Source organism: Brevundimonas intermedia, assembly GCF_027922165.1.
GTDB lineage: Bacteria > Pseudomonadota > Alphaproteobacteria > Caulobacterales > Caulobacteraceae > Brevundimonas > Brevundimonas intermedia.
In genome coordinates, this window is sequence record NZ_BSFD01000001.1 from 356,779 (window position 1) to 440,716 (window position 83,938).

Annotated in this window: 80 protein-coding genes and 1 tRNA gene (1 of these 81 cut by a window edge); 31 read left to right on the forward strand and 50 right to left on the reverse strand. The window is 67.9% G+C overall.

What is annotated here, in order from left to right; translation table 11 throughout:
* The 6 genes from PKE72_RS01695 to PKE72_RS01720 all read left to right on the forward strand — a co-directional run.
* Positions 1-678 carry the 3' portion of a glutamate-5-semialdehyde dehydrogenase gene (locus tag PKE72_RS01695; RefSeq protein ID WP_271163741.1) on the forward strand. Its footprint begins 585 nt before the window's first position, so only the last 678 of its 1,263 coding nucleotides appear in the window; its start codon lies beyond the left edge, outside the window; it ends in the stop codon at positions 676-678.
* Positions 679-833: 155 nt separating this feature from the next.
* Positions 834-2,261 (forward strand): NAD(P)-dependent oxidoreductase, encoded by a 1,428-nt coding sequence (locus PKE72_RS01700; protein ID WP_271163742.1) that lies wholly within the window; start codon positions 834-836, stop codon positions 2,259-2,261.
* Positions 2,258-6,769: a glutamate synthase large subunit gene (gltB, locus tag PKE72_RS01705; RefSeq protein ID WP_271163743.1), complete on the forward strand. Its 4,512-nt coding sequence runs from the start codon at positions 2,258-2,260 to the stop codon at positions 6,767-6,769. Before PKE72_RS01700 ends, gltB begins: the two co-directional genes overlap by 4 nt.
* Positions 6,770-6,804: 35 nt before the next feature.
* Positions 6,805-8,112: an ammonium transporter gene (locus tag PKE72_RS01710; RefSeq protein WP_271163744.1), complete on the forward strand. Its 1,308-nt coding sequence runs from the start codon at positions 6,805-6,807 to the stop codon at positions 8,110-8,112.
* A gap of 112 nt (positions 8,113-8,224) precedes the next feature.
* Positions 8,225-8,647 carry an Hsp20 family protein gene (locus PKE72_RS01715; protein WP_271163745.1) on the forward strand — a complete coding sequence of 141 codons (423 nt, stop codon included), beginning with the start codon at positions 8,225-8,227 and terminating at the stop codon, positions 8,645-8,647.
* A 63-nt stretch (positions 8,648-8,710) separates the two neighbouring features.
* Positions 8,711-8,959, forward strand: a complete 249-nt coding sequence (locus PKE72_RS01720) for a DUF1150 family protein (RefSeq protein WP_271163746.1) — start codon at positions 8,711-8,713, stop codon at positions 8,957-8,959.
* A gap of 9 nt (positions 8,960-8,968) precedes the next feature.
* Here the strand turns inward: PKE72_RS01720 and ptsN are convergent, their stop codons facing one another.
* The 8 genes from ptsN to PKE72_RS01760 form a co-directional block, all read right to left on the reverse strand.
* Positions 8,969-9,436 carry a PTS IIA-like nitrogen regulatory protein PtsN gene (gene ptsN, locus PKE72_RS01725; RefSeq protein WP_271163747.1) on the reverse strand — a complete coding sequence of 156 codons (468 nt, stop codon included), beginning with the start codon at positions 9,434-9,436 and terminating at the stop codon, positions 8,969-8,971.
* Between the two features lie 84 nt (positions 9,437-9,520).
* Positions 9,521-10,159 (reverse strand): ribosome hibernation-promoting factor, HPF/YfiA family, encoded by a 639-nt coding sequence (gene hpf, locus PKE72_RS01730; protein ID WP_271163748.1) that lies wholly within the window; start codon positions 10,157-10,159, stop codon positions 9,521-9,523.
* Between the two features lie 62 nt (positions 10,160-10,221).
* The gene (gene rpoN, locus PKE72_RS01735; RefSeq protein WP_271163749.1) at positions 10,222-11,724 is read right to left on the reverse strand and encodes an RNA polymerase factor sigma-54; all 1,503 of its coding nucleotides are present in this window, start codon (positions 11,722-11,724) and stop codon (positions 10,222-10,224) included.
* An 873-nt stretch (positions 11,725-12,597) separates the two neighbouring features.
* The gene (lptB, locus tag PKE72_RS01740; RefSeq protein WP_271163750.1) at positions 12,598-13,404 is read right to left on the reverse strand and encodes an LPS export ABC transporter ATP-binding protein; all 807 of its coding nucleotides are present in this window, start codon (positions 13,402-13,404) and stop codon (positions 12,598-12,600) included.
* Between the two features lie 37 nt (positions 13,405-13,441).
* A complete protein-coding gene (locus PKE72_RS01745; protein ID WP_271163751.1) occupies positions 13,442-13,960 on the reverse strand; it encodes an LptA/OstA family protein in 519 nt (172 codons plus the stop codon).
* Positions 13,957-14,625, reverse strand: coding sequence for an LPS export ABC transporter periplasmic protein LptC (gene lptC, locus PKE72_RS01750; protein WP_271163752.1), 669 nt, complete (start codon positions 14,623-14,625; stop codon positions 13,957-13,959). The genes PKE72_RS01745 and lptC overlap by 4 nt, the downstream gene beginning before the upstream one ends.
* Before the next feature lie 4 nt (positions 14,626-14,629).
* The gene (locus PKE72_RS01755; RefSeq protein ID WP_271163753.1) at positions 14,630-15,244 is read right to left on the reverse strand and encodes a ribonuclease D; all 615 of its coding nucleotides are present in this window, start codon (positions 15,242-15,244) and stop codon (positions 14,630-14,632) included.
* A 198-nt stretch (positions 15,245-15,442) separates the two neighbouring features.
* Positions 15,443-15,529 (reverse strand) — tRNA-Leu (locus PKE72_RS01760).
* A gap of 207 nt (positions 15,530-15,736) precedes the next feature.
* On the opposite strand from PKE72_RS01760, the gene PKE72_RS01765 reads away from it, so the two are divergent.
* Positions 15,737-16,093: a VanZ family protein gene (locus PKE72_RS01765; protein WP_271163754.1), complete on the forward strand. Its 357-nt coding sequence runs from the start codon at positions 15,737-15,739 to the stop codon at positions 16,091-16,093.
* A gap of 47 nt (positions 16,094-16,140) precedes the next feature.
* Complete coding sequence (locus tag PKE72_RS01770; RefSeq protein WP_271163755.1) at positions 16,141-17,052, forward strand: WecB/TagA/CpsF family glycosyltransferase; 912 nt, start codon at positions 16,141-16,143, stop codon at positions 17,050-17,052.
* Positions 17,053-17,056: 4 nt separating this feature from the next.
* On the opposite strand, the gene PKE72_RS01775 is transcribed toward PKE72_RS01770, so the two are convergent.
* Complete coding sequence (locus PKE72_RS01775; protein ID WP_271163756.1) at positions 17,057-18,181, reverse strand: cell wall hydrolase; 1,125 nt, start codon at positions 18,179-18,181, stop codon at positions 17,057-17,059.
* Positions 18,182-18,376: 195 nt separating this feature from the next.
* Complete coding sequence (locus tag PKE72_RS01780; protein ID WP_271163757.1) at positions 18,377-19,339, reverse strand: transglutaminase-like cysteine peptidase; 963 nt, start codon at positions 19,337-19,339, stop codon at positions 18,377-18,379.
* A gap of 209 nt (positions 19,340-19,548) precedes the next feature.
* Here PKE72_RS01780 and PKE72_RS01785 point away from each other — a divergent pair, with 209 nt between their 5' ends.
* Together PKE72_RS01785 and PKE72_RS01790 are read left to right on the forward strand one after the other, a co-directional pair.
* The gene (locus PKE72_RS01785; protein WP_373878060.1) at positions 19,549-20,139 is read left to right on the forward strand and encodes a polysaccharide biosynthesis/export family protein; all 591 of its coding nucleotides are present in this window, start codon (positions 19,549-19,551) and stop codon (positions 20,137-20,139) included.
* 44 nt (positions 20,140-20,183) lie between these two features.
* Positions 20,184-20,993: a metallophosphoesterase family protein gene (locus PKE72_RS01790; RefSeq protein WP_271163758.1), complete on the forward strand. Its 810-nt coding sequence runs from the start codon at positions 20,184-20,186 to the stop codon at positions 20,991-20,993.
* A 15-nt stretch (positions 20,994-21,008) separates the two neighbouring features.
* Here PKE72_RS01790 and fliE read toward each other — a convergent pair whose 3' ends face one another.
* The 3 genes from fliE to flgB are packed head-to-tail and all read right to left on the reverse strand — an operon-like array spanning position 21,009 to position 22,165.
* Entirely contained in the window at positions 21,009-21,311 is a 303-nt protein-coding gene (gene fliE / locus PKE72_RS01795; RefSeq protein WP_271163759.1) for a flagellar hook-basal body complex protein FliE, read from the reverse strand.
* Positions 21,312-21,321: 10 nt separating this feature from the next.
* A complete protein-coding gene (gene flgC, locus PKE72_RS01800; protein WP_373878061.1) occupies positions 21,322-21,741 on the reverse strand; it encodes a flagellar basal body rod protein FlgC in 420 nt (139 codons plus the stop codon).
* Between the two features lie 16 nt (positions 21,742-21,757).
* Positions 21,758-22,165 (reverse strand): flagellar basal body rod protein FlgB, encoded by a 408-nt coding sequence (gene flgB / locus PKE72_RS01805; protein ID WP_271163760.1) that lies wholly within the window; start codon positions 22,163-22,165, stop codon positions 21,758-21,760.
* 139 nt (positions 22,166-22,304) lie between these two features.
* Between flgB and PKE72_RS01810 the strand changes: the two genes are divergently transcribed.
* From PKE72_RS01810 to PKE72_RS01820, 3 genes are all read left to right on the forward strand, one after another.
* Entirely contained in the window at positions 22,305-22,580 is a 276-nt protein-coding gene (locus PKE72_RS01810) for a flagellar biosynthetic protein FliO (RefSeq protein WP_271163761.1), read from the forward strand.
* A gap of 188 nt (positions 22,581-22,768) precedes the next feature.
* Positions 22,769-23,542, forward strand: coding sequence for a flagellar type III secretion system pore protein FliP (gene fliP / locus PKE72_RS01815; RefSeq protein WP_271163905.1), 774 nt, complete (start codon positions 22,769-22,771; stop codon positions 23,540-23,542).
* A 113-nt stretch (positions 23,543-23,655) separates the two neighbouring features.
* Positions 23,656-23,934: an HU family DNA-binding protein gene (locus tag PKE72_RS01820; protein WP_008263548.1), complete on the forward strand. Its 279-nt coding sequence runs from the start codon at positions 23,656-23,658 to the stop codon at positions 23,932-23,934.
* 34 nt (positions 23,935-23,968) lie between these two features.
* On the opposite strand, the gene PKE72_RS01825 is transcribed toward PKE72_RS01820, so the two are convergent.
* Entirely contained in the window at positions 23,969-26,785 is a 2,817-nt protein-coding gene (locus PKE72_RS01825) for a tetratricopeptide repeat protein (RefSeq protein ID WP_271163762.1), read from the reverse strand.
* Positions 26,786-26,946: 161 nt separating this feature from the next.
* Here PKE72_RS01825 and PKE72_RS01830 point away from each other — a divergent pair, with 161 nt between their 5' ends.
* On the forward strand, positions 26,947-27,333 hold the full coding sequence (locus PKE72_RS01830) for a DUF983 domain-containing protein (RefSeq protein ID WP_271163763.1): 387 nt from the start codon (positions 26,947-26,949) through the stop codon (positions 27,331-27,333).
* A gap of 191 nt (positions 27,334-27,524) precedes the next feature.
* Here the strand turns inward: PKE72_RS01830 and PKE72_RS01835 are convergent, their stop codons facing one another.
* Both PKE72_RS01835 and hmgA read right to left on the reverse strand, forming a co-directional pair.
* On the reverse strand, positions 27,525-27,887 hold the full coding sequence (locus PKE72_RS01835) for a hypothetical protein (protein WP_271163764.1): 363 nt from the start codon (positions 27,885-27,887) through the stop codon (positions 27,525-27,527).
* Entirely contained in the window at positions 27,884-29,179 is a 1,296-nt protein-coding gene (hmgA, locus tag PKE72_RS01840) for a homogentisate 1,2-dioxygenase (RefSeq protein WP_271163765.1), read from the reverse strand. The genes PKE72_RS01835 and hmgA overlap by 4 nt, the downstream gene beginning before the upstream one ends.
* A gap of 111 nt (positions 29,180-29,290) precedes the next feature.
* Here hmgA and PKE72_RS01845 point away from each other — a divergent pair, with 111 nt between their 5' ends.
* Positions 29,291-29,803 (forward strand): GNAT family acetyltransferase, encoded by a 513-nt coding sequence (locus PKE72_RS01845; RefSeq protein ID WP_271163766.1) that lies wholly within the window; start codon positions 29,291-29,293, stop codon positions 29,801-29,803.
* On the opposite strand, the gene PKE72_RS01850 is transcribed toward PKE72_RS01845, so the two are convergent.
* Positions 29,800-30,057 carry an Lrp/AsnC ligand binding domain-containing protein gene (locus tag PKE72_RS01850; RefSeq protein ID WP_183196185.1) on the reverse strand — a complete coding sequence of 86 codons (258 nt, stop codon included), beginning with the start codon at positions 30,055-30,057 and terminating at the stop codon, positions 29,800-29,802. The genes PKE72_RS01845 and PKE72_RS01850 overlap by 4 nt on opposite strands.
* A gap of 206 nt (positions 30,058-30,263) precedes the next feature.
* Between PKE72_RS01850 and PKE72_RS01855 the strand changes: the two genes are divergently transcribed.
* The 3 genes from PKE72_RS01855 to PKE72_RS01865 all read left to right on the forward strand — a co-directional run bounded on the left by PKE72_RS01855 (position 30,264) and on the right by PKE72_RS01865 (position 33,839).
* A complete protein-coding gene (locus PKE72_RS01855; protein ID WP_271163767.1) occupies positions 30,264-32,351 on the forward strand; it encodes a catalase in 2,088 nt (695 codons plus the stop codon).
* Positions 32,352-32,469: 118 nt separating this feature from the next.
* The gene (locus PKE72_RS01860) at positions 32,470-32,997 is read left to right on the forward strand and encodes a hypothetical protein (protein WP_271163768.1); all 528 of its coding nucleotides are present in this window, start codon (positions 32,470-32,472) and stop codon (positions 32,995-32,997) included.
* Positions 32,998-33,161: 164 nt separating this feature from the next.
* Positions 33,162-33,839 (forward strand): bifunctional 4-hydroxy-2-oxoglutarate aldolase/2-dehydro-3-deoxy-phosphogluconate aldolase, encoded by a 678-nt coding sequence (locus tag PKE72_RS01865; RefSeq protein WP_271163769.1) that lies wholly within the window; start codon positions 33,162-33,164, stop codon positions 33,837-33,839.
* Between the two features lie 69 nt (positions 33,840-33,908).
* On the opposite strand, the gene PKE72_RS01870 is transcribed toward PKE72_RS01865, so the two are convergent.
* The 14 genes from PKE72_RS01870 to PKE72_RS01930 all read right to left on the reverse strand — a co-directional run bounded on the left by PKE72_RS01870 (position 33,909) and on the right by PKE72_RS01930 (position 48,856).
* Positions 33,909-34,427: a periplasmic heavy metal sensor gene (locus tag PKE72_RS01870; RefSeq protein ID WP_271163770.1), complete on the reverse strand. Its 519-nt coding sequence runs from the start codon at positions 34,425-34,427 to the stop codon at positions 33,909-33,911.
* On the reverse strand, positions 34,424-34,834 hold the full coding sequence (locus PKE72_RS01875) for a hypothetical protein (RefSeq protein WP_271163771.1): 411 nt from the start codon (positions 34,832-34,834) through the stop codon (positions 34,424-34,426). Before PKE72_RS01875 ends, PKE72_RS01870 begins: the two co-directional genes overlap by 4 nt.
* The gene (locus tag PKE72_RS01880) at positions 34,831-35,403 is read right to left on the reverse strand and encodes an RNA polymerase sigma factor (RefSeq protein WP_271163772.1); all 573 of its coding nucleotides are present in this window, start codon (positions 35,401-35,403) and stop codon (positions 34,831-34,833) included. The genes PKE72_RS01875 and PKE72_RS01880 overlap by 4 nt, the downstream gene beginning before the upstream one ends.
* Positions 35,404-35,469: 66 nt before the next feature.
* Positions 35,470-36,177 (reverse strand): EF-hand domain-containing protein, encoded by a 708-nt coding sequence (locus PKE72_RS01885; RefSeq protein ID WP_271163773.1) that lies wholly within the window; start codon positions 36,175-36,177, stop codon positions 35,470-35,472.
* Between the two features lie 46 nt (positions 36,178-36,223).
* A complete protein-coding gene (locus PKE72_RS01890; RefSeq protein WP_271163774.1) occupies positions 36,224-39,157 on the reverse strand; it encodes a bifunctional [glutamine synthetase] adenylyltransferase/[glutamine synthetase]-adenylyl-L-tyrosine phosphorylase in 2,934 nt (977 codons plus the stop codon).
* Between the two features lie 142 nt (positions 39,158-39,299).
* The gene (locus PKE72_RS01895; protein WP_271163775.1) at positions 39,300-40,718 is read right to left on the reverse strand and encodes a sensor histidine kinase; all 1,419 of its coding nucleotides are present in this window, start codon (positions 40,716-40,718) and stop codon (positions 39,300-39,302) included.
* 3 nt (positions 40,719-40,721) lie between these two features.
* The gene (locus tag PKE72_RS17495) at positions 40,722-41,123 is read right to left on the reverse strand and encodes an endonuclease domain-containing protein (protein WP_373878062.1); all 402 of its coding nucleotides are present in this window, start codon (positions 41,121-41,123) and stop codon (positions 40,722-40,724) included.
* Positions 41,124-41,193: 70 nt separating this feature from the next.
* Positions 41,194-41,865 carry a response regulator transcription factor gene (locus PKE72_RS01900; RefSeq protein WP_271163776.1) on the reverse strand — a complete coding sequence of 224 codons (672 nt, stop codon included), beginning with the start codon at positions 41,863-41,865 and terminating at the stop codon, positions 41,194-41,196.
* 68 nt (positions 41,866-41,933) lie between these two features.
* Complete coding sequence (locus PKE72_RS01905) at positions 41,934-43,475, reverse strand: Do family serine endopeptidase (protein ID WP_271163777.1); 1,542 nt, start codon at positions 43,473-43,475, stop codon at positions 41,934-41,936.
* A gap of 103 nt (positions 43,476-43,578) precedes the next feature.
* Positions 43,579-44,085, reverse strand: a complete 507-nt coding sequence (locus PKE72_RS01910) for a cytochrome c-type biogenesis protein (RefSeq protein WP_271163778.1) — start codon at positions 44,083-44,085, stop codon at positions 43,579-43,581.
* Positions 44,082-46,070 carry a heme lyase CcmF/NrfE family subunit gene (locus tag PKE72_RS01915; RefSeq protein WP_271163779.1) on the reverse strand — a complete coding sequence of 663 codons (1,989 nt, stop codon included), beginning with the start codon at positions 46,068-46,070 and terminating at the stop codon, positions 44,082-44,084. Before PKE72_RS01915 ends, PKE72_RS01910 begins: the two co-directional genes overlap by 4 nt.
* A complete protein-coding gene (ccmE, locus tag PKE72_RS01920) occupies positions 46,067-46,579 on the reverse strand; it encodes a cytochrome c maturation protein CcmE (protein ID WP_271163780.1) in 513 nt (170 codons plus the stop codon). Before ccmE ends, PKE72_RS01915 begins: the two co-directional genes overlap by 4 nt.
* A 70-nt stretch (positions 46,580-46,649) precedes the next feature.
* Positions 46,650-47,462, reverse strand: coding sequence for a c-type cytochrome biogenesis protein CcmI (ccmI, locus tag PKE72_RS01925; protein WP_271163781.1), 813 nt, complete (start codon positions 47,460-47,462; stop codon positions 46,650-46,652).
* A gap of 17 nt (positions 47,463-47,479) precedes the next feature.
* Positions 47,480-48,856, reverse strand: coding sequence for a hypothetical protein (locus tag PKE72_RS01930; protein ID WP_271163782.1), 1,377 nt, complete (start codon positions 48,854-48,856; stop codon positions 47,480-47,482).
* A gap of 152 nt (positions 48,857-49,008) precedes the next feature.
* Between PKE72_RS01930 and PKE72_RS01935 the strand changes: the two genes are divergently transcribed.
* From PKE72_RS01935 to cckA, 7 genes are all read left to right on the forward strand, one after another.
* Entirely contained in the window at positions 49,009-49,941 is a 933-nt protein-coding gene (locus tag PKE72_RS01935) for an ABC transporter ATP-binding protein (protein WP_271163783.1), read from the forward strand.
* Positions 49,941-50,708, forward strand: a complete 768-nt coding sequence (locus tag PKE72_RS01940) for an ABC transporter permease (RefSeq protein WP_271163784.1) — start codon at positions 49,941-49,943, stop codon at positions 50,706-50,708. Before PKE72_RS01935 ends, PKE72_RS01940 begins: the two co-directional genes overlap by 1 nt.
* 68 nt (positions 50,709-50,776) lie before the next feature.
* Entirely contained in the window at positions 50,777-51,778 is a 1,002-nt protein-coding gene (locus tag PKE72_RS01945) for a hypothetical protein (RefSeq protein ID WP_271163785.1), read from the forward strand.
* Between the two features lie 116 nt (positions 51,779-51,894).
* On the forward strand, positions 51,895-52,158 hold the full coding sequence (gene fliQ / locus PKE72_RS01950) for a flagellar biosynthesis protein FliQ (protein ID WP_054764003.1): 264 nt from the start codon (positions 51,895-51,897) through the stop codon (positions 52,156-52,158).
* A 4-nt stretch (positions 52,159-52,162) separates the two neighbouring features.
* Positions 52,163-52,948 carry a flagellar biosynthetic protein FliR gene (gene fliR, locus PKE72_RS01955; protein WP_271163786.1) on the forward strand — a complete coding sequence of 262 codons (786 nt, stop codon included), beginning with the start codon at positions 52,163-52,165 and terminating at the stop codon, positions 52,946-52,948.
* Positions 52,941-54,017, forward strand: coding sequence for a flagellar biosynthesis protein FlhB (gene flhB / locus PKE72_RS01960; protein WP_271163787.1), 1,077 nt, complete (start codon positions 52,941-52,943; stop codon positions 54,015-54,017). Before fliR ends, flhB begins: the two co-directional genes overlap by 8 nt.
* A 63-nt stretch (positions 54,018-54,080) precedes the next feature.
* Positions 54,081-56,132 (forward strand): cell cycle histidine kinase CckA, encoded by a 2,052-nt coding sequence (gene cckA, locus PKE72_RS01965; protein WP_271163788.1) that lies wholly within the window; start codon positions 54,081-54,083, stop codon positions 56,130-56,132.
* 22 nt (positions 56,133-56,154) lie between these two features.
* Here the strand turns inward: cckA and PKE72_RS01970 are convergent, their stop codons facing one another.
* The 3 genes from PKE72_RS01970 to chpT form a co-directional block, all read right to left on the reverse strand.
* A complete protein-coding gene (locus PKE72_RS01970) occupies positions 56,155-56,970 on the reverse strand; it encodes a CheR family methyltransferase (RefSeq protein WP_271163789.1) in 816 nt (271 codons plus the stop codon).
* Positions 56,967-57,344, reverse strand: coding sequence for a response regulator (locus PKE72_RS01975; RefSeq protein WP_271163790.1), 378 nt, complete (start codon positions 57,342-57,344; stop codon positions 56,967-56,969). The genes PKE72_RS01970 and PKE72_RS01975 overlap by 4 nt, the downstream gene beginning before the upstream one ends.
* Before the next feature lie 91 nt (positions 57,345-57,435).
* Entirely contained in the window at positions 57,436-58,104 is a 669-nt protein-coding gene (gene chpT / locus PKE72_RS01980; protein WP_271163791.1) for a histidine phosphotransferase ChpT, read from the reverse strand.
* A gap of 108 nt (positions 58,105-58,212) precedes the next feature.
* Between chpT and cysQ the strand changes: the two genes are divergently transcribed.
* From cysQ to PKE72_RS02000, 4 genes are all read left to right on the forward strand, one after another.
* The gene (cysQ, locus tag PKE72_RS01985) at positions 58,213-59,040 is read left to right on the forward strand and encodes a 3'(2'),5'-bisphosphate nucleotidase CysQ (protein WP_271163792.1); all 828 of its coding nucleotides are present in this window, start codon (positions 58,213-58,215) and stop codon (positions 59,038-59,040) included.
* Between the two features lie 91 nt (positions 59,041-59,131).
* A complete protein-coding gene (locus PKE72_RS01990; RefSeq protein ID WP_271163793.1) occupies positions 59,132-61,174 on the forward strand; it encodes an NAD(+) synthase in 2,043 nt (680 codons plus the stop codon).
* Positions 61,175-61,383: 209 nt separating this feature from the next.
* Positions 61,384-61,608: an alkylphosphonate utilization protein gene (locus tag PKE72_RS01995; RefSeq protein WP_008263608.1), complete on the forward strand. Its 225-nt coding sequence runs from the start codon at positions 61,384-61,386 to the stop codon at positions 61,606-61,608.
* Positions 61,609-61,670: 62 nt separating this feature from the next.
* Entirely contained in the window at positions 61,671-62,801 is a 1,131-nt protein-coding gene (locus tag PKE72_RS02000; RefSeq protein ID WP_271163794.1) for a CobW family GTP-binding protein, read from the forward strand.
* A 40-nt stretch (positions 62,802-62,841) separates the two neighbouring features.
* Here PKE72_RS02000 and PKE72_RS02005 read toward each other — a convergent pair whose 3' ends face one another.
* From PKE72_RS02005 to PKE72_RS02025, 5 genes are all read right to left on the reverse strand, one after another.
* Positions 62,842-63,450, reverse strand: a complete 609-nt coding sequence (locus PKE72_RS02005; RefSeq protein ID WP_271163795.1) for a DUF1134 domain-containing protein — start codon at positions 63,448-63,450, stop codon at positions 62,842-62,844.
* Between the two features lie 277 nt (positions 63,451-63,727).
* Positions 63,728-66,166 (reverse strand): phenylalanine--tRNA ligase subunit beta, encoded by a 2,439-nt coding sequence (gene pheT / locus PKE72_RS02010; protein WP_271163796.1) that lies wholly within the window; start codon positions 66,164-66,166, stop codon positions 63,728-63,730.
* Positions 66,163-66,582 carry a hypothetical protein gene (locus PKE72_RS02015; protein ID WP_271163797.1) on the reverse strand — a complete coding sequence of 140 codons (420 nt, stop codon included), beginning with the start codon at positions 66,580-66,582 and terminating at the stop codon, positions 66,163-66,165. The genes pheT and PKE72_RS02015 overlap by 4 nt, the downstream gene beginning before the upstream one ends.
* Positions 66,582-67,658 (reverse strand): phenylalanine--tRNA ligase subunit alpha, encoded by a 1,077-nt coding sequence (gene pheS / locus PKE72_RS02020; RefSeq protein WP_271163798.1) that lies wholly within the window; start codon positions 67,656-67,658, stop codon positions 66,582-66,584. Before pheS ends, PKE72_RS02015 begins: the two co-directional genes overlap by 1 nt.
* Before the next feature lie 63 nt (positions 67,659-67,721).
* Positions 67,722-68,699: a polysaccharide deacetylase family protein gene (locus tag PKE72_RS02025; RefSeq protein ID WP_271163799.1), complete on the reverse strand. Its 978-nt coding sequence runs from the start codon at positions 68,697-68,699 to the stop codon at positions 67,722-67,724.
* Between the two features lie 161 nt (positions 68,700-68,860).
* Here PKE72_RS02025 and PKE72_RS02030 point away from each other — a divergent pair, with 161 nt between their 5' ends.
* The gene (locus PKE72_RS02030) at positions 68,861-70,501 is read left to right on the forward strand and encodes a response regulator (RefSeq protein ID WP_271163800.1); all 1,641 of its coding nucleotides are present in this window, start codon (positions 68,861-68,863) and stop codon (positions 70,499-70,501) included.
* Between the two features lie 69 nt (positions 70,502-70,570).
* On the opposite strand, the gene rplT is transcribed toward PKE72_RS02030, so the two are convergent.
* The 7 genes from rplT to PKE72_RS02065 form a co-directional block, all read right to left on the reverse strand.
* The gene (gene rplT / locus PKE72_RS02035) at positions 70,571-70,924 is read right to left on the reverse strand and encodes a 50S ribosomal protein L20 (protein ID WP_271163801.1); all 354 of its coding nucleotides are present in this window, start codon (positions 70,922-70,924) and stop codon (positions 70,571-70,573) included.
* 54 nt (positions 70,925-70,978) lie between these two features.
* Entirely contained in the window at positions 70,979-71,176 is a 198-nt protein-coding gene (rpmI, locus tag PKE72_RS02040; protein ID WP_003166435.1) for a 50S ribosomal protein L35, read from the reverse strand.
* Positions 71,177-71,336: 160 nt separating this feature from the next.
* Positions 71,337-72,638 carry an MFS transporter gene (locus tag PKE72_RS02045; RefSeq protein ID WP_271163802.1) on the reverse strand — a complete coding sequence of 434 codons (1,302 nt, stop codon included), beginning with the start codon at positions 72,636-72,638 and terminating at the stop codon, positions 71,337-71,339.
* A 64-nt stretch (positions 72,639-72,702) separates the two neighbouring features.
* Entirely contained in the window at positions 72,703-74,673 is a 1,971-nt protein-coding gene (locus PKE72_RS02050; RefSeq protein ID WP_271163803.1) for a S9 family peptidase, read from the reverse strand.
* A 172-nt stretch (positions 74,674-74,845) separates the two neighbouring features.
* Positions 74,846-75,367 carry a translation initiation factor IF-3 gene (gene infC, locus PKE72_RS02055; protein ID WP_271163804.1) on the reverse strand — a complete coding sequence of 174 codons (522 nt, stop codon included), beginning with the start codon at positions 75,365-75,367 and terminating at the stop codon, positions 74,846-74,848.
* Between the two features lie 124 nt (positions 75,368-75,491).
* Complete coding sequence (locus tag PKE72_RS02060) at positions 75,492-76,448, reverse strand: glycosyltransferase family 9 protein (RefSeq protein WP_271163805.1); 957 nt, start codon at positions 76,446-76,448, stop codon at positions 75,492-75,494.
* Positions 76,449-76,485: 37 nt separating this feature from the next.
* Positions 76,486-76,800 carry a DUF5076 domain-containing protein gene (locus PKE72_RS02065; protein ID WP_271163806.1) on the reverse strand — a complete coding sequence of 105 codons (315 nt, stop codon included), beginning with the start codon at positions 76,798-76,800 and terminating at the stop codon, positions 76,486-76,488.
* Positions 76,801-76,848: 48 nt separating this feature from the next.
* Between PKE72_RS02065 and PKE72_RS02070 the strand changes: the two genes are divergently transcribed.
* Positions 76,849-77,580 carry an alpha/beta fold hydrolase gene (locus PKE72_RS02070; protein WP_271163807.1) on the forward strand — a complete coding sequence of 244 codons (732 nt, stop codon included), beginning with the start codon at positions 76,849-76,851 and terminating at the stop codon, positions 77,578-77,580.
* A gap of 24 nt (positions 77,581-77,604) precedes the next feature.
* Here PKE72_RS02070 and aguB read toward each other — a convergent pair whose 3' ends face one another.
* The 4 genes from aguB to PKE72_RS02090 form a co-directional block, all read right to left on the reverse strand.
* A complete protein-coding gene (aguB, locus tag PKE72_RS02075; protein WP_271163808.1) occupies positions 77,605-78,468 on the reverse strand; it encodes an N-carbamoylputrescine amidase in 864 nt (287 codons plus the stop codon).
* A complete protein-coding gene (locus PKE72_RS02080; RefSeq protein WP_271163809.1) occupies positions 78,465-79,472 on the reverse strand; it encodes an agmatine deiminase family protein in 1,008 nt (335 codons plus the stop codon). The genes aguB and PKE72_RS02080 overlap by 4 nt, the downstream gene beginning before the upstream one ends.
* 175 nt (positions 79,473-79,647) lie before the next feature.
* Positions 79,648-82,155 (reverse strand): TonB-dependent receptor, encoded by a 2,508-nt coding sequence (locus PKE72_RS02085; RefSeq protein ID WP_271163810.1) that lies wholly within the window; start codon positions 82,153-82,155, stop codon positions 79,648-79,650.
* A 179-nt stretch (positions 82,156-82,334) separates the two neighbouring features.
* Entirely contained in the window at positions 82,335-83,501 is a 1,167-nt protein-coding gene (locus tag PKE72_RS02090; RefSeq protein WP_271163811.1) for a capsular biosynthesis protein, read from the reverse strand.
* Between the last annotated feature and the right edge of the window lie 437 nt (positions 83,502-83,938).

The window sequence follows — 83,938 nt, forward strand, 5'->3', positions numbered from 1 at the left end:
GGCCTGGACGGCGCAATCGACGTCATCATTCCGCGCGGCGGCAAGAGCCTGGTCGCCCGGGTTCAGGCCGAGGCCAAGACGGCGGTGCTCAGCCATCTGGAAGGCCTGAACCACACCTATCTGCATGAGGCGGCCGACCTGGAAACGGCGCGCGCCGTCGTCCTGAACGCCAAGATGCGACGGGTGTCCGTCTGCGGCGCGACCGAAACCCTGCTGGTGGATCGCGCGGGGGCCGAACGCCTGCTGCCCCCGGTCGCCGCCGATCTGATCGCCGCCGGATGTGAGTTGCGCGGCGACGCCGAGGCCGTCGCCCTGGTTCCCCAGATGAAACCCGCCGTCGAGGCCGACTGGACCACCGAATATCTCGCCGCCATTCTGTCGGTTCGGATCGTCGATGGTCTGGACGCGGCGACAGACCATATCGCGCGCTACGGCTCGGGCCATACCGAGGCCATCCTCACCACCGACGCCCAGGCCGCCGAACGGTTTGCGGCGCGGGTGGACAGCGCCATCGTGCTGATCAACGCTTCGACCCAGTTCGCCGACGGCGGCGAGTTCGGCTTCGGCGGCGAGATCGGCATCTCTACCGCCCGGCTGCACGCCCGCGGCCCGGTTGGGGCGGAACAACTCACGACCTACAAATATGTGGTGCGCGGTCAGGGCCAGACGCGGCCCTGAAGAGCCAGGATTTGCTGTGCGGAACCCGAAAAACCGCGCAACGATTTCATTCCCATGCCGTCAACACGGGATTATTTTTGCAATTTAGTCATCTTTAGCCCCCGTCACGCAAACGGTAATTGCGCGGACCACGCCATTTGCGGCATATGCGCGGCATGCATAAGACCCTGAAGCAAGGCGGGACTTTCGTCGTCGAACCACGCCGCCTCTCGAAGGCCTCAGCCGAACTGCGCGCGCGCGGTTTCGGCGAGATCACGATTCCGCCCTCGACCGAGACGGCCGAGAAACAGGCGTCGCGCTGCACCGACTGCGGCGTGCCCTTCTGCCAGAACGCCTGCCCGCTTCAGAACAACATCCCCGACTGGCTGCGCCTGTCGGCCGAGAACGAGCCGCGTGAAGCCTGGCGTGTGGCGTCCCTGACCTCGACCATGCCCGAAATCTGCGGCCGCATCTGTCCGCAGGACCGGCTGTGCGAAGGCGGCTGCACGCTGAACCAGTCCGGCTGGGACGCCGTCACCATCGGCTCGGTCGAGGCCTGGCTGGGTGATCAGGCCTTCGCCAACGGCTGGGTCGAGCCGATCCGTCCGGCGGCCGAACGCGGCGAGAGCGTCGGCATCGTCGGCGCCGGCCCGGCCGGTCTGGCCGCCGCCGACCGTCTGCGCAGTGAAGGCTATCAGGTCACCGTCTATGACCGCCACGACCGGGCCGGCGGCCTGCTGATCTACGGCATCCCCGGCTTCAAGCTGGAGAAGCACGTGGTGCAGCGGCGCGTGGACCGTCTGATCGACGGCGGCGTTCAGTTCGTGCTGGGCTGCGAGGTCGGCAAGGACGTGACCCTGCTCGAACTGCGCGAGCGCCATGACGTGGTCCTGCTGGCCATGGGCGTCTATCAGCCCCGCATCCTGTCGGCGCCGGGGCGCGGGCCGGATTCGACCGTGGCGGCCCTGTCCTATCTGACGCATCAGAACCGGCGCGACCTGGGCGACGCCGAGCAAGACGGCTGGCACGAGGCGCGCGGCAAGCGGGTGGTCGTCATCGGCGGCGGCGACACAGCCATGGACTGCGTCCGCACGGCCATCCGTCAGGGCGCGGCCAGCGTCACCTGCCTGTATCGTCGCGACCGCGAGAACATGCCGGGCTCGGCCCGCGAGGTGGTCAACGCCGAGGAAGAAGGCGTCGTCTTCGAATGGCTGGGCGCGCCCAAGGCCCTGCTGTCGCAAGGCGACACCGTCACCGGCGTTCGCGCCGCGCGGATGCAACTGACCGAGGCGGCTCCTGGCGAGCGGCGCGACATCGTGCCCGTCCCCGGCGCCGACTTCGACATTCCGGCCGACATCGTCATCGAAGCCCTGGGCTTCTCGCCCGAGCCGTTTGCCGCGCATGAGCCCGATCTGCGCCTGCGCGACGACGGCACCATCAAGGTCGGCTCCGTCAGCTTCGCCACCAGCCTGCCCGGCGTCTTCGCCGCCGGCGACGCGGTGCGCGGCGCCTCGCTGGTGGTCTGGGCCGTGCGCGAGGGCCAGGACGCCGCCGCCGAGATCGACCGTTACCTGAAGACCCGCACCGAGGAGGTCGCGGCATGACCCAATGGCTTGATAAGTACGAAGAGACCCGCGACCGCCTGGAAGCCGGCCACGCCTATGATCGCGCGTCGGAGCGCGACGCCTGCGGCGTGGGCCTGGTCTGCTCCATTGACGGCACGCCGCGTCGCGACGTGGTCGAATATGCGATCCGCAGCCTGAAGGCCGTGGCCCACCGCGGCGCGGTCGATCCCGACGGCCTGTCAGGCGACGGCGCCGGCGTCATGTGCGAACTGCCGCAGGGCTTCTTCGCCGACCAGGTGGCCTCGATCGGCCAGTCGCTGCGTCCAGGCCCGATCTGCGTCGGCCAGGTGTTCCTGCCGCGCACCGACCTGGGCGCCCAGGACCGCGCCCGCGCCATCGTCGAGACCGAGGCCCTGCGCGGCGGCTTCTGGATCTATGGCTGGCGCCAGACGCCCATCGACCTGTCGGTCGTGGGGACCAAGGCCGGCGCGACCCGGCCCGAGATCGAACAGATCATGCTGGCCCCGCCGCTGGACGACGCCGGCCAGCCGCTGGACGGCGAGGCGCTGGAGCGCGAGCTGTATCTGTGCCGCCGCCGCATCGAGAAGACGGTCAAGACCGAGAACCTGGCCGCCGTCTATATCTGCACCCTGTCCGCGCGCTCCATCGCCTACAAGGGGATGGTGCGGGCCGAGTTGCTGGGGAACCTGTACCCCGACCTGGAGGATCCGCGCTTCGTCTCGGCCTACGCCGTCTTCCACCAGCGGTATTCGACCAACACCTTCCCCGAATGGAAGCTGGCTCAGCCTTTCCGCATGCTGGCCCACAACGGCGAGATCAACACGCTGAAGGGCAACCTCAACTGGATGAAGTCGCACGAGATCCGCATGGCCGCCCAGGCCTTCGGCGACCGTGACCGCGAGGTGAAGCCGGTGGTCCAGCCGGGCGGGTCGGACTCGGCCGCCCTGGACAATGTCATGGAGGTGCTGGTCCACGCCGGGCGCCCCGCGCCGATGGCCAAGGCCCTGCTGATCCCCGAGGCCTGGGCCAAGGACGACGTGGTCATGCCCGAGGCGCACCGCGCCTTCTACGCCTATTGCAACGCGGTGATGGAGCCGTGGGACGGCCCGGCCGCCATCTGCGCCGCCGACGGCCGTTGGATCGTGGCGGGCAAGGACCGCAACGGCCTGCGTCCCCTGCGCGCGGTCGAGACCGTGGACGGCCTGCTGATGGCCGGATCCGAAGCCGGGCTGGTGCCGATCCCCGAGAGCCGGGTGAAGCGCCGCCTGCACATCGGTCCCGGCAAGCTGATCGCCGTCGATATGAAGCACGGCCGTCTGTACGACGAGCACGAGGCCATCGACGCCCTGGCCGCCGCCCACCCCTATACAGACTGGCTGGGCAATATGGTCGATCTGGAGCCGATCATCGGCCCCGGACCAGAGCCCCGCTCAGCCTCGGGCGAGGACCTGACGCGCCGCCAGATCGCCGCCGGCTACAGCCGCGAAGATCTGGACCTGCTGCTGGACGCCCTGGTGCGCGACGGCAAGGAGGCTGTCGGCTCCATGGGGGACGACGCCCCGCCGGCGGTTCTGTCGGCCCTGCCGCGTCCGCTGAGCCACTATTTCCGCCAGAACTTCAGCCAGGTCACCAACCCACCCATCGACCCCCTGCGCGAAGCGGGGGCGATGAGCCTGAAGACGCGGTTCAAGAACCTGGGCAACATCCTGGCCCAGGAAGAGGCCCAGACCGACGTCTTCGTGCTGGACAGCCCGGTTCTGACCAACGGCATGTACGAGCGGATGGTCGCGACCGTCGGCGCCGGTTCGACCGTGGTCATCGATTGCAGCTATGACACGCCGTCCGAGGGCGCCCGCGCCGGCGCCGGCCTGCGCGCGGCGCTGGACCGGATAATGGACGAGGCCGAGGCCGCCGCCCGCGACGGCGCGGCCCTGATCGTGCTGACCGATCAGCAAGGCTCGGCGACCCGTCTGGCCGCCCCGATGATCCTGGCCACGGCCGGGGTTCACGGCCGGCTGACCAGTGCGGGCCTGCGCACCTATTGCTCGATCGTCGTCCGCACGGCCGAAACGCTTGATCCGCATGGTTTCGCGGTCCTGGTCGGAGTGGGCGCCACCACCGTCAACGCCTGGCTGGCCCAGGACCTGTTCCAGGAGCGTCTGGATCGCGGCCTGTATCCCGGCCTGACGCTGCGCGACGCCTGCCTGAACTACAAGCACGGCATCGAGGCGGGCTTGCTGAAAACCCTGGCGCGCAAGGGGATCAGCGTCATCTCCGCCTATCGCGGCGGCTGCGAGTTCGAGGTGCTGGGCCTGTCGCGCGCCCTGACGGCCGAGTTCTTCCCCGGCGCCCCGTCGCGCATCTCCGGCATCGGTTTAGCCGGTCTGGAGCAGGCGGCGATGAAGCGGCACAAGGTCGCCTGGGGCGAGGCCCTTCCCTCGCCCGCCATCGGCGGCTTCTTCAAGATCCGGTCGGGCGGCGAGGCCCACGCCCACGAAGCCAAGACCATCCACCTGCTGCAGGACGCCTGCAACCGGGGCGACTATCGCCGCTTCAAGCAGTTCTCCGAGGCCGTCCGCAATCAGCCGGATCTGTCCCTGCGCGACCTGCTGGACTTCCGCGAGGGCGTCGCCATTCCGGTCGATCAGGTCGAGAGCGTGTCGGACATCCGCCGCCGCTTCCTGACCCAGGCCATGTCCCTGGGCGCGCTTGGCCCCGAGGCGCACGAGACGCTGAACATCGCCATGAACCGCATCGGCGCCCGCTCGGTCTCGGGCGAGGGCGGCGAGGATCCGGAACGCTATCACCCGCGCGCCAATGGCGACGACGCCAACTCGGCGGTCAAGCAAGTCGCCTCGGGCCGGTTCGGCGTCACGGCCGAATATCTGAACCAATGCCGCGAAATCGAGATCAAGGTGGCCCAGGGCGCCAAGCCCGGCGAGGGCGGGCAACTGCCTGGCTTCAAGGTGACCGAGTTCATCGCGCGGATGCGCCACGCCGTGCCCGGCACCACCCTGATCAGCCCACCGCCGCACCACGACATCTATTCGATCGAGGACCTGGCCCAGCTGATCTATGATCTGAAGGCCATCAATCCCGACGCCAAGGTGACGGTGAAACTGGTGTCCGCCTCGGGTATCGGGGCCATCGCCTCGGGGGTGGCTAAGGCCAACGCCGACGCCATCCTGATCGCCGGCCACAACGGCGGCACCGGCGCATCGCCCCAGACCTCGATCAAGCATGCCGGCCTGCCGTGGGAGATCGGCCTGGCCGAAGCCCATCAGGTGCTGACGCTGAACAATCTGCGCGGCTCGGTGACGCTGCGGACCGACGGCGGGGTCCGCACGGGCCGCGACGTGGTCATCGCCGCCATGCTGGGCGCCGAGGAGTACGGCGTGGGCACCGCCGCCCTGATCGCCATGGGCTGTCTGATGGTGCGTCAGTGCCATTCGAACACCTGCCCCGTCGGCGTCTGTTCCCAGGACGAGCGGCTGCGCGAAAAGTTCACCGGCACCCCGGACAAGGTGGTCAACCTGTTCACCTTCATCGCCGAGGAGACGCGCGAGATCCTGGCCTCGATCGGCGCCCGGACGATGGACGAGATCATCGGCCGCACCGACCTGTTGCGTCAGGTCCGGCGCGGCGGTTCGCACCTGGACGACCTGGACCTCAACCCCCTGCTGGTTCGGGTGGACGAGGGTGCGGCCGGCAAATGGGCGGACAAGGTTCGCAAGCCCATCGCCGACAGCCTGGACGCCCGAGTGCTGAAGGACGCCGTCCGGTTCCTGGATCGCGGCCAGACGCTGGAACTGTCCTATCCGTTGAACAACACCCAGCGCACCGTCGGCGCCGCCGTGTCGTCCGCCATCGTGCGACGGTTTGGCGCGCAAGGGCCGGCCGGTCGTCTGAAGCTGCGTCTGGAAGGCATCGCCGGCCAGAGCTTCGGCGCCTTCGCCGCCAAGGGGCTGGAACTGCATCTGACGGGCGAGGCCAACGACTATGTCGGCAAGGGCCTCTCGGGCGCCGAGATCTCGGTCCGCACGCCTGAATGGCGCGAGGATCAGCTGATCTGCGGCAACACCACCCTGTATGGCGCGACCTCGGGTCGGCTGTTCGTCGCCGGTGCGGCGGGCGAGCGGTTCGCGGTGCGCAACTCGGGCGCCGAGGCGGTGGTCGAAGGTCTGGGCGCGCACGGCTGCGAATATATGACCGGCGGTCGGGTGGTGGTGCTGGGCGGGGTCGGCTGGAACCTGGCGGCGGGCATGAGCGGCGGCGAGCTTTTCGTACTGGACCAGCCCGGCTTCGCCGAACGGGCTCTGAACGGCGACCTGGCCGGAGTGGCCGACATCGACACGGCGGCGGCCGAACGGCTGCGCGGCCTGGTCGAGGCCCACTTCGGGGCGACGGGTTCTCCCCTTGCGCGGCGCCTGCTGGGCGACTGGGAAGCCACGCTGGACCGTTTCGTGCGGATACTGCCGCTCACGGACATTGTCAGGGCGGAGGAACGGCTTAAGACTTCAGCCTGAGCCGTTCCTTACCTCTCCTCCCCGAGACGCCTGAAATGACCCGAACCGCCGCCTTTTCCGCCGTCGCCTTAGTCGGGGCGGCGGTCGCCTCTCCAGCCGCCGCCGCGCCCCTGCTGGCGCATCAGGCGCCCCTGGTGATCGACAATGCGGCGACCGCCTGGATCCTGACGTCCACCGCTCTGGTGCTGCTGATGACCCTGCCGGGTCTGGCGCTGTTCTATGGCGGCATGGTCAGGAAGAAGAACATCATCAGCGTCATCGCCCAGTCGGCGGCGGCCTTCGCCATCGTCTCGGTGCTGTGGTTCCTGGTCGGCTACAGCCTGTCGTTCGGCAAGGGACCGGATGCGATCAACGGCTTCGTCGGCGGGGTCGAGGCGGCCTTCCTGAACGGGGTCACGATGCAGACGGCGCACAGTCTGCTGCCCGGCCTGCCGGAGCTGCTGTTCGTCAGCTTCCAGATGACCTTCGCCATCATCACCCCGGCCCTGATCGCCGGCGCCTTCGCCGAGCGGATGAAGTTCTCGGCCAGCCTGCTGTTCTTCGCCCTGTGGCACTTGATCGTCTATGCGCCGATCTGTCACCAGGTCTGGGGCGGCGGCTATCTGGGCGGGCTGGGGGTGCTGGACTTCGCCGGCGGAGCGGTCGTCCACGTCAGCGCGGGCGTCGCCGGCCTGGTCTGCGCCCTTGTGCTGGGACCGCGCCACGGCTTCGGCCGCGACAACATGGCCCCCGCCAATCTGGTCTACAGCGCCATCGGCACCGGGCTGCTGCTGGTCGGCTGGATCGGGTTCAACGCCGGATCTGCGGGCGCGGCCGATGCGCTGGCCGCCACCGCCGCCTTCAACACCATTCTGGCCGCCGGGGCTGCGGCCTTGAGCTGGATGACCATCGAATGGTTCGACCGCAAGCGCCCCACCCTGCTGGGCCTGTTGTCGGGCGTCGTCGGCGGCCTGGTGGCCATCACCCCCGCCGCAGGTTTTGTCGATCCCAAGGGCGCCTTCTTCATCGGCCTGATCGCGGGCCCTGCCTGCTACGCGGGCGCCGTCTGGCTGAAGCACGCGCTGAAGTACGACGACAGCCTGGACGCCTTCGGGGTGCACGGGGTCGGGGGCATCGTCGGCGCCCTGCTGACCGGCGTCTTCGCCACCACCAGCATCAACGCCCTGTCCGAAGGCGCGACCGTGTGGAAGCAGGCGATCGGCCTGGGGGGCGCGATCGTCTGGAGCGCGGTCGGCACCTTCGTGGTGCTGATGATCTGCAAGTTCACCACCGGCCTGCGCGTCACCAAGGACGAAGAGGTTGAGGGGCTGGACTATACCCAGCATGGCGAAGCCATCCACTGAGGCCACAGACAGGGACGGTTGATCCCGCCCCTGTCCGCCCCCATCTTCATCTGTGACCGGGAGCCTTGCCGATTGCGGGAGGCCGACGGTCGGTCGCTTTGCGAGGACCCAGATGACGACGACCCGCACCATTCTTTTCGACAGCCCGTTTCTGCTGGGCTTCGACCACACCCGCGCCCTGATCGACCGCGCCGCCAAGGCCGCAGCCGAGAGCTATCCGCCCTATAATGTCGAACAGATCGGCGATGCCGGCGTTCGCATCAGCCTGGCCGTCGCCGGGTTCGCCCCCGATGAACTGGCCATCACCCTGGACGGGCGGCAGCTCACCATCGCCGGCAAGCGCGACGACGCGGGCAAGGGCGAACAGGCCTTCCTGCATCGCGGCATAGCCGCACGGGGTTTCGTGCGAAGCTTCGTCCTCGCCGACGGACTTGAGGTCCAGGGCGCGCGGCTGGAGCACGGCCTGCTGCACGTCGACCTGATCCGGCCCGAGGCCGAGCGTCAGGTGCGGCGGATTCCCATCACGGCCGGCTGAAAAGCGCGACCGTTAGAACCGCCCGGCGATCCGGGCGTTGTACATTTGAAGGAGGCGGTCCTAATGACGCCGATGATGACCAAGGAAGATTTTGCAGGCATGGGCGCGCCCGACCTCGTCTATGTGCGCGAGGTGAAGGCGTCCGATCTGCTGGAAGAGGCGGTCGAGATGAAAGACATCGCCTTTGATCCCAATCAGTCGCTGTACGCCGTGCATAGCGCAGACGGAGAACGGCTGGCGGTGATGCTCGACCGCGAGACCGCTTTCGCCGCCGCCGTGGCGCATGAGCTTGAGCCGGTTTCAGTTCACTGAGACAGACGATCAGGCCGCCGTGGCGGGGGCCTGATCCTTGACGAACAGGGCCTTGATGGCGTCCGTCGTCTGAGCTTGGCGCAACTGCTCGCGGAGTTCGGGCGAGCGCAGGGCGCGCGATACGGCGGCCAGGGCGCGCAGGTGTTCGGCGCCGTCTTTCGGCGGGGCGAACAGGGCCAGCAGAAGATCGACTGGACGATCGTCGACCGAGTCATAGGCGACAGGCGAATCCAGCCGGACGAAGACGGCCGTGACTCGATCGATCTCGGTCAAACGGGCGTGGGGCACGGCGACGCCAGAGCCCAGGCCGGTCGACCCAAGAGCTTCGCGTTCAAGCAGGGCTTCGAAGATGCGGCCCTGATCGACGCCCAGGGCCATGGAGGCCGCTTCGGCGACGACGTGAAGGGCCTGACGCTTTGAAGAGGCGCCGCCGCGCAGCACCACGCCGTTCGGCGCAAGCAGATCTGCGATGTCCATGGTAGCCCAACTCTGGATAAGCGACTGGGAGTCGCGGGCGCCCCTTTAGAGGCTCCCGCGACAATGTCAAACTAGGCCGTTAACCTAATGGCCGTTGGTCTTCTTGGTGCGCTCCGGATCGATCCAGCCCACATTGCCGTCCGGCCGGCGGTAAACCACCGCGAGGCCGCCGTGGGCGGCGTTGCGGAAGAGGACGACCGGATAGCCGGTCATGTCCAGCTCGAGCACCGCGCGACCGACCGTGATGGTGCGGATCTCGTGCTCGGTCTCGGCGATGACCATGCCCACGGGCGGCGGGCCGTCGTTCTCGCCGGTGTCGCCGAAGACGTCGTCCTCGACGCTGTCGGGATCCCGCAGCACGATGCTGCGGGCGACTTCGCGGGCGGCGTTTTCAGTCTTTTCGGGCGACAGGCCCTTGGGTCCGATGTGGTGATCCTTGAGCCGGCGCTTGTAGCGACGGACGCGCTTTTCGAGACGGTCCAGCGCCTCGGTGAAGGCGGAATGGGCGTCGCCGCCCATGCCGGTCGTCACCAGGGTCTGGCCCGACGCGAGGCGGACCCAACAGTCCACCTTGAAGTTGTGGCCGTCCTTGGACACCACGACCTCGGCGTCGTCACCGCCGCGGGCGAAGTATTTTCCGACCCCGTCTTCGAGTTCCTGGGAGATGCGCGAGCCTAACGCTTCGCCGACATCCACTTGCTTGCCGCTGACTTGGACTTGCATACGGATAGAACGCTCCCACTCGCATTTGGTGTCAATCGAGATCACCGTTTTGTGGCTACGCTTCAGGCGGTCTTAAGCATTCTGCGGCGTTCGACCGAGGATGGAATCCTCAAGGCTTCCCGGTACTTGGCGACCGTCCTACGGGCTATATCTATGCCCGTCTCCTTAAGGATTTCGACGATCCGATCATCGGACAAAACGTCGCCGTCCTGGGCCTCGCCGTCGATCATCGCCTTGATCCGGTGACGGACCGCTTCGGCCGAATGGGTCGAGGCGCCGTCGACCGACTGGATGGCGGCGGTGAAGAAGAATTTCAGCTCGAACACGCCGCGCGGGGTCGAGACATATTTGTTCGAGGTGACGCGACTGACCGTCGATTCGTGCATGCCGATGGCGTCAGCCACGGTCTTCAGGTTGAGCGGCCGCAGGAATTCGACCCCGAAGGCGAGGAAGGCGTCCTGCTGGCGCACGATCTCGGACGAGACCTTCAGAATGGTCTTGGCCCGCTGGTCCAGCGACTTGACCAGCCAGCTGGCCTGGGCGGCGCAGTCGGCGACGAAGGTCTTTTCGGTGTCGGACCGGGCGCCGGCCTGGACCAGGCCGTGATAGCGTTTGTCGATCAGCAGGCGCGGCAGGGTGTCGGCGTTCAGCTCGACCCGCCAGCCGCCGGCGGGATCGGGCCGGACATGGACGTCGGGCACGACGGTCTGGGCCGGTTCGCCGCCGAAGCCGGCGCCGGGCCGCGGCGTCAGGGCCTTCAGCTCGGCGATCATATCGGTCAGATCCTCGCCATCGACGCCGCAGACCTTCTTCAGGCCCGCCAGGTCGCGCCGGGCCAGCAGGTCCAGATTATCGAGCAGGGCGCCCATGGCCGGGTCGAAACGATTGCGCTCGATCAGCTGCAGCTTCAGGCATTCGGGCACCGAACGGGCCATGATCCCGGTCGGCTCGAACCCCTGGCAGACGGTCACCACCGCCTCGATCCGATCCAGGCCGACGCCCAGCCGGTCCGCGAACTCGGCCATTTCGCCGCGCAGATAGCCGCCCTCGTCGGTGGCGTCGATCAGGGTCAGGGCGATGGCGTGGTCGGCGGGCGACAGGCCGGCCGACGAGGCCTGGGCCTGAAGATGCTCCCATAAGGTCAGCTCGTGGGCGTCAGGACGCTCGCCGTCGCCTTCGAAGACCTGGCCGCCCTTGCCGGCGCTGGACCAGTCGGACAGGCCGGGCTGGGCCTCGTCGGTCATGCGGTCGCTGGTGCGTTCGCCGGGGGCGGCGTCGCCGTAGACGTCGTCGGATCCGGCGTCCATCGAGGCGACGGAATCCTGGCCGACCCCGTCGCCGAAGGACATTTCGCCGTCGGACGCGGCGTCGGAGACCTTGTCAGGGGCCTCGGGGCCGTCGCCCTCGGGCTCGTCGCGTTGCAGCAGGGGATTGCGTTCCAGCTCGGCCTCGACGAACGCCTCGAGCTCGAGGTTCGACAGTTGCAGCAGCTTGATCGCCTGCTGCAGCTGGGGCGTGATGACCAGCCCCTGCCCCTGTCTGATCTCTAGACGTTGCCCGATCACGTTCGAAAAATCCCCTCCGCGCGCCGAACTGGCCCGGAACTTGCTGTGCAGAATGCCGGCCTATTGGTTAACGCCCGACAAATATCGGAACACGGGTGTGCAGAAGCCCCCTCGCGCTTTCGCTGCGAAGTTGGAGGCCCATCGCGAGTGGAGGGCGGGACGGAGCGCCGGGCCTCGCCCGGAGTGAATAGTGTTTACCGTTTCGACGAAGACAGACGCTCCGCGCGCAGGGTGTTTCTGCCGGCCGGGGATATTGAAGCGGCAGTTGTGATGCCTCTTCCCCAAGGCCTGCGTCAGGTCGGCGATCCCTGCGAAGGACCGTCCCGAGTGCGACCGGGTTCCTAACCCCGTGTCCTCCGCCGACGTTTCTGCGCGGGATGAGCCCACCGATGCACCGTCATGCGGCGCGAGGGAATCCCACCCCCGCCCCTGATCCCTACGCTCCCGCCGCCGCAAGGTCGCAGGCCTTACGAGCCCTCCTAGCGACGAGACCGGGGAGATTATGCGGGGGGTTTGAGGGGTGGTTAGGAGCGGGGGGTGAGATTTTTGTAAGGTGTTGGAATCGTTGGGGTGGAGGCAGCGTCATTGTGCGCGCTGACCTCGCTTTCTTTCGTCATTCCGGGCGAAGGGCCGCTTGGCCCGCAGACCCGGAACCCCTCGTCATCCTCCGGCCCGCGAAGCGGGACCGGGGGAGGCGCCGAAGGCGAAATCTGTAAGCCGCACGATGTTGAAGATCAGAGTCCGCGACAGGTTCGCGCTCTCGCGCGCCGCTGGGTTCCGGGTCTCCGCTGCGCTGCGCCCGGAATGACGAAAGAAGGGAGGCAGGCGTCACCTCTCCGCGCGCGAAGGCGAACGGGGAGGAGAGCGTCTTAGTCAGGCGTAGTTTTCGCCGAGGTAGACGCGGCGGACCTCGGGGTCGTGGACGGCTTCGTCGGCGGTGCCTTCGAACAGGACCGAGCCGCCCGAGATGATCGAGACGCGGTCGGTGATGTCCAGGGTTTCGCGGACATTGTGGTCGGTGATCAGGACGCCGATGCCCTGCCCCGCCAGATAGCGGATGACCGAGCGGATATCGGCGATGGCCAGGGGGTCGATGCCGGCGAAGGGTTCGTCCAGCAGGATGAAGGAGGGCCGGCCGGCCAGGGCGCGCGCGATCTCGACCCGACGGCGTTCGCCGCCCGACAGGCCGGTGGCCGGGGCGTGACGCAGATGGTCGATGTGAAGCTCGTTCAGCAGGCGGTCGGTCTCGGCCTTCAGCTGATCGCGCGGATAGTTGAGCTCGACCACCGCCATGATGTTCTGCTCGACCGTCATGCCGCGGAAGATCGAGGCCTCCTGGGCCAGATAGCCCAGGCCCATGCGGCTGCGCTGGTACATGGGCTGGCCGGTGATGTCCTCGCCGTCCAGCCAGATCGAGCCGGAGTCGGGCGGGATCAGGCCGGTGATCATGTAGAAACAGGTCGTCTTGCCGGCGCCGTTGGGGCCGAGCAGGCCCGCGACCTCGCCGCGCTGGACCGTCAGGGAGACGTCGCGCACGACCTGGCGCTGGCCGAAGGCGCGGGCGATGTTGCGCACCCGCAGACCCTTTTCGGCGGCCGGAACCGCCGGCTCGGCGGCCCCGGGCTGGGGGGCCGCCGACCGGTCGACCAGGTTCAGGGCGGAGAGTTCCTTGCGGGCCAAATCGTGATCCGTGCTCAGCGCGACCGGGGCCGCAGCCTCAGTTCGTCCCGTTGGGATAGAAGACGCCCTGGATGCGGCTGCCCGCGCCCTGGCCGCGCGGGGCGCCCGACATGGTCGCCGCGTCGGTGTTGACGTTATAGGTCAGCCGACCGCCGGTCAGGACGTTCTTGCCCTGGTTCAGGATGACGTTGCCGGTCACGACCAGCTCGCCGTTCGACAGGGTGTAGACGGCGCGGTCGCCGCGCATGGTCTGGGTCGGGGTGACGAAATAGACGGTCCCCGTGGCCTCGACGCGGGTGAACTCGCCCTGGGCGTCGCGGAAGGCGGTGATGGCCTCGGCCCGCAGACGGTTCTGGCCCTGGGTGATTTCCGCGCGTCCGCGCAGGCTGATGCGATCCGTGGTCTGTTCGCCGTCGTCCGCGCCGAAGGCGATCGGCTGGCTGGAGGCGCCGCGCGCACTCTGGGCGTCGCCGACGGCGGGCAGGGCCAGAAGGGTCAGGGCCGCCAGCGCCGCAACGGTCCGGGCGTATTGGGTTTTCGATGTCATCGCCGTCATTCGCCTGATCCCGAGGGATTGATGGTGCCGCTGATCTTGGTGTCGCCAGAGCCCTTGAACACCACGCGCTCGCCCTGATCATAGATCGCATAGGACGAAGCGTTGATGGTTCCAATAGGGCCGGCGCCCTGAACGCCCCGTGAACCCGTGATGATTCCGGTCGAGGTGTCGACCACCGCCTCGGGCGTGGTCAGGACGAAGCCGGAGCCGCCGTCCGAAATCCGCACGTTCGGACCGATGGTCACGGTCTTGGCCTGTTCGTTGTAGGTGCCGCCGTCGGCGGTCATTTCGGTGACCTTGCGGCCGCCCAGGTTCAGCTTCAGCGCCGGGCCGACCAGGCGGAAATGGCCGGTGGCCGGATCGCGGATCGCGCCCTGGGCGCCGACGGTGAAGGCGCGGCCTTGCGCGTCCTGGCCGTGGAACAGGGGCTTGTCCAGGCGGACTTCCTGACCCTGGCTGGCCTTGCGCTCGACGCCCGACATGACGGTGCGGAACACGGTCCAGGTCAGGACGCCGCCCGCCAGCACCAGGATGATGATCGGCAGGATGCGGCGGAACAGCTTGACCCGCCGCGAATGCGCCCGCCAGCGCGCGCCGGCCAGGACCACCCGCGCCTCGTCGGCGGCGTCGCCTTCATGTCCGACAGGGTCGCGGGGGGCGGTCACGGGGTCAGCTGTGGGCGAAGATGTCGATCTCGTCCCAACCGGCGAGATCGAGCGCCGAACGGTCCGGCAGGAAGTCGAAGCAGCGGGCCGCCAGTTCGGTGCGGCCCTCGCGCGCCAGCATCATGTCCAGCTTGGCGCGGGCGGCGTGCAGATAGAGGACGTCCGAGGCGGCGTAGTCCAGCTGGGCCTGGGTCAGTTCGGCCGCGCCCCAGTCGGACGACTGCTGGGCCTTAGACAGATCGACGCCGACCGTCTCGCGCACCACGTCCTTCAGGCCGTGGCGGTCGGTATAGGTGCGGGCCAGTTTGGAGGCGATCTTGGTGCAATAGACCGGCCGGGTCTCGACCCCCAGGTGCAGCAGGAACATGCCGATGTCGAAGCGGCCGAAATGGAAGATCTTGGTCACCGCCGGATCGGTCAGCAGACGCTTCAGGTTCGGGCAGTCGTAGGCGGGGCGGTTCAGCCGCACGACATGGGCGTTTCCGTCGCCGGACGACAGCTGGACCACGCACAGGGGGTCGCGGCGGAAGCGCAGGCCCATGGTCTCGGAATCGATGGCGACGTCCGGTCCCAGGTCCAGGTCGTCGGGCAGGTCGCCTTCGTGCAGGTAAACGGTCATGGTCTGGTTCTTACACGGCTGGGGGACGGGACGAAACGGCTTACAGCGAGACGAACGGGCCTCAAGCAGCCGAGCGCCGCGCGCGAGGCGGTAGGCCCCAAAACGAAGATGGCCTCAAGCAGCCGAGCGCCGCGCGCGAGGCGATAGGCCCAAAAAGCAAACGGCGCCGTGTCCGAAAACACGACGCCGCTTATAATATGGTGCCCAGAAGAGGACTCGAACCTCCACGGCCGTTAAGCCACTGGCACCTGAAGCCAGCGCGTCTACCAATTCCGCCATCTGGGCCCCGTCGGCAGCGCCTTGCGGCGTTTCCATCGGGAAGGCGCGGACCTCTAAGGGAGGGTCCGGGCGGGGTCAACAGGGATTTTTCGTCGGAGGTCGGTTTTATTTCGCAAGCGCGGCCGCAACCCCCGGCGGGTGGCCATTCGGCGGGTCTGCGACTAGGGTGGCGATTGTTTTCCGCGCCTTCTCCTCCCCTTGATCGGTGCGCCCGTGATCCTGACCGTCCTTCGCGGCGGCGCCCTTGTGGCGCTGTTGATCCTTTTCGTCGCCATGCTCGGGCCCTTCCAGGGGGCCGAGGAGGGTCTCGGCCTGACCGACAAGCCGGCTCACGCCATCGGCTTCTTCATCATCACCGTCTGCCTGACCCTGATTGCGCCCGGCCTGGGGGTCTGGCGCACCGCCCTGCTGGCCCTGGCCCTGGGCACGGGCGTCGAGGGGGTTCAGGCGCTCAGCGGACGGTCGGCCAATCTGTTCGACCTGATGGCGGACGGGGTGGGCGTGGCGGCGGTCAGCGCGCTGCGGGTCTGGGCCGAGCGGGCGAGACCGGACCTGTTTTCCGCGCGTTAAGCCTGTTCGCTTACCCCGCTTTGAGGCCTGTCCCCTATGGATGGAGCATGGCGGACGCGTCCCTGATATCCCCGACGACAGAGCGTCGCACCAGCCCCCGCGCGGCCTATCGCAAGCGGCGGCGGCGGCGCGAGCGGGTGCATATGTTCGGCCAGCTGGTCGATCTGGTTAAGCCCGAAGAGGTGCTGCACCACGTTCAGGACGCGGTGGCCGAGGGCCGCAAGAGCCTGGTCGCCAACCATAATCTGCACAGCCTGTATCTGATCCAGAAACATCCCGAGATGCGGCCCTTCTACGACAAGGCCGAGATGATCGAGGTGGATTCGACGCCGATGATCTGGTTCTCGCGGGCCCTGGGCCTGCACAGCCGGGGCTTTCATCGCTGCACCTATCTGGACTGGCGCGACCATTTCTGGAGCGTGGCCAACCGCAAGGGATGGCGCGTCATGTCGGTCGGCGGCGAGCCGGGCGTGGGCGAAGAGGCGGCGCGTCGCCTGGGCGCCCGCTATCCCCGGGCCGAGATCCGCACCCGCCACGGCTTCTTCGACGCCACGCCCGGCTCGGCCGACAACGCCGAGATCGTCGCCGAAATCCAGGCGTTCAAGCCGCACATCCTGTTTGTCGGCATGGGGATGCCGCGCCAGGAGCTGTGGACCCTGGCGGTGTACGACGCCCTGCCCGACTGCGTCATCTTCTCGGTCGGGGCCGCCTTCGACTATGAGGCGGGCACCCAGACGCCGGCGCCCCGCTGGATGGGCCGCGCCGGGGTCGAATGGGCCTACCGACTGGTGCAGAACCCGCGTCGGCTGTTCACCCGCTACTGCGTCGAGCCCTGGGCCCTGATCCCGCTGGCGATCCGCGATCTGCGCGCGGCGCGGCGTCGCATGATCGGCAAGCAGGCCCGGCGGACCGAGGACTTCGGCGCCCCGCCCGTCGATAATTTCCCGCGGGGCGGCTGACGGATCAGGACGGCGCGGCGATCCGGGAGCGGCGGCGCGGCTGAGGCTCGCCAGGCGCTGCGGTCAGCGGGTTTTCGACGGTCGGGCGCGCCGGCGCCGCCGTCGGCGGGGGCGGCGCGCTCGAAACCGGCGGCGTCGCGGGTTTGGGTGCGACCGGGGCCTGAACCGGCGCCGACGACGGCAGGGGGAGCGGCAACGGAGCCATGGTGACCACAACGGGCGGCGGCGGCGCGAGCAAGGGATCGTCCAGCTCCAGCGGGTCGATCGGCGTGGCGACCAGCGCCATCTTCGCAATCGTCGGCTCGACGCCCGCGTGACGGCCGGTGAAGGCGGGCGGCAGGCCCCAGCCTCCGCCCCAGCGGTAGAAGATATGGGTCCCGATCTGGCGCATCTTGACCAGACGCTCGGCCCAATAGGGGGCGACCCAGTCGGTATGATAGTGGGTCGCCATGCCGACGCCGGAGGCGACGAAGCCGTTCAGGGCGCCGCCGGCGGCCAGACGGGCGCGGGCCCAGCCCTCGGGCGAAGGGGGACGGGTCATGGCGCCGTCGCAGGTGAAGCTGAACTGGCAACCGGTCGCCCGCTCGGATCCCTGGAAGACCACGCCGCAGATGGTCTTGGGATAGGCCGGGTGGCGCATGCGGTTGACCACGACCTGGGCCACCGCCGCCTGGCCCGCCGCCGTCTCGCTGGCCGCCTCGTAATAGACGGCGGCGGTCAGGCAATCGAGGGCGCGGGCATAGTCCTCGAGCTTGTCGGCCGGCATGATGAAGGGCTTGGCCGAGAGGATCGGCAGGGTCGAGAACGGCAGCGCGGCGTTGAAGGCCCGCGCCTCGTCCGGGGTGATGGGGCGGATTTCATCCGGCGCCAGGGTGGTGTCCAGCATCTGTTGCATGCCGGCCGGGGTCTGTTGCGCCAGTCCGGTCGGACGGACGACAGCGGGCGCGCCGCGCGCCGCGCCCTGGGATCGGAACACCAGAACCGCAGCCACCGCGAGCGCGAGGGCCAAAAGCGCCAGGCCGATCACGTGAATCCGCTGGATACGACGACGGGGCCGCTGTGACGGGCGGGGTCGGCGCGGTCCGGCGAAGGGCGGCGGCGTGGATGGCGTTTCGCGGTCGATGGTCATTCTTGCTCCGGCAGAGGGGACGCAGGGCCGCGCGGGGCGTCCGATCAATCCACACACAGCAAGTGCGGCGCCGCGATGACGACGCCGCCTGGAGAGTGATGAACCTTAAGGCGCCAGGCCGCCCTGTGCCGTTTCGACCCAGTGCTCGTCGCCAGTGTATCAGGGCGGGAGCGCGAAATCTTCCGGAAAGCGGCCTCAGCCCGCCATGCGAACCCATTCGAACGTCTTGCCGGGGGCCTGACGCTCGCGCCACTTATAGTTCGCCTCATCCCAGCGCGAGATGCGGCCCGTCAGATTGTCCAGGACGTAGTCGCCCCGGTCCGTGGCCACCAGAAGCACGGCGTGGGTCTCGCCCCAGCGGGTCTCGACCACGGCGATGGACAGCGCCCCGACCGGATAGCCGGCGCGAACCAGGGCGCGGCGCTTGGCCAGGACATAGTCCTCGCAGTCGCCACGCGCGCGGTCTCCGTTGGGCACGGCCCAGTAGTCGCCGACGCCGTAGACACGCGCATCCGAGCCGCTGCGGATATGGCGATTGACCTGACGGTTGATGTCGCTGATCGCCTTCCAGTCGCTGTCCGACAGGGCGATGACCGGGGCGGTCTTGACCGCCGCAGGGCGCGCCCAGGATCGGTCCAGATCCCTGACGCGGGCCGAGACGTCGCGACCGAAATCCTCGGCTGACGGGGCCGCATCGCCCTGGACGGCGTCGGCTTCAACGGCGGGCGTGGCGACGTCTTCCATCGCCACAGCGACGCCGTCGCGACGCGGATCCGAGACGGCAGGCGCGGCGGCGCGTTGAGGGAAGACGCGGCTCCAGTCGAAGCCGTTGGAAGGGTTCGAGGCGGCGCGTGTCGCGGCCGGACGGCTGGAGGCGACCTGTTCCGTGCGTCCGAAAACACCGGCCCAGTAGAGGGAATTGGCGCGGGCGCGCATCTCGGCGAGGTTCACACGCTCGCCCGGGGCGACGCAGTCGCGGGGCGAGCGTTCGCAGAAGTCGAGGAAGCCGACCGGGGCGGCGGCGGCAGGGCCGACCGGCATGTGCGCGGGCCCTGCGGGTCGCGGTCCCGCCGCAGCGGCTCCGGAAACGAAGACGGCGGCGGCGAAGACAGCGCCGCCGATCACGCCTGAACGGCGCGGCGAGCGAACAATCGACATGGGCGATCCCTGTTTCATGGGACCACCCTGCCTGAGCCATATCAATATGAGCCTTAGAAGTACGGTTTAGGGGGGCTGTAGAAGATTGGTTTCGGCCGCATTAAGCGTCTTTTCATCTTCGGCCCGATCTTTGCTGCGGCGCCGCATGCATCGCCTTGGAAACACCGGGCGGCTTGCGCTATGCTTGAAAGAAGCAAGGGATGATGATCATGCGGAATTGGTTGAGCGCGGCTCTTCTGGGGCTCACCCTGATGTTCACCCTGGCTGCGTGCGGGTCAGGCCCCCTGGCGGCGGCCGGGTTAACGGATGCGGCCGTGGATCCCAGCGTGGTCCGCACCGTGCCGGAATATCGGCTGGGCGCGGCGGACAAGGTTCGGGTCAACGTCTATGGCGAAGAAGCCCTGACCGGCGAGTTCATCGTCGGCGGCAGCGGGCGCATCTCCATGCCCCTGATCGGCGAGGTCCAGGCGGCCGGTCTGACCATCACCGAGTTCCAGACCGAAATCGCCGAGTCCCTGAAGAAGGGCTATATCAACGAGCCGCGCGTCTCGGCCGAGGTTCTGAACTACCGCCCCTTCTATATTCTGGGCGAGGTCAACAAGCCGGGCGAATATCCCTACACCAACAATCTGACGGTTTTGAACGCGGTGGCCACGGCGGAAGGCTTCACCTACCGGGCCAATACCCGTCAGGTCTATATCAAGCGCGCCGACGGCACGGGCGAGCAGGCCTATCCGTTGACGACGGCGACCCAGGTGGCGCCGGGCGATACGATCCGCATCGGCGAGCGCTTCTTCTGAGGCGACAGACTTGCCAAGCCCCCTGCGGTTGCTGATCTAGGGGGATGTTCTCCAAACTGTTCAAACGCCGTCCCTTGGAATCCGAACGCCGCAAGGCCTCGACTCCGGAGGACACGGCGGCCTGGGCGGTAGGGGACATCCACGGGCGTCTGGACCTGTTGTCGCCTCTGGTCGAGGCGATGATCGCGGACCTGGAGGCCTCGACCGCCAGCCGCAAGCTGATGATCTTCCTGGGCGACTATATCGACCGGGGGCCGGACTCGAAGGGAGTCATCGACCTGCTGGCCGGCCTGCGCAGCCGCGGCCTGTTCGAGCTGCACTTCCTGCGCGGCAATCACGAGGACCGGATGGAGGCCTTTCTGGTCGATCCCGACATGGGACCGGGATGGTGCGACTATGGCGGTCGCGAGGCCCTGGCCTCGTATGGGGTGAGCCCGCCGTTCGACAAGACCGACGCCGCCGGATGGGCCGCCGCCTGCGAGGCGCTGAACGCCGCCGTCGATGAGCGCCAGCGCGCCTTCCTGGCCGCCCAGGACTACAGTTTCACCCTGGGGGACTATTTCTTCGCCCATGCGGGGGCCGAACCCGGCGTGCCGCTGGACCAGCAGGATCCGCAGCAGTTGATGTGGGTGCGACACGAATTCCTGAACCATCCCGCCCCGTTCGAGCGGGTGGTCGTCCATGGCCATACGCCGACGGAAGCCGTCCACGCCGACCACCGCCGCATCGGCCTGGACACCGGCGCCTACGCCACCGGCGTGCTGACGGCGCTGAGGCTGGAGGGGGAGACGCGCGCGCTGGTGCAGACGGCCTTGGCCGGCGGACAGGTCAGCCTGAGCCGCCGCCCGCTCTGAACTCAGGCGCGCCGATCAGATCGGCATGGCCATGATTTCCTTGTAGGCGGAAATCACCTGGTCGCGCACGGAGATCACGGTTTCCAGCGACGCCTCAGCCGAGCTGAGGGCGGTCACCACATCGATCAGATTGCCGTTGCCCTGGATCGACTGGGTCATCTGGGTTTCGGCCGCCCTGGACTGCTGCGTCATGTCGGTCATGGCGCTCTTGACCAGGTCGGCGAAGCCGTTGTCGCCGGAGGCGGGCGGTTGCGCCACCGTGGGCATGGCGCCGCCCTGAACGGCGGCGTAGGCGCGGGCGGCCATCATCGGATTCATGGCCTAGTCCTCAGCGTTTGATGATGTCGAGGGTGCGGCTGTCCATCGACCGCGCCGTCTCGATGACGTTCAGATTGGCCTCGTAGGCGCGCTGGGCCTCGCGCATGTCCATGGCCTCGACCAGGGTGTTGACGTTGGGCCGCATCACATAGCCCTGGGCATTGGCGGCCGGGTGCGAGGGGTCGTAGTCCATGTTGAAATCGCTGTCGTCCGGCCGGACCTCGGCCAGGGTGACGCCGGTCGCGCCGTCGACCTCGCGCGCCTGGAAGACCGGGATCTGACGGCGATAGGGCTCGCCGCCCGGCGTGCGCGCCGTGGACTGGGCGTTGGCGATGTTCTCGGCGATGACGCGCATGCGCGACTGCTGGGCCTTGAGGGCCGAGGCCGCCACCGCCATGGCGCTGTTCGAGGGGGGGATGGGATCAGGCATGGTTCAGTCCTTCGTCTCAGCCCGCGCCGGGCTTGCGCGCGGCCATGCGGATCATGGACATGGATTTCTGGTAGAAGCCGATGGCGGCGTCATAGGCCATGCGGCTCTCGGCCATCTTCAGCATCTGCTCCTCGACCACCACCGAGTTGCCGTCGAGCGTGGTTTCCGAGTCCGGCGACTTGGAGGAGTCGAAGCGCGGCGCGCTGACGGCGGGGGCCAGATGGGCCTTGTTCGTGCGCACCATCGGCAGCCCCCCGCCCGAGCGCATAGCGGCGGCGAAGTCGGTGGGCTGTTTCAGGTCGCGACCGACGAAGCCCGGCGTATCGGCGTTGGCGACGTTCGAGGCGATGACCCGCTGGCGTTCGTCCAGCCAGCCCAGCCGGCCCTTGATCTGTCCCAGCAGCGGAATGTCGGCGACGCCCATGGCGATCTCCCGTGGCGCAGATGCGCGCGATGGGCAGAAAATGCCGCCTGCATGGTTAACAGGCCGTTATCTAAACCCATCGTTAACCGTGGTGGTTAAGACTCTGGGAACAGCGCCGACAGCGCGGGGCCCTAAGCGTATGAATTTCCTCGATCTCGCCCGCGCCGTTTTCGGCCTGGCCTTTACCCTGGGTCTGATCGGCCTGGCCGCCTACGCCGCGCGCCGCTATGCCCCGCAGCTGATGGCCCGGCTGAACGCCCAGCGCGGCGAGCGGCGGATGCAGGTGGTCGAGACCCTGGTGCTGGATCCCGCGCGGCGGCTGGTCCTTGTGCGAATCGACGAGGAAGAGCGGCTGATCCTGCTGGGCGAAGGGCGTGAGCTGATCGAGCCGCGCCAGACGGAGATCTTCAAGTGAGCGGGCCCGGCGTTCTCCCTCCCCCTGCGGGGGAGGGGCGTCGCGCAGCGACGGGGTGGGGGCGGCAAGGCAAGGCCGCACGGACTGTCGATGGATCGCCCTGCCCGCCCCACCCGGCTCCGCTACGCTCCGCCCCCCTCCCCCGCAGGGGGAGGGAGAAAGTCTTCGCGGTTCCCGCGGCATCCGAGCTGAAGCGCGCGGCCTTGCTGTCGCTGTTCACCACCCTGGTCTGCCTGGCCTGGCCGTTGGCGGCCTTCGCCCAGGATGCGGCGGCGGGGGGATCGTCGCTGAACATCGACCTGGGAACGGGCGCAGGCCTGACCCAGCGGGTGGTGCAGCTGGTCGGGCTGATGACCGTGCTGTCGCTGGCGCCGTCGATCGTGATCATGACCACCAGTTTCGTGCGAATCGTCGTGGTCCTGTCGCTCCTGCGGACGGCCCTGGGCATGCAGCAGTCGCCGCCGAACGCGGTTCTGGTGTCCCTGGCCCTGTTCCTGAGCGCCATCGTCATGGCCCCGACCTGGCAGGACGCCTATGATTCGGGCATCCGTCCGCTGCTGGATCAGCAGATGGAACTGCCCCAGGCCTTCGATGCGGCGTCGGAACCTGTGAAAACCTTCATGCTGGCCCAGGTGGACCGTTCGGACCTGGCCCTGTTCACCCGGTTGAGCCGCGTCGAGGCCCCGACCAACCTGCAGGATCTACCCCTGCGCGTGGTCACGCCCGCCTTCATGATCAGTGAGCTGAAGAAGGCCTTCGAGATCGGATTTCTTCTTTTTATTCCGTTCCTTGTGATCGACCTGGTGGTGGCCAGCGTGTTGATGTCCATGGGTATGATGATGCTGCCGCCGGTGGTGGTCTCCCTGCCCTTCAAGCTGATCTTCTTCGTGCTGGTGGACGGCTGGAGACTGGTCGCGGGAAGCCTGGTCGAGAGCTTCCAACGGGCGTCCGGAACCGGATAATCCCCGCCCCATAAGGCTTTGCGCCTTTTACCCGCTTGCAATACCGAGCGAAATCCGTGTTGATCCCCCAGTCCTCGCCCTGAATCGGGCGACTAACACTGGAAATGTTTCTTATGACCACTCAAGCCGAACTGATCGCCGCCGTCGCCAAGGACGCCGGTGTCTCGCAGGCCGACGCCGGCAAGGTGCTGACCGCCATCGTCGAGAACATCCACGCCAGCCTGAAGGCCGGCGGCGACGTGCGCATCTCGAACCTGGGCGTCTTCGACACCGCCGCCCGCGCCGAGCGTGAAGGCCGCAACCCGGCCACGGGCGCGACCATCAAGATCGCCGCGTCCAAGGCCGTCCGCTTCCGCGTGTCCAAGCCCCTGAAGGACGCCGTCAACGGCTAAGGCTTCTCGGTCCCTGCGGGGACCGATCTGCTGATCAACGGGCGGGGGTCGCTGGGCGATTCCCGCCCGTTTCTTTTCTGAAGTCCTGTTTGGCCGCATTGACCCAGCCGACGAAGGTGTCGGCATTGACCGACAGGCCCGAGAAGTCGGCCGCCCCCGCCACGCCCGACAGATCGTCGTCCAGGGCCACGCGAATCGCATTGGCGGACCGGGCCCGCGCGATGAAGGGCGAATACTGGCCGCGCAGGCGGTCCAGCGCCGCACGATTGCCGGTCAGCGAATAGCCGACGCCGGCGCGGATCAGCCAGCTTTCCTCGACCGGGGTCAGGGGCGTCGTTCCCTGCTTGTAGCGATCGCCCAGCCGGGCCTCGTACAGGGGGGCCGCCTCGGCCCATTTCTGCTGTTTCCAGAAGATGTCGCCGCGCACCTCGCGCGCCGGGCCGGACTGATCCTTGTCCAGCACTTCCAGCGCATGGTCGTAGCGGCCCAGATCCATCAGGGCGCGAGCCTCCAACGCCCGACGTTCGGCGTTGACCGCGGTCGGCAGCAGGGTGGTGCGCGAGCCCCAGAGGGCCTGCAGCGCCTTCTCCGGCTGGCGGTCCATCAGATAGACGGTGGCCAGGTTGGTGGCGACCTGGGCGCGGGCCACCCCGTCCAGTCGTTCGTCCACCTGATGCTTCAGCAGTTCGGCGGCCTGATCCAGCAGGTCGACGTCGATCAGGCGGCGCGACAGACGGCGCACCATCTCGTCGCCGTCAGCGCCGATGGGGGTCAGTTCGCGGAAGTCGTAGAAGAGGGCCAGGGCCTGGACCGGCTGAAGGCCGTCGGCGGCGCCTTCCAGGAACAGGGCGCGGAAGGCGTTGGACTGATCGGCCTGAATCTCGGCCGCGCCGGGCACGCCCGCCATCCGCTTGCCGGCGCCGCGCAGGGCGTCCAGGGCCTCGCGGTAACGTCCCTGCTGAAGATAGATGCCCGCCAGCTTGCGGACCACCGCCAGCTCGGTCGCGTCGCCGCGCCAGCGCCACTTCAGCAGCTCCAGCTGCTGGGCCGCCTGGTCGGGCGTCAGGACGCCCTTTTCCATCTCGAGACTGATGGCGCCCAGTTTGGCGGGGGTGGCGATGCCGTCCAGGGGCGCGCGAGCCACGGCCTTGTAGACCGCCAACGCCCGGTTCTTGTCGCCGGACAGGTCGAACAGCCGCGCCTGAACGACACGGGCGGTGAGTTGATCGGCGGCCGAGGCGTTCTGGCTGAAGACATAGTCCAGCAACTGGCGCGCGGCCGGCAGGTCGTTGGTTTCAATGGCCGCCAGGGCGTGGGCGGCGCCGAAGCGGGCGCGCCATTCCTTGGGGAAGTCGTCGATGACCGAGGCGCCGGCGGCGAAGGCGCGACGCGCCCCCTCCCAGTCGCCCTGTTCGGCGGCGATATAGCCCTGCCAGACCTTGGCGGCGGGATCATTGGACAGGGCCGAACCGGCGAAATCGACCTGGGCCTCCTCCAGTCGGCCGACGCCGACGCGGGCCGCGCCGCGCAGGCCGCGCACCTCGGGCTCGCCCTGCATATTGGGGGCCTTGGCGATCAGGGCGTTGATGACGCCGATCGCTTCATAGTTCAGGCCCGACCCGACCAGGAAACGGGCCAGGGCCATCCGCGCCGCAATGGGGGCGCGGGGGTTGTCGGTTCCGTCGATGGTCTCCTGGGCCGCCGCGTCCTGAAGACGGCGGTAGCGCTCGGAGAAGCCATCCTCGCCGGCGGTCGCCCATTCCTCGAGGATCAAAGCCGGGTGGGCCGCGCGTTTCGGGGCGTCGCCCTCATGATCGGCCGCTTCCAGGGTCGCAGACGGCGGCGACAGGGTCAGGCCCTGGGGACGGCTGAGAGTGACGAGGTCGCCCTCGGCCTCGATCTTCAGGTCGTCAGTGGCGGTTTCGACCGCGAGACCCTGGGCGGTGGGGATCAGGGTAAGGTCGACGGTGCTGCGCGTGCCCGAGAACCCCTTGCCGGGCGCCAGGGCGGTGACGGCGGCGAACCGGTCGCCGACCAGGGGATCGGTCAGCCAGACGGTCTTGGTCGCCCCGGCCATCCGCGCCACCAGACTGGCGGACCCGTCTTCCGAACGGCCGATCTCGACGCCCGAGGCGCCGGCGGGGGGACCGCCGATGGTCACGGTCCAGGCGCCGCCCTGCCCCTCGGCGACGACGGGCAGACCGTCGGGCGCGGCGATACGGACGGCGGTATAGTCAGGCCCGGCGGCCCAGCGCGCGTCCTTGGCGGGCCCGAGGGCCTTGGCCCCGGTCAGGTCCATCTTGGCGGCGGTGTCGAAGACGACCCAGACCGCCTCGCCCCGGCGGAAGACGGCGGCGCCCACCGGTGCGCCCCACTGGAAGGTCAGGACGGTTTTCTCGGGCGAGGAGACGGCGCGGACGGGGACGACGGAATTGACGAGGGCCGCACGCTCTTCCTGCGTCGGCTCGGGCGCCTTGCCCGGCGCATAGAGGTTCAGCCAGACGGCGCCGTCGGCGACGCCGGACCGGGCGTCGGCGCCCTCGGCCAGGGTGATGACCAGATCGGTCGCCCCGCCCCGCGCCATCCGCGTCTCAACGGCCTTGACCCCCTCGGGCGGATCGACCCGCAGGCGCGACACGTCGGGCGCGGCCGAGACGCCCAGGCGGATGATGACCTTGTCGGCCTCGCGCCGGACCTGGCTGCGCACGCCGATGACGCCGCCGAACTCGACCCGGGTGAATTCGCTGGACTGGCCGATGCTGATCGACAGGGGATCGCCCGAGCGGCCGACCTCCTGGGCCAGGGGCGCCAGGGGCGCAAAGGCGACCGCGCCGGCCGCGGCGGCGGCCACGGTCGACTTCAGGAGGCGCTTTCTGTGCGAGGTCCCGGACATATCCGTGGAGCCTTGCCTCACAAGCTCTTTAATCGCGGTTAACCGACATCAACCGGGATTCTACGGATAGGACGGTTCGTCCCCGCGACACCGCGCGCGATCCGGCTCATGATGGGGCCATGACCGATTACCCGCGCCTCAGCACCCTGAAAACCGGCCTGGCCTGTCGCTGCCCGCGCTGTGGCCAGGGAGCCCTCTTCCGCGGCTATCTGACCCTGCGCGAGTCCTGCCCCAAATGCGGGCTGAACTATGGGTTCGCCGATCCGGCCGACGGGCCCGCCTTCTTCGTCATGACGGCGGTCGGGGTGGTCGGGATGATCCTGCTGATGGTGTTCGATTTCAGCGTCAAGCCGCCCATCTGGGTGCACGCGGTCGTCACCCTGCCCATCCTGATCGCCATGTGCCTGGGCTGCCTGCGGCCGTTCAAGGCCTGGCTGGTGGCGGAGCAGTATGTGCACAAGGCCGCGCCGCCGGTGTTTTCCAGCAACGGCAAGCACGGGGACTGAGCGCGGGCTTCCCCCAAATTCGTCATCCTAGGGCTTGTCCCTAGGATCCATAATCCGGTCTCAACGCGGGAGCGCCCTGCGGATGCACCGGGAGTATGGATCCTCGCCACAAGGGCGAGGATGACGACTTTAGAGGGTGAGTATGACGGTCTTAGAGGTCGCCGCCCCCTCAGCCCTGAAAACCTTACACCTCAGTCGATGCAGAGGGTCGGGCCGGCCTTGCCGTCCTCGACCGGCGTATTGCAGCCGAAGCGGTCGCTGGTCGCCTGGCAGACGCCCGCCGTTGTCGCGCCGGCCTCGATGCCGGTGTTGCCCTCGACGCGGCAGTCGCCCTGGCACTGGTCGCCGTCGGTGCAGCGTTTGCCGGCGTCGGCGTAGCTGATGACGCACTGCCAGGATTGCATCCGGCCGACCTGTTTCATCGCGCCGCCCCGCGCGGCGCAGGCCGAGGCGTCGGCGCTCTGCATCGGGGCGTCGGAGCCCGCGCCCGTCGTCTGAGGGGTGCAGGCGGCCGCCATGAGGGCGGCGGCGGCGATGAGGGCGATACGGATCATTTGACCTGTCCTTTGGTGAAGCCTGACCAGACGTCGTCGTAGTCGAGCTGCATCTGCGGTGATTCCGACGCCCATTTCGTGACACGGATCGGCGCCCGGGTCTCGAACATGAAGGCCAGGGTGTCAGTGATCTTGTGCGGTTTCAGTTCCGCCTGGATCGCGCCCTCGTAGCTGGCCTGATCCGGGCCGTGGCCGCTCATCCGGTTGTGCAGACTGGCGCCGCCGGGCGCGAACCCCCCGGCCTTGGCGTCATAGGCGCCGGTCACCAGGCCCATGAACTCGCTCATGACGTTGCGATGGAACCAGGGCGGGCGGAAGGTGTGCTCGGCCACCATCCAGCGCGGGGGGAAGATGACGAAGTCGATATTGGCCGTGCCCGGGGTCTCGGACGGGCTGGTCAGGACCGTGAAGATCGACGGATCGGGGTGGTCGAAGCTGACGGTGTTGATCGTGTTGAACCGCGCCGTATCATAGCGGCAGGGCGCCAGATTGCCATGCCAGGCCACCACGTCCAGCGGACTGTGATCGAAGGTCGTGGCCCACAGGCGGCCGCCGTATTTCTGGACACACTGGGTCGGGCGATCCACATCCTCATAGGCCGCGACCGGGGTTTCGAAGTCGCGCGGATTGGCCAGGCCGTTGGCGCCGATCGGCCCCAGGTCCGGCAGGCGGAAGGGGCTGCCGTAGTTTTCGCAGACATAACCGCGAACGGGGCCGTCGATCTCGACGCGGAAGCGGACGCCGCGCGGGATCAGGACCACATGGCCGGGTTGGGCCTCGATGACGCCCATCTCGGTGACGAAGCGGTGGGCGCCTTGCTGGGGCACGATCAGCAGTTCGCCGTCGGCGTCGTAGAAGACGCGGTCGGTCATCGACCGGTTGGCGACATACAGGTGGATTCCCGCACCGGCGCCGGCGTCGGGGTCGCCCGCGCCGCCGTAGGTGACGAGCCCCTCGACCCAATCGGTCGCAACCTCGGGGATGGGCAGGGGATCCCAGCGCATGCGGTTGGGATTGGGCGGAGTCTCGTCGAACGGCCCGGAGCGGACGCGGCCCTGGTCGAAGGCGACATAGGGGCCGTGCTGGGCTGAAGGACGCAGGCGGTACAGCCAGCTGCGCCGGTTCTCGGCGCGCGGGGCGGTGAAGGCCGTGCCGGACAGCTGTTCGGCGTACAGGCCCATAGGCGTCTTCTGCGGCGAGTTCTGGCCCGTCGGCAGGGCGCCGGGCGCGGCCTCGGTCGCAAAATGATTGCCGAAGCCGGTTTGATAGGCGGGCGCGTTGGATCGCGTCATGTGGGTCTCCCTATCCCTTCCGTTTAGCCGGGGCGGCGACCGCCGTCACCCTTTCACCCCTGCAACAGCTTGGCCGTTGGCGCGTTGACAGCCGCCAGGGAGTTGCACGCCATGACCTATCTGACCCGCGCCGTCTTCGGCTTCGCCAGTCTTCTGCTGCTGTTGTCGGCCATGGCCCTGATCGGGTTCGGCGTGAAAGACGCGCTGGAGGGGATCGGCCGGCCGGACCGGTCCGGGGCGGACGCGGTGCTGGACATGCTGGGCTATGTCATCGTGGCCATCGCCGTGTTCGACGTGGCCAAATATATCTTCGAGGACGAGGTGCGGCGCGGCAACGAACGGCGCAGCGCGGCCGAGGCCCGGCGCAGCCTGACGAAATTCCTGTCCACCATCGTCATCGCCCTGTTCCTCGAGGCCCTGGTGGTGGTGTTCAAAACGGCGCGCGAGGATGTCGCCCTGTTGATGTATCCCGCCGCCCTGCTGATCGCCGCCGTCCTGGTGCTGGTCGGCCTGGGCGCCTTCCAGCGCTTCTCGGCGACGGTCGAGGAGAAGGTCGGCGACGACGACGAGGCGGAGGAGCGCAAGGACGCGGTCAAGCGCAAGGCCGACGCCCGCAAGACCTAGGCCGACTTGGGCAGGAAGGGCGAGAAGGTGATGACGGTGAAGGTGTCGCGGACATGCGGCCGGGTCTGGACCTGTTTGGTCACGAAGGTCCCGATGTCGGCGTCGCGCGGCAGGTTGAACTTGGCCAGCAGGTCGTGCTGGCCCGAGGTGGAATAGACCTCCGAGACGTTCTCGACATTGTCCACGATGTCGGCGGCCACGTCGTTGGCGTAGCCCAGCTCGGTTTTGATGAAGACGAAGATGGCGGTCATCATGGGGCGGCGTCCTTTGGAGCGAGGGTGCCGCTTCGTAACGGATGGCGGCCGGCAAGCCGAGACGGGATTCACACCCGTCGGTAAAAAACCGCGCGCTGAACACGGACCTGTGCGCAACCGCTCAGAACGATATGGCCGGCACGACGTTGGTGGGGCCACGCCCGCCTCGATGACAGGCCTGGGCTGTTCAAAACACAGGATGCGACATGGCCAAGACCCCAACCACCGCCGGGACGACCGCCCTGGGCGACGCAGGCGAGTTGCACCAGACCGCCTCGTCGCCCGAGACCCGCACCACCACCAATCATGGCGCCCCGATCAGCGACAACCAGAACTCGCTGAAGGCCGGGCCGCGCGGCTCGACCCTGCTGGAAGACTTCATCCTGCGCGAGAAGATCCAGCATTTCGACCATGAGCGGATCCCCGAGCGGATCGTCCATGCGCGCGGCTCGGCCGCCCACGGCTTCTTCGAGCTGACCGACAGCCTGGCCGACTACACCACCGCCAAGATCCTGACCGAGGTCGGCCAGAAGACCGAACTGTTCACCCGGTTTTCGACCGTGGCGGGCGGCGCCGGTTCGGTGGACACGCCGCGCGACGTGCGCGGGTTCGCCGTGAAATTCTACACGACCGAGGGCAACTGGGACCTGGTCGGCAACAACATCCCCGTCTTCTTCATCCAGGACGCGATCAAATTCCCCGACCTGATCCATGCGGTGAAGATGGAGGCGGACAAGGGCTATCCCCAGGCCGCCAGCGCGCACGACACCTTCTGGGACTTCATCGGCCTGATGCCGGAAAGCACCCATATGATCATGTGGGCCATGTCCGACCGGGCCATTCCCCGCTCGCTGCGGATGATCGAGGGGTTCGGGGTCAACACCTTCCGGCTGGTCAACGCCGAGGGCGTGGCGACCCTGGTCAAGTTCCACTGGCGGCCGAAGCTGGGCACCCAATCCACCTGCTGGGACGAGGCGGTCAAGATCGCCGGCGCCGATCCCGACTATCACCGCCGCGACCTGTATGAGGCCATCGCCCAGGGCGACTTCCCGGAGTGGGAGTTCGGGGTTCAGCTGTTCACCCAGGAAGAGGCCGACGCCCTGCCCTTCGACATTCTTGACGCCACCAAACTGGTGCCGGAAGAGGATTATCCGATCCGGGTGATCGGGCGGATGGTGCTGGACCGGAACCCGGACAACTTCTTCGCCGAGACCGAACAGGCGGCCTTCCTGCCCACCAATATCGTGCCCGGCATCGACTTTTCCGAAGATCCGCTGCTGCAGGGGCGGCTGTTCTCCTATCAGGACACCCAGTTGTCGCGCCTGGGCACGGTCAACTTCCACCAGATCCCGATCAACCAGGCCAAGGGCTGCCCCTTCCAGAATTTCCAGCGCGACGGCCAGATGCAGACCCAGGTCTTCAAGGGCCGGGCCAACTATGAGCCCAACAGCCTGGCCGAGGCGGGCGAGGACGGTGGGCCGCGTGAAGATCCCAAGGGCGGCTTCCGCACGGCGCCCGTCCCGGTCGAGGGCGAGAAGGTGCGGCTGAGGGCCGAGAGCTTTGCCGACCACTACAGCCAGGCGCGGCTGTTCTTCCAGTCCCAGACCGCGCCCGAACAGGCCCACCTGGCCAGCGCCATCGTATTCGAACTGTCCAAGGTGTCGCTGCCGCACGTGCGCGAGCGGGTTCTGTCCAACCTGATCAACGTCGATGAGACCCTGGCCCAGCGGGTGGCCGAGGGGCTGAACCTGCCCCTGCCCAAGGCGTCCAAACCGGCGGTCGCCCCTGTAGATCTGGAGCCGTCGCCGGCGCTGCGGATCATCGGCAAATATCCGGACACGCTGAAAGGCCGCAAGGTGGCCATCCTGGTCGCCGATGGGTCCGATGGGGCGGTAGTCGCCCAGGTCCGCAAGGCGGTGGAGGGCGACGGCGGTTCGGTCTTCGTCGTCGCGCCCAAGATCGGCGGGGCCAAGCTGGCGGACGGTTCGACCCTGGCGGCGGACGGTCAATTGGCCGGCAGCCCCTCGGTGCTGTTCGACGCCGTGGCCATCATCCTGTCGGCGGACGGCTGCGCCCAGCTGATGAAGGAAGGCGCTGCGGTCGATTTCGCCAAGGACGCCTTCGGCCACCTGAAGGCCGTCGGCTTCACCGCCGAGGCCCAGCCCCTGCTGGACAAGGCGGGGGTCGAGCCGGACGAGGGGGTGATCGACCTGTCGTCGGCCGCCGACGCCTTCCTGACGCCGGCCCGCACCCGTCAGTGGGACCGCGAGCCGAAGGTGCGCATGCTGGCCTGATCCGCCCCGCGCAGCCGCCCTCATGCCGATGAGGTCGCGTGGCGATTTCATCGGCGACGACGGGCGGGGTTGCGGCATAGGATATGGCGACGCTTGAGCGTCGTTTGGGGAAGATCGCATGTCTGTCGTCGTCGGTGTCTGGATGATCGCCGCCTTAGCCGCTGGATCGGCCGTTCAGGAGCCGGGCGCCGCCGCCGTGCCGTCGCAGGTTACGGCTTTGGCCGGATGCTGGCAGGGCGCGGGCGCGGTGATGGGCAAGCCGGTGACGATCCGGCTGGCCGCCCGGCCCATCGCCGACGGCGCTCTGTTCCTGATCGAGGCCGACAGCGAGGCGACGGCCGACCCCGCCGACCAGTATGCGGCCCATCTGATCTTCGGCGGCAAGTCGGCGCCCGAAGGCGCGGTCGAGACCATTTCCGCCTTCTGGGCCGACAGTTTCGGCGGCGACTATACGGCCACGGGATCGGGCGCGCCGACAGCGGACGGGTTCGAGGTCGCCTACGCCTATCCCGACGCCCGCTTCATCAACCGCTGGACCCTGGGTGCGGCGGAGCTGAAATGGACGATCACGATGAGGGGTGATGCGGGCGCGGAAGAGGTGTTCGCCGCCTATGAACTGACGCGGACGGCCTGCGCGCCGGGATGAGCACCGCCACGGTGAAACAATATGTTCCGCCGCCGCGCGCCAAAGCCCGCCCAGCCGCTTTCGCTTTCCGTAGCGGCTGGGATAAGCAGGGCGTGAAGGCCGGGCGACCGGTCGGTGCAACACAGGCGTTCCGGCGCGGGTCGGGACAGGCGGAGATTTTAGACATGGCCCATGATCGCGTCAGCGTGCTTCAGGCGCTCGAGACCCAGGGCGTCTGCCCGGTCTTCTATCACCCCGATCCCGAGGTCAGCCTGAACGTTATCCGCGCCTGTGCGCGCGGCGGGGCGCCGGTGGTCGAGTTCACCAATCGCGGCGACTTCGCCTGCGATCTGTTCGGCGAGATCAATCGCGAACTGATCAAGACCGACCCGGAGGTGGTGCTGGGCATCGGCTCGGTGGTCGATAACGGCACGGCGGCGCTTTACCTGAACCGGGGCGCGCGCTTCGTGGTCAGCCCCTGCCTGGTTCCCGACGTGGCCAAGGTCTGCAACCGGCGCATGGTCGCCTATTTCCCCGGCTGCGGCTCGGTGACGGACATCGGCGAGGCGCACGAGCTGGGCTGCGACATCGTCAAACTGTTTCCCGGTTCGTCGGTCGGCGGTCCGGACTTCGTCAAGGCGGTCAAGGGGCCGATGCCCTGGGTCAAGATCATGCCCACGGGCGGCGTCGATCCCGATGAAGCCTCGATCGCCAAATGGTTCGGCGCCGGCATCGTGGCGGCGGGCATGGGATCGAAACTGGTGACGGACGAGGCGGTCAAGTCGGGCGACTGGGCCTCCATCGAGGCCAAGGTCCGCGCCACCGTGGACGCCGTGGCGGCGTTCCGGGCGTCGAAGGGGTAAGGCGCCCCCACACCCTGTAACTCCGTCACCCTCGGGCTTGTCCCGAGGGTGACGGGGTGGGGAGAGAGATCAGGGCGGCGGAGGCGCGTCCAAGGGCGGCGGCGGCTCAGCCGTGCGGCCATTCCGGCCAGCGCCGCCCGGCCCCTTGCGCGCCAGCAGTTCGGCCAGGGCCGCCCGGTCCTGAACGTCCAGTTTTTGCAGCATGGCGATAGTCCCGCCCTCGAGGCGCGCCCGGCCGCGCAGCTCGGCCGTGCGGGACTGGTCCAGCAGGGCCTGGACCCGCACCGGATCCATCTGCGGCTGCTTGGCCGCCTCGACCGCCTGGCGGCGCGCCTCACGCGCCGCTTCGAAGTCGGGGCGGGCTGACAGGGCGACGGCGCGCATCGAGGTGCGAACCTCGCGGCGGGCTTCCGGGCTGAGCCGGCTGATCAGCTGGGGGAAACCGCCTTCGCGGCCGGGCCGGCGTTGTTCGGCGATCCGTTCATCCACCTTGGCGCGGCTGATCAGGAAGGCCGCTCCCCCGCCGAGGGCGAACAGGTTCAGCGCCACCGACGCCGCCAAGGCGATCTTCAGCGTGCGACCGCTCATCCCAGAACCTCCGTGTCGTCCACCGCGACCAGGGTGGATTGATACAGGACCGCATCGGCCCGCTCGTTGGCCGTGACATGGGTGGTCAGGCCCACGCCCGCGACCACGCCGGCGCAGGCCGCCGCGGCCCAGCCGGCGCCGAGATAAAAGGCGATCCGGTCCAGATGGAAACGACGAGTCTTGACCTTGGGCGCAGCAGCCAGAATGCGCGCAGCCAGATCGGCCGACGGCGTCGGGGCGGGCGACGCGTCCAGCAGGGCGTCCAGCGCCGCCGCCTGATCCAGCACGGCCCGCAGCGACGGGTCGGCCGCGATCAGGGTCTCGGCAAAGGCGCGTTCGGACGCGGGCCACCGACGCAGGTCGGCGCCGTAAGCGTCCGCCAGAGCGTGCAACCGTTCCGCCTTCATCGTCCGTCTCCTTCACTCGCCCCTGGGGCCATATCCGCCAGGGCCAGACGCAATGCGCGGCGTCCGCGCGACAACAAACTCTCCAGCGCGTCGACGCTGATCTCCATCAGGGCGGCCGCCTCGATATTGGACAGTTCCTGATAATGGCACAGGACGACGGCCTCGCGCTGTCGGTCCGGCAGGCGTTTCAGCGCCGCATCGACCCGCACCCCCGTTTCGGCCGCCAGCAGGCCTCGATCCGGCGCCGGGCCTTCGTCGGGTCGGTCGGGCGGCGTGTCCGTGGGGATCTCGCGCCGTCGCCGCAGCCGATCGTAACAAAGGTTCAGCGCCACCCGGTGCAGCCAGGTGTCGAACTTGGCTTGGCCGGGCGTCCATTTGGGCGCCTGTCGCCAGGCCTTCAGCAGCGTCTCCTGGGCCACGTCCTCGGCCTCGCCCGCGTCGCCCAGCATGCGCTGGGCCAGGGCCAGGATGCGCGGCAGCTTGCGCGCGACAAGCGTCTGCGCGGCCGCCGGGTCGCCCTGACCCACGCGGCGCACCAGATCCTCGTCGGGGTCGACGATCGCGACCAAACCCGCCTCTTCCGCTGCTGACGAAAGGGACCGATTCGCACGCGAAGGCCGACCCCGACACTGTTCTTACTCCGAAGCGGGGGGCGGGGAAGCCGGTTGTTGACCCAGGCGATGATCGAGACGGTGATGCGGACGCTCGCCCCGGCGGGCCGGCATGGCGGCGCGGCGTTCTTCGGCGGTGACGACGCCGTTCTTGTCCGCGTCCATCTTGTCGAAGCGCTCGCCCAGCTTGGCGGCGACCTCGGCGATCACCACGGGGCCGGGTTCGCGACCTTCGGGACCGCCCGGCGCGCCGGGGCCTTCAGGACCGTCCGGACCGCGCATCGCATGGCGAGGGCCGCCGCGACCCGGACCCCGTTCGCCACGGGGACCGCGGTCGTCGCCGTCAGCCCGTTCAGGCCGGCCGGCGTCGAACTCGGCGCGGCTGATGGCGCCGTCGCTGTTCGCGTCCAGCTTGGCGAAGCGTTCATCAGCCCGCTCGGCGCGCTTGGCCTGCATGGCGGCCTCGCGCTCGGCGACGCTGACCGTGCCGTCGCGGTCTGCGTCCAGCGCCGTCAGACGGGCGATGCGCGCATCGACGAAGGCGGCGCGGGTCAGGTCGGCGTCCCGATCCGGGCCGCCCCCGAAAGGACGTTCCATGTCATTGGGCGGCGGCGGCGCGGCGGCCGGAGGCGGCGGTGGCGGCGGAACCTGTGCGGTGGCGGCGCCGGCCACAGCGCCCATGGATGCGGCCAGCGCGACGGCGCCGAGGCTGTTCAGAAAGATCTTTCTCATCTCGATATCTCCTTGGGCCGCTTGGCGCGGCCTTCGACATGCCCTGTCAGGAGATTGAACGCGGCCCCCGCTCATCTCCGTCGCGGGCCTCTTCGCGACCGGCGGGGACCGCGCGTTCGAAGGCTTTGCGCGCCCGCGCCCGCAGTTCGGTCAGTTCGGTCTTCAGCGCCTCGAAATCCTGCGCCCCCGCCGCCTCGGCCAGCCGCAGTTGGAAGACCCCCGGCTCGGCCTCGGGATCGACCCGGCCTTCGAAGGCGGCGGCCAGCAGATGGGCCAGCCGCTGCTGCACTCGCCAGGCCTCGGCCAGGACGGGGTCGTCGTGCAGGGCCTCCAGGGTCGACAATGTCAGGGGCTCGCCCTCCACGGCGGCCTGGAGCTGGCGGTATTGGGCCGCGAACTCCGCGTCCACCTGACCGCCGGGCGACAGTTTCAGATCCCAGAAGCCGTGCGGGCGGCGTTCGCGGTCCATCAGGGCGCGCATCTTGCGGACATCGGCGGCGATATCGACGCCGGGGCGGGGCCGACGCAGGGCCGCCTCGATCGCCGCCGAGACCCGGTCGCCGAAAACCGGATCACTGGCCCAGACGACACGCGCGCGGGTCAGGACCATGAACTCCCAGGTCTCGGCCTCGCCGGCGTAATAGTCGTCGAAGGTGGACAGCCGCACCGAGACCGGCCCCTTGGACCCGGTGGGGCGCAGCCGCATGTCCACCTCGTACAGGCCGCCCTCGGCCGTATGGGCCGACAGGGCCGCGATCAGCCGCTGGGTGAAGCGGGCGTAGAAGACGTCGGCGGTCCAGCCCTTGATCTCGGACACGGTCTCGGGCGGGGCGTCGTACAGGGTCATCAGGTCCAGGTCGGACCCGGCCGTCATCTCGCGCGACCCGGCCTTGCCCAGGGCCACCACCGCCACCGCGCCGGGGAAGGCGCCGCCCAGCCGTTCGGTCTCGGCCAAAGCCGCGGGGGACAGGGTGCGCATGGCGGCGTCGGCCAGGGCGGCGTAGGCGCGGCCGGCCGCCTCTGGTCCCGCCCGGCCGGTAAGGGCGTGGATGCCGATGCGGAACATCTGTTCGCGGTGCAGGCGACGCACGGCGTTCATGGCGCCCTCGAAATCCTCGGTCTCGCCGGCCTCGCGCTGGATCTGTTCGGTCAGGCCGGTCTCGTCCGACAGATCGGCCAGGAAGCGCGCGTCCAGCACGCCGTCCAGGGCCGCCGGCTGACGCCCCAGGGTGCGGGCCAGACGCGGGGCGAAGGCCATGACCCCCAGCACCATTTCGAACAGTCTCGGCTGGTTCAGGAACAGGGCCTGGACCTGGACCCCGGCCGCCAACCCCGAGAAGAAGACGGCGAAGCGGCGGAAGGCGTCGTCGGGCGCGCCGGACCGGGCCAGGGCCTCCAGCAGCCGGGGCGCCAGCCGGGTGAACAGTTCGCGCCCCCGCTCGGTCCGGGTCGCGGGGATGCGGCCGTGGTGCCAGCTGCGGATGGTGTCGGCGACCGAAGGCGCTTCGGAAAAGCCCATGCGACGCAGGGTTTCAAGGGTCTCGGGATCGTTCTCCACCCCGGTGAAGACCAGGCTGCCATAGCTGGAATCCAGTTCCTCGCCGCCTTCGAACAGTTCGCCGTAGCGGGTGTTGACCCGGACCAGCAGGGCCTCGACATGGGCGTCGAAGGCGGCCAGGTCGGTCCAGCCGGCCAGGGCGGCGACGGCGGCGCGGGCCTGGGCGTCCTCGGGCAGGCGATGGGTCTGCTCGTCGTCCAGCATCTGGACCCGGTGCTCCAGCCCGCGCAGTTCGACATAGGCGGCCGACATCTCCTCGGCGACGGCGGTGGAGATGTGGTCCGCGTCGGCCAGGGCGTTCAGCGCCTCGATGGTGCGTTGACGCCGCAGTTCAGGGTCGCGTCCGCCCAGGATCAGCTGCTGGGTCTGGGCATAGAATTCGATCTCGCGGATGCCGCCCCGCCCCAGTTTCAGATTGGCGCCGGCGGCCTGCAGCCCCTCGCCGGTCTTGTGGACGTGGATCTGGCGTTTGATGGCCTGGATGTCGAGGACGGCGGCGTAGTCCAGGCTGCGTCGCCAGACGAAGGGCCGCAGGGCTTTCACGAACCGGGCGGCGGCGCGCTGGTCGCCCAGCACCGGCCGCGCCTTGATGAAGGCCGCCCGTTCCCAGTTCTGGCCGACGCTCTCATAATAGGCCAGGGCCATCGGCCCGGCGACCACCGGCGGGGTCGAGGACGGATCGGGCCGCAGCCGCAGATCGACGCGGAAGACATAACCGTCGGCCGTCCGTTCGGTCAGCAGGGTGGCGATCCCCTTGCCGACCCGGTTTGCGAAATCCTGCATCTCCTCGCCCTCGCGCATGGCCAGGCCCATCAGGCGCGGCTCGAAGAAGAGGGAGATGTCGATGTCGGACGAATAGTTCAGCTCGTTCGCGCCATGCTTGCCCATGGCCAGGCCGAACAGGCCGGGGACGGGGCCGCGCGCATCGTCGGGCGGCGAAATCAGACGGCCCCGCGCGCGCTGTTCCGCCGCGACGGCGCGCAGGGCGGCGCGGCAGGCGGCGTCGGCGAAGCTGGACAGGGCGCCGGTGACCTGATCCAGGTCCCAGACCCCGCCCAGATCGGCCAGGGCCGTCAGCAGGTGGAGATCGGCCTTCAGCACCCGCAGCGGGGCGCGCACATCATCAGGTTCGGCGTCCAGGGCGTCGGTGTCCGCGAGAATGCGGATCAGGCCCGAGGTCGGGTTCGTTTCCAGCAGCCGACGCAGGTGGGCGGGGCGGCGGCGCATCAGGCCCGCCAGATAGGGCGAGGCGCCGGCCACCGGGGCCAGGGCGGGCCAGGCTGCGTCCAGGGTCGCGCGCCAACCGTCGGCCTCGGCGGCCTCGATCAAGGTCTCCAGCAGGCGCTCAGCGGCGGCAGGGTTCGCGACAGGCCCAGCCGGGGTCAGGATTTCGAACAGGGGTTGGGGCTTGGGATCGGGCATTCAACTCTTCCGCTCATCCCGGCGAAAGCCGGGACCCAGTGCTTTCGCTTGGCACAGCGTTGGACCACGATCCTGACACGGATCACAAGGCCGCGCGCCCAAAGGACTGGGTCCCCGCTTTCGCGGGGATGAGCGGAAATATCTAGCTCAGGCTTGCCGGCGGCAGCACCAGGGCCACCCGCAGCCCCGGCCCGAAGCCGTCATAGGCGCCGGGGCCCTCGTCCAGCACCACCCGGCCGCCATGGGCCTCGGCCACCGCCGTGACCAGGGACAGGCCCAGGCCCGAGCCCGGCTCGGTGCGGCTGTTGTCCAGTCGCACGAACCGCTGGACCACCCGTTCGCGGTCCTCTTCCGGCACGCCGGGGCCGGTGTCGGTGACGGAATATTCGATCTCGCCCGACGACCGCCGCCGCGCCCGCAGCTTCACCGCCCCGCCGGCCGGGGTGTATTTGATGGCGTTGTCGATCAGATTGGCCAGGGCCTGGGCCAGGAAGGGCTGGTTGCCCTCGATCATCAGGCCGGTCTCGACCTCGGACGAGAAGTCGATCGACTTGTCCTCGGCCGCCGGTTCGTAAAGCTCGGCCATGTCGGCGGCCAGTTCGGCGGCGTCCATCAGCTTGGGGTCCGGCGCGCCCCCGGCTTGCAGCCGGGCGATGGCCAGGACGGTGTTGAAGGTCTTCAGCAGATGGTCGGCCTCGTCCAAGGCGATGCCCAGGGCGTCGACGCCGTCGATCTTGCCCGCCTCGGCGTCGATCAGGGCCACCTCCAGCTTGGCTCGCATCCGCGTCAGAGGCGAACGCAGGTCGTGGGCGATGGCGTCGCCGGCATGGCGGATCGAGGCCATCGACCCCTCCAGCCGATCCAGCATGGTGTTCAACCCCTGGCCCAGTTCGTCCAGTTCGTCGCCGGTGTGGCGGATGACGGCCCGCTGCTTCAGGTCGCCGTCCTGCACCGCCTGAACGACGCGGTTCAGCCCGCCCATGGCGCTTTCGACGCGACGACTGACGTAGAGCCCGCCGGCCAGCCCCAGCAGCATGACCAGCCCCATGGCGCCCCACAGGGCCTGGGTCAGGCGGGCCAGATATTCCTCGATGCCGCCGATGTCTTCGCCGACGAGCAGGGTGTCGCCGCCCGCCAGAGGCATGATCACCCCGATAGAACGGCGGGTCTGAACGCGTCCGTCGGGATCCGTGCTGGTCAGGCGGAAGGTGCTCCATTCGCCCCGCCCGACTTCCGGCGCCCCTTCCAGATCGAAGGGCATGACGGACAGGTTGCCGGTGACGATCTTCCCGTCCGGCCCGGTCAGCAGATACAGATAGGGGCCGCCTCGGATGGTCCGTTCGACCAGGGCCTGGTTCAGGGCGTCGATCCCGCGCGTGCGGTGGACGGCGGTCAGGGCCTCCAGCTCGGTCTCCACATCCGTCCGCGCGCGGGCCTGGGCCTCCGACGCCGAGGCGAAATAGACATAGGCCAGGATCGCCCCCGCCGCCGCCACGAACAGGGCCAGGAACAGCAGCGTCAGCCGGAAGGGCGTGCGGCGAAGGAGGGAGGGAAGGCGCATGGGTTAAGAGAACTCTCCCTCCCCCTGCGGGGGAGGGGGGGCGCCGCGCTGCGGCGACCGGGTGGGGCGGGCCAGGCAAGACCCACGCACATCTTCGATGATCTCCGCCAACTGATCCCGGACCCGGAGATTGTCATAGCGCAAGGTGATCAAACCCTCTCTTGCGAAGACCGCGTCACGCACGCGATCCTGCTTCGCACGGTCTTCATCTAAGTGGGACCCGCCGTCCACTTCCACGATCACCCCTCGGGCCCAACAGAAGAAATCAAGGTAGTAGCCGCGCAGCGGCGCCTGTCTTCGGAAATGCAAACCGTCAGATCGGAGAGCGCGCAGGGCGACCCATAGACGGGCTTCCGCTGGAGTGAGCGTTTTCCGCATGGCGCGCGCCCGAGCAATTTTCGCCATGTCGCCCTGCCCTCCCCACCCGGACGCTACGCGTCCCCCCTCCCCCGAGGGGGAGGGAGAATAGATGCGCCTAGGCCTCCAACCTATATCCGGCGCCGCGCACGGTCTGGAGCATCGCCCGCTCAAACCCCTTGTCGATCTTGGAGCGCAGGCGGCTGATGTGGACGTCGATGACGTTGGTCTGGGGGTCGAAATGATATTCCCACACCTTCTCCAGCAGCATGGTGCGGGTCACCGACTGGCCGGCGTGGCGCATCAGGAACTCCAGCAGCTGGAACTCACGCGGTTGGAGGTCGATCTCGGTCGTTCCGCGATGGACGGTGCGGGCGATCAGGTTCATTTCCAGGTCGCCGACCTTCAGCACCGTCTGGACCCCGCCGGTCTCGCGACGGCGTGACAGGGCCTCGACCCGGGCGATCAGTTCGGCGAAGGCATAGGGCTTGACCAGATAGTCGTCGGCGCCGGCCTTGAGCCCCGTGACCCGGTCCTCGACCTCGCCCAGGGCCGACAGGAACAGGACCGGGGTCTGGTCCCCGCCCTTGCGGACGGTTTCCACCATGCCGACGCCGTCGAGGCGCGGCATCATCCGGTCGACCACATAGACGTCATAGCCGCCCTTCTGAGTTTCCAGCAGGCCGAACGCCCCGTCCACGGCATGGGTCACATCATGCCCCGCTTCGGACAGACCCCGCACCATGGCCGTCGCCGCCTCTGCGTCGTCCTCGACCACCAAAATCCGCATGGAACCCCTCCCGGAATCAAAATCGCCGCCGATGGTAGCGCATCGGCGGCGATTCAGTGAGTTACGGCTTAGTCAGCTTTCTTAAGCTCCAAGACATAGGGCACATTCCCCGCGCCCCGCGCCCAAATCAGCAGATAGGCGCCCGGCCGTCCCGAAGCCCTGACCGCGTTGACGGCGTTTCGGAACTCCTCGACCGTTCGGACCGGCGTGTTCTGAACCTGCTGGATCACGACGCCCTGCGACAGCCGCGGATCAACGCCGTTGGCGACGCCTGTCACTGCCAGCCCCTCGACCGAGGCGGGCGCGCCAAGTCGCTGGCGCAGCGCCGGCGTCAGCGGCGCGACGGTGAGGCCTTCAACCGTCGCCGAGGCGCCGGGCGTTGCGCTCGGCGCGTCGCCGCCGCTGCTGCTTCCATCCTGGCTGTTCAGCTCGGTCTCTGACGGGCGCTTGGTCGAACGGGCCGTAATGGTTTGACGGCGACCGTCGCGTAGCACTTCCATTCGCAGGGTGTCGCCCGGCTTGGCCGAGCCGACCATTCGCGTCAGCTTCGTCGAGGAATCGATCGTCTCGCCGTTAAGGGAAACGATCAGATCGCTGAACCGCAGGCCGGCGCGATCCGCCGGGCCGTCCGGCGTGACGTTGGAGACCAGGGCGCCCTTCTGGTTTTCCGGCAAGCCCAGGGCCGCCAGTTCCTCGGCGGTCGGGGTGCTGATCTGAACGCCCAGATACCCCCTCTCGATCACCTCGCCACGCATCAGTTGCGTGGTGATCCGCTTGGCCGTCTCGGCCGGGATGGCGAAGCCGATGCCGACCGAAGCGCCGGTCGGCGAATAGATGGCCGAGTTCACGCCGATGACGCGGCCGTGGATGTCGAAAGTCGGACCGCCCGAGTTGCCCCGGTTGATGGCGGCGTCGATCTGAAGGAAGTCGGTATAGGGGTTTTCGCGTCCGCCGATGTCGCGGGCTTTGGCCGAGACAATACCGGCGGTCGCCGTACCGCCCAGACCGAACGGGTTGCCGATGGCGATGACCCAGTCGCCGACGCGCGGATCGGCCGTCTCTTCGAAGCTGACGTATTTGAAATTGTCCCCATCGACCTTGATCACCGCCAGGTCCGTCGCCTCGTCGCGCCCGACCAGACGCGCCGTCAGTTCGCGGCCGTCCGACATCTTGACCTTGATCTCGGTGGCGTCGGCGACGACGTGGTTGTTGGTGACGATGAAGCCGTCCTGCGAGATGAAGAAGCCGGAACCGGCGCCCTGGGTCGTCTGGGGCTCGGCGTCTTCGCCTTGACCGCCTTGTCCCTGAGGCGGGACGAACTGGAACGGCAGGCCGGGGATCTGGAAGGAACCCTGCGGCTGGTCGACCTTGACCGTCACATCGATCTGAACGACGGCGGGAGCGACCTGTTCGAAGATGTTGGCGAAGCTGTTGGGCGCGCCGGGCGGGGGCGAGAAGCTGTCGCCATTGGCCGGGACGGGGGTGATCCGGTTCACCGCCTGGGGGTCGGCGTGGGCGCCGGGCCAGCTCATGAAGCCGCCGGCGGTCGCCGCCGCCGCGAGGGTTAGGCCGGCCGCGGCCCCGAGAATGAACTCTTTGCGCTTCAGCATCTTGGTCCTTGCGATCCTTTGTCGAGGCCGACGCCCCGTCTTCGCTCTTGATATAGGCGGAACCGGCGTGACGCCAATTCCAGCGTTCGATGGATGATCCCGACTAGCGCCCGTCGTGAGGCGAGGTTGCGTCCAGATCGCGGCGAAGCTTCTCATTTGCGAGAATGTCTTGCAGCCGACGTTCCTCGTCCGGGGAAAGGGGCTCGGCCTCGGCGGAACCGCGACGGGCGCGGACCATAAGGACCAGCAGCGCCAGCGCCGCCAGGGCGAAGGGGCCGAACCACAGCAGCCAGGTTCCGGCCCGCACCGGCGGGGTGAACAGGATATAGTCGCCGAACCGGCGCACCAAGTCGTCGCGTACCGCCTGGTCGGAGGCGCCGGACGCGATTTCCTCGCGGATCAGGCGGCGCATGTCGCCGGCGACGCCCGCCGGACTGTCGGCGATGGCCTCGTGCTGGCAGACGACGCAGCGGACGTCCTTGAACAAGGCCTGGGCGCGGGCTTCCTGGGCAGGATCGTTCAGCGGACGGTCGGGCGCGGCGGGGGGCTCGGCCGCCGTCAGCATCAGCGCCAGGACCGGCGCGGCCAGCAGGATCGAGAGCCGCCTCATGCGGTCTTCCTTCGACGCGGCCCGACGCCGAGACGCAGCCGGCGGTCCAGCAGGGACAAAAGCCCCCCAAACGCCATGATCATCGGCCCGAGGAAGATCAGCCGCGCCCAGGGGTTCCAGTACAGGCGCACCACCCAGGCCGGTTGTTCGGGCGTTCCCGCCCGCTCGCCCATCACCACATAGACGTCGTCCAGACCCCGGAAATCCAGGCCCACCTCGGTCGTCGTCTGCCCCCCGGCGGGGAAGAAGCGGCGTTCCGCCGTCACCGTCTTCGCCCGACCCCGGTCGTCGGAAGGGCGCACGGTCAGCCGGCCCTGTTCCGCCAGATAGTTCGGACCCTCGACCACCCGGACCTGATCCAGGGTCACGGTCCAGGGACCGGCGGAGACGCTCGAGCCCAGGGAAAGCGCACGCGCGGCCTCGGCCTTGAAGCCGGTCTCGACCACCGCCCCCAGGATGAAGACGCCCAGGCCCAGATGGGCCAGGCTCATGCCCCAGGCGCCCAACGGCAGGCCCTTCAAGCGACGCAGGGTCTCGGCGCCCGAGGCGCGGAACAGGCGCGCCCGTTCGGCGACCTCCGCCAGCGATCCCAGGATCAACCAGGCGCCCAGGCCGACGCCGGCGGCGGCGAAGGCCTTTCTGGGCTCCCACAGGGCGTAGGCCGCAAGGGCGCTGACCAGGGCCAGGCCCGCCGCGACCGCCAGCCGTTGCATGGCTCCGGGCAGGTCGCCGCGCTTCCATGCCAACAGCGGCCCGGCCGGCAGGATGATGAAGGCGACCGTCATCAGCGGAACGAAGGTGGCGGCGAAATAGGGCGGGCCGACCGAGATGGTGGCGCCGGACGCGGCCTCCAGGATCAACGGATAGAGGGTGCCCAGCAGGACGGTCGCCGCCGCCGCCGTCAGGAACAGATTGTTCAGCACCAGCGCGCCCTCGCGGCTGACGGGGGCGAACAGGCCGCCGCCTTTCAGCTGGGGCGCCCGCCATGCGAAAAGGGCGAAGGCGGCGCCGGCCGTGATCCCGAGAATGGCCAGCAGCATCAGGCCGCGCTGCGGATCGACGGCGAAGGCGTGAACGCTGGTCAGGACGCCGGACCGCACCAGGAATGCGCCCAGCATGGAGAAGCTGAAGGCCAGCAGGGCCAGAAACACCGTCCAGCCCGCCAGGGCTCCGCGCCGCTCGGTCACCACGGCGCTGTGCAGCAGGGCCGCGCCCGCCAGCCAGGGCATGAAGCTGGCGTTCTCGACCGGATCCCAGAACCACCAGCCGCCCCAGCCCAGTTCGTAATAGGCCCAGAAGGACCCCAGGGTGATGCCGACGGTCAGGAAGGCCCAGCTGGCCAGGGCCCAGGGCCGCACCCACCGGCCCCAGGCGGGCCAGAAGGCCGTCTGCGCCCGGCCCTCGATCAAGGCGGCGACGGCCAGGGAGAAGCAGACGGAGAAGCCGACATAGCCGGCGTAGAGCAGCGGCGGATGCACGGCCAGGGCCGGATCCTGAAGCAGCGGGTTCAGCGACGCCCCCTGGAAGGGCGCGGGGTCCAGCCGGGTGAAGGGGCTGGAGGTGAAGACGGCGAAGGCCAGGAACAGCGAGCCCAGCGCCCCCTGCACCGCCACGGCCGAGGCCTTCAGCCCGAACGGCAGCCCGCGCGCGCGGGCCAAGGCTCCGCCGAAGACGGTCAGGACCAGGCACCACAGCAGCAACGACCCCTCGTGACTGCCCCAGGCGCCGGCGACCTTGTACAGCATCGGCTTGTCGGTGTGGCTGTTGGCCGCGACGTTCGACACCGAGAAGTCGGACACGACGAAGGCGTAGATCAGGGCCGCGAAACTGAGAGCCACAGCGCCCGCCGCCGCCAGGGCCGCGCCTTGCGCCGCGCCCGTCAGCACCGGACTGCGCCGGGCCCGTCCCGCCGCCGACAAGGCCGTCTGCAGGATCGACAGGGCCAGGGCCAGAGAGAGGGCGAAGGCCCCGAGTTCTGCGATCATAGGCTTTCGGTCGCGCTATCGGCCTGCGGCCTGCTTGAGCGCGTGTTCGCGACGGGGTTTTCCGGCCGCCATTCGCCCTTGGCCTTGATCCGGTCGGCGACCTCGCGCGGCATATAGTTTTCGTCGTGCTTGGCCAGGACCTGGCTGGCGTGAAAGATTCGGTCGGCCCCGAATGATCCCTGGGCCACGATCCCCTGCCCCTCGCGGAACAGGTCGGGCAGGTCGCCGTGGTACTGGACCTGGGTCACAGCGACATTGTCGGTGACGGTGAAGACGACCAGGCCGTCGCCGGATTTCTTTACGCTGCCGGTCTCGACCAGGCCGCCCAGACGGATGTTGCGGCCCTCCGGCGCCTTGTCGGCTGTGGCCTCGGACGGGGAGTAGAAGAAGGTCACGCTGTCCTGCATGGCCCACAGCGACAGGCCGACCGCCAGGGCCAGGATCGGCGCCACGGCCGCGACGACCCACAGGCGACGGCGCGCCTTCGGTGATTTCGGCAGCCAGCTCATGAGTTTGCGGTCCCGCTCCGCGACGGAATTTTCACTCCGTCTACAGAGGCCTGCGCGCCGCGCCAACGGGTCATTCCGCCCTCGGCAGGCGCCGTTCCAGATCCTGGCGGCGCGGATCGGCCGGGTCCAGGGCGGCGATCAGGGGCGTCCACTGGGCGCGCGTCGCCGCCGCATCGCCCCGCTCGAACGCCGCCTGCCCCAGGAAGAAGCGCGCGCCCAACTGGTCGGGATCCAGCCGGACCGCCTCGCGGAAGGCGGCCTCGGCGTCGCCGCCGACCCGGCCGTCATTGGCCCGCACCAGGCTTTCGCCCAGTCGCGCCCAGGCCTGGGCGTCGGTCGGCTCCAGTTCGATCAGCCGACGAAAGGCCGAGGCGGCGCCCAGCGGGTCCTCGGCCGCGAACCGGGCCGCGCCCAGCATGGCCAGGGCCTGACGATCTTCGGGATTGTCGCGCGCGACCCGCGCCGTCACCGCCGCCAGCTGCGCCGGCTCAAGACCCTCAAGATTGGCGGCCCAGTCATCGACCCGGCGCTCATAGGCCTGGTCGGGCAGGCCGGGCGATCCCGTCGCGACATAGAGGGCCAGGGCCCCCGCCGTCGTCGCTCCAATCCCGGCCAGCACCCAGACGCGGTCACGCCGTCCCACGACCGGCGCCGTCACGGCCTGCCCCGCCAGCAGTCGCCGGCCCGCTTCGGCGCGAGCCGCAGCATGGGCCGCCTCGTCCAGCAGGCCCCGCGCCTTAAGCCGGTCCAGTTCGTCCAGCTCTCGCCCGCCGATCTCGGCCTCGCCGGCCGCAGCCGTGTCGGCCCCGCGTCGCGCCCCGGTCAGCACCAGCAGCCCGGCCATCGCCGCCGCCAGGCCGGTCATTATCCAGAAGACGATCATACCCGCCGTCTATCGCATCAGACGACGCCGGGCGAGGCCTCTCGCGTCGCCCGCAGGGCCTCGGCGGCGGCGGCGCGTCGTCGCACCGCCCGTGCGGCTTCCAGCGCATCGAGCAGGGTCAGGAAGCGCGCGGCCACGCCGATGAGCCGCAAGGCCTGGTCCGGATTGTCCGCCTCTCCGTCCCCGACACTATCCAGCGCCTCGTTGGCCCAGGTCGAGAGATAGTCGGTCAGCTCGGTCTTCAACGCCAAGCGGTCCGCCTCGCAGCCAAAGGTGTTGGCCGCGCCGCGCAGGCTGGACACTGCAGCCAACAGAGCCGCCGCCGCTTCGATGGGTTCGCCCTTGGCCGGCGCCTCCAGCCAGGGACAAAGGCGGGTCATGCGGCCGGTTATGACCTGACGCTTCATCGGCAGGGCGGCGTGGACGGCGACCGAGGTGGACTTCATCAGGCCCGAAAGCTGGCCCACGACCTGGACCCGCGCCATCCGCGCCGCCCGGCCCCAAGGCGAGTCGGGCCGCACCTGAAGGGTCAGGTCCATCTCGGCCAGAACCCCGGCGCACCAGGTCACATCGGCGACGACCTCGGCCATGACCGTCTCGTCCTGCAACGGCCGGGCCGCGGCGATCCGCTGACCGCGCGTCTGGACCGAAGCCAGCAGGCGTTCGACGAAGACCCCCATGTCGGAATGGCTCAGAACGAACTCGCTGTCAGCCAGCCGGCTGGTTTGGGTCACGACCCTCAGCATCCGCTCGGCGTCGGCGACGTGGGCGAACAGGATGTCGATCATCCGCCGCCCGCCGTCCGGGGACACTGTCATGGCGTCCTGAATCAGCAGCCTCAGCCCCGCCAGCTGATTGGCGTCGGGTCGCTCCAGCCAGGCCGGCAGGCGCGGCAGGGCGCTGCGGGCCAGAGGGACAAGATCGAAACAGCCGGCCAGTTCGGCCGGGGTCGCGGGCGGCGCGTCCGCCTGAGGCTTGCGATATTCCGGCCAGACCTCGCCGGGTCGATCGCGCAGCACCGCCGCCGCATGGGCGCACAGCCGGTCCGCGACCAGGGTCCATTCCCCCTGAGAGGGACCGGCCCCGTCCAGCAAACTTAGAAACGCCTCCTCGTCCTTTTTGGCCTCGCGCCACATCCGCGCCAGAAGGAAGGACGGGAAGACCAGGGACGGGGTGGCGTCCACGCGCGGCTGAAACAGGGGCAGCACGGGTGCAAAGGCTGTATCGCGGCGGGCGCGGTCGCGCGCCTCCTGCACGATCATGACCGCCAGCTCCGCCGCCTTGTCTCCGCCCAAGCTGGGCACGGCCGCGCCCAGCTTCGCCAGGGCGGCGTCCGGCGCGGCCTGAACCACCGCCTGAAGGGCGGCGCGATGGGCGGCGGACAGCGAGGACAATGGGCGCTCCCGTCAAAGGGCGTCGAAGACGACACCGTGCCTGGTTTCGGTTAACAACGGCTTCTCGACGTGCGCCCCCTTGAGCCCGGACGACGGAACGCCATATTCGCGCCACGACGCCGGGCGCGAGAGTCTCGGATTACGGAGCGCCGATGCCGGTTATCGAAATCCAAGGCCTGACCAAGACCTACAAGTCGGGGCTTCAGGCGCTGAAACGCGTCGATCTGACCATCGAGAAGGGCGAGATCTTCGCCCTGCTGGGTCCGAACGGGGCCGGCAAGACCACCCTGATCTCCATCGTCTGCGGCATCGTCAACGCCACGACGGGGACGGTGGTCGCCGACGGTCACGACATCCGCAAGGATTTCCGCGCCGCCCGCACCAAGATCGGCCTGGTGCCACAGGAGCTGACCACCGACGCCTTCGAGACCATCCTGGCCACTGTCACCTTCAGTCGGGGCCTGTTCGGCAAGCCGGGAAACCCGGCCCTGATCGAGCAGATCCTGAAAGACCTGTCGCTGTGGGACAAGCGCGACTCCAAGATCATGACCCTGTCGGGCGGGATGAAGCGCCGGGTGATGATCGCCAAGGCCCTGAGCCACGAACCGGACATCCTTTTCCTCGACGAACCCACCGCCGGGGTCGACGTCGAACTGCGCCGCGACATGTGGGCCATGGTCCGCAAGCTGCGCGAGCGCGGCGTCACCATCATCCTGACCACCCACTATATCGAGGAGGCCGAGGAGATGGCTGATCGGGTGGGGGTGATCCTGAAGGGCGAACTGATCCTAGTCGAGGAAAAGACCGCCCTGATGAAGAAGCTGGGCAAGAAGACCCTGACCCTGAACCTGATCGAGCCGCTGGCCGCCCTGCCGGCAGAGCTGTCGGACTGGGACCTGACGCTGAAGGCCGACGGGGGCGAGCTGGAATACAGTTTCGACGCCCAGGCCGACGATACCGGCGTGCCGTCGTTGATCCGCGCCCTGGAACGGCTGAACATCGGCTTCAAGGATCTGAACACCCGCCAGAGCTCGCTGGAAGACATCTTCGTCAGCCTAGTTCACCGCGACGGGGAGGCCGCCTGATGAACTTCAACGGACATGGCGTCTGGGCCATCTATCGGTTTGAAATGGCGCGGGCCCTGCGCACCCTGTGGCAGAGCGTGGTCACGCCGGTGATCACCACGGCCCTGTATTTCGTCGTCTTCGGCAGCGCCATCGGCGGGCGGATGCAGGCGGTGGACGGCGTGGCCTACGGCGCCTTCATCGTGCCGGGCCTGATCATGCTGAGCCTGTTCACCCAGTCGATCTTCAACGCCTCCTTCGGCATCTACTTCCCCAAATTCACCGGCACCATCTACGAGATCCTGTCGGCGCCGGTGTCGTCGCTGGAGGTGGTGCTGGCCTATGTCGGGGCGGCGGCGACCAAGTCGGCGGTGCTGGGCCTGATCATCCTGGCCACAGCGGCCTTCTTCGTGCCCTTGCAGGTGCTGCACCCGGTCATGATGCTGGCCATGCTGGTGCTGATCTCGGTGACGTTCAGCCTGTTCGGCTTCATCATCGGCATCTGGGCCGGCAGCTTCGAACAGCTGAACTTCATTCCCATGCTGATCGTCACGCCCCTGACCTTCCTGGGAGGCTCCTTCTATTCGATCGACATGCTGCCTGAGGGCTGGCGTACGGTCGCCCTGTTCAACCCGGTGGTCTATCTGATCTCGGGCTTCCGCTGGACCTTCTACGGCGCCGGCGACGTGGCGATCGGGATCAGCGTGGCGGCCACCCTGGGCTTCTTCGCCCTGTGCTTGGCCGTGGTCATGTGGATGTTCAAGACCGGCTATCGGCTTAAGGCCTGAGAAACAGGGTCTGACGACCAGCCGGGGCCGTCACGAAACCGGCCAGATCGCCTGCGAGTAGAGTAAGCATGTCCGACGACTCCAAGAGCCCGCCCGCACCGAACGTCCCCGCAGGGACGACGCCGGAGCCGTTCCAGCGCAAACAGGTGACCTGGGGCCGCATGCCCACGACCACCTTCCACGTCGGCCCTGTGCCGGTGGCGCCCAATCCGCTGGACCGGATTCCCAATCGACCGCCGCTGAAGACGCCGCTGGGCCAGGCTCAAGCGGGTCAACCGCAGCAGGCGCAACCCCGCCGCGCGACGCCTGCGCCGCGGCCCGGCGCCGGCATACTGAGCGGCTCGCTGATCCCGCAGGCTCGCCCTGCATCCGCCCCTCTCCCGACCCAGCCCGCCGCCCCGCCCCAGCCCGCCGGACCGACGGCGGCCGATGTCGATCTGACGGTCCGCCCCCTGCCCGGCGCGGCGCTGGAGCCGGCGCGCCAGAGAGCGGCAGAGCCCACGCCGCCCGTCCCGGCGAGCGCCCCAGTTATTGAGACGCCCGAAACGGCCCCTGCGGCCTCGCCCATCATCGCTCGCCCGACTCGAAGAGCCTCCCGACTGCCGGCCTATATCGGTTTCGGCGCAGCGGCCGCCCTGGTCGTCGGCGGCGGCCTGTGGTTCGCGCTGCGTCCCGCACCCGAAGCTGCACCGCCACTGGACGCCGCCCCCGCCGCTGCGCCCGCGCCGACGGCGGCTACAGCCCCCGCCCCTATCACGCCGGTCGCCGAGACGCCGCCGCCCGCTCCGTCCGTCGAGGCGGCTCCGGCCGAAAGCGCAGAAGCCCGCACCACAACGCCGTCCGCCGCGCCCCGAACAACGGCCCCGGCGGCCAACCCGACCCAGGCTCCAACCCGAACGCAAACGCCGACGACGACCCAGCCCGCGCCTACCGCCGCAGCCCAGTCCCAGCCGGCGCCGACGGCCGCTCCGCCGCCGCAGGTCGTCATAGCCCCGACGCCGACCGCCGCTCGCCCGACCCAGGCGGATCCGGACGCCCCCGTCGTGACACGGCCGCAACCGCTGGACTGACCGCGCGCGGATCGGCGGCTTGAGCGCCAGAACCGCCGTTTCCTTCAACTTGGTTATCCTCCCGTTAACCATCCTCCCGGCATTTTCTGCCCAGTGAATTGCGGGAGCCTGTGACGATGAACGGCGCGGAAGTTCTGGATGTGGGGCGCGACGCCATCTGGCTGACGATCCAGCTGTGCCTGCCGGTCCTGATCGTGGGCCTGGTGGTCGGCGTGGTGATCGGCCTGTTCCAGGCCCTGACGCAGATTCAGGAACAGACCCTGATCTATGCGCCGAAGATCATCGCCATCTTCGTCTCCCTTTTGCTGTTCCTGCCGCTGATGGGCGCCCTGCTGGGCGGGTTCATGCGCCAGATCGCGGCCCGCATCGCGGGCATGTAGACGAGTGGAGGCCTACGCCACCGCCGATCAGGTCTGGGCCGGCGGGCTGATCTTCGCCCGGATCGGGGCGATCCTGATGCTGATCCCCGGCTTCGGCGAGACCTATGTGCCGCCGCGCGTGCGCCTGTCCCTGGCCCTGGTCATCAGCCTGGCCCTGTGGCCGGTGGTGCGCGGGGCTCTGCCGGGCCTGCCCGAAACGGTGGGCGGCATGGCAGGCTGGGTGATCCGCGAAGTGGTGGTCGGCCTGATGATCGGCATGCTGCTGCGGATGTTCCTGACCGCCCTGACGACAGCGGGTGAGATCGTGTCGCTTCAGACCACCCTCAGTTTCGCCCAGACCGCCAACCCGCTTCAGGCCGCGCCGGGCTCGACCATCGCCTCCTTCCTGATGCTGTTCGGGGTGACGCTGATCTTCGCGACCAACACAGATCACCTGTTCATCGCCGGCATGGTCGGCTCCTATGAACTGATCGCCCCGGCCAAGCCCCTGATCATGGGCGACTTCACCGAGATGGCGGTGCGGACCCTGGGCGACAGTTTCCTGCTGGGGGTTCAACTGTCGGCGCCGGTTCTGGTGTTCGCCCTGATCTTCAACCTGGCCTCGGGCCTGATCGCTCGGGTCATGCCGTCGTTCCAGGTCTATTTCGCCGCGGCGCCGCTGAGCGTCATCCTGGGCCTGTCGATCTTCGCGCTCAGCCTGGGCGCTCTGGGCACCGTCTTCATCGACCGCTACCGCCGCCTCGCCGAGGTGTTCGCGGCCGGCGCCTTCGGGGGAGGGGCGGGTGGCTGACGACACCGACCCCGAGTCGAAAACCGAAGAGGCCACCCCCCGAAAACTCGAGGAGGCCCGAAAAAAGGGCGATGTCGCCAAGTCCCAGGATGTCGGTCAGGTCCTGTCCCTGGCCGGGGCGGCGGCAGTCATCCTGGGGGCCGGAGGCTGGTTCTGCGGATCCATGGCGCAACAGCTGCTGCCCTTCATCGCCCAGCCGCACCAGATGCTGGGCATGCTCGACTCGGGCGCGGGAAACCAGATCCTGGCCAAGGCCCTGTGGGCCATCACGCCCTTTCTGGGCGCGGTCATGCTGGCCACCATTCTCGGGGGCGCGGGCGGTCACCTGGCGCAGTCGGGCCTGATCTTCACCGCTGAGAAGCTGAAGCCGCAGTGGTCAGCGGTGAATCCCCTGTCCGGATTCAAGCGGATCTTCGGCCCCGACGGCCTGGTGCAGTTCGTCAAGACCTTCCTGAAGCTGATCGCCGTCTGCGTCGTCTGCTGGATGGTGCTGAAACCCCATGTCCGCGAGTTCGAGAACATGGTGACGCTGAGCCCCGCCGCCCTGCTGCCGCTCGCGCGCGACATGAGCCTGGCCCTGTTCGTCGCGGCCATCATCCTACTGGGCGCCACAGCGGGCGCCGACTTCATCTGGCAGAAGATGCGCTTCGCCAAGCGGATGCGGATGACCAAGGAGGAGATGAAGGAAGACTACAAGCAGACGGAAGGCGATCCGCATGTGAAGGCCAAGCTGCGGCAGATCCGCATGCAACGCAGCCGCCAGCGGATGATGGCCAATGTGCCCAAGGCCACCGTCATCGTCACCAACCCGACCCACTATTCGGTAGCCCTGCGCTATGAACCCAGCGAGGGCGACGGGGCGCCGGTGTGTGTGGCCAAGGGCGTCGACGCCCTGGCCCTGCGCATCCGCGAAGTGGCCAAGGAACACAATGTGCCGATCGTCGAGAACGTGCCCCTGGCCCGCGCCCTTTACGCCTCGGTCGAGATCGACGCCGTCATTCCCAAGGAACATTTCGAAGCCGCCGCCAAGATCATCGGCTTCGTCTTCCAGGCCCGCAAACGCCGGTAAGACCCTGTAAGGCCCCAGGCCCGATTTGGGGGTATGATTCAGACCACTGATTCGCGAGGCCGCATGAAGTCCACCCGTCGCCTGCCGTTCGACCTGCTCGCCGTTGCGACGGCGTTCGGCGTCGTCGTGGCCATCGCCGCCCTGGCCTATCCGGCCTTCAAGGCCAATCCGATGTCGGCGCCGGGCATGATCCTGCTGGTGACGGCGGGCCTGATCGCCCTGATCGGCCTGTTCGGCTTCCGCCGCGCTGAGACGGCCAAACCGTCCAGTGACGTCGCCGTGGACATGCTGGACGCGATGGCCGAGCCGGCGGCCCTGGTGTGGGAGACGGGGCAGGTTCTGGCCTTCAACGGCGCCTGGGCCCAGGCCAACGGCACCATCACCGCCCTGCCGCGCGGCAAGTCGGCCCAGGCCCTGTATATGGCCTTCGCCCAGGCGCGGCGAGGCGAACCCGGCCACGCCATCGTTCAGATCGGCGAACGCGAGGTCGAGGTCGTGATCGGCAAGGCCGGCGACAACCGCTTCCTGCTGCGCGTCGCGCCCGAGGCCGTCCTGCCCGTGCCGGTCGCGGCGACGGCGCCGACGAACGGCGCTGCGGCGGGCGAATCCCGCGCCATGGCCGCCGGCGCCCCGTTCGGCTCGGCCGTCATCGACGGCGCCGACCTGTTCGCCGGTCGCGCGCAAGAGGCCAACGCCGCCCTGGCTGTCCTGACCGGTCCCGGCGCGGCCCGCGACGCCGCCTTCGGCCATCTGTTCGAGCCGATGGGCCTGGCCGAGGCCCGGGTGAAGCTGGCGGCCGGTTCTTCCGGCCCTATCGAACTGGTCGCCCGCGCCTATCCCGACAAGATGCTGCACCTCTACGTGGCGCCGGAAGGCGAGCGCAAACGCATCTGGCTGTTCGACGTCTCGGCGCAGAAGTCGATGGAGCTTCAGCTGTCCCAGGCCCAGAAGATGCAGGCCGTAGGCCAGCTGGCCGGTGGCGTGGCTCACGATTTCAACAATCTGCTGACGGCCATTCAGCTGCAGCTGTCAGGGCTGCTTGAGCGGCACCCTGTCGGCGACCCTTCGTACGATGGGCTGAACGAAATCCGCCAGACCGCCATCCGCGCCGCCGACCTGGTGCGCAAGCTTCTGGCCTTCTCGCGCAAGTCCACCGTTCGGCGCGAGCGGCTCGATCTGGGTGAATTGGTCGGCGAGTTCGCCGTCCTGCTGCGCCGTCTACTGCGCGAGGACGTGCGGCTGGAGACCGACTACGGCCGCGACCTGCCGGTGGTTCTGGCCGACAAGAGCCAGCTGGAAACGGCGGTTATGAACCTGGCCGTCAACGCCCGCGACGCCATGCGCGGCGTGGTCGAGCCGGGCGACGCCGTCGTGACCATCACCACCCGCCGCCTGACCGGGGACGAGGCGCGCCACCTGGGCTGGCCCGGCGCCCCGACCGAGGAGGTCGCTCTGATCGAGGTGTCCGACACCGGCCCCGGCGTGCCGCCCGAACTTGTGGACAAGATCTTCGAACCCTTCTTCACCACCAAGGCGGTGAACGAGGGCACGGGCATGGGCCTGGCCACCGTTTACGGCATCGCGCAACAGGCCGGCGGCCACATTTCGGTCAGCAATATCGAAGGCCCCCACGGCATGAGCATGGGCGCCGCCTTCCGCATCTTCCTGCCTGCGGCGGGCGAGGCGGAACTGGCGGAGGTCCAGCCGGCCGAGGTCAAGGTCAAGGCGCCGCGCGACCTTTCAGGCGCCGGCCGCATCCTGTTCGTCGAGGACGAGGACGCCGTGCGCGGCATCGCCGCCCGCCTGCTGCGCCAGCGCGGCTATGAGGTGATCGAGGCCGCCGACGGCGAGGAGGCCCTGCTTCTCGCCGAAGAACACGCGGGCCAAATCGACATGATGATCTCGGACGTGATCATGCCCGGCCTGGACGGCCCGTCGCTGCTGAAGAAGGCGCGCAAGTACCTGGGCGACGCGCCAGTCATGTTCATCTCGGGCTATGCCGAGAGCGACTTCTCGGACCTGCTGCAGGACGAGGTCGGCGTCTCCTTCCTGCCCAAGCCGCTGGACATCAAGACCCTGGCGGAACGGGTGAAACAGGAACTGCACGCGGGCTGAGACACCCGCCGCCGTCGGCCGCTCAGGCGGCGCGGCGCAGGGCGGAGGGCGACTTGACGTAGAGGCCTTGGCGGCCGCTCACGGGACGGAAGGCGACGGTCTCGCCTTCCAGCTTTTCATCCAGGCCCAGGAACAGACAGCCGTCGTCGACCAGTCGCCGCTCCAACCCGTCCAGCACACGGGCCCGGCGCGCCGGCTCCATATCGCCCAGGACGTTGCGGCAGAAGATGACGTCGAACCGGGCCTCGTCCGCCGGCTCGTCCAGCAGATTGGCGCGGGCGAAGCGCACCCGATCGGCCAGTTCGTCACGAACCCGCCAGTTGTCCTCGGCCGGCTCGAACCAGCGCAGCATGGTGTGGGCGGTAAGGCCGCGCTGAATCTCGAAACCGGTGTAGAGACCGGATCGAGCCTTCTCGATCGCGCGCTGAGAAAGATCGGTGGCGACCAGATCCACAGCGACCCCGGCGTCCAGACCGGCCATGGCGACAGACCAGGCTTCCTGGCCCGTCGAACATCCCGCGGACCAGACGTTGACCCGGCCGCCGGGACGCGCCCCGCTCAGGGCCGGCAGCAGCTCCTTCTCCAGCACCGCGAAGGGGGCACGGTCACGGCGGAACCAGGTCTCGACGTTCAGCAGGGCCTCGATCACGGCCCAGCCGAGGGAGGCCACCGGATTGGCCCACAGATTTGTCAGCAGGGCCTCGACATTGGCGTAGCCTTCACGACGCGCGATCGGACCCAGCCGGTGTTCGGCCAGGTGAATCCGATCCCGTGTCAGCCGATAGCCGGCGCGGGTGGCCAAAAGTCCCTGGAGTCTGTCGAAGTCCTCGGGGGTCATGCCGCGATCGCGCCGACCTCCGTCAATTTGGACTGCAGAATCTCGCCGTCGAACGGCTTCATTACATAGTCGTCCGCCCCGGCGGCCAATGCTTCGGCGATCCGTTCGGGCCGGGTCTCGATGGTGCAGAACAGGACCTTGGGCCCGTCGCCGCCGGGCATGGCGCGCAGGCGGCGCAGGAAGGTCAGCCCGTCCATCACCGGCATGTTCCAGTCGATCAGCAGAAGATCGGGCATGACCCCGGTGCAATAGGCCAGGGCCTCTGCGCCGTCCGCCGCCTCGTCGACCTCATAGTCGAGACCCTCGACGATCCGACGGGCCACCTTGCGGATGATCCGGCTGTCGTCGACGATGAGGCAGGTTTTGAAATCCAAGGCGAGGCTCCCCAGGGCGCTGGGCTTCCGACAGAAGTCACGCGTCCCGCACCATCGCCCGATTCCAGTTAACGAGTCGTTTGGAAACGCCTCAAAGGGGCATTTTGGCGACCAGCGAGACCCGGCCTTCCTCGACCGTCGTCTGCAGGGTCCCGCCCGCCTGAACGACGGTCAGCCACAACCAATAGGGCTGAATCCACTGGCCCGCCAGCCCCTCTGTCAGACGCTCTCCAGCCAGGCCCGTGACCGCCTCAGGCTTCAACCGCGCCCGCGCGCCCTCGGCGAAACCCTCGAAGACCAGGGCGCCGCCCTCGACATGGGACTGGATCACCGCATTGCCGCCCATCGGCAGGGCGCCGACGGTCAGATAGGCCAGGTTGATCAGGGCCCGCGCCTGGGGCTTGGAGAATTCACCCTCGGCGATCCGCCAGTCGAGCGAGGCGCGTCCGCCCTCGGTCATGGCGGCGACCAGGGACTGAAGCTCGCGGGCGTTGAACCGTTCGCTGGTCGTCGCCGCGCCGAAGGCGACCCGGGCGAAATGCACCAGGGAGACCATCTTGCGGGCGCTCTGCTCGATCAGGGACAGGGCGTCCTCGCGCATGTCCTGGGCCGTGGGATCGCGCATCAGGTCCAGGCCCGAAACAATCGCGCCCGACGGGCTGATGAAGTCGTGGCAAAGCTTGGCGGCGATGTAGGTGGCCAGCTCGGTTCCGTCGACAGGCAGATCAAGCGGGGCTTTGGCGGCGGCGGTCGAAGTCATGGAGGCGAGCATATCCTCGTCGGCGTTCAGGTCACAGTTCGTGTCGCGCGCGAAGCTGACGTGATTTGCCGGTTCATGGAACCGCCGTGATGGTCTATCGAGCGCCTAATGACGACCTCCCCTACGAACACCCTGTCCCAAGACCTCGAATCCGGCGCCCTGGCCCTGGCCATCGCCGAGATCGCCGAAGACGCCGCGCGCGTCATCCTGCCCTTCTGGCGCAACGACACCGCTGTCGAGACCAAGTCCGACGACAGCCCCGTCACCCAGGCCGACCGCGCCGCCGAGGCCCTGATTCTGGAACGCCTGGCCGCCCTTTATCCCGGCGTCCAGACGGTGGCCGAAGAAGCCGTGGCCGCGAACGGCGCGCCCGATTCGGCCGACGACTGGTTCTGGCTGATCGATCCGCTGGACGGCACCAAGGGTTTCGTGCGCGGCGGCGAGGCCTTCACCGTCAACATCGCCCTGATGCACGCCGGCTATCCAGTCGCGGGCGTGGTCACGGCGCCGGCGACGGGCACGACCTGGCGCACCGACGTCCCCGGCGCGGGCGCCTTCCGCCGCCAGTTCGGCGAGCAGCAGCAGGGCGAGGCCCACGCCGGCGCCGAATGGCGACCCATTAAGGTGCGCGACCGCCCGCAGGAGGGCATGGCCCTGCTGAGCCACAGCGTCTCCGATGAAGAGGCTACGCGCCTCGCCGCCCGCCACGGCTGCACCCGCTGGCAGGGCACGGACTCGTCGCTGAAGTTCTGCCTGATCGCCGAGGGCCGGTTCGACGCCTATCCGCGCTCGGGCCCGACGTCCGAATGGGACACGGCGGCGGGTCAGGCCGTGCTGGAGGCGGCGGGCGGCCGCGTCCTGGCCGACGATGGTCAGCGCCTGGCCTACGGCAAGCCGAAATTCCTCAACGGCCCCTTCGTCGCCATGGGCGGCTGAGGCTGAAGACGGGGAGAGGATTCTCTCCCTTCATCTTTCGGGCCTATATGAGGATCGATGACCGGCGCGCGCCGGGATAACGGACGATCCGATGGCCGACACCCCCCTGTTCCACTCCCCCAAGACCCACGGCTTCGTGCGCGTGGCGGCGGCGACGCCGGTCAGCCATGTCGGCGACCCCAGGGCGAACGCCGAGGAACACCTGACCCTGATCCGACAGGCGGCCGATCAGGGCGTGGACCTAATGGTCTTCCCGGAACTGTCGCTGTCGGCCTACGCCATCGACGACCTGCATATGCAGGCGGCTTTGCTGGACGAGGTGGAGCGTCAGATCGCGGTCATCGCCCAGGCGACGGGCGAGCATGATCTGGTCGCCGTGGTCGGCGCGCCGATCCGGAACGGCGACGCCCTGTACAACTGCGCCGTGGTGATGGGGGCGGGCGAGGTTCTGGGGGTCGTGCCCAAGACCTATCTGCCCAACTACAGGGAATATTACGAGAAACGCTGGTTCGCCCCGGCGACGGCCCGGGCCGAGGATGTGATCCGTCTGAACGGCGAGACGGTGGACTTCGCCCCCGGCCTGGTGTTCGAGGCGGTCAACCGGCCCGGCTTCGTCTTTTCGGTCGAGATCTGCGAGGACTATTGGGCGCCCCTGCCGCCCTCGACCCGTGCGGCCCTGGCGGGCGCGCGCATCCTGTTGAATTTGTCGGCCTCCAACATCGTCATCGGCAAGGCCGACGAGCGCGCCATGCTGAGCGCCAGCCATTCAGCGCGGACCTTGTCGGCCTATGTCTTCACCGCCTCGGGCTGGGGCGAGAGCACCACCGACCTGGCTTGGGACGGCCAGGCGACCATCCACGAACTGGGGTCGAAACTGGCCGAGGGCGAACGGTTCGCCCTGGAGAACCATCTGACCCTCGCCGACGTCGATGTGGACCGGATCGGCCTGGACCGGCTGCGGAACGGCACCTTCGCCGAATGCGCCCGTGTCGAGGGCGAACCGGCGACGGTCATGCCCTTCATGGCGCGCGAGGATGCGGTCGAGAGCGAGCTGATCCGCCCGCTGGACCGTTTCCCCTTCGTCCCCGACGACGCTGGACGGCTGGACCAGGACTGCTACGAGGCCTTCAACATCCAGGTCCAGGGCCTGATGCGGCGAATGACGGCGACCCAGGCCGAACGGCTGGTGATCGGGGTGTCGGGCGGGCTGGATTCGACCCAGGCCCTGCTGGTCGCCTGCCGCGCCTTCGACCGGCTGAACCTGCCGCGAACCAACATCCTGGCCTATACGATGCCGGGCTTCGCGACCTCGGACGGGACCAAGTCCAACGCCTGGGCCCTGATGAAGGCCCTGGGCGTGACGGGGACCGAGATCGACATCCGCCCCGCCGCCGAACAGATGTTCAAGGACATCGGCCACCCCTATGCGGCGGGCGAACCGGTCCACGACATCACCTTCGAGAATGTGCAGGCGGGGCTGCGGACCGACTATCTGTTCCGCCTGGCCAACCAGAACCGGGCCTTCGTCCTGGGCACGGGCGACCTGTCGGAACTGGCCCTGGGCTGGGCCACCTATGGCGTCGGCGACCATATGAGCCACTACAACGTCAACGGCGGGGTGGCGAAGACCCTGATCCGGCATCTGATCCGCTGGGTGGCCGCGCGCGAACTGGTCGGCGCCGAGGCGACCCCGACCCTGCACGCCATCCTGGACACCGAGATTTCGCCCGAACTGGTCCCGGCCAAGGAGGGGGTACTCCAGTCCACGGAAGGCACGGTCGGACCCTATGCGCTGAACGACTTCTTCCTGTACTACATCAGCCGCTTCGGCCTGAAGCCGTCCAAGGTCGCCTTCCTGGCGCACCAGGCCTGGAGCGACGCCGGCGCCGGACATTGGCCCGCGAACACCCCCGACGACGAAAAGGTCGAATACGACCTGGCGACCATCAAGGCCTGGCTGCGGAAATTCCTGATCCGCTTCTTCCAGACCGCCCAGTTCAAACGCTCGGCCCTGCCCAACGGGCCCAAGGTCGTCACCGGCGGCTCCCTGTCCCCACGCGGCGACTGGCGCGCGCCGTCTGACGGCAATGCGCGGGTCTGGCTGGACGAGCTGGACGCCAACGTCCCGGATTAAATCTCACCTCCCCGCTTAGCGGGGAGGTGGCGCGGCGCATCTTCGCGCCGTGACGGAGGGGTTCTTTCCGCATCACAGGCGTCAGTGGGGCTTCAAGAGCCCCTCCACCGCTTCGCGGTCCCCCTCCCCATTGCATGGGGAGGAGACAGCGCAAGAATCCCGCATCTCGAGTGTGGATATTCGGCGTCGCGGTCGCTAGAAGCTTCGCCATGACCGAAGACGTGACCAAAGACTCGAACGGCAACATCCTGGCCGACGGCGACAGCGTGACCCTGATCAAGGATCTGAAGGTCAAGGGCTCGGGCGGGGTGACGCTGAAGCGAGGCACCCTGGTCAAGAATATCCGTCTGACCGGCGACACCGACGAGATCGAGGCCAATGTCGACAAGGTGCGCGGCCTGGTCCTGCGCGTCGAGTTCGTGAAGAAGGCCTAACCGCCCCCTCTTCCCAAACGGCCCTCTTCCCAATTGGGACGTCAGCCGCCATCTAGCGGCCTATGACCGACACCCTCGCCGCCCCCGTTTCGACCGCCGCAACTGGCAAGATCCCCGTCACCGTCCTGACCGGCTATCTCGGCGCGGGCAAGACCACGCTGCTGAACCGGATCCTGACCGAGGATCACGGCAAGCGTTACGCCGTCATCGTCAACGAGTTCGGCGAGATCGGCATCGACAACGACCTGGTGGTCGGCGCCGACGAGGACGTGTTCGAAATGAACAACGGCTGCGTCTGCTGCACGGTGCGTGGCGACCTGATCCGCGTGGTCGCCGGCCTGATGAAGCGCCAGCGGCCCGGAAAGCCCGCCTTCGACGCCATCATCGTCGAGACCACGGGCCTGGCCGACCCCGGCCCGGTGGCCCAGACCTTCTTCGTCGACGAGGACGTCAAGGCCAAGACCCAGTTGGACAGCGTCACCACCCTGGTCGACGCCAAGCACGTGATGGCGCGGCTGGACGATTCAAAGGAGGCCCGCGAACAGGTCGCCTTCGCCGACCGCATCATCCTGAACAAGGTCGATCTGGCGACGCCGAAAGAGTTGGAGGCGGTCGAGGCCCGCCTGCGGGCGCTGAACCCGCTGGCCCCCATCGTGCGCGCTGAACGCTCCAACGTGCCGCTGGATCAGGTGCTGGGCCTGCACGCCTTCGACCTGGATCGGATCCTGGAGGTCCAGCCGGACTTCGCCAACCCGCCGCACGGCGCGGACGGCCATGTGCATGACGAACACTGCGGCCATGATCATCACGATCATAACCATGACCACGGGCATGACCATCACCACGACCATGGCCACGACGCCCATTCCCATGGCGCGCGCGGTCACGCCCACCAGGACGACATCAAGGGGATTTCCCTGTCGCTGGACCGGCCGCTGGACGGGGCCAAGTTCACGGCCTGGCTGGACAAGCTGCTGGGCGAACAGGGTCAGAACATCCTGCGCGCCAAGGGCATCATCGACGTCCAGGGCGAGAACCGCCGCTTGGTCTTCCAGGCCGTCCACATGATCCTGGAGGGCGACCTGCAACGCGAATGGGGCGAGAGCGAACGCCGCTGGAGCCGTGCGGTCTTCATCGGCCGCGAACTGGACGAGGCCGCGCTGAAGGCCGGGTTCGAGGCCTGCGCGGCCTGACGACAAGCGTCCGGGCCGAAAGGCCCGGACGGATCTCAGATCAGAACGGCAGTAGGTTGCGCTGGCGGCTGTAGCTCATGGTGCCGACATTGGCGCCCAGACGCAGGCCGACGCCGGTGCGGATCGGGGCTAGGACGATGCCGTCCGCCTGCTGATAGTTCACGCCCAGACCGGCGATCAGATAGGCCGTGCCCTCGACGCCGGGGTAGCGGCGATAGATCATGTCGGGGTGGTACAGGCCGTAGACTAGGGTGAAGACCCGGCTGGCGTTGCCGCCCCAGTCCCAACCCACCGACGCCCCCTGCCAGAAGACCTCCTGCGAGGCCGACAGATCCTTCATATGCAGGGCGCCCCGCCCGTAACGCGCGCCCACCACGACCGCGCCCGAGCCCTCCTCGCCCGCGATATAGGCGGTGGGGCGATCCCCTTGGTCGGCGAAGATCCGTTCGATGGCGCCGCCCACGGCCTCGGCCGCGATGCCCAGTTCCTTGGACCCGGCCGCGACCAGTTCGTCAAAGCTGTAGGACTGGGCCTGGTTGTCCGACCGGATCGGATAGTTGGGATTGGCCGGAGCGGTGGCGCAGGCGCCCATTGACGAGGCGCCGGCGGCGGTGGCCAGGCCGGAGAGGATCAGTTGGCGGCGATGCATGAGGGGCGCTCCGAGGGCGGCGAGAGGACAGCCGGCGGGGACGCCGGGCTTCATGTCACCGTCCCCGACCTTTGCGGCAGCCTTGCGGCTTCAAGGTTAACGGGGGCTTACGGGTTTGCCTTCCTTCTCCCCTTGCGGGAGAAGGTGGCGTCAGAAGGCCGACGGATGAGGGGTCGCTTCCTCGCCGCCTGTGTCACCCCTCGCCCGACCGCGCCAGGACGACGGCTGCGCCGCCGTGCGCGGTCTCCCTCTCCCGCAAGGGGAGAGGGAGACTGAATCAGCCCCGCAGCTTGCCGCCCTGCTTCTCCACCGCCGCCACGATCTTGGCGGTCAGAGCCTCGATCTCGGCCTCGGCCAAGGTCGCCTCGCGCGGCTGGATCACCACTTCCAGGGCGACGGACTTGAAGCCTTCGTCCACGCCCTTGCCGCGATAGACGTCGAACACCCGGACATCGGCGATCAGGGCCTTGTCGGCGCCGGCCGCAGCCCGGACCAGGTCGCCGACCGGCTTGGCGTCCTCGACCACGAAGGCGAAGTCGCGGGTCAGGGGCATGAAGGCCGACAGGTCCGCCGATCCCCGCGCCTTGCCCGACTTGCCGCGCGGCTCGGGCACAGCGTCCAGCACGATCTCAAAGCCCAGCATCGGACCATCGGCGTCCAGCGCCTTCAGCACGCGCGGGTGCAGTTCGCCGAACTCGACCATGATGTTCTTCGGCCCCAGCTGCAGCCGGGCCGAACGGCCGGGATGCCACCAGTCGCGGTTCTGACCCTGGGCCAGTTGCAGCGAGGCGACCGGGGCCCCGATCTCTTCCAGCAGGGCGGTCAGATCGGCCTTCAGGGCGAACAGGGCGTCCTCACCGGCGCCGGCCCAATGGCGGGCGGCATGCGGGGCGACCAGGGCGGCGATGACCGTGCGCTGATCCTTGGGACCGTCGCCCAGATAGATGGGGCCGATCTCGAACAGGGCGGCGTCGGCGAAACCGCGCGCGGCGTTGCGCGCCGCCGCCTGGATCAGGTTCGGCAGGGCCGAGGGCCGCATACAGTCCAGATCGGCCGCGATGGGGTTCTCCAGCACCAGCCGGTCGTCCCCACCGCCGAACAGGGCCGCCGTGGATTGCTTGGTGAAGGACCAGGTGACGGCCTCGGCGTAACCCAGGGCGGCCAAGGCCCGGCGCGCCGTGCGGACGCGGGCCTGGCGCGGGCTCAGCACCCCGCCGGCGGGCCGGGCGACCTCGGGCAGGGGCGTGTCGGGCAGGCTGTCGAAGCCCTCGATCCGCGCCACCTCTTCCACCAGATCAGCCCGGCCCTCGACGTCGCGCCGCCACGATGGCGGGGTCACGGTCCAGGGCTCGACCTGACCGGCTGGCGCGGCCGTGACCAGGAAGCCGAGTTGGCCCAGGATGGTCCCGATCCGGTCGTCGTCCAGGTCCATGCCGCTGAGTCGTTTCACATAGGCGGGGTCGAAGGCGAAGGGCGCCGGACTGGCCGGCGGCTCGCCGACGAAGACGATCTCGGACGGCTCGCCGCCGCACAGGTCCAGGATCAGGCGGGTGGCCAGCTCCAGCCCCGGCGTGACGGAGACCGGATCGACGCCGCGCGCGAACCGGTACTGAGCGTCGGAATGGATGCCGAGCGCCCGGCCGGTCTGGGCGATCACCAGTGGGTCGAACCAGGCGCTTTCGACGAAGACGTCGGTGGTGGTCTCGTCGCAGCCGGTGCTCTCGCCGCCCATAACGCCGCCCAGGCCGATGGGGCGCTCGCCCCCGGCGTCGGCGATGACGCAGTCGGTCGCGGCGGCCGCATAGGTCTTGCCGTCCAGGGCGATCAGATGCTCGGGCTCGCCGCCCTCGATATGGGCCGTCCCGGCCGAAACCTGCCCGCCGCGCACCACAATCTCGGTCCCGACCAGCTTGGCCACATCATAGACGTGCAGCGGCCGGGCGCGGTCATAGGCGATCAGATTGGTCACATCGACCAGGCGGTTGATCGAGCGCAGGCCGATAGCGGTCAGGCGTTTTTGCAGCCAGGCCGGCGACGGCCCGTTCTTCACGCCCCGGATCACCCGACCAGCGAAGACCGGGCACATCTCGGGCGCGTCCAGCCTCACAGTGATCGGCGACGGGAAGGCCCCGCGCACCACGGCGATGTCGAAATGCTTCAGCTTGCCGACGCCGGCGGCGGCCAGATCCCGCGCAATGCCGGCGACGCCCAGCCAGTCGGGCCGGTTCGGCGTCACTTCGAAGTCGATGACGGGTTCCGCGCCGAACAGGCCGGCGACGGGCGTCCCCACCGGAATCTCCGGCGGCAGTTCCTGGATGCCGTCGCTCTCATCGGCCAGCTCAAGCTCCGAGGCCGAGCACAGCATGCCGTTGGACACCAGGCCGCGCACCGGCTTCTCGACCAGGGTCACGCCCAGGCCGGGCACATAGGCGCCGATGGGGGCGTAGATGGTGGTCAGGCCCGCGCGCGCGTTGGGCGCGCCGCAGACGATCTCCTTCACGCCATCGACCGTCTCGACCTGACAGACCTGAAGCCGGTCGGCGTTGGGGTGGCGTTCGGCCGACAGGATCTTGGCCACGGTGAAGGGCGCCAGTTTGGCGGCGGGATCGAGAACCTCTTCGACCTCCAGCCCGGCCATGGTCATGGCCTCGGCGATCTGATGGACGTCGGCCTCGGTCTCGAGGTGGTCTTTCAACCAGGAAAGGGTGAACTTCATGCGTTGGGCGCGCCCCCGAGGGCCTTAATGAACTGATCGATAAATTCGTCTGTGCCGGTGAAGCCCATCCCGAAGAAGACGCAGCGGTCGAACTTGCAATTCTGCATGGCGATGGTGCCCACCACCTTCTGCGGGCTGACGGGGCGCAGCACCAGGCTGCGCAAGTCGCCGCCGTTCTCGCCCATGTTGCAGCCGTCGAAATGGACGCCGCTGAGGGCCAGAAGCACGCCGGGGCCTTCGATGACGCAGCTGGTGAAGGTCTTGTTTTCGATCAGCGACCGATTGGTCGCCTCGACCGTCTGCCGGTACAGGCTGAACAGCGGGAAGGTCATGCCCTCGTAATGGCTGCGCTGGGCCAGATCGTCCGGCACGACCACTTGGCGGCGCTGGACGACGGGGTTCTGCTGGAAGGTCATCAGCTCAGTCCGCTTGCAGGATTGGGGGCCGAAAAGGCCGAGAAGCCGTAGTGCGCCAGCCAGCGCGTATCGGCGTCGAACATGGGTCGCAAGTCGGGCACGCCGTATTTCAGCATGGCCAGGCGATCCACCCCCATGCCGAAGGCGAAGCCCTGATACTCATCCGGGTCGATGCCGCAGTTCCGCAGCACATTGGGATGCACCATCCCGCAGCCCAGGATCTCCAGCCAGTCGTCGCCGGTATTGAACACCAGTTTCCCGCCCGAACGGTCGCAGCGGATGTCCATTTCGGCCGAGGGTTCGGTGAAGGGGAAATGGTGCGGGCGGAACCGCGCCTGAACCTCGTCCAGCTCGAAGAAGCGGGCGATGAAGGTCTGAAGCGTCGTCTTCAGATGGCCCATATGGATGTCGCGGTCGATCACCAGGCCTTCGATCTGGTGGAACATCGGCGTGTGGGTGGCGTCAGAATCCTTACGGAAGGTGCGGCCCGGCGCGACGATGCGGATCGGCGGCTTTTGCGACATCATGGTGCGGACCTGCACCGGGCTGGTGTGGGTCCGCAGCACCTTGCGCTCGCCCGTCTCGGGATCGGGCTTCAGGAAGAAGGTGTCGTGCATTTCCCGCGCCGGATGTTTGGGCGGGAAGTTCAGGGCGGTGAAATTGTGGAAGTCGTCCTCGATGTCCGGGCCTTCCGCCACCGCAAAGCCCATCTCGGCGAACAGGGCGATCATCTCGTCCATCACCTGCATGGTTGGGTGGACCCCGCCCGTGCGACGCGGCCGGGCCGGCAGGGTCAGGTCGACGCGCTCGGCCTGAAGCCGGGCGTCCAGCTCGGCGGCTTCCAGCTCGGCCTTCTTGGCCGTGATGGCGGCGGCGACGCGGTCGCGCAGGCCGTTGATCATCGGCCCCTGTTCGCGGCGTTCGTCGGGGCTCATGGCCCCCATGCCCTTCAGCAGGCCGGAGACGGAGCCGGACTTGCCCAAGGCGGCGACGCGCACCTCTTCGAGGGCGGCGACGGTTTCGGCGCCGCCGATGGCGTTGATCAGGTCGAGTTCGAGTGTGGCGAGATCGGTCATTTGGCCCGTGCCTTAGCGGGCCGAAGCGGTTTCGTCACCCTTGAAGGCGCACGGCGGGCCTGATCAGGGCGCGGAGGCGATGGCGGCAAGCTGGTCGGCCGGCGCCTTGTTGGCCGCGACGATCCAGGCGGGCGGTTCCGGCTCCCAGCGAATGGGTTTGCCGTCCGTGCTGTTCCAGCGGTGCAGCCACGAAATTCCGTTGGCCCGGACATAACGATCTTCATGCGCATAGATCGGGTCCGACAGGGCCTCTTCCAGAGTCACGAACCGATAGCCGCGCGCCAGATAGAGGGCGTGGATCTGCGGATAATAGACCTGGTTCAGGCTGTTGGCGTGCAGCAGCAGGACCTGGGCCGGCTCGCGCCCGCCGGTCAGTTCGGCGCTATAGGGTTCGAAGAAGTCCAGCACCGTGGTCATATGGGCCACATAGGCCTCGCCGATCCGGCGCTTCAGCGCCTCGTCGCCCAGCCGCTCGGCCTTGCGATAGACGTCGGCGAACATCCAGTCGTTGTTGTCCAGGGTGACGGGCGCGACCGTATAGCCGCGCTGGGCCAGGCCGGCGGCGATGGCATCGTGCTTTTCCTGGGTCTCGCCGGTGAACAGATAGGGGTGGCGGAACCAGTGCAAGGTTTGGCCTCGCGCCTCCAGCGCCGCCCGCGTGGTCGGGGCGCCCGCATCGACATCGGCCAGATAGGCCTCGGCCGTCGTGCGGTGGATATTGATGTGGCTGAAGCTGTGGTTGCCCAGGTCTAGTCCGCCGTCCAGCCAGACGTTCAGAGCCGTCGGCAAGGTCGAGACCCGGGTCGGCTCGCACACCTTGCCCTCGTTGACGAAGGCCGTGCCATGGGTGTCCAGCGGCTCGAGCATGGCCACGAACTCCGTGGTCAGCCGCATCATCTGTACCGGATCGCACAAGGCCGCGTCCGCCGCCTGATAGGGCAGATCGTCGAACGTCACCGCGACCCGTCGCTCCTGCGCGAGCGCCGGCGTGGTCAAGGCCAAAGCCAACATAAGGCCGAGGATCGGAACACGTGTCATCATGCACTCAGCCTAGCCCAAACTGCGGCAGGCGAACACTCAAGCAGTATTCCGTCTGAATGCGGACGACTTGTCCGAAACGCGCCGCGAAAGGTTCATGATCGGCAAAGCCGTTGTTAAATATCCCCCGTTAAGCCCTCCCTCGTGGACATGAGGGGGGCCGAATGCCGCTGATTGGTGATTTCGTTGACTTGATCGCGCCGGTGGCTCCGTCCACCCCGTGCGCCGAGGTGTTTGACCGGTTCCAGACCGAGCCCAACACCCTGGCCCTGGCCGTGGTGGCGGACGACAACCGACCGGTCGGCATCATCGAGCGCAACGCCTTCACCCTGCGGATGGCGGCCGAGTTCGGGCGCGCGCTCTACGCCAAGAAGCCGGCCGAAAGCCTGATGGACCGCAACGCCCCCATCGCCGAGGCGGCGACCAGCGCCGAAACCTTCTTCCAGGCCTATGGCGCCGCCGAATTGGGCGCCCTGCTCAGCGGCTTCATCGTCGTGGCCGACGGGCGCTATCTGGGGGTCGGGACCGCGCTTCAGGTCGTCCAGGCCGGCGCCGCCCTGCACCGCCAGCGCGCCGAGGAAATGGGCGCCCTGGCCCGCGACCTGGCCTATGCCGAGGCCGAGGCGGTCGCCTCCAGCCGCGCCAAGTCCGAGTTCCTGGCCGTGATGAGCCACGAGATCCGCACCCCGCTGAACGGCGTGCTGGGCGTCGCCGCCCTGATGGAGAAGAAGCTCGAACAGGAAGAACTGCGCCCCTATGTCCGCACAGTCATCGATTCCGGTCAGAGCCTGCTGCGGTTGCTGACCGACGCCCTGGACATGTCGCGCGCCTCTGCCGGGATGCTGACCCTGGAGGAAGAGCCGCTGAACCTGTCGGCCGTCGCCTTCGACATCGACGCCCTGTGGCGGGCCCGCGCCGAAGAGAAGGCGCTGAGCCTGACCGTCCGCACAGACTTCGAGTCCAGCCCCTGGGTCCGCGCAGACGGCATGCGGATCAAGCAGCTGCTGAACAATCTGGTCGGCAACGCTCTGAAATTCACCCAGACCGGCGGCGTGGTCGCCACCCTGGCCAGCCGCACGACGCGCGACGGGCTCCGGGTCGAACTGACCGTGGACGACAGCGGCCCCGGCGTGCCCGAGGCGGCGGCCGCGACCATCTTCGACCCCTTCAACATCGGCAAGGCCGGGCGCGAGGGCGCCGGCGCCGGTCTGGGTCTGGCCATCTGCCGCCAGATCGCCGAGCGAATGGACGGGACCATCGGTCTCAGCGTGGCGCCTCTTGGCGGTGCGCGGTTCCATGTCGTCCTGCCGCTGAGCGCCTGCCCGGCCGACGAAGTGGGCGCCGCCCCGCCCATGGCCGAGCCGACGCCGCACGACACGCTTCATGTGCTGGTGGTCGACGACAACCCCACCAACCGTTTCGTCGCCGCCAAGCTGCTGGAGATGTTCGACTGCACCGCAGAAATGGCCGAGAACGGTCAGGAAGCGCTGGAAGCCGTTCAGGCCCGGCCCTTCGACCTGGTGCTGATGGACATCAAGATGCCGGTGATGGACGGGGTCGCCGCCACCCGCGCCATCCGCGCCCTGCCCGGCCCGGCCTCGCGCCTGCCGATCCTCGCCCTGACCGCCAACGCTGACGAGCGCGACGAGCTGGACTATATCGCCGCCGGCATGAACGGGGTGGCGCAAAAGCCGATCCAGCCCGACGCCCTGCTGAACGCCATGCGGCTGGTTCTGGCGGACGCCGAGATCGACCGCCCGGCGGAACCCCCGGCGGAACCCATGACCGAGACTGCAGCGGCCTGATGTGAAAACGAAGAACGCCCGCCCCGGCGAACCGGAGCGGGCGTTGATCTTTGCCGTACCGGCCTCGACTTAAGCGAGAGCGGCGCGGACCTTGTCAGCCACAGCCTTGAAGCCGGTAGAGTCGGCGGCGATCGCGGCCAGAACCTTGCGGTCCAGTTCGATGCCGGCCTTGTTCAGGCCGTTGATGAACTGGCTGTAGGTGAAGCCTTCGATACGCGCGGCGGCGTTGATGCGCTGAATCCACAGGGCGCGGAAGTTGCGCTTCTTGGCGCGACGGTCGCGATAGGCGTATTGCCCAGCGCGGTCGACGGCGGCCTTGGCCGTGCGGATCGTATTCTTGCGGCGGCCGGAGAAGCCCTTGGCCTGCTCCAGAACCTTCTTGTGCTTGGCGTGCGAAGTTACGCCACGTTTAACGCGAGCCATGTCGCTATTCCTTCAAATTCTTTGGGTTGAGATCCGTCGTACAGCGCGCGCCGATCAGGCGTACGGCATGTAGGACTTGATCTTCTTGGCGTCGGCGTCGGCCATGACCGAGGTGCCGCGGTTCTGGCGGATGTATTTCGAGTTGTGGCTGATCAAGCGGTGACGCTTGCCCGCAACCCCGGCCTTCACCTTGCCAGTGGCCGTGAATTTGAAGCGCTTCTTGGCGCCCGACTTTGTCTTCAGTTTCGGCATTTCGATCTCCTTTTTGGAGGGCTACCGTCCTTCGGACTACTTGAGCCCGACGACTTGACCTTCCAGAGTTTAAGAACCGCCTAGGCATGCCTATTCGCCCGGCGGTTCGGTACGCGAAGGCGCGGCTTGTAAGCGAAGACGCCCCGCGACGCAAGACGAGTCAGGACAAGGACTTGGCGGGCGCATTCGCCGCGCCCTGACCTCGCCGGATCGCCCGCCCGGCGTTCAACGCCATCACCGCCGCCGGAACGGTCAGCAAGGCGCCGACCAGGAACGGCCAGTCATGCCCCAGGCCCGAGAACAAGGCCCCGGCGACCATGGGCCCGAAGATGCGCGCCACCGAGCTGGAGGCCATGTTCAGCCCCAGCATGGCGCCCTGTCGGTCGGGCGGGGAGGCCCGGCTGATCATGGCCGAGATATTGGGCATGGCCAAGGACATGCCGCAGGCGCCTAGGGCCATGACGATGGGAATGACCCAACCCTGGACCACCGGCAGGGACAGACCGCCCAGCTCCAGCCTGGTCGCGGGGAACCACTCGACCGGCGCCAGCACCTGCAGCACCAGCGACGCCCCGAACAGCAGCATGCCGGTCGCCAGGACCCGCGCCTCGCCGAACCGGCGGGCCAGCCGCCCAGCGAAGAAGCCCTGGTTCAGCGTTGACACCACGCCCACGATCATGAAGCTCAGCCCCACCTCCCGCGCGCCCCAGGCGTAGCGGCTCTCGGACCACAGGCCGAACACGGCCTCCATGGCCGAGAAGCCGGCCATATAGATCAGGGTCACGATCAGGACCCGCGACACCACCGGATTGGTCCGGGCGTCCTTCAACCCCGCCAGGAAGGGCGGACGCGCCGCCGAAGGATCAGCCTTGGCCCGGCTTTCGCGCAGGAAGACCATCACCCCGACCGCCGCCAAGGCCGCAAGGGCCGCAGCCAGGAAGATCGGCAACTGATAACCCAGCCGCCCCAGCTGCGGCTGGGTCAGCAGTCCGCCCAGTCCCGGCCCGACGATGAAGCCCAGGCCGAAGGCCGCGCCGATCAGCCCCATCCGACCCGCCCTCTGCTCCGGCGGCGTCACATCCGCCACATAGCCCTGCACCGTCGAAATATTGCCCGCCCCCAGTCCGGTGAACAGCCGCACCGCGATGGCCAGCCAAATGTTGGGCACGAAGGCCAGCATCAGATAGCCCAAGGCATTGGCCACAAGCGTGACCAGCAGGACCGGCTTACGACCGATCCGGTCGGACAGCCGCCCCCAGAAGGGTTCGGCGAAGAACTGGCCCAGCGAATAGGCCGAGAACATCAGGGTGATCTGCCAGGCCTCGGCCTTCAGGCTTTGGGCGAAGAAGGGCAGCAGCGGCACCACCAGCCCGAACCCGACCAGATTGATGAAGACCACCGAGAACAGCACCGCCAGGGCAGGGGCGCGAACGGCGGGAGGCGTGGACGGCGTCTGGGTCATGCTCCAGGCTTAGCGCGACGCTTGGCCCGCGAGAAGCGCCGTCGCGCCGCCTCCCTTCAATCCCTCAGTTTGGCCCCACGGGATTGTTCGCTTCCAGGAACCGCACCGTCTCGCGCAGCATCTGCTGACGGGTGTCGGCGCGCGACAGCCAGTGGTCCTCGCCTCTCAGCTCGATGAACTCCACCGGCTTGCCCGCCCGGCGCATGGCCTCGGCCATGACCCGGCTCTGCTCGATCGGCACCACCGTGTCGTCCCTGCCGTGGATCAGCAACAGGGGCCGGTCGACCGTCTCGGCCAGCAGGGCCGGCGACAGGGCGTCCAACGCCCGGTCGTTCAGCCGCGCCGCCCCCATGAACCGGTTCCAGTAGCGCACCGTCTGACTGTCCTTCCGGCCCTCCTGCCGCGCCTCCCAGTTGACCATGCGGCGCAGGTCGGACACGCCGGCGACGGCCACGCCGCAGCGATAGACCCCGGCGTCCAGCGTCAGGCCCGCCATGGCCGCATAGCCGCCGTAGCTGGCGCCGACGATACAGACCCGCTCGGGATCGATGATCCCCTCGCCCGCCAGCCAGCGCACCCCGTCCGACAGATCGGTCTGCATCTTGCGCCCCCACTCGCCATAGCCCGCCTCCATAAAGGCCAGGCCATAGCCGGTGGAGCCCCGGAAATTGGCCTGAAGCACCGCATAGCCCCGCGACGCCAGGGCCTGGGCCCACCAGTCGAATCCGGCCTCGTCCTGCGACGCCGGCCCGCCGTGCGCCAGCACCACCAACGGCAGGCCCGACGGATCTTCGACACCCGGCGGCAGAGTCAGATAGCCGGGGATGTCCAGCCCGTCCGCCGCCGCATAATGGATTGGACGCATCTCGCCGACCTGATCGGACGGGATGTCCGGATAGGCTTCGGCCAGGATGTCTGCGGCCCCGCGCGTGAAATCGACCAGCTGATACAGGCCCGACTCGTCGTTGTCGTTGAAGACGACAATCAGATTCTGCCGGTCGTTCCAGGACACCAGGCGCGGCCTCTTGTCTTTAAAGGCCCGTTCGATCGCCCCCCACCGCCGCGCCGCCGCCGGCTCTATGAACTCGTAATGCGTGCCGTCCTCCTCGGTACGGCCGCCGCCGATCAGCAGACGGGTGCGCGGATGGTGAACCAGAAAATCGGGATGATGTTCGAACGGCAGCCGGCTCCACTCTCCGGTGTCCACATTGACCTCGAACAAGACGTCGGCCGTCTCCGAATCCTCGTCCTCGGCGGCCAGATCCGGCCGGTCCGCGCCGACGACGATCGTGCGCGGCGTCCGGCCCATGCCCATCAGACTGGGCGTATCGACCGGCGCGTCCACCGCCCAGGACTCGCTGAACCCATGCCCCTTGGGCAATCGCAGAGACCACCGCCCGCCGCGCTCGACGTACCGAGCCATGGCGATCACCTTGCCGTCGCTGTCCAGCACATAGTCCTCGATCTCGCGATCCATGGATTCCACCGACCGCCCCCGGCCGGTGGTCAGGCTGATCCTATGCAGGTCGATCTGGCCGGTGGTGATGTTGAAGCCCCGCGCGAACAGGGTGGGGCCCTCCTCGGTGCTGCGGATCGACGCCGGGCCGATCAGAACGGCCAGGACGTCCGGCGTACGATCCAGCACCTGGACCAGCTTCTTCTTCTCGAGGTCCAGCACCTGACCGAAGAACAGCTCCCGGCGGGACACGCCCAGCAAGGGGATGCCTTGCGTCTGAGAGGTCACGACCAGAACATGCCCCTCCCCGATCCAGCGCAGATCGCGAACCTTGGCGTCGCCGACAGCGGCGGCGAACAGGTGCTCCCCCGTGGTCATCCGCGTCACCGCGATGGCGCGGATCTCGCCCACGACCGTGATTCGGGCGATCAGATCGCCGCTGGGCGAAACCTCCATATATTCGACCGCCGGCGTGGCGCTGTAGGCCTCCAGCGGCGGCGGAGACGTGCGCCCGGGGGCGGCCTCCGACTGAACCTGCGCAGCCGCACTGCCAGCGCACAGAACCATCGCGATCGCCATGGCGACCGCCTTAACCCCCGAACTCAACACCACGCACGTCCTCCCCCGAGCCGAGCCCCACTTTCAGCCGCCCCACGCGCGGGTTGCAAGAGGTCCGCCCCCAACGCGCGAAAAAGAAAAGCCCCGACCGGGTCCGGTCGGGGCTCTTCAGATCAGCGATGGATCTTATCGATCAGCGCGGGGCCAGGATCATGATCATCTGGCGGCCTTCCATCTTGGGCGAGAACTCGACCTTGGCGACTTCCTCGAAGTCGGCCTGGACCTTGTTCAACAGCTTCATGCCCAGTTCCGGGTGCGCCATTTCACGACCGCGGAAGCGCAGGGTGACCTTCACCTTGTCGCCCTCGTCGAAGAAGCGGTGCATGGCCTTGGCCTTCACCTCGTAGTCGTGGGTGTCGATGTTCGGACGGAGCTTGATTTCCTTCAGCTCGACGACCTTCTGGCGCTTGCGCTGCTCGGCCTTCTTCTTCTGCTCCTGGAAACGGTGCTTGCCGTAATCGAGGATCTTGGCCACCGGCGGTTCGGAGGTGGAGACGATCTCGACCAGGTCCATCCCGGCTTCCTCGGCGGCTTCCAGAGCGGCGGAGGTGGGCATGACGCCCTGCTTCTCGCCATTCTGATCAATGAGCAGAACGCGAGGGGCGCGGATATCCTGGTTCATACGCGGCCCGTCTTTCACGGGTGGCGCTTGCATGGGACGGCGAATGGGCGTCGTTTCCTTATGTGGTCAAAGAAGGCGTGTGTCGTGATGAGCGAATGCACGCGGCTGTCGCCACGTTCCCCTCAAGCCCGCAATATGCGCCGGGAAGCCCGGTTTTTCAAGGGTTCGCGGGCGTTCCGGCGATATAGGCGTCGTGCAGCGCCAGCACCGCATCGAAGACATGATCGACGCTCAGATCCTCGATGGGGGCGAACTGGCCCCGCGTCTCGTTGGAGGCCGCGGTCCGCGTCTTCGCCCCCCAGGGACCATACAGCCACCACTCGGTCGGGCCGAACAGGCCCAGTGTCGGCCGCCCCAGGGCCGCGGACACGTGCATCAGGCCGGAGTCATTGCCGACGAACAGATCGGCCCGATCAATGGCGGCGGCCGAGGCCAGAATGTCGCCTTTGCCGACGAAGTCGATGCCGCGCGCGCCTGCGGCCTCCAGCGCGGGTGTCGCCGGCGGCCGGTCGCCCGGCCCGCCCACCGGCATGAACCGCCAGCCGTCGAAGCGCGGCTCGGCCTTCAGCTTCTCCACCAGGGCGCCCCAGCGGTCGGCGGGCCAGCTCTTGCCCGGCTGGTGCGCGATGGGGGCCAGGGCGATTATAGGACCAGGGCCCGCGCCGCCGGCCCACTGCGGATCGATGACGGCGGCAGCCTCAGCCCGCGCCTGATCGTCCAGGAAGATTTCGGGATCCAGCGGCGTCTGCGACCCCATCAAGCGCGACACCATCTCGACCTTGCGCAGCCCCGTCTCCCAGGAGCGATTGTAGACGATGCGCCGTTTCGCCGGGACCAGATAGCTCAGCGCCGAGCCCCGGATGTCGATCACCAGGTCCCACCGCGTGCCGACCACCTGTTTCCACAGATCGACCCAGTGTCCGGCCATCTTCTTCTTGTCGAGCACGATGGTGCGCACGACGCCGGGCGCCGAGCGGAAGAAGGGCGCGGGCGGCCGACCACAGGCGACGGTGATCTGCGCCCCCGGAACCTGACGCGCGATCTCGCGGATCACGCCCGAGGAGATGACGCAGTCGCCGATGCGATTGGAGGTGACGAACAGGACTTGGGACATGTGGCCTTATCGACCGCCTTGACGGAAGATCAAGTCGCTATTGCTTGGTTTGCTTGAACCCGCCCGTTGCTTCAGAGGTCGGAGATCTTAGCTCTCGGGCCATCGTGTCCCGGATCTCATCGAGCGCCGATGCGCTGCTTGTCTCCAGGCCCGCCGCCACGAGCGCATCGCTCAGGTGACGCGCCATGTCAGCAAGCATCACCCCCCAAGCCCTTGCTTCCCGGAATTCACTGTCTCGGTACGTCCCAACGTTAAGGACGCAATGGAGACCACGTTTCGCCACCCAGACCCGAGCCATTTCCACGGACATTTCGTCCTCCAGCGCAGCAGGGGGAATTCCAATTGATTTCATCGGCGTCTCTCACGACACGAGGAGGGAACAGGCAAATTCGGACGCTCCATGGAACACCTTACACGCCCCGATGGCGAGACGCTCGCCTTCAAATGTATCGACGGCTCCGGCCCGACTGTGATCTGGATCGGCGGCTTCCGTTCGGACATGGAGGGGACCAAGGCCCTGGCCCTGGACGCGGCGGCGCGCGAACGCGGCTGGAACTTCATCCGCTACGACCATTTCGCCCACGGCCAGTCCTCCGGCGACTGGCGCCGGGCCACCATCGGCCGCTGGCGCGAGGATGCGGTCGCCCTGATCGACGGCCTGTCCGGCCCGATCATCCCGGTCGGCTCGTCCATGGGCGGCTGGGTCTCGCTGCTGGCGACCCTGGCGCGACCGGAGCGGATCAAGGGGCTGGTCCTGATCAACCCGGCCCAGGACTTCACCGAACGGCTGATGTGGCCCGGCCTGGCCGATCACGAGCGCCAGGCCATCCTGCGCGAGGGCGAGACCCTGATCGTCGAGGAGGGCCTGGGCGAATACGTCCTGACCCGGCGCATGTTCGAAGAGGCGCGCGACTGGCTGCTGCTGGACGGCGTCATCGACATCGCCGCCCCGGTCCACATCCTGCAAGGCCGCGCCGACGACGTGGTTCCCTGGCGTCACCAGGTCGAACTGATCGAGCGGCTGACGGGCGGCGACGTACGCCTGGATTTGATCGAAGGCGGCGACCACCGGCTGTCCACGCCCGCCGACCTCGACCGGCTGGTGGCGGCGGTGGAGGGGATGCGGGCGTAGAACTCCCCGCCTTGCGATGGCGGGCTATTTCCCGCCCGTCAACGCACCGTACAGATCCGTCCGCCGATCCCGGAAGAAGCCCCAGGCCGCTCGGTACTTGTCCAGCTCATCCAGGTCGAAGCGGTGCACCAGCACCCCCTCCTCCTCGGCGCCCAGACTCTCGACCAGTTCGCCCTGCTGATCGGCGATGAAGGAATGGCCGTAGAAAGTCTGGCCGACCTCGGTCACCGTCTCATGCCCGATCCGGTTGGCCCCGACGACGGGAACCGCATTGGACACCGCGTGCCCTTGCATGGCCCGGCGCCACGGCTGGGCCGTGTGCAGGGCGGCGTCATGCGGCTCGGTGCCGATGGCCGTCGGATACATCAGGACGTCGGCGCCCATCAGCATCATCGCCCGCGCCGCCTCCGGAAACCACTGATCCCAGCAGATGCCGACCCCGACCTTGCCGAAGCGCGTCTTCCAGACCTTGAAGCCCGTATCCCCCGGCCGGAAATAATATTTCTCCTGATAGCCCGGCCCGTCGGGAATGTGGCTCTTGCGATAGATTCCCAGGGCCTCGCCGTCCGCATCCAGCATGACCAGCGAGTTGTAATATTGTGGCCCGTCCTTCTCGAAGATCGAGACGGGAATGGCCACGCCCAGGTCCTTGGCCACGGGCGCCATGGCCGTTACGCACGGATGCTCGCGCCATTCATAAGCCTGGGTGAACCAGTGCTCCTCCTGCGAGACGCAGAAATACGGTCCCTGGAACAGCTCCGACGGCAGGATCACCTGCGCGCCCTGGCCCGCCGCCTCGCGCACGAAGTCGATGGTCTTGGCGATGTTCGCCTGCATGTCCTCGCCATACGAGGTCTGGATGCCGGCGACGGAGATGGTGCGGGTCATGCGGGCTCCTGCTGGGAGATGCAGTGGAACGAGCCGCCGCCGGTCAGGATGGCCTTGGACGGAAGCGGGATGATCTCGCGATCGGGGAAGGCGGTCGCCAGGGCCTCGCAGGCGAACCGCGCGGCCTCGTCGTCGCCATAGGTCGGCACGATCACCGCCCCGTTGGCGATCAGGAAGTTCATATGGCTGGCCGGGATCGGGCGTTCGTCCTCGTCCAGCACCAGGCCCGGCGACGGGATCCTCAGCACACGGATCTTGCGTCCCGCCGCGTCCGTCATGCCCGACAGATCGCGGGCCGTGGCGTCATAGACCTCGGCGTTGGGGTCGTTCCGCCCCCAGGCGACAGGACAGGCCACGACGCCCGGCGCGACGAAGCGGGCCAGGTTATCCACGTGACCGTCGGTGTGGTCGTTCAACAAGCCGTCCCCCAGCCACAGCACAGACTTGGCGGAGATGGCCGTCTCCAACGCGGCGGTCGCGACCGCTTCGTCCTTATTCCAGGCCGGGTTGCGGTTCGGGTTCAGCAGGCACTGGCGCGTGGTCAGGATCGTCCCCTCTCCGTCGTGATCCAGCGACCCGCCCTCCATGACGAAGTCGTTCCAGGTCAGGGCCACGCCCGAATGTTCGCCGATCTGGCCCGCGACCAATTCGTCGCCCGGCATGTCATATTTCCCGCCCCAGCCGTTGAACCTGAACGCCGCCGCGGTCTTGGATCCCGCGCCGAAGATCGGTCCGGTGTCGCGCAGCCAGATGTCGCCGAACTCGCCCGGCACCACTTCGACGTTCTCGACGCCCTCAAAGCGCGCCTGGGCGTCCGCCAGCACCTCGGCCTTGCCGACCATCAGCTTGACCTGTTCACGCCCCGGCCCGGCCAGGGCCCGCACCAGGCCCTCCACCTCGTCCTGCGCCTGTTCCAGCGCCTCGAACCAGTATTCCGCATGACTGGGCCAGCCCACCCACATGGCGCGGTGCGGAGCCCATTCGGCGGGGATGAAAGCGGTCATCGGCGAACTGATCCTGTCTGTGTCCCGGCGGCGGGTCCCGGGAGGAAACGCGAGCCGCGCCATATGGCCTCTCCCGCCCCCGACTTCAACTTCGGGCGGCATCATCATCCCGGGGGCAAAGAAAAAGGGCGGCCCGCGAACGGACCGCCCTTCGTCGTTTCAGTCTTGGCTAGGCTTAGAAGCTGTAGCGCAGGCTGGCCATGATCGTCCGCGGCGCCGAGATGTTGGCGAAGGGACGGCTGTAGCCCGGCTGGCCCACGACCGACGACGTGGAGGTGCCCAGCGAGCCGTAGTAGCGCTCGTCAAACAGGTTGATGACGTTCAGCTGCAGGTAGGTGCCTTCCAGACCCAGGGGCGCGAAGTCGAAGCGGGCATCCAGATCGACGACGGTGTAGGCGTCGACCTTCTGGTCGTTGACGTCGGTGACCCAACGCTCGCCGACGTACTTGCCCTGGATGGCGGCCGAGAAGACGTCGTTGAAGTCATAGGCGACGCGCAGACCCAGGGTCTCCTTCGGCGTCTCGACAACTTCCTTGCCCTTGGTCAGCGCGATCAGGCTGGAGGAGATGTTGACGTTCTCCTTCAGTTCGCTTTCCAGCAACGCCAGCGAGGCGAAGATGCTCAGCTTGTCGGTCGGCTCCCAGCCCAGCGAACCGTCGAAGCCGTAGGATTCCACGGCGCCCACGTTGCGATCAACGTTAAAGCCCAGGTCCTGATCGTAGGAGCTGACGATCCGGTTCTGATAGTCGGTGTGCCATACGGCGGCCGACGCGATCAGGCTCGAGGTCTGGAAGCGGTAACCCAAATCGAAGGTCTTGGTGTTTTCCGGCTGGACGTCGGGGTTGCCGATCGAACCATTGGCCAGACGGGTCACCGAGTACAGGCTGTCCGTGCGCGGGGCCGACAGACCTTCAGCGTAAGACGCATAGATCATGTTGGCGCCGAAGCGGTAGGTCGCGCCGACATTAGGCAGCACATCATCATATTTCAGTTCGCGCGAGTAGGGCGCGATATACTGCGTCGCGCCAGTCGCAGCGAAGGTCACGTTGCCGTTTGCCAAGGTGGCGTTCGGGACCTCGGTGGTGCAGCGAACGCTCGACGAAGAGTTCTGCGAGTAGCAGTACTGGTTCAGCTCGCGTTTGAAGAAGGGCGCACGAACACCGATGTTGATGCGCAGGGCGTCATTCATGAAGTCGCCCCGGTATTCGGCGGCGAACTGGTTCAGAGTCGCATAGGACAGGCGATCACGGGCGCGCAGATAGAAGCCGTCCAGGTTCGTGATGCGGTTGTCCTTGTCGTCGAGACCACCGAACCAGTCTTCAAAGCGCGGGTTCGACGGATCACCGAAATCGACCGCGCCATAAGCGCCGGTCTGACGGTGGCGACCATAGTCGAGCGTGTAGGCCGCACGCAGTTGATGATCGTCGCTGAGATTCCAGATCAGCGAGCTGTTGATGCCGTAACGGTAGGTGTTCGTATTCGAGGGCGTCATCACGCGGACAGTGTCCAGCGTATCGCCGTCGCCGTTCAGATCAACGCCGCCAGTCGTCCGGGTACCGCGGAGCAACGCATTCGTTTCCGTCAGCGTCGTTTGCTGACCGCCGCCGTTGGCCTGGGTGTACTGGAACGAGGGATCGAAGGTGAAGGTCAGGCCTTCAGCCAGCGTGAACTTCGAGTTCAGGCGGATGTTGCCCGTGTCTGAAGGGTTGATGCGCAGGCCGTAGTAGGCGGCGGCGACGGTGCTGGACGTGTTGCTGTCCACATCAGCGACGCCATTGCGGAAGGTCGGAGCGACATAGTTGGCGCTGTAATCGACGTTCCAGCCAAACGGGCTGGTTTCGACTTCAGCCGGCGTGACGACACCGTTGGCAGCCGTCGATTCGAGGCTGGGGCTATAGTAGGCGAAGTTGCGGTTCTCGTTATAGTGAGCCGACAGAGCCACGAAGTCGCCGTTCGAGCTGATCGGCTGATAGATGCGGAAGTTGTACTGGGTCTTCTTCAGGTCGCCCTGACCCTTGAACTTGTCATACTCTTGGCTGGAGACGGCGAACCAGGCCGAGGTGCCCCACGGGCCGAACTCGCCGGTATCGACCAAGGCCATGATGCGGCGGAAGTTGAAGTCGCCCAGCGACCCTTGAACCCAGCCGCCAAAGTCCGTGGCGGGACGACGCGACACATAGTTGATGGTGCCGCCGGTGGCCGAAGCCGTCGGGCTGTCCACGTCCGTCGTTCCGGTATTGACCGAGGCGCGCTCGATCAGTTCCGGATCCAGTTGTTGGTTGGTGTAGCTGGCGTAGTTGCCCGTGTCGTTCAGCGGAATACCGTCGAAGGTCAGCGAGACGCGGTTGCCGTCAAAGCCGCGCAGACGAATGTTACCGCCCGACGAGCCGTAGGGATCGTTGTTGGTGAAGTTCAAACCAGGCGTCAAGTTCAGCGTCTGAACGATAGTCTGGCCGGCAGCCTGGGTGGCGATGAACTCTTGCGTCACGGTCGAACGGGTCTTACCGGCCGTTTCGGCGACGATGGTGCCATCCGTGGTGCGCACGCCGCGCACGCCGGTGACGACGACTTCCTGGACTTCCGTGGCTTCCGTACCGGTCGATTGCGCCGAGGCGGCGCCCGCGCCGGCCATGACGCCGACGATGGCGGTGGTCGCCCAGAAGAGGCGCTTGCGGTTGATCATTGCATCTATCCCCAGATGGAGGCCGGACGGGCCCAAAGGCGACAGGCGGGGTCGCCTGCCGAAATCTGGCCCCATCTACGTCCGCCATTGCAACACCAGGCGACAGTTATACGACAGTGATATGACAGGCCACATCTGTGGCCAGATCGCAACATTCATGCCGCTCTATGTCGGATTGGTTAGAAATTCCGCCCGAACATATCCGCCACGCCGTGCGCCGTCCGCTCAATCGCCCGGGGTTCGTGGAAATTGCCGTTCACCTGGCTTTGAGCGATCACATGGGCGCGGAAGCGGGCGAAGAGGGCCGGATCGGGCGCTTGGGGCGCCGCCCAGAAATCGTCCAGCGATTGCTGATCGGTCAGGCCGTCAAAGTCGAAGAAGGCGTCGCCCACCACCTTGACCGGGGTCTGAAAACCCAAGGCTGACAGGGCGGCGCTGGAGTTGTTCACCACCATGCCGCGCGAGGCCCGGCACAACTGGGCCAGATTGCCGCCGTCGATGAAATCGACCCGGCCTTGCAACCCCCGTTCTATGACCAGCCGGCGGGTCACCGCCGCCAGATCGATCACGCCGGGATCGAGCGGGTGATTCTTGACCACCAGCCGCGCCTGCCGGGGCGCATGAGCCGCAAAACTGGTCATCACGCCGGCGAGAAAGGCCGTGTTGTCTGGATAGCGGGAATAGCGAAGCAACTGCGCGTCGCCCTCCCGCTGAAGGCAGGCGATGAAGAAGTCGCCCCGTGGCGCGATGACGTCCACCTGGCTGGCGACGGGCGACTGAAAGGCCAGTCCCAGATAGCGCCGGATATGGCCCAGGCACTGGGCGAGGGGCGAAAACGTGTAGTGGTTGGAATATCTTGGAAACAGCAGCCGCCCCAGAGCTTGGACCACATGGTAGGTGCTGATATTGACCACATGATAAGGCAAAATCCGTCCAACAGGGACAGGCTCGGGCAGTTCCGGCGCCGGCGCTCCATAGGCCTGCTTAAAACGTGGCAGGCCGCTGGACCCATTGACCCCATTCCGTTCCACGGTGATCCAGTCGGGACGGAAATAGCCGTTTTCCAGCACCCAAACCCTGGCCGCCAGGCCTTCGGCGGCCGACAGCACGGCGCGATTGTAGGGTCCGCCCTCGCCGAACAGGATGACGTCGGTATAGCCCGCCGTCATTTCCGCCAGCCGCGCGCCCCAGGCTTCTTCTCCGCCCTTGAACACCACCCCGCCGCTTCGCCGCCATTCCATTGCGTCGCCGGCGTTGAAGATCATCCGCCGCACGGTCGCGCCGCGCGCCTCCAGCACCTTCGCCAGGAGGGCGCTGAAGCGTCCGAACGGCGCGGATACGATCAAAAACCGCCGACCGTGAAGACCGGCTTGGTTCGTAGATGACGTAGGGGGGAACCAATTCAGCGCGGTGGAATCGCCCGGGCCGATAGGAGGTGACGAAGGCGACGGCCTTGTTCGGGCCTGCACATAAGACGAAACCTGAGCGCGAAGTCTGTAACGACGCTGTCGACGCGTCGATACGGATTTAGCGGTGGGGCGCGCATCCACCATCAGACATCTCTCGATTGCACGGCGCCGCTCCGCAGGGGCGTACTCGCCAACTCTGCGTCTTTCAAATCACTCGCGAGAGACCCCATCATCTCGGTCACTGTGACTTTTCCAACGGAACCGTTCAACCCATTTTGGGCCTCGCCCGAGAAGATATCTTCGATGGCGAAACATAAGACACACAATCAAAAGCCGCCGCCTCCAGAAGGAGGCGGGGGGCTTCGCCGTCATCT

Coding starts and splice junctions, on each gene's coding strand:
- PKE72_RS01710 (WP_271163744.1), top strand. CDS start 6,805: ATGACCCGAACCGCCGCCTTTTCCGCCGTCGCCTTAGTCGGGGCGGCG.
- PKE72_RS02025 (WP_271163799.1), bottom strand. CDS start 68,699: ATGATGACACGTGTTCCGATCCTCGGCCTTATGTTGGCTTTGGCCTTG.
- PKE72_RS01900 (WP_271163776.1), bottom strand. CDS start 41,865: ATGCGGATTTTGGTGGTCGAGGACGACGCAGAGGCGGCGACGGCCATG.
- PKE72_RS01870 (WP_271163770.1), bottom strand. CDS start 34,427: ATGAGCGGTCGCACGCTGAAGATCGCCTTGGCGGCGTCGGTGGCGCTG.
- PKE72_RS01855 (WP_271163767.1), top strand. CDS start 30,264: ATGGCCAAGACCCCAACCACCGCCGGGACGACCGCCCTGGGCGACGCA.
- cysQ (WP_271163792.1), top strand. CDS start 58,213: ATGACGACCTCCCCTACGAACACCCTGTCCCAAGACCTCGAATCCGGC.
- PKE72_RS01715 (WP_271163745.1), top strand. CDS start 8,225: ATGACGACGACCCGCACCATTCTTTTCGACAGCCCGTTTCTGCTGGGC.
- PKE72_RS01835 (WP_271163764.1), bottom strand. CDS start 27,887: ATGATCCGTATCGCCCTCATCGCCGCCGCCGCCCTCATGGCGGCCGCC.
- PKE72_RS02045 (WP_271163802.1), bottom strand. CDS start 72,638: ATGACCCAGACGCCGTCCACGCCTCCCGCCGTTCGCGCCCCTGCCCTG.
- PKE72_RS01830 (WP_271163763.1), top strand. CDS start 26,947: ATGACCGATTACCCGCGCCTCAGCACCCTGAAAACCGGCCTGGCCTGT.
- PKE72_RS01905 (WP_271163777.1), bottom strand. CDS start 43,475: ATGCTGAAGCGCAAAGAGTTCATTCTCGGGGCCGCGGCCGGCCTAACC.
- gltB (WP_271163743.1), top strand. CDS start 2,258: ATGACCCAATGGCTTGATAAGTACGAAGAGACCCGCGACCGCCTGGAA.
- PKE72_RS01810 (WP_271163761.1), top strand. CDS start 22,305: ATGAATTTCCTCGATCTCGCCCGCGCCGTTTTCGGCCTGGCCTTTACC.
- cckA (WP_271163788.1), top strand. CDS start 54,081: ATGAAGTCCACCCGTCGCCTGCCGTTCGACCTGCTCGCCGTTGCGACG.
- PKE72_RS02050 (WP_271163803.1), bottom strand. CDS start 74,673: ATGGCGATCGCGATGGTTCTGTGCGCTGGCAGTGCGGCTGCGCAGGTT.
- PKE72_RS01785 (WP_373878060.1), top strand. CDS start 19,549: ATGCGGAATTGGTTGAGCGCGGCTCTTCTGGGGCTCACCCTGATGTTC.
- rpmI (WP_003166435.1), bottom strand. CDS start 71,176: ATGCCGAAACTGAAGACAAAGTCGGGCGCCAAGAAGCGCTTCAAATTC.
- PKE72_RS01890 (WP_271163774.1), bottom strand. CDS start 39,157: ATGCCCGATCCCAAGCCCCAACCCCTGTTCGAAATCCTGACCCCGGCT.
- PKE72_RS01910 (WP_271163778.1), bottom strand. CDS start 44,085: ATGAGGCGGCTCTCGATCCTGCTGGCCGCGCCGGTCCTGGCGCTGATG.
- PKE72_RS01850 (WP_183196185.1), bottom strand. CDS start 30,057: ATGATGACCGCCATCTTCGTCTTCATCAAAACCGAGCTGGGCTACGCC.
- PKE72_RS01990 (WP_271163793.1), top strand. CDS start 59,132: ATGGCCGACACCCCCCTGTTCCACTCCCCCAAGACCCACGGCTTCGTG.
- PKE72_RS02060 (WP_271163805.1), bottom strand. CDS start 76,448: ATGTCCCAAGTCCTGTTCGTCACCTCCAATCGCATCGGCGACTGCGTC.
- PKE72_RS01820 (WP_008263548.1), top strand. CDS start 23,656: ATGACCACTCAAGCCGAACTGATCGCCGCCGTCGCCAAGGACGCCGGT.
- PKE72_RS01940 (WP_271163784.1), top strand. CDS start 49,941: ATGAACTTCAACGGACATGGCGTCTGGGCCATCTATCGGTTTGAAATG.
- pheS (WP_271163798.1), bottom strand. CDS start 67,658: ATGACCGATCTCGCCACACTCGAACTCGACCTGATCAACGCCATCGGC.
- PKE72_RS02030 (WP_271163800.1), top strand. CDS start 68,861: ATGCCGCTGATTGGTGATTTCGTTGACTTGATCGCGCCGGTGGCTCCG.
- ccmE (WP_271163780.1), bottom strand. CDS start 46,579: ATGAGCTGGCTGCCGAAATCACCGAAGGCGCGCCGTCGCCTGTGGGTC.
- PKE72_RS01915 (WP_271163779.1), bottom strand. CDS start 46,070: ATGATCGCAGAACTCGGGGCCTTCGCCCTCTCTCTGGCCCTGGCCCTG.
- PKE72_RS01875 (WP_271163771.1), bottom strand. CDS start 34,834: ATGAAGGCGGAACGGTTGCACGCTCTGGCGGACGCTTACGGCGCCGAC.
- PKE72_RS02085 (WP_271163810.1), bottom strand. CDS start 82,155: ATGATCAACCGCAAGCGCCTCTTCTGGGCGACCACCGCCATCGTCGGC.
- PKE72_RS01860 (WP_271163768.1), top strand. CDS start 32,470: ATGTCTGTCGTCGTCGGTGTCTGGATGATCGCCGCCTTAGCCGCTGGA.
- PKE72_RS01995 (WP_008263608.1), top strand. CDS start 61,384: ATGACCGAAGACGTGACCAAAGACTCGAACGGCAACATCCTGGCCGAC.
- PKE72_RS02065 (WP_271163806.1), bottom strand. CDS start 76,800: ATGAAATCAATTGGAATTCCCCCTGCTGCGCTGGAGGACGAAATGTCC.
- flgC (WP_373878061.1), bottom strand. CDS start 21,741: ATGCCTGATCCCATCCCCCCCTCGAACAGCGCCATGGCGGTGGCGGCC.
- PKE72_RS01720 (WP_271163746.1), top strand. CDS start 8,711: ATGACGCCGATGATGACCAAGGAAGATTTTGCAGGCATGGGCGCGCCC.
- PKE72_RS01775 (WP_271163756.1), bottom strand. CDS start 18,181: ATGACCATCGACCGCGAAACGCCATCCACGCCGCCGCCCTTCGCCGGA.
- PKE72_RS01700 (WP_271163742.1), top strand. CDS start 834: ATGCATAAGACCCTGAAGCAAGGCGGGACTTTCGTCGTCGAACCACGC.
- PKE72_RS01865 (WP_271163769.1), top strand. CDS start 33,162: ATGGCCCATGATCGCGTCAGCGTGCTTCAGGCGCTCGAGACCCAGGGC.
- PKE72_RS17495 (WP_373878062.1), bottom strand. CDS start 41,123: ATGGCGAAAATTGCTCGGGCGCGCGCCATGCGGAAAACGCTCACTCCA.
- PKE72_RS01790 (WP_271163758.1), top strand. CDS start 20,184: ATGTTCTCCAAACTGTTCAAACGCCGTCCCTTGGAATCCGAACGCCGC.
- PKE72_RS01935 (WP_271163783.1), top strand. CDS start 49,009: ATGCCGGTTATCGAAATCCAAGGCCTGACCAAGACCTACAAGTCGGGG.
- rplT (WP_271163801.1), bottom strand. CDS start 70,924: ATGGCTCGCGTTAAACGTGGCGTAACTTCGCACGCCAAGCACAAGAAG.
- PKE72_RS01970 (WP_271163789.1), bottom strand. CDS start 56,970: ATGACCCCCGAGGACTTCGACAGACTCCAGGGACTTTTGGCCACCCGC.
- hpf (WP_271163748.1), bottom strand. CDS start 10,159: ATGCAAGTCCAAGTCAGCGGCAAGCAAGTGGATGTCGGCGAAGCGTTA.
- ccmI (WP_271163781.1), bottom strand. CDS start 47,462: ATGATCGTCTTCTGGATAATGACCGGCCTGGCGGCGGCGATGGCCGGG.
- pheT (WP_271163796.1), bottom strand. CDS start 66,166: ATGAAGTTCACCCTTTCCTGGTTGAAAGACCACCTCGAGACCGAGGCC.
- PKE72_RS02015 (WP_271163797.1), bottom strand. CDS start 66,582: ATGACCTTCCAGCAGAACCCCGTCGTCCAGCGCCGCCAAGTGGTCGTG.
- fliQ (WP_054764003.1), top strand. CDS start 51,895: ATGAACGGCGCGGAAGTTCTGGATGTGGGGCGCGACGCCATCTGGCTG.
- chpT (WP_271163791.1), bottom strand. CDS start 58,104: ATGACTTCGACCGCCGCCGCCAAAGCCCCGCTTGATCTGCCTGTCGAC.
- ptsN (WP_271163747.1), bottom strand. CDS start 9,436: ATGGACATCGCAGATCTGCTTGCGCCGAACGGCGTGGTGCTGCGCGGC.
- fliE (WP_271163759.1), bottom strand. CDS start 21,311: ATGAATCCGATGATGGCCGCCCGCGCCTACGCCGCCGTTCAGGGCGGC.
- PKE72_RS02000 (WP_271163794.1), top strand. CDS start 61,671: ATGACCGACACCCTCGCCGCCCCCGTTTCGACCGCCGCAACTGGCAAG.
- PKE72_RS01945 (WP_271163785.1), top strand. CDS start 50,777: ATGTCCGACGACTCCAAGAGCCCGCCCGCACCGAACGTCCCCGCAGGG.
- PKE72_RS02005 (WP_271163795.1), bottom strand. CDS start 63,450: ATGCATCGCCGCCAACTGATCCTCTCCGGCCTGGCCACCGCCGCCGGC.
- PKE72_RS01895 (WP_271163775.1), bottom strand. CDS start 40,718: ATGCGCCTTCCCTCCCTCCTTCGCCGCACGCCCTTCCGGCTGACGCTG.
- hmgA (WP_271163765.1), bottom strand. CDS start 29,179: ATGACGCGATCCAACGCGCCCGCCTATCAAACCGGCTTCGGCAATCAT.
- PKE72_RS02070 (WP_271163807.1), top strand. CDS start 76,849: ATGGAACACCTTACACGCCCCGATGGCGAGACGCTCGCCTTCAAATGT.
- PKE72_RS02080 (WP_271163809.1), bottom strand. CDS start 79,472: ATGACCGCTTTCATCCCCGCCGAATGGGCTCCGCACCGCGCCATGTGG.
- PKE72_RS01780 (WP_271163757.1), bottom strand. CDS start 19,339: ATGTCGATTGTTCGCTCGCCGCGCCGTTCAGGCGTGATCGGCGGCGCT.
- infC (WP_271163804.1), bottom strand. CDS start 75,367: ATGCAAGCGCCACCCGTGAAAGACGGGCCGCGTATGAACCAGGATATC.
- PKE72_RS01845 (WP_271163766.1), top strand. CDS start 29,291: ATGACCTATCTGACCCGCGCCGTCTTCGGCTTCGCCAGTCTTCTGCTG.
- PKE72_RS01755 (WP_271163753.1), bottom strand. CDS start 15,244: ATGACCGTTTACCTGCACGAAGGCGACCTGCCCGACGACCTGGACCTG.
- aguB (WP_271163808.1), bottom strand. CDS start 78,468: ATGACCCGCACCATCTCCGTCGCCGGCATCCAGACCTCGTATGGCGAG.
- PKE72_RS01745 (WP_271163751.1), bottom strand. CDS start 13,960: ATGACGGCGATGACATCGAAAACCCAATACGCCCGGACCGTTGCGGCG.
- PKE72_RS01770 (WP_271163755.1), top strand. CDS start 16,141: ATGGCGGACGCGTCCCTGATATCCCCGACGACAGAGCGTCGCACCAGC.
- PKE72_RS01885 (WP_271163773.1), bottom strand. CDS start 36,177: ATGAGAAAGATCTTTCTGAACAGCCTCGGCGCCGTCGCGCTGGCCGCA.
- flgB (WP_271163760.1), bottom strand. CDS start 22,165: ATGGGCGTCGCCGACATTCCGCTGCTGGGACAGATCAAGGGCCGGCTG.